This window comes from Pseudomonas jinjuensis (assembly GCF_900103845.1).
Lineage (GTDB): Bacteria > Pseudomonadota > Gammaproteobacteria > Pseudomonadales > Pseudomonadaceae > Pseudomonas > Pseudomonas jinjuensis.
Genome location: NZ_FNIJ01000003.1, coordinates 341,970 through 442,315 on the forward strand (window position 1 = coordinate 341,970; position 100,346 = coordinate 442,315).

Genomic DNA, 100,346 nt, shown 5'->3' on the forward strand with positions numbered 1-100,346 from the left:
CAGGCGGACTCGCCGTCCACCGTGCTGCCGCCGGACGACGAGACCCAGGCCATCGCCAACCACCTGATCGATTTCCTCAAGCGCGAAGTGGACGCCGGCCGCATGGGCAAGAGCCTCGGCCCGCTGCAGGCCGGCATCGGCAGCATCGCCAACGCGGTGATGTGCGGTCTGATCGAGTCGCCGTTCGAAGACCTGACCATGTACTCCGAAGTGCTGCAGGACTCGACCTTCGACCTGATCGACGCCGGCAAGCTGCGCTTCGCCTCGGGCAGCTCGATCACCCTGTCGCCGCGCCGCAACGCCGACGTGTTCGGCAACCTGGAGCGCTACAAGGACAAGCTGGTGCTGCGCCCGCAGGAAATCTCCAACCATCCGGAAGTGGTGCGCCGCCTCGGCATCATCGGCATCAACACCGCGCTGGAGTTCGACATCTACGGCAACGTCAACTCCACCCACGTCGGCGGCACGAAGATGATGAACGGCATCGGCGGCTCCGGCGACTTCGCCCGCAACGCGCACCTTGCGGTGTTCGTCACCAAGTCCATCGCCAAGGGCGGCAACATCTCCAGCGTGGTGCCCATGGTTAGCCACGTCGACCACACCGAGCACGACGTGGACATCCTGGTCACCGAGATCGGCCTCGCCGACCTGCGCGGCCTGGCCCCGCGCGAGCGCGCCCGGGCGATCATCGACAACTGTGTGCATCCGTCCTATCGCGACGCGCTGAACAGTTACTTCGAGGCCGCGTGCAAGCGTGGCGGACACACTCCGCATATCCTGCGCGAAGCCATGTCCTGGCATATCAATCTGGAAGAAAACGGCCACATGCTGGCCGCGAGCTGATGCCGGCGGCCTTGCAGGTCATTCGCAAGAGAATGGCCTGCAAGGCTGGACATCCTGGGAAAAAACCCGTAAAAAACAGCTTCGAACAGTTTTTTCCTCCGCTGCAACTGTTCCCTTCCCTCCAGTCACCCCCCGGTGACGACCACCTCGAACCTCTCCAGACTCGCTAAAACGCACCATTACAGGGCGCTGCAGTACAGTTCGCCCTGAAAAAGACCATTACAGTCCACTAAAACAGATCTCTGATCACACACAATACCCCCCAACTGTTCCTGTACCCTTTGACCGAATAGTCAGATCATATGTCCATCCAGTTACCACTCTGATTACTCGCCACAAGCGGGAAGGATCAACATCATGGGACGCACCCTCGTTTCCACCAACATCGCCAGCCGCCCTGTTTCCAGCAGCAGCCATCACAGCCTCGTGGGCACCATGCGCCTGTGGCAGCGTCGCATCGAAAGCCGCCGCCAGCTGGCCCGCCTGGATTCGCGCCTGCTCGCCGATGCCGGCATCAGCGAAGCCCAGCGCTACGCCGAACTGAGCAAGCCGTTCTGGCGTTGATTCGACAGTTCTACAGCTAAGCAGCACACGCGAAAACTGTACCTGTCGCCTGAGGCCGCTCTTCCACAGAGCGGCCCAAGGCAAACCTCCTCTTCCTCCCTCCGCTCCGCTTCATCGTCCAGCTTCGGGCGCATCCCTCCTTCGCTCCCTTCGCAACAGTAGGCGCCAAATACGGCAGCACAGTTGCCATCCTGCGCGGACTGTTCCCGCACAATTCTCCCCCGCTGCCTCTGCCTGCGATTCGCCGCCGGTGCGAGTCTGAAGCTCGGCTTTCACACCCACCGTGGAAGACAAAGAGGGCATCGTCATGGAGCTTGAATACACCACCCCCGGTCTCGTCCCCACTCTCGAAACCCGCGCGCGCCCGCTGAACCGACTGTTCCGCCTGTTCGCGCTGTGGCGACAGAACATCCGCACCCGCCGGCAGCTGGCCGAACTGGACGAGCGACTGCTCTCCGACGTGGGCATCAGCCCGAGCGAGCGCATTGCGGAAATCTCCCGGCCCTTCTGGCGCTGAATCGCTGGAGCATAATCGTTGTCTTGGCTAGGCTGTGCGGAGGGGCGGCACTCCAGCCGCCCGCTTCCGCCTACTGGAGTAGCCATATGAATCGTTTGCGTCTTATCGGTGCTGTCGCCCTGCTGGCCTGCGCCAGCAGTGCCTTCGCTACCAGCTTCGTGGTCACCACCGACATGACGGTTCGTGCCACCGGCTCGACCTCGGACGCCACCAGCGACATCAGCAACTCGTTCAAGGATGACAAGATCGTCCGCGAGGCCCGTGATGACGCAGCCAGCTTCGTCGCCAGCCAGGGCGACATCCGCGGCGCACAGCTGGAAGCGGCCTTCCGCCACATCCGCAGCAAGCTGCCGACCCTCGCCGCCGACGACATGCAGCTGGCGAAGGCCATCCTGACCATCTGATCCGGCACCCGGTCCGCACGGTCCGGGCACTGATTTCCCGCACCGGCCCGAGGCCATCTCTGGCCGTGCGGGCCGCATTCCGTTAGCCTTGGCGCCCTTCGTTCCGACAACCGCCAAAGCTCCATGCGCACGTCCCTTACCCTCCTCGCCTGCCTCAGCGCCGCCAGTCCCGCCCTCGCCTTCGACCTGACCACCCAGCTCGGCGTGGCCACCACCTACGTCACCAGCGATGTGAGCAGCCGCCCGTTCGAGAAGCGCCTGCTGGCCAGCGCCCGCGACGACGCCGCCAGCTTCATCGCCAGCGACGGGCGAATCCGCGGCGCCCGGCTGGAACAGAGCCTGCACTGGCTGCGCCAGGAACATCCCGGCCTGCACGCCAGCGACCGGGAACTGGCCGAAGCCATTCTTGCCCAAACTAGTGAGTGAGCAGCCCCGCTGCCCTTTCCGGAGAAACATCCATGCGCCTCAGCTCCATCCCCAAGCATTCCCTCGCCATCGGCCTGCTGCTCGCCGCCTTCGCCGGCAGCGCCCAGGCCCAGTCGGTGGTGCGCCTGTTCAACATCACCACCAACGCCATCGGCCGCAGCCTCGACTTCACCTCCGACACCACCACCTCGATCCGCGACATGAAGATCGTGGTCGAGGCCCGTGACGACGCCGCCAGCTTCGTCGCCAGCGAAGGCGCCATCCGCGGCGTGCAGCTGGAAGCGGCGTTCAGCTACCTGCGCGACCAGCTGCCGGAAGCCCGCCAGGCCTCCGACCAGCAGCTCGCCGAAGCCATCCTCGCCCTGTGAGACCCGCCGGCCGCCGCTGGCTGGCGGCACTCGCCCTGCTGCTGGCCGGCAGCGCCCACGCCGCCCTGCGCCTCGACCTGCAGGACCAGGGCCTGACCGCGGCGCAACGCAGCGCCAGCCAGCAACTGCTGGACGAGGCACTGCAGCGGTTGCCCGAGACATTCGTCGAACGCCTGGACCGCCGCGTCAGCGTCGAATGGCGCGACGACCTGCCCAGCGACGGCATGGGCCGCGCCCTGCGCCCCGATGCCATCGCCCTGAGCCGCCGCTATCTCGCCGCGCTCGCCGACGGCAGCGCGGCAACCGAGCAGACCGGCCGCAGCCACGGCACCCTGCGCCGCGAACTGCTCGCCACCCTGCTCCACGAACTGACCCACCTGTACGACCGCGCGCGGCTGTGGACGCCCGCCGAAGCCAGCCTGATCCGCCGCTGCAGCACGCGCCGGGACACGCTGGGACGCGCCGGCGAACCCGGCGAGTGCCGCGTCCAGGCCGGGCGCCGCTTCAGCCTCTCCGACGACCCGCGCCTGCTCGACCTCGCCGGCTGGCCGCAGTACGCCGGCAAGCACGGCCAGCGCGAGGCGCACAACCGCTTCGTCCTGCGCAGCCCGGACCCCTACGAGCTGAGCAACCCGCGCGAGTTCGTCGCGGTGAACATGGAGTACTTCCTCCTCGACCCTAGCTACGCCTGCCGCCGCCCGGCGCTCTACCGGTTCTACGCCGAACGCTTCGGTGAGCGCCCGCAGCGCGCCGACTGCCCGTCGGGCTACGCCTACCTCAACGCCGGCCGCGACTTCGCCCGCCAGCCACTGGGCCAGCTCGACCCGGAGCGCGTCTACGAGGTCGACTACCTGCTCGCCGAGGCCAACGACCAACTGGTCTCGCGCTGGGGCCATGCCATGCTGCGCATCGTCGTCTGCGCCCCGGGCCGCCCGCGCGGGCCGGCCTGCCGGCTGGACCTCGACCGCCACCTGGTGCTGTCCTACCGCGCCTTCGTCGGCGACCTGCAGCTGTCCAGCTGGGACGGCCTGACCGGCGCCTACCCGTCGCGGCTGTTCGTCCTGCCGCTGTCGCAGGTGATCGAGGAATACACCAAGGTCGAACTGCGCAGCCTCGCCTCGATCCCGCTCAGGCTGAGCCGCGCGGAAATCGCCGAACTGGTCGAGCGCGCCGCGCAGAGTCACTGGAGCTACGACGGCAACTACTACTTCATCTCCAACAACTGCGCGGTGGAAACCCTCAAGCTGCTGCGCAGCGGCGTGCCCGACCCGCGCCTGCAGAGCCTCGACAGCATCACCCCCTACGGCGTGGTGGAACTGCTGGAAAACCGCGGCATGGCCGATCCCAGCGTGCTCGACGACCCGAAGGAAGCGCTGCGCCTCGGCTACCGCTTCGACTCCTTCCGCGACCGCTACCAGGCGATGTTCGAAGTGATCCGCCAGCGCATGGACATTCCCCAGCAAAAGGTCGAGGACTGGCTCGCCCTGCCGGCCAAGCAGCGCCGCGACTGGTTCCCCCGCGCCGACCTGCGCGCCAGCGCCGCCCTGCTGCTGCTGGAACAGGCCTCGCTGCGCCGCCAGCTGCTGATCGCCCAGGACGAACTCAAGCGCCTCTACCTCGGCCACCGCGACGACGCCGCGGCCGACCCGAAACTGGCCAGGGCCGGCGGCACGCTGCAGCGCATCCTCGACGACAGCGGTTTCCTCAGCCGCCCGGCGGAACTGCTCGACGGCGGCTACGGCCTGCCGCAACCCGGCGAATCCGCCCGCCTGGAACAACAGGCCCACGCCCGCCAGGCACGCCTGCGCCAGCTCAGCGACGACCTGGAAAAGGAAGTCCGCGAACTGCTGGAGCCCTCCCGCCGCGAGGAACTGGAAGCGCTGGAAGCCAACCTGAAGCTGCTCGGCACGCACCTGCGCGAACTGCACAAGGCGGCCGGCGGGCTGGAGTTGCCCTGACGTATCCGTCGGGCGGTACGAGATGGCGAAGCCTGGAGCTGGCGTAGGGTGGATCACGCTCCACCGATCCACCATGGCCGCGCATGCGGCCCCACAATGGTGGATGAAAAAAACCTCATCCACCTACCTTTCTGCGGCACCTGAGATCGCTGTAGGAGCGGGCCATGCCCGCGACACGCCGTGCCGAACCATTTCGCGGGCATGGCCCGCTCCTACAATGCTGCCCAGCCACCGCTTTGGCCGTATCGGCGGATGAAGCGTTCCGCTTCATTCGCCCTACAACCTCTCCTCCTCTTCCTCCGGCAACTGCTCGTCCAGATGCAGCCACGGCAGCCGGCTCTTCGTCCAGATATGCCGGTCCGGCCGCACCCGTTCCGGGTGGTCGAGGGTGGCGATGGTCAGGTCCAGCGTCTGTGGATAGGCTTCCGAACGGAAGGTCAGCTGGGCGCCGCAGCGGCCGCAGAAGCTGCGCGTGCAGCCCGGCGTCGAGTGGTAGTCGTTCGGTGCGCCACTCAGCCAGCGGAAGGATTCGGCCGGCACCGTCGCCCAGGTCACCGCGACGGCGCCGCTGCAGCGCCGGCAGATCGAGCAATGGCAGTGCGCGACGTCGGTCAGCGGCGCCTCGACTTCGTAGCGCAGCGCGCCGCAATGGCAGCCGCCCTGGATCTTTTCGCTCATCCGCACTCCTCCCTTCAGTCGTATTCCGCCGCCTCGTGGTCGCCGAGTAGCCGGCGCTGGCGGGGCGTGCAGGCGGCCAGCACCTCGGGATTGAAACGCCATTCGAGATAGGGCGAGAACTTCTGCGCCACCATGCGCCGGCCGTAGTGCACCTGCAGCAGGTAGCGGCTGCGATCGGTGGCGCGGTTGCGGCTGCCGGCGTGCCATAGCTCGCTGCGCAGGAACAGTACGTCGCCAGCCCGGCACAGCACGGCCTGCGGTTCGCGGCCCTGCCAGTCGCTCTCACCCTCGTGCGGCGGTCGGCCGGCAAGATGGCTGCCGGGAATCACCAGGGTAGGGCAGAGCAGTTCGTCGATGTCGTCCAGGTAGATCTGCGCGGTGCAGACGAACATCGGCAGCTCGAACGCCGGATCGGCCAGCAGGACCGGCGGCAGTCGCATCGGCAGGTAGTCGAGGTGCAGGTCGGCGCCGATGAACCCCGGATGGCAACGCCAGGCGGTCTGGCCGATCACGTGGCAGTCCGCGCCCATCGCCGCCTCGGCCAGCTCGATCACCCCCGGCAGGTCGAGATAGGGCAGCCACAGGGGAGAGCGGTTGAACACGCACTTGTAGTGGTCGACCAGCCCCTCGTAGTCCCAATGCACCGGCTCAAGCCCGTCGATGGCGCTGCGCAGTTCGGCGATCCCATCGGGCCCGACGATCCCGCGCAGCAGCACATAGCCGTCCTCGTGCATGGCGGCGAGTGCCGTGGCCGTGCTTTCGGTCCGCTCCCTCATGAGCCACCCCATCCACCCAGCGTTTCCCCAGTTTAGGACTGCCCCGGCAACAGCCGGTGCAGCTTTTTTGCCCATCGGAGCAGGGCACCGTATACTCCTGTAATCTTTGTAAACGATGTATACACCGTATACGCAGCGATCAGAAAATGACCACCGTAATCTCCTTTCGGGCCGATGACGGCCTTGCCGCGGCGCTGGACGAACTGGCCCGCGCCACCCACCGGGACCGCCCGTATCACCTGCGCCAGGCCCTGGCGCAGTACCTGGAACGCCAGAGCTGGCACGTCGCGGCGATCGACGAGGGGCTGGCGGACGCCAATGCCGGGCGCCTGCTGCCGCACGCGGAAATCGAAGCGAAGTGGGGGCTGGCATGAGTCTGCTGTGGAGCCACAAGGCCGCCGCCGATCTGGACGCCATCTATGACCACTACGTGGTGCTGATCGGCCCGGAAAAGGCGCTGAAAGCCATCCAGGACATCCTCGGCCAGGTGAAACCGTTGCAGGACCCGGCTCTCGGCAGCAGTGGCGAACCGAGCGAAGTACCCGGCGTGCGCGAGCTGCCGATCGAACGCTGGCCATTCGTGACCGCATACCGGGTCAAGGGTCGCAATGTGGAAATCCTGCGCATCGACCGTGCGAATAATCCCGCCTGAAAGTGGGCACACGGTTACAAGATATTTCAAACCATTGACTTCTATTTATTTACGTGAAACCAAATCAAATGACCAAATTAAATAGATAACGTCATTAATTGAATGAAGCACTTAAATTCGCCTTTTAAATGACCACACACTAGCCATCCTTTCGACCCTCTTTCCCAGCCCGCCTGCCGTCCGACGGCACGGCGGCAGCGGAACTTTCGCCCCTCCGGCCCACTCAGTTCTGGCAGCAGATTTCCCACACCCGCCTTCCCTGATTCCGGCCCGTACATCCATGAACATGCGCATCCGCCGTCCGCGTAGCCTGCTTGCCCTGCTCCTCCTGCTTTCCCCTGTCAGCGTGCTTGCCTGGAACGGCAACGACGGCCACCAGCAATGGCAGGAACAGCGCCGCCAGCAGGACGAGCGCCAGCGCCACCACGAGGAACGGCAACGCCATGAGGCGGAAAGACGCCGGCAGGAACAGGACCGTCGCCGCCAGGAACAGCACCAGCAGTTCGCCCGCGAGCAGCAGTGGAAGCAGGAGCAGCACCGGCAATGGCAGGAGCGCCAGCGCCAGGAAGCCGAGCGCCAGCGGCACTGGCGCGAGGAACAGCGGCGTCACCAGGAGGAACGCTGGCGCCAGCGGGAAGAGGCGCGCCGGCGCGAGGCCGAACAGCACCGTCGCTGGGAAGAACAGCGGCGCCACGACGAACAGCGCCGGCGCTGGGAGCAAGCGCAGCGCTGGCAGGGCGGATCTGAGCGGGGCTGGCGGCTGGGCCAGCACGTATCGCGCGACTATCGCCGGCGCCATTATCTGCAGGACTGGCGCGCACACCGCCTGCCGCGGCCGCGGCATGGCCAGCAATGGCTGCTGACCGGCCGCCACTATCTGCTGGTGGATCGCGACGACGGTTCGATCAGCCGAATCCTCAGAGCCTACCGCTGAGCGGGGAGGGTGCAGGGCACCGGCAGCGGACCGCCGGACGCATCCGGAACTCCAGAGTGCGGCGACCTCGTCTAAGTTTGATGCAGGACCGCTCGACGAGGATTCCCGTGCCATGCAACGCCCCTCACTTCCGCAACCGCCGTCCTTCAGCCGCATCGGCGTCATCGGCGCCGGTGTCATGGGCCGCGGCATCGCCCAACTGTTCGCCAACAGCGGCCTGCCGGTGCGCCTCTACGACAGCCGGGCGGAAAGCATCCAGCAGGCACTCGACCTCAACCGCCAGCTGTTCGAGCACGTCGCCGCGCGCAACGGCCTGGGCGACGACGTGCTGGCGATCACCCCGCAGCGCATGGTCGCCGCCCACAGCCTCGACGAGCTGCACGACTGCGACCTGCTGATCGAGACCATAGTCGAGGACCTTGGCGCCAAGCAGTCGCTGTTCGCCGAGCTGGAGGCGCGGGTGGCGCCGGACGCGGTGCTGGCGAGCAACACCTCGTCGCTGTCGGTCAGCCGCATCGCACGCAAGTGTAAGAACCCGCGGCGCGTCGCCGGGCTGCATTTCTTCAACCCGGTGCCGCTGATGCGGGTGGTGGAAGTGGTGCGCGGCGAGCGTACCGACGAATCGGTGATCGCCCGCCTGGCGCACCTGGCCGAGCATGTCGGGCACTTCCCGGCGCTGACCAGCGACAGTCCCGGCCTGATCGTCACCCACGCCGGCCGCGCCTTCAGCAGCGAGGCGCTGCGCATCCTCAGTGAGGGCATCGCCAGCCCCGCACAGGTCGACCGCATCCTGCGCGACGGCGCCGGCTTCCGCATGGGGCCGTTCGAACTGCTCGACCTGGCCGGGCTGGATATCGTCCACACGGTGATGGAGTCGCTCTACCAGCAGTTCTACCAGGACCCGCGCTACACGCCCTCGCCGCTGGCGGCCCAGCGCGTCGCCGCCGGCCTGCTCGGGCGCAAGAGCGGGGAGGGCTTCTACCGCTACCAGGACGGCCTGCCGCTGCTCGATCCGGAGCCGGTGCAGGCACCGGTGCTGCTGAACAGGCCGTTCTGGCTGGACAGCCAGGACCCCGAGCTGCGCCACCGCATCGGCAGCCTGCTGAGCCAGGCCGGAGTGGTGCTGGAAAGCTGCGAGGCGCCGTCGTCGCGGGCGATCTGCCTGGTGACGCCGATGGGCGAGGACGCCAGCACGCGCATCGACGCCCTCGACCTGCCGCCGGAACGCAGCCTGGCGCTGGAAACCTTCACCGAACTCGACCGCCGCCGCGTGCTGATGCGCCAGCCGGCGCTCGACCCGGCGCTGGAGGTGCAGGCGCGCCAGGCGCTGTCCAGCGACGGCGTGCCAGTGGAGGTGATCAGCGACTCGCCCGGCTTCGTCAGCCAGCGGGTGATCGCCAGCATCGTCAACTTCGGCTGCGAGATCGTGCAGCGCGGCATCACCACGCCGGTGACCCTCGACCGCGCGGTGCAACTGGCGCTGGGCTATCCCTTCGGCCCGCTGGCGTTCGGCGAGCATTACGGCGCGGCGCGCATCCTCACCATTCTCCAGGGGCTGCAGGGCTGCTACGGCGAGCCGCGCTACCGGCCGAGCCCGTGGCTGCGGAGGCGGGTGCAGCTGGATCTGCCGCTGCATTGTCCGGATGCGGCGGAATAGTCGTGTAAGAGCGCGCCTTGCGCGCTATTCGCGGGCATGGCCCGCTTCCTACACAGGATTCGCGAGCAAGCTCGCTCCTACAGGCACGTTCCCGCTCTTCGTAGGACCGAGGGGGACGCCCAGTCCTTGCTCGCGAACAAATGCGCTGAAATACCAAGACAGGCTCCTACCCTAACGCCATACAAGCGCGCCATGCGCGCGACATGGGGACGGGTCGCGGGCATGGTCCGCTCCTGCAGGTTGGCGCATCGGCGGATAACGCTGGCGCGTTATTCGCCCTACCAAAGCAGACTGGCCCGGTTCCGTAGGGCGAATGACCGTTCGCGGTTATCCGCCGGGAGTCCGGAAGGCGTAGGGCTGGCCGGCGTCGAGGCGTTCCAGCGCCGCGTGGCGTTCGCTCGCCGGCAGGGCGGCGAGTTTTTCCACCCGGGCGTGGAACGCCGGCCAGTTGCCGCCGAGCTGGCGGAACAATTCGGCGAAGGCCGGCACCCACTGGTCGTAGAGGCCGAACGGCAGCAGCTTGGCGTTGTTCAGCGGCGCCTCGATCCAGGCGTCGAACGGCCCCTTGCCGCCCCATTCGCGATCACGCAATGCGCGGTATTCGCGGCGCAGCCGGTCGAATTCGGCGGCCTTGCCGGCGCGCAGCTCGGCGGCCGGGCGGCCGCTGGCGTAGAGCTTCTGCAGCCGCTCGCGGGTGTCCAGCACCAGGCGGGCGAGGGCGTCGCGCTGCGCGGCGAGCGGGCTGTCCTGCGCCGGCAGGCCCTGGGCGGCGCGCCACCGACGGCCGCCTTCGCGCTCGACGAAGCTGGCGTAGGACTCGTTGAAGGCGGTGTCGCCGGGCAGGTAGAAGCGCTGGTGCGCCAGCTCGTGGAAGATGGTCTCGGCGAGGCGCTGGTCGCCCCAGCGCAGCATGCTGCTGAGGATCGGGTCGTCGAACCAGCCGAGGGTCGAATAGGCCTCCACGCCGCCGACATGAACGTCCATGCCATCCCCCTGCAGGCGGCGCGCCTCGGCGCGGGCGGCGGCCTCGTCGTAGTAGCCGCGATAGGCCACGCAGCCGGCGATCGGGAAGCAGTGGGTCAGCGGCTGCAGCGACAGCTCCGGCGTGGCGAATACGTTCCACACCACGTAGGGCCGGCGGATGTCGCTGTACAGGCGGTAGCTGCGGTTGTCCGGCAGGCCCAGCTCGGCGCTGGCGAAGGCGCGCGCCTCCTGGGCCAGGCGCAGACGCTGGCGCAGCGCGGCGTCGCGGGCGGGGTCGTCGACCACTTCCGCCACCGGTTCGCGGGCGGCCAGCAGGCGCAACTGGCCGCTGGCGAGCTGGCCGTAGTAGCCGAGGCTGGAACAACCGCTCAGCGCCAGAAGCGCCAGGCAGGGAACCCAGCGGGGCAATCGGCGGTCGAGTGTGCGAACAAGCGGGAGGACAGGCATGCCGCCGAAAATAGCACAGCGCTCCCGCACGCCGCTGCCCACACTGAAACGTCCGGAGTTCCCATGCGCCTGCTGCTGATCACCGCCGGCCTGCTCACCCTGAGCGGCTGTTCCCTGCTGATGCCGACCCCAGACCCGAACCGCGCCTGGATCGATCTCCACACCGACAGCCGGAGCGACCTCGCGGCGATGAAGGTGGACGGCAAGGAATGGCCCAGCTCGCGCTATTTCGAAGTCGATCCGGGCCAGCACGAACTGGGCGTTCGCTACCAGTTCCAGGTCGACCCCACCAACATCGGCAGCGGAACCCCCTCAGCGCTGTGGCGCGACTGCAGGCTCACGGTGAAATACCCGGACTTCAGCTCTGGCCAGCGCTATCGCCTGGAGACGGGAGCCATCGGCTTCCGCCCGTGGGCGAAGCTGTACGACGCACAGGCCAAGGTCATCGCCCGGGGCAAGGAGCAGGGTTGCGACGGCGCGCAGCCGGACAGCACGGCGGACAGCGACGGGCCCGCTCACGAAGGGCTTCGCTTCAAGTGGCCGTCCTGGCTGCCGCGCCTCTCGGGGAAAGGCGAAACCGGCCAGGACATGCAGCAGTAGCACCGCCCAGGGCACTGCGCACCCGCATGAATCCGTCGCCGCCACTCGGCAAGCCGGCGGCATGTGCCGGAACCTTTCGCCCGCCCGCTATGGCCTGATCTGCTGCTCCGACGCCAGGTACGCATTGGCGTCGGCGATGTCGTCATCCCCCAGGCCGCCCACCGATGCCGCCAGGCGCAGGCGCGAGACCAGGTAGCGCAGCTTGGCTTCGAACAGGTCGCGGCGGGCGCTGTAGTACTGCTCCTCGGCATTGAGGATGTCGACGTTGGTGCGGGTGCCGGCCTGGAAGCCCTTGCGGCTCGAGATGATCGACTGCTGGCTGGAGCGCACCGCCGTTTCCAGCGCCCGGATGCGCGCGGCGCCGCTCTGCACGCCATGGAATTCGCGGGTGGTTTCCGAGAGCACTTCCTCGCGCGAGGCCTTCAGGTCCTCTTCGGCCTTGTCGCGGTTGGCCACCGCCTGGCGCGCCTGGGCGCTCACTCCGCCGCCGCTGTAGAGCGGGATGTTCACTTCCAGGCCCACCGAGCTGTAGCGGTTCTTCTGGTCGAGGGTGGAGATGGTTTCGCTCTTGCCGTAGGTGTAGCCGGCGACGAAATCCAGCGTCGGCCAGTGCCCGGCCCTGGCCTTCTTCATCTCTTCCTCGGCCACGTCGACGCTGTAGCGGCTGGCGCGGATCGCCGGGTTGTCGGCCTTGGCGCGGGCCAGCCAGTCCTGCAGGTTGTTCGGCTGCGGCGGCGAGGTGGCGAAGTCGCCGCGCAGCGTCGCCAGGCTCTCCGGCAGCACGCCGAGGTATTCCTGCAACAGGCGGCGCGCCACCAGCAGGTTGTCCTCCGCCTCGATCAGCTCCGCTTCGGCCAGGTCGCGCCGCGCCGCCGCATCGTCGACGTCGGTGCGCGAGCCCTCGCCGAGCTCCATGCTGCGGCTGGCGAGGTCGAGCTGTTCCTCGAAGGCCCTGAGCTTGGCCTGCGCCAGTTCGATCGACTCCCGCGCCAGCAGCACGTTGAAGTAGCGTCCGGCCAGGTTGATCGCCGCTTCCTGGCGCCTGGTGTCGAACACCGCGTTGCTGTATTCGGTGCGCCGGTCGCCCTGGCGGTATTCGGCCATCTTGCGCTTGTCGAACAGCGTCTGGCGCAGGCGCAGGGCGGCGCCGTAGGAGCCGTAGTCGAGATCGTTGTCGATGTTGTTCTGTTCCTGCTCGCCGTTGACCTCGTTGTCGTAGCCGGTGGCGTTGATCTGCGGCAGCAGGCCGGCCTTGCCGATCGGTCGGTATTCCTGCCCGGCGGCCTTCTCGTGCACGGCCGACTGGTAGATCGGCCCCTGGTACTGCAGCAGATCCCAGGCTTCCTTGAGGTCCATCGCGCCCGCAGGCAGGGCGAATCCCACCAGGCAGGCCAGGAGGCGTTCCCTTGCCATGTCATTGCTCCTTGAACGAACTGTCGACCCGGTCCAGCAGCGGCTTCAGCAGGTAACTCAGCAGGTTGCGCTCGCCGGTCTTGATGGTGACGCTGGCCGGCATGCCCGGGCGGATGCGGTTGGCACCGAGCTTGTCCATGCCTTCGGGCGTCACCTCGATCTGCGCGAGGTAGTAGGGTTGCTTGCTCTGCTCGTCGATCAGGCGGTCGGCCGAGACGGTCAGCACGCGGCCGGGAATGTTCGGCGTCTGCGCGTGGTTGAAGGCGGGGAAGGAGATGTCCACCGGCAACCCCGGAATCATCTTGTCGATGGCCTGCACCGGGATGTTGGCGTCGACCTGCAGCGGCTCGTTGTCCGGGACTATGTCCATGATCTTCGCGCCGGCCTGGATCACGCCGCCGATGGTGGCGATGCTCAGGCCCTGCACCATGCCGTCGATGGGCGAACGGATCGAGGTGTGCCGGACCTCGTAGTCCAGCGAGCGCAGGCGGTCGGCGAGGCTGCCGCTTTCCTTCTGCACCTCGGTGAGCTGCGACTCGACTTCCTTGAAGTAGTCGTGGCGACGCTGGAGGATGCGCAGCTCCAGTTCGGTGACCTGGCTGCGCACGCGGGCGATGTTGTTGATGTTCTCCGCCTGGCCGGCGTTCAGCTCGGCGGCGCTGCGCTCCAGTTCGAGCATGCGGTTGCGCGGGATGTATCCCTCCGCGGCAAGGGTACGGGTTCCGGAAAGCTGCTCCTGGAGGAATTTCGCCTGGGTGGCGCGGGCGGCGTAGACCTGCTGCAGGCCCTTGACCTGGATTTCGGCGGCGTCCTGGGTTTCCTCGAGGATGCTCAGCTCGCCGGCCAGGCCCGCGCGGCGGGTGTGGAACAGGCGCCGCTGCAGCTCGATGGCCTCGTCCAGGCGCCGGTCGCCCTGGAAGCGCTCCAGCATGTCGGCGTCGAACACCACTTCGTCGCGGCCGTCGCGCTCGGCTTCCAGGCGGTTCTCCACGGTCTTGCTGACGATGTACTGCGCCCTCACCACGCCGCGTTCGGCGATGGCGCGGGTGGCATCCAGGCGTATCAGTTCCTGGTCCTTGCGCACCCTGTCGCCTTCGCGCACCAGGATCGCCTCGACGGTGCCGCCGGTGAGGTGCTGGATGGTCTTGCGGTTGCTGCTCACCTTCACCGTGCCATTGGCCACCACGCCGGCATCCAGGGGCGCCAGCCAGGACCAGAGGAGGAACCCGCCGAAGCCGGCGACCACCAGCCAGATGCCCCAGCGGGCCGGCTTGCGGGTATCCATGTCGACCACCACCTGCTGGGTGGAGGGGAACAGGGTTTCCTTGCGTTCAACGAGATGCATGGCCGTCACTCCCTGCCACTGGCGCTGGCGCTGACCGGGGCGACCGGGTGCGGACCCGCCGCCATGACGTTGGCCTGGCGCAGCGTGGCGAACACTTCGTCACGGGTGCCGCACAGCTGCATGCAGCCGTCGCGCAGCATCAGCACCTTGTCGACCAGCCCGAGCACGGTCGGGCGGTGGGAAATCAGCACCGAGGTGGCGCCGCGCCGCTTGAGGTCGGCGAGCGCGTCGACCAGCGCCTTTTCGCCGACGTCGTCGAGGTTGGAGTTCGGCTCGTCGAGCACCACCAGCGCGGGCTCGCCGTACAGCGCGCGGGCCAGGCCGATGCGCTGCTTCTGGCCGCCGGACAGCGGGCTGCCGTCGACGCCGAGCACGGTGTCGTAGCCCTGCGGGAAGCGCAGGATCATTTCATGGACCCCGGCGGACCTGGCCGCGCTGATCACCGCCTCGCTGTCGATCTCGCCGAAGCGGGCGATGTTCTCGGCGATGCTGCCCTCGAACAGCTCCACGTCCTGCGGCAGGTAGCCGAGCCAGGGACCGAGCTCGGCCTTGTTCCAGCTGAACACGTCGGCGCCGTCCAGGCGTACCTTGCCGAGCTGCGTCGGCCACACGCCGACCAGCAGGCGCGCGAGGGTGGACTTGCCGGCGGCCGACGGGCCGATCACGCCGAGGCATTCGCCGGGCGCAAGGTTGAAGGTCACGCCGCTCAGGATGCCGGTGCTGGTGCCGGGCGCGCCGGCATGCACGCCTTCCACCGAGAGCGCGCCGAGCGGCCGGCTGAGCGGCATGCTGGGCGGCCGCTGCGGGTACTCGTCGAGCATCTTGTTCAGCCGGCCCCAGGCCATGCGGCAACCGAGCAGTTGCTTCCAGCTGGCGATCGCCTGTTCCACCGGCGCCAGCGCTCGGCCGGAGAGGATCGAGCAGGCGATCATCATCCCGGCGGTGATCTCGCCCTGGATCGCCAGCAGCGCGCCGGCGCCGAGGATCAGCGACTGCAGGGTGATGCGCACGAAGCGCCCCGTGCCGGCGATGTAGGCGGCGCGGTCGGAAGCCAGCGTCTGCCGTTCGAGGATGCGCAGGTGGCCCTTGAACCAGCGGCCACTGATCGCCGGCAGCATGCCCATCGCCTCGATCACTTCGGCGTTGCGCAGGTTGTTGTTGGCATAGATGCCGGACTCCTGCGATGCCTGGTTGGCCTCGGCCAGCGGCTTGCGGGTGGCGACTTCGGTGAGCACGGCCAGGCACACCAGGATCAGCGAGCCGATCAGGATGATCAGCGCCAGTACCGGGTGGATCAGATAGGTGACCAGCAGGTAGACCGGCGTCCACGGCGCGTCGAAGAAGGCGAACAGGGCGTTGCCGGTGAGGAACTGGCGGACCTGGGAAAGGTCCTGCAGGGCCTGCGCCGGATTTCCGCCGGCGCGGCCGAGGTTGCGCTCGAAGGCGGCGGTGAAGATGCGCTGGTTCAGGTCCATGTCCAGGCGGTTGCCGACCCGGATCAGCACGCGCCCGCGGGCGATTTCCAGCAGCGCCATCAGCAGGTACAGGCCGCATACCAGGATGGTCAGCATCATCAGGGTGGTGACGTTGCTGCTGACCAGGGCGCGGTCGTAGACCTGCATCATGTACACCGCAGGCGCCAGCATCAGCAGGTTGACCACGCCGCTGAACGCGGCGAGCGAGTAGAAGGTACGGCGAAGACGAAACAGCACGTCCGACAGTTCGGACCGACGGGGTGATTTCTTGTTGTCCATTGCGCTGTCCACCTCGAACCAGTTGGCAGACTCTGAGGAGGTGATGCACGGGCGTCAGACGGGGAAGGGGAAGCTCGCTGTCGCACCATGCAACCCGTTGCGGGAGAGCGCTCAGTCCGAATGATCTTGTCGCTCACCTGAAACAGCAGCGTAGGTTAGGAGTGTCAATCCGGCGATACAGTTTTGGCCTTCCGAGAGAGAAATTTGACGCTTTTTGTTTCTGAAAATTCTTTATTTACAGCAACTTATCTATATTTTTTCCGTTCGTCGCATAGTTTGCCGGCATCTTGACACTGTTTCACCGGAGAACTTTATTCATAGCGAAGGCGATGTCCCGCAGGGAGAGCGTAGTGTTCAGGCCTCCCCCCATCCAGCGAAAGCGCTGTCGGTTCGACATCACCCTCACAAGATGAACCTGTCCAGGCGTCGCCCAACGGAGCAACACGCCACGGAAAGCGATAGCTGAGGTCAGTCCCGCCAGGGAGATCAAGATGCGCAACGCCTCGCCCAACTGGCAAAAGAAGCTGCACTCCCACGAGCACTTCTTCACGTCCAGGTTCCACGGACCGCCGGGCCGCTGATCCGGCCCGCCACGCGCCAGGGATAAGACGCCAGCCCAATTGAACGCCTGCCGTTCACGACAGGTGCCGGACCTCGTCTTGCCGTTCGCCGGCCGCCCACGATCACCAACTACATGCCGCCGCTCAGGCCGTGCTCGCGTAGCACGGCCGGGGCCGTGTCTTACGTGCACAGTCGAAGAGGCAAAAAACAAAATGGCCAACTTCATCAAGTCCGACCTCGAATTCATCCTGCAGCAGATCTTCATCGCCGAGGCCCACGCGAATGGAGAGGATCTCGCCAACCTGCTGCCCAACGCCCAGGTGCCCTTCGGCCTGCGCACGGTAGATGGCAGCTACAACAACCTGCTCGACGGACAGAGCGCCTTCGGCGCCGCCGACGGCCTGTTCCCGCGCCTGCTGGACCCGGTGTTCCGGCCGGCGGAGGGCGGCACCTCCTATGCGGGCTCCGGCTCGGTGGTCGACTCGCAGCCGCGCACCATCAGCAACCTGATTGTTGACCAGACCGCCAATAATCCGGCGGCGGTAGAAGCCAATGGTGGCGCACCGAGCATCACCAGCCCCGGCCTCGACGGCATATTCGGCACCGCCGACGACCGCCAGGTGTTCTTCATCCCCAACGAGTCGCCCGACGAGGGCCTGAGCGCAGGCTTCAACGCGTGGATGACCTTCTTCGGCCAGTTCTTCGACCACGGCCTCGACCTGGTGACCAAGAGCGGCACCGAAGTGGTGTTCATACCGCTGCAGGCGGACGATCCGCTGGTGGCCGGCGCCGACGGCCAGTTCGGCACGGCCGACGACCTGGCGCCGAACCTGCGCTTCATGGTGGTTTCCCGCGCCACCAACCAGCCCGGCCCCGACGGCCAGCTCGGCACCGCCGACGACGTCCACGAGCACACCAACACCACCTCGCCCTTCGTCGACCAGAACCAGACCTACAGCTCGCACCCGTCGCACCAGGTGTTCCTGCGCGAATACGTGCTCGACGCCAACGGCCAGCCAGTGGCCACCGGGCGCCTGATCACCAACCGCGACCCCGGCCTGGACGGCCAGTACTACACCGATGACGACCAGCCGATCGGCGGCATGGCCACCTGGGCGGTGGTCAAGGCGCAGGCGCAGAAAATCCTCGGCATCAACCTGACCGATGCCGACGTGTTCAACGTGCCGCTGCTGGCCACCGATGCCTATGGCAACTTCGTCAAGGGCGACAACGGCTTCCCGCTGGTGGTGATGAGCGACAACTCGCTGGTCGAAGGCAACCTGGCCGCGCCGGTCAGCCTGGCCAACGCCGTGCACACCGGCCACGCCTTCCTCGATGACATCGCCCACAGCGCCACGCCCACCGCCGGCCTGACCGCCGACCTCGACGACGTGGCGGGCAACGCCCCGGCAGCCGGCACCTACGACAACGAGCTGCTCGACGCGCACTACATCGCCGGCGACGGCCGGGTCAACGAGAACATCGGCCTGACCACCGTGCACCATGTGTTCCACGCCGAGCACAACCGCCTGGTCGAGCAGTCCAAGGAGACCATCCTCGCCTCCAACGACCTGGCCTTCATCAACCAGTGGCTGCTGGAGCCGATCGACTCGCTGGCGGACCTCGGTGGCCCGCTGGTGTGGAACGGCGAACGCCTGTTCCAGGCCGCCAAGTTCGGCACCGAGATGCAGTACCAGCACCTGGTGTTCGAGGAATTCGCCCGCACCATCCAGCCGCAGATCGACGAGTTCCTCGCGCCGACCGGCTATGACACCACCATCGATCCGTCGATCGTCGCCGAGTTCGCCCATACGGTGTACCGCTTCGGCCACTCGATGCTGACCGAGACGGTCGACCGCTACGATGCCGACTTCAACGTGATCGGCGCCGACCCGAACAACCCGGACCAGCAGATGGGCCTGATCGCGGCCTTCCTCAACCCGCTGGCCTTCGCCGCCAGCGGCCCGACGCCGGAAGAGGCGGCCGGCGCCATCGTGCGCGGCCTGACCCGCCAGCTCGGCAACGAGATCGACGAATTCGTCACCGAGGCGCTGCGCAACAACCTGCTCGGCCTGCCGCTCGACCTGCCGGCGATCAACATCGCCCGCGGCCGCGATGCCGGCATCCCCTCGCTGAACCAGGCGCGCCGCGAGTTCTTCGAGATGACCGGCGACAACCAGCTCAAGCCGTACCTGAGCTGGGCCGACTTCGCCGCCCACCTCAAGCATCCGGCGTCGCTGATCAACTTCATCGCCGCCTATGGCACGCACGATTCCATCACCGGCGCGACCACCCTGGAAGGCAAGCGCGCCGCGGCAGTGCTGCTGGTGCTGGGCGGCACCGGCGAGCCCGGCGATCGCCTCGACTTCCTCAACAGCACCGGTGCCTGGGCCAGCGGCGCCAACGGCGCCACCATCACCGGCCTGGATGCGGTGGACTTCTGGATCGGCGGCCTGGCCGAAGCCAAGATGCCGTTCGGCGGCATGCTCGGCTCGAGCTTCAACTTCGTCTTCGAGACCCAGCTGGAAGCCCTGCAGAACGGCGACCGCTTCTACTACCTGTCCCGCACCGCCGGGATGAACTTCGGCACCGAGCTGGAGAACAACTCGTTCGCCAAGATGGTGATGCTGCACACCGACGCGATCCACCTGTCGAACACCATCTTCCAGACCCCGACCTTCACCCTGGAGGTCGACCAGAGCCGGCAGTTCAATGCCGGCCTGGACGGCGACGATCCCACCGGCGGCATCACCATCAACGGCGTCGAAGTCACGCCGCTGGTCATCCGCGACAACCCGGAAACCGCCGGCCCCGACGGCAACTACCTGCGCTACACCGGCGGCGACCACGTGGTGATGGGCGGCACGGACGGCGACGACGTGATCGTCTCCGGCGCCGGCGACGACACCGTCTGGGGCGACGCCGGCAACGACCGTCTGGAGGGCGGCGCCGGCAACGACGCGGTGCTCGGCGGCGACGGCGACGACATCATCAGCGACATGTTCGGCGACAACCGCCTGGAAGGCGGCGCCGGCAACGACGTGATCGTGGTCGGCAGCATGGAGGCCGGCGGCGCCGGCAACCTGATCCTCGGCGGCGACGGCCAGGACTTCATCATCATCACCGAGGACATCTCCACCACCTTCGGCGGCCAGGGCGACGACTTCATCCTCAGCCCGAAGACCAGCCTGCCGCCCACCGGCAACGAGGGCGACGACTGGATCGAGATGGGCACCCAGGACGGCGCCCCCGGCGACAACTTCGCCCCGCTGCTGACCGACGAGGTCAACGGTAACGACATCTTCGTCGGCGGCCCCGGCTTCGACGAAATGATCGGCGAGGGCGGCGACGACATCTTCGTCGGCAGCGATGCCCAGGACAAGATGGAAGGCATGTCCGGCTTCGACTGGGTCACCCACAAGAACGACAAGGTCGGCGTCACCGTCGACCTGACCCTGGCCGTCCTGGCGCAGCCGCACGGCAACCTGCCGACCGAGAACAACGGCATCTTCCAGCCGGTCGGCGCCTCGCCGGCGTCGATCCTCGACCGCTTCGACGAAGTGGAAGGTGCATCCGGCTCGCGCTTCGGCGACATCATCCGCGGCGACAACGTCAATGCCGAGACCATCCTCAACCACGGCGGCGCCACCGGCAGCGCGCTGACCAACGTCGACCTGATCGACGGCCTGCGCGAATTGCTGCAAGAGGCGGGACTGCCCACCAACGGCTTCGCCACCGGCAACATCCTCCTCGGCGGCGACGGCAGCGATATCATCGAGGGCCGTGGCGGCGACGACCTGATCGACGGCGACAAGTGGCTGAACGTGCGCATCGCCGTCTATGCCGCTGATGACGTCGACCATACCGGCCCCGAGATCGACAGCTTCAACAGCATGACCGAGATGATCCCGCTCATGCTCGCCGGCACCTACAGCCCCGGCCAACTGAAGGCCGTGCGTGAAATCCTGCCGGGTACATCGACCGGCGGCGCGGCCTACGATACCGCGGTGTTCTCCGGCAACCGCGTCGACTACACCATCGAAGACCGCGGCAACGGCGTGTTCAGGGTCACCGACAACGTCGGCGACGACGGCAGCGATACCCTGGTGAACATCGAGCGGCTGCAGTTCTCCGACCAGACCGTGGAACTGGCCGGCGGCAACGCCTCGCCGACCGGCCGGCCGACCCTCTCCGACTCGACGGGCGGCCAGGTGTCGGTGGGCGACATGCTCACCGTGTCGATGGCCGGCGTGCAGGACGCCGACAACGTCACCGGCAGCAACCCGAACGGCAACGTCAGCGCCAACAGCTCGGTGAGCTTCATCTGGCAGGTGGAAAGGGACCCGGGCACCGGCGTGTTCGAGGACATCATCCTGCTGCCGGCCGGCGACCTGGCCTTCCAGAGCGCCGATGGCAGCAAGTTCCGCGTGACCTCCGACCTCGCCGGCCTGAACCTGCGGGTCAAGGCGCTCTACCAGGATGGCCATGGCACCACCGAGATGGTCTTCTCGCAACCCACCGGCACGGTGCAGGGAAGCGGGGACGACACGCCGGTGGCGCATACCCCGGTGGTCGACGGCACCACCAGCGGCGTGGGCTTCCAGATGGTCCGCTCCGACCTCAACTTCATCCTCGACCAGATCAGGATCGCCGAAGCCCACGCCCGCGGCGAGGACATGCTGTCCCTGCTGCCGAACATCCGCGTGCCCTTCGGCCTGCGCACGGTGGACGGTTCGTCCAACAACCTGTTCCAGCAGAACGGCATCGACAACACCGAGTTCGGCGCGGCCGACAATACCTTCCCGCGGATCGTCGATCCGGACTTCCGTGATGCCGAGAACGGTTCTTCCTATACGCAGACCAGCGGCCTCGTCTTCGACTCGCAGCCGCGCACCATCAGCAACCTGCTGGTCGACCAGACGGCCAACAACCCGGCCGCCTACGCCAGCGCCTACGACCCCGGGACGGACGGCATCCTCAACTTCGGCACGCCGGGTAACGACGACGTGCTCAAGGAGGGCGTGCAGATCGTCAAGAGCCCGGGCCTGGACGGCCAGTTCGGCACCGGCGACGACAAGGACGTGTTCCTGTTCCCGAACGTCGCGCCTGACGAAGGCCTGTCGGCACCGTTCAACGCCTGGATGACCTTCTTCGGCCAGTTCTTCGACCACGGTCTCGACCTGGTCACCAAGGGCGGTTCCGGCACCGTGTTCATCCAGCTGCAGCCGGACGATCCGCTGTTCGTGGAAGGCTCGCCCACCAACTTCATGGTGCTGACCCGCGCCACCAACCAGCCCGGACCTGACGGCCAGCTCGGCACCGCGGACGATGTCCACGAGCACACCAACACCACCTCGCCCTTCGTCGACCAGAACCAGACCTACAGCTCGCACCCGTCGCACCAGGTGTTCCTGCGCGAGTACGTGATGACCGACAACGGGCCGATCGCCACCGGACACCTGATCACCAACCGCGACCCCGGCCTGGACGGCCAGTACTACACCGGCGACGACGTGCCGATCGGCGGCATGGCCACCTGGGCAGTGGTCAAGGCCCAGGCCCGCGAACTCCTCGGCATCGACCTGACCGACGCCGACGTGTTCAACGTGCCGCTGCTGGCCACCGACGCCTACGGTAACTTCATCAAGGGCGACAACGGTTTCCCGCAGGTGGTGATGAATGGCAACACGCTGGTCGAAGGCAACCCCGATGCGCCGGTCAGCCTGGCCAACGCCGTACGCACCGGCCATGCCTTCCTCGACGACATCGCCCACAACGCCGTGCCGGTGATCACCGGGGGCGTGCTGCAGGCCGACGCCGATACCGACATCGGCAACGCCGTGCCGGTGGGCCCCGGCGGCAACAACCTGCAGTACGACAACGAACTGCTCGACGCGCACTACATCGCCGGTGACGGCCGGGTCAACGAGAACATCGGCCTGACCACGGTGCACCACGTGTTCCACGCCGAGCACAACCGCCTGGTCGCGCAGACCAAGCAGACCGTCATCGAATCGGGCGACCTGGACTTCATCAACGAATGGCTGCTGCAACCGATCACCTCGGTGCCGCAGACCCAGCAGGAGGTCGATGCACTGGTGTGGAACGGCGAGCGGCTGTTCCAGACGGCCAAGTTCGGCACCGAGATGCAGTACCAGCACCTGGTGTTCGAGGAGTTCGCCCGCACCATCCAGCCGAACATCGACCTGTTCTTCGCGCCGACCCAGGTCTACGACGTCGACCTGGACGCCTCGATCGTCGCCGAGTTCGCCCACACGGTGTACCGCTTCGGCCACTCGATGCTGACCGAGACGGTCGACCGCTACGACGCCAACTTCAACGTGGTGGGCGACGGTAACCCGAACGAAGCGGGCAACCAGCAGATGGGCCTGATCGCGGCCTTCCTCAACCCGCTGGCCTTCGCCGCCAGTGGCGCCAATCCGGACGACGCCGCCGGCGCCATCGTGCGCGGGGTGACCCGCCAGACCGGCAACGAGATCGACGAGTTCGTCACCGAGGCGCTGCGCAACAACCTGCTCGGCCTGCCGCTCGACCTCGCGGCGATCAACATCGCCCGCGGCCGCGACACCGGCGTGCCGACGCTGAACGCCGTGCGCCGGGAGATCTACAGCCAGACTGGCGACGCACAGCTCAAGCCGTACCTGAGCTGGGCCGACCTGGTGCTGCACCTGAAGCATCCGGAGTCGCTGATCAACTTCGTCGCCGCCTACGGCACGCACGATTCCATCACCAGCGCGACCACTCTGTTGGACAAACGCGCCGCGGCGCTGCTGCTGGTACTGGGCGGGACGGGCGAACCGGCTGACCGGCTGGACTTCCTCAACGGCACCGGTGCCTGGGCCAGCGTGAACGGCATCACCACCACCGGCGTGGATGCCATCGACCTGTGGATCGGCGGCCTGGCCGAAGCGAAGACGCCGTTCGGCGGCATGCTCGGCTCGACCTTCAACTTCGTGTTCGAGAACCAGCTGGAGAAACTGCAGGACGGCGACCGCTTCTACTACCTGGAGCGCACTGCCGGCCTGTCGATGAACGCCGAGCTGGAAAGCAACTCGTTCGCCAAGATGATCATGGCCAACACCAACGCCATCCACCTACCGGGCCTGGTGTTCTCGACCCCGAGCTGGACCCTGGAAGTCGACCAGAGCCGGCAGTACACCGGCCTGGGCACCGGCCGCGACGACCCGGATGGCGTGAGCCGCGACAACCCGGAAACCGCCGGCCCGGACAGCAACTTCCTGCAGTACTCCGGCGGCGAACACGTGGTGCTCGGCGGTACCGAGGGCGTCGATATCCTCATCGCCGGCGATGGCGACGACACCATCTGGGGCGATGGCGGCAACGACATCATCGAGGGTGGCAACGGCAACGACCAGATCCGTGGCGGTGCCGGCGACGACATCATCACCGACATCGGCGGCGACGATAACATCCAGGGCGGCGACGGCAACGACGTCATCCACGGCGGCAACGGCATCAACCTGGTGATGGGCGGCTTCGGCAACGACTTCATCGTCACCGGCGAGGACGCCTCGGAGGCCATCGGCGGCCAGGGCAACGACTTCATCCTGGGCAGCAAGGCCAACGAACAGGACATGGGCAACGAAGGCGACGACTGGATCGAGAAGGGCACCTCGGACGGCGCCCCCGGCGACAACTTCGATCCGCTCGGCAACGACCCGGTCATCGGCAACGATGTCTATATCGGCGGCGGCGAGAACGACAAGTTCAACGGCGAAGGCGGCGACGACATCATGGTCGGCAGTGCCGGCATGGGCAACCGCTACATCGGCAGCTCCGGTTTCGACTGGGCGACCTTCAAGGACGATGCGCGCGGCGTCACCATCGACATGAGCGACCGCTTCTTCAACGTACCGCCGCAACCCGGCTCGGGCGCCTCGGTACTGGCGCGCTTCGACGCGGTGGAAGGCCTGTCCGGTTCGCACCGCGGCGACTTCCTGCGCGGCGACAGCGTCGATGCGGCCGCGATCCGCACCGCCGGTGCCTACGGCAGCGTGCTGACCAACATCGACCTGATCGACGGCCTGCGCGAGTTCCTCGGCGAAGGGGTGGAGTTCTTCGACAGCGGCAACATCATCCTCGGCGGCGATGGCGGCGACCTGCTCGAAGGCCGCGGCGGCGACGACCTGATCGATGGCGACAAGTGGCTGAACGTGCGTATCGCCGTCTATGCCGCTGATGATGTCGACCATAGCGGCCCCGAAATCGACAGCTTCGACAGCATGGAGCCGATGATCCCGTTCATGCTCGATGGCACCTACAGCGCGGGACAACTGGGGATCGTCCGGGAAATCCTCGACGCCACGACTCCCGGCTATGACACCGCGGTGTTCACCGGTCTCAGCACCGACTACACCATCGAGATCGATGACAACGGCACCTTCGATGACACCAGCGATGACATCGTCAGGGTGACCGACAACATCGTCGGACGCGATGGCAGCGACCGCCTGACCGGCATCGAGCGCCTGCAGTTCTCGGATACCGCCTTCGACCTGACCGGCGGCACCGGCAACCAGGGACCGACCGGCGGGCTGGCGATCATCGACGCCCTCACCGGCCAGCGTGACGACACCCCGGTGGTCGGCCAGCTGCTGCGGGTTTCCGCCACTCCGGCGCACGACGCGGACAACGTCAGCGCCGGCAACCCGACCGGCACCATCACCGGACCGGTGAGCTACTTCTGGCAGGTCGAGACCGTTCCCGGCTCGGGCGTCTACGAAGACATCAGCTTCTTCGACGCCGGTGAAGCGTCCTGGGCGCTGGGCGAGACCTTCCGCGTCACCGAGGATGTGGCCGGACTGAACATCCGCGTGCGGGCGGTGTACAAGGATGCCAACGGCACCCTGGAGTTCCTCCACTCGGTCGGCAACCAGGAACCCAACGGCGAGCCGACCATCGACATCGGCTTCGGAGTACCGGTGGTAGGGCAGGTGCTGACCGCGTCGATCGCCGGCCTCAGCGATCCGGACGGCTTCAATCCCGCGACGGTCACCCTGCAGTGGCAGGTGCTCGATGACGACCTGGAGTTCGTCGACATCGGCGGCGCCACCGGTGCGCAGTTCACCGTCACCCAGGACCAGGTCGGCCGGCAGGTCCGCGTGGTGGCCAACTTCGTCGACAACTTCGGCACCGCGGAAAGCGCGGCGTCGCTGCCGACCCAGCAGGTCGATGCCGATCCCACCGGCGCGCCGGTCATCGAAGGCCTGGCGGCACAGGGCCAGTCGCTGACCGCCGACACCAGTGGTATCGACGACGCCGACTTCATCTTCAGCGACTTCAGCTTCCAATGGCAGCAGAGCAGCGACGGGGTGAACTTCACCAACATCGCCGGGGCGAACGGAGCAACCCTGGCCCTCGGCCAGGCCAATGTCGGCAGACAGGTCCAGGTGGTGGTCAGCTATACCGATGGCCTGGGCATCGTCGAAACCGTGACCTCCACCCCGACCGTGGCGGTGGCGAACGTCAATGACGCGCCCACCGGCGCACCGACGGTCACCGGCACGGCGCGGCGAGGCCAGACGCTGACCGCGCAGACCGCCGGCATCGCCGACATCGATGGGCTGGGCGCTCTCAGCTACCGGTGGCAGGTATCCACGGCCGGCGGCGCCTTCATCGACATCGCGGGTGCGAACGCCGCGGCCTTCGTCCTGCAACAGGGGCAGGTAGGCGAGCGGGTACGGGTGGTGACTACCTTCGTCGATGGCGGCGGGACCGAGGAGACCATCTTCTCCACTCCCACGGAGATAGTCGGGGACGTGCTCAACGGTACGGCGGGCAACGATACCCTGATCGGTAATGTGGGTTCCGACTTGCTCAATGGATTGGGTGGTGACGACGTCCTCATGGGTAAGGCGGGAGCCGATACCATGGCTGGCGGCGTCGGCAACGATACCTATGAGGTAACCGACGCCGGCGACTCGGTGGTCGAACTCGGAGGGGAAGGTGTCGATACCGTGTGGACTACGCTCTCCAGCTACACCCTCGGGAATAACGTGGAACAGCTGGTCTACAGCGGAACAGGCAACTTCACCGGCACCGGCAACACCCTGAACAACTACCTGAGAGGCGGCGCCGGCAACGACGTCCTCATGGGCAAGGCAGGGGCCGACACCATGGTCGGCGGTGCCGGCAACGATACCTATGAGGTAACCGAAGCCGGCGACTCGGTGGTCGAACTCGGAGGGGAAGGTACCGATACCGTGTGGACCACGCTCTCCAGCTACACCCTCGGGAATAACGTGGAACAGCTGGTCTACAGCGGGACGGGCAACTTCAGCGGTACCGGCAACGCCCTGAACAACTACATGAGAGGCGCCGCCGGTAACGACGTCCTCATCGGTGGGGCGGGCAACGACACCATGGTCGGTGGCGCTGGCCATGATACCTATGAGGTAACCGAAGCCGGCGACTCGGTGGTCGAGCTCGGCGGGGAAGGTACCGATACCGTGTGGACCAGACTCTCCAGCCATACCCTCGGGAATAACGTGGAACAGCTGGTCTACAGCGGGACGGGCAACTTCAGCGGTACCGGTAACGCCCTGAACAACTACCTGAAAGGCGCTGGCGGCAACGACGTCTTCATCGGCAGGGCGGGCAACGACACCATGGCCGGTGGCGCCGGCCATGATACCTATGAGGTAACCGACGCCGGCGACTCGGTGGTCGAGCTCGCAGGAGAAGGTACCGATACCGTGTGGACCACACTCTCCAGCTACACCCTCGGGAATAACGTGGAGCAACTGGTCTACAGCGGAACAGGCAACTTCACCGGCACCGGCAACGCCCTGAACAACTACCTGAGAGGCGGCGCCGGCAACGACGTCCTGGATGGTGGCGCCGGCAACGATGTGGTCGTCGGCGGAGCCGGCAACGACACGATGAACGCCAGCCTTGGCGACGACATCTTCGTGTTCAGCGCCGCCGGCTTCGGCGCCGACCGCATCCTCGGCTTCGATGCGATAGCCACCGGTGGCCAGGACCGCCTGGATATTTCCGCTCTCGGCATCACCGCAGCGACCTTCGCCGGCAACGTGCAGATCAATGACGTCGGCAGCGACACGCTGATCAACATTGGCGCCGACTCGATCCGTCTGGTCGGCGTGACCGATGCCACCAGCGTGAACTCGGGAGATTTCATCCTCGCCAGCTGATCATCCATCAACCAGCCAGGGGCACCTTCGGGTGCCCCTTTTCGTCTGGCGGCAAGGCTCGCCCGGACTTCCAGGGGGAGTATGCTGAAAACACCCGAGTCCCCCGGAGACCGCCATGCGCACTCCAGCCCCCATCCTGCTGCTCGCCGCCTTCCTCGGCGCCTGCGCCAGCCCTCTACCCGAACACGACCCGAAAATGGCCTGGGTCGACCTCTACACCACGCCGGCCAATTCCCTGCTCGCCGAACGCCTGGACGGCAAGACGCTGCGCGACGGCCGCTATTTCCAGGTGTCGCCAGGCAAGCACAATCTGCTGGTGCGCTTCCGCTACGAGCTCTCGGGCGGTGGCGGCGGCGGAGGACGGATGGGCATGGGAGATGGTGGCGGCGGAACGGAGCGGACCTGCCTGGTCAGCGTGACCTACGACGAATTCGCCGCCGGCCAGCGCTACCGGCTGGAACTGCGTCCGCAGCTGCAGAGCGCCCTGGCCCTGCTCACCGACCAGAGCGGCAGGCTGGTGGCCAAAACGGACTTCCAGGGACCGGTGGATTGCCTGATCTTCTAGGCCGGCCCGGTCAGCTGCCGTTCTTCTGATAAATGATCTTTTTCGTCCCGCCGTCGCAGCTGCCGACCACCATGTTCGGGTCCGTCACCTCGGCGTTCGGCACGATTTCCAGGGTGTAGGACGTCACCCCGGCGGCCTGGATCTTCGCCTCGATCTCGGCCTTCAGCTCTTCGCACGGCTTGGTGGCCGCCGACACCGGCATCGCCAGCAGGGCGGCCGCAACCGCCAGGACTGCCATTCTGATCGTCATCGCATGCCTCGCCTCCCGCCGCAGCGGATTCGCTTCGTTCCCTGGCAATAGACCACCACCGGGCGTCAGGGTGCCCGGCGGCGAAAGGGCAGGTGGCGGATCAGCTGTTGGCGATACGGAAGCCGACCTTGAGCGTCACCTGGTAGTGCCCGACCGCGCCGTTCTCGATATGTCCGCGGGTGTCGATCACTTCGAACCATTCCATGTTGTGCACCGACTTGGCCGCTTCGGCCAGGGCGTTGCTGATCGCGTCCTCGATGCTGGTGCGGGACGAGCCGACCAGTTCGATCTTCTTGTAGGTGTGGTGATTCGACATGCCTGCATCTCCTCCATGGGGGTGGCGTCGTCGCGGGGTGCTCTATCGACAGTAGTCGAGGGCTGGAGGCGCGGCAAACCGCCAGCGCTCAATGCCGCAGTTCGTTGCGCAGCCATTCCGCGAGGCGCGCGGCGCGACGGTCCGGCAGCCGCTCCGGCACCCACAGCGCCAGCCGTGCGCGGGTCTCGACGAAACCCCAGGGCGCCGCGAGCCGGCCGGCGGCGAGATCGTCGGCGACCAGCGCCTGCGGGGCGATGGCCACACCCAGCCCGGCGACCGCCGCTTCCAGCAGGTAGTAGAGATGCTCGAAGCCCTGGCCGAGACGCAGCGCGGAGGCCTCCAGACCACTCTCCAGCGCCCATTCCGGCCACGCCTGCGGACGCGACGTCGTATGCAGCAGCGCCTCGCCGAGCAGCGCCTGCGGCGGCGCCGAGGACAGCTCGGCGAAGCGCGCATGGCGCGGGCTGAGCACCGGGCCGATGCGCTCGACGGCCAGCTCGAACACCTGCATGTCCGCCGGCCACGGCGGCTCGGCGAACCACAGGGTGGCGTCCAGGCCAGCGCGGCGCGGGTCCAGTTCCTCACTGGCGGAAAGCTGCAGGCGCAGGTCGGGCAGCTCGCGATTGAGTCGGTCCAGCCGCGGGATGAACCAGCGCGCCAGCAGGCTCCCCGGACAGCCGAGAACGAAGGGCGCATTGTCGCCGGACTGCCTGCGCAGCTCGGCGCAGACGCCACGCAGCCGCTCGAAACTGTCGCTGGCCACCTCGCCCAGACGAACGCCGGAATCGGTGAGTTTTACGCCGCGCCCGTCCTTGACGAACAGCGCCAGGCCCAGCTCGTCCTCGAGCTGGCGAACCTGCCGGCTGATCGCCCCGTGGGTGACGCTCAGCTCGTCGGCCGCCGCGCTCATGCTGCCCAGACGGGCGGCAGCCTCGAAGGCGCGCAGGGCATTGAGGGGAGGGAGGTCGCGGCTCATGGCATTTTATCCGTGAGTTTTCCTGACAGGTCACAGCGATCTTATCGCTTTTCTAAGACCTCCCACAGCCGTATTCTCGCTCCATACCTGTAGGAGCGGGCCATGCCCGCGACAATCGCGCCCATGGGGCGCTCCTACACCGAATCCAACAGGAGTGACCCCCATGTCCACACTGCGCAACGGTCCCGACGCCAAAGGCCTGTTCGGCAGCTTCGGCGGCCAGTACGTCGCCGAAACCCTGATGCCGCTGATCCACGACCTGGCCCGCGAATACGAGAACGCCAAGGACGATCCGGCCTTTATCGAGGAGCTGGCCTACTTCCAGCGCGACTACGTCGGCCGCCCGAGCCCGCTGTACTTCGCCGAGCGCCTGACCGAGCACTGCGGCGGCGCGAAGATCTACCTCAAGCGCGAAGAGCTGAACCACACCGGCGCGCACAAGATCAACAACTGCATCGGCCAGATCCTCCTGGCCAAGCGCATGGGCAAGAAGCGCATCATCGCCGAGACCGGCGCCGGCATGCACGGCGTGGCCACCGCTACCGTGGCCGCGCGCTTCGGCATGCAGTGCGTGGTGTACATGGGCACCACCGACATCGACCGCCAGCAGGCCAACGTCTTCCGCATGAAGCTGCTCGGCGCCGAGGTGATCCCGGTCACCGCCGGCACCGGCACCCTCAAGGACGCGATGAACGAAGCCCTGCGCGACTGGGTGACCAACGTCCACGACACCTTCTACCTGATCGGCACCGTGGCCGGCCCGCACCCGTACCCGGCGATGGTCCGCGACTTCCAGGCGGTGATCGGCAAGGAAACCCGCGAGCAGCTGGCCGAGAAGGAAGGGCGCCTGCCCGACTCGCTGGTCGCCTGCATCGGCGGCGGCTCCAACGCCATGGGCCTGTTCCACCCGTTCCTCGATGAGCAGAGCGTGAAGATCGTCGGCGTCGAAGCCGCCGGCCATGGCATCGAAACCGGCAAGCACGCGGCCAGCCTGAACGGCGGCGTGCCCGGCGTGCTGCATGGCAACCGCACCTTCCTGCTGCAGGACGAGGACGGCCAGATCATCGACGCCCACTCGATCTCCGCGGGCCTGGACTACCCCGGCATCGGCCCGGAACACGCATGGCTGCACGACATCGGCCGCGTCGAGTACTGCTCGATCACCGACCACGAGGCGCTGCAAGCCTTCCACACCTGCTGCCGCCTGGAAGGCATCATCCCCGCGCTGGAGTCGTCCCACGCGCTGGCCGAAGCCTTCAAGCGCGCGCCGAACCTGCCGAAGGACCACATCATGGTGGTGAACCTGTCCGGTCGTGGCGACAAGGACATGCAGACCGTCATGCACCACATGCAACAGGAGCCGCAAGCATGAGCCGCCTGCAGACCCGTTTCGCCGAACTGAAACAGCAGAACCGCGCCGCCCTGGTGACCTTCATCACCGCTGGCGATCCGGGCTACTCGACCTCGCTGGACATCCTCAAGGGCCTGCCCGACGCCGGCGCCGACGTGATCGAGCTGGGCATGCCCTTCACCGACCCGATGGCTGACGGCCCGGCGATCCAGCTGGCCAACATCCGCGCCTTGGGCAACGGCCAGAACCTGGCCAGGACCCTGAAGATGGTTCGCGAATTCCGCCAGGACAACACCACCACGCCGCTGGTGCTGATGGGCTACTTCAACCCGATCCACTACTACGGCGTGGACAAGTTCATCGCCGACGCGAAAGACGCCGGCGTCGACGGCCTGATCGTGGTGGACGTGCCGCCGGAGCACAACGAAGACCTCTGCCACCCGGCCCAGGCCGCGGGCATCGACTTCATCCGCCTGACCACCCCGACCACCGACGATGCACGCCTGCCGACCGTCCTCGAAGGCAGCTCCGGCTTCGTCTACTACGTCTCCGTGGCCGGCGTCACCGGCGCCGGCGCGGCGACCCTGGAACACGTCGAAGAAGCCGTCGCCCGCCTGCGCCGCCACACCGACCTGCCGGTCGCCATCGGCTTCGGCATCCGCACCCCGGAACACGCGGCGAACATCGCCCGCCTGGCCGATGGCGTGGTGGTGGGCTCGGCGCTGATCGACAAGATCGCCGACGCGCAAAGCTCCGCCGACGCCGTCGAAGGCGTACTCGGCCTGTGCCGCGAGCTGGCCGAGGGCGTGCGCAACGCGCGTTGAGGGACCCGCACCTGTAGGAGCGCCCCATGGGCGCAATCGCGGGCATGGCCCGCTCCTACAGGGTTTCGATCGCTCCCTGGATCCCACCCCATGAACCTCCACAGCATCCACCACATCGCCCTGATCTGCTCCGACTACCCCCGCTCGAAGCACTTCTACACCGAAGTCCTGGGCCTGCAGGTAATCGCCGAGACCTACCGCGAAGCCCGCGACTCGTGGAAGCTCGACCTGGCCCTCGGCGATGCGCAGCTGGAGCTGTTCTCCTTCCCCGGCGCCCCCAAACGTCCGTCCTATCCCGAAGCCCAGGGTCTGCGCCATCTGGCCTTCGCAGTAGATGATCTGGATGCAGCCATCACCCACCTCGAAGCTCACGGCGTGCGCTGCGAACCGATCCGCGAGGACGAACTGACCGGCAAGCGCTTCACCTTCTTCGCCGATCCGGATGATCTGCCGCTGGAGTTGTACCAGCGCTGACCAATTCTGATCTCGAACCGTGCGCAGGAGCGGGCCATGCCCGCGACCTGCCACGATTTCGCGGGCATGGCCCGCTCCTACAGTCACCGCTCACGCCCGCAAGGCTTCCCCCAACGACTGCCGCAGACTCGCCAGATCCCGCAGCGGCGGCGCGCCGAACAGGCGGCTGTATTCGCGGCTGAACTGCGACGGGCTCTCGTAGCCGACGCGGTGCCCGGCGACCGCCACTTCCAGCCCTTCCGACAGCATCAACCGCCGCGCCTCCTGCAGGCGCAGCTGCTTCTGGTACTGCAGCGGGCTGAGCGCGGTCACTTCCTTGAAGCGGTGGTGCAGGGTGGACGCGCTGAGGTTCACCTCCCGCGCCAGCTCGTCGATGCGCAGCGCCTTGTCGAAGTTGCGGTTGAGCCACTCGATGGCGCGGGTGACGCGATGGGTCTGGCTGTCGGTCATGGCGATGTCGTGCAGCAGGTGGCCCTGCGGCCCACGCAGCAGGCGATAGAGGATTTCGCGGATGTACAGCGGCGCCAGCATGGGGATGTCGCGTGGCGTGTCGAGCAGGCGCATGAGGCGCAGCAGGGCGTCGAGCACGGTGCTGTCCAGGCGCTGCAGATAGAGTCCGCGTCCCGCCGGGCGCGGCGCTGTACCGGCGAGGCCGGCCTCGGCGATCAGCCGGGTCAGGTCGCCGGGATCGATATCCAGGCGCAGCGACAGGTAGGGCCGCTCCGGCGCGGCCTCGACCACCTGACCGGACACCGGCAGGGTCACCGATACCACCAGCAGGTTGAGTTCGTCATAGCGGTATAGCTCCGAGCCCAGGCGCAGCTCCTTGGCGCCCTGGGCGATCACGCACAGCGCCGGGCGATAGAGGGTCGGCATGCGGCCGGGGCTGATGCAATTGCCGCGGGCGAGCACCAGGGATTCGACTGCGGTTTCGTGGAGACCGTCGGCAGGGCAGTGGCGCAGGATGATGTCCGCCAGCTCCTGGCGGCCGACGGCGACGGGATCGGATTGCAGCATGCACGGGACCTCCTGTTGCGGCGTCGGTCAGCTTACTCCCGGCAATGCGGCAACGCGTGGCCGCACGACGACCGTCGGAGGATCGGGCAAGCAATCGGCAGGATCGGACAAGCACAAGGCCGCGATGCCGGCCATCAGCCTGCATCACCGCAGGATCGGGCAAGAAGCCTGCAGCATCCGGATAACGCCGCGAACGTACCCGCACGTAGGCTTTTCCCATCACCCGGCGGAGAGACAGGCATGCACGGCAATCCATCGATCGAACACCACCTGCGGGTCCAGCCCCGCCACGGCCACGAGGCGCCGGTGGGCGAGCTGCTCGACCTTCTCGCAACCACCACCCTGCAGGCGGAAGGCTGCCTGGATGCCACGCTGCACCGCCTCGATGACGGCTGGCGACTGGACGGCCGCTGGAGCAGCAGCGCTGCGCTGGATCTCTACCTGGAACAACCGGCGTTGCAGCGGCTGGGCGATGCCTTGACCCGGCATTGCCGGATGCTGGGCTTTTCGTAGGGTGGATCAGCTCCATCGATCCACCATCGCCGCGCATGCGGCCCCGCAATGGTGGATGAAAAAAGCCTCATCCACCCTACGTCATCCCCGCACACCGAACCTCCTACGAAAACAGAGCCGTACTCCGACCGGCAGGAGCGCGCCAAGGTCGCCAGGAAGCGGCTCAGTACTCCATGCTCCACCCCAGGGTGAAGGTGCGCCCACGCCCCTGATAGTCGTACAGGTACGCCGGGCCGTAGGTCGGCGAGTAGAACAGCGCCGCGCGCTGGCCCCAGACGGTGCTGTACTGCTTGTCCAGCAGGTTCTGGATGCCGGCGCTGAAGGTGCCGAAGCCGGTGCGGCGTTCGCCGAGCAGGTCGAAGGTGGTGAAGCCGTCGATCTTGTGGTCGGCGTCGTCCTCCAGGTCGAACGCATGGTTGCCCTGCAGGCGCGCGCTGTATTGGTCGTCGCTCCAGCCGACGAAGGCGGTGGACTTGGACAGCGACGCATAGCGCGCGTCACGCTTGATCCAGTCGCCATCGGCGTCCTCTTCCTCGGAGCGCACCAGGTGCAGGGTGGTGCCGGCCTGCCAGCCGTTCTGGAAGTAGCGGCTCACCGCGCCCTCGAAGCCGAAGTCGCGGCTCTTCTGGTCTTCCACGTCGATGGTCAGGGTCGCGGTGTCGGTGGTGATGACCTTGTCCGACCAGATGTAGTACAGCGCGGTCTGCGCCTGCCAGACGGAGTCGGAATAGCGCCAGCCCAGTTCGACCTGGCGGCTCTTGATCCCCGCCAGCGGGTTGTCGTCGACGTTCAGGCCGGGCTTGCCGTAGAACTTGGCCGGGTCGGGCAGATCGAAGCCCTCGCTGTAGTTGCTCCACAGCTGGTGGCCATTGTGGAAGTCGTAGATGGCGCCGATGTTGTACAGGTTGACCTGGTAGTCGTTGCTGCCGCCCTGCGCGGTCTTGAAGTCATCCACCTCGACGTCGGCCTTCTGGTGCCGCGCGCCGGTGGAGACGGTGAGGTTGTCGGTCGCCTGCCAGTCCAGCTGGCCGTAGAACGACAGGATGTCGACCACGTAGCTCGGGTAGCGCGGCGCGCTGCTGGCGGTTTCCAGCTGGAGGCCGCCGCTTTCCGAGGAAACCAGCTGGTCGAAGGTCTTCTGCTCGGCGTTGAAGCGCTCATGGTCGAAGTCCACGCCGTAGGTGAACTTCAGGCTGTCCCACTGCTTGCTGAACAGCCCCTTGATCCCGCTGACCTCGAAGTTCTGCTGCGAGGCGGCGAAGTACACGCCGTTCACCCCCGCCGGCTTGCCGGCGTTGTAGTAGGGAAAGGGATAGAAGTTGTCGTCTTCCTTGCGGTAGTAGGCCTGCAGGTAGAAGTCCTGGTCGAGCAGGTCGCTGTGGTGGTAGTTGGCGTTGACCAGGGTGCGCCGGGTGCGCGGCTCCAGATCCATGTCCAGGCCGCTGCGCAGCTCGGCGTCTTCGAGGTTGGACGGCGCCTGGTAGTTCAGGTTGGGAAAATGGATGCCGGTGCTGCCGTCGTTGCCGGAGTCGTAGTACTGCGCCAGCAGGTCGAGGCTCTGCTGCTCGTCGAACTGCACGGTCATGTTGCCGAGCACGTCGACGGTGCGGTTGTACTGCAGGTCGGTCTGGGTGTTGTCGATGAAGATCTGCTCGCCGCCGCCGTCGTAGAACGCCTCGTTCTTCTCCAGCGAGACACCGAGCCGGCCGCTGACCCGCTCGTTGCCGCCGGCGATCGACTGCGCTGCGCGCGCGGCGAGGTCGTCGCTGTTGTTGAAGCCGGAAGTAGCGCTGGCCTGGGTCTCGAAGCTCGCCGCGCCCGGCGCGCCCTTCTTCGTGATGATGTTGATGATGCCGCCGGTGGCGCCGCCGCCGTAGATGGCGCTGGCGCCGGACAGCACCTCGATGCGCTCGACGTTGAACGGCGCGATGCTGTCGAACTGGCGCGACAGGCCGCGCGAGCTGTTCTGGCTGACCCCGTCGATCATCACCAGCACGTTGCGGCCACGCAGGTTCTGGCCGTAGTTGGTGCGCCCTTCCGGCGCCAGGTCGAGGCCGGGGACCAGCTTGCCGAGGGCTTCCTTGAGGCTGACGCCGGTGTCCAGCTGCTGCTGCAGCTGTTCCTTCTCCACCACCCAGACGGTGCCGGGAATCGCGCTGATGTCGGTGGGCGTGCGTGCGGCCACGGTGATCTGCATCGGCGCCAGGTTCAGCGCGCCGGAATCTTCCTGCCGGCGCTTGAGCACCACGGTGCGCTCGTCGCTGAACGACCAGCCCATGCCGCTGCCGGCGAGCAGCGTGTCGAGCGCTTCCTCCAGGGTATAGCGGCCGTCCAGCCCGGCGCTCTGCAGGCCCTGGACGTCCTCGGAGCTGAACATCAGGTGCACGCCGGCCTGGTCGGCGAACTGGGTCAGGGCGCTGTCGAGGCTGCGCGGGGCGATGTGCAGTTCGACGCTGTCGCTGGCGGCAGCCTGGACCAGCGGGGCGCCGCCGAGCATGGCGACGAGAAGAAGGGCGCGGGGGAAGCGGGGGTTCATGCGGTGGTTTCCATATCGAGGCGCGTAATGCGAATTCTTCGCGTTCATGCCTACGACGAAACAGCTGCGCGAACCTTGCAGTGGGTGGATGAAAAAATTTTGGGAATTTTTGTAGGGCGCTTTCTGGATCCCCGCGTTCGCGGGCATGACGGCAGTGTTCATGGCGGGTTGCAGGGGGTCAGCGAAACGTAGGGTGGATGGCGCTCTTCCATCCACCATTGCGGGGCCGCCTGCGCGGCCGTGGTGGATCGATGGAGCGTGATCCACCCTACGAAAAACTCAGCCGCGCGCCACCGGCCGTACAAGAATCACCCCCGGCAACCGCGTCACCCTCACCGGCTGCAGCCGCTCCAGGGTCTTCAGCAGCGCGCCCGGGTCGTCGAGGTCGAACACCCCGCTGACCTTGTGCCGGCGCAGCGCGGCGTCGGTGAGCAGGATGCGTTGCGGCAGATAGCGTTCCAGTTCGTCGAGCACGTCGCCCAGCGGCCGCTGGTTGAAGATCAGCTTGCCGCGCTGCCAGGCGCTGGCGCTGTCGAGGTCCAGCGCCTGCACGGCGGCGGGTGTCTCGCGCTCGGCCACATCCAGGCGCTCGCCGGCGCTCAGGCGCACGGTCGGATGCCTGGCGTCGCTGACCTGCACCACGCCTTCGCTGACATCCACGCGGGTGCGCGGGCCGCGGGCATCGACGTCGAAGCGGGTGCCCACCGCCATCACCTCGGTATCCCCGGCGCGCACGATGAACGGCCGCTGCGGGTCCTTGGCGACCTCGAACAGCGCCTCGCCGGCATGCAGCCTGAGCCGCCGCTCGCTGCTGGAAAACTCCACCGACAGCGCGCTGCCGCTGTTCAGCCAGACCTGGCTGCCGTCGGCCAGCTCGATGCTGCGCCGCTCGCCGACGCGGGTGGAGTAGTCGGCATACAGGCCGGCCAGCGGCCGCGGCAGTGCCACGGCGACGGCCAGCACGGCGACGCAGGCCGCCAGCGCGCCACCCAGCAGCAGCCGGCGGCGATTCCTCCGCGAGGCAGCGACGAACTGCTCGGCACTGCGCGTCTGCGGCAGCGCACCCCACAGCGCCTCGGCCTCGCGGGCGGCGGCCTCGTGGGCCGGGCTCTGGCCGCGCCAGGCATGGAAAGCCATACGCTCCGCAGCCGTCGCGCGGCCGGAATGCAGGTGCGCCAGTCGTTCGATGGCCTGGTCGGAAAGCAGCTGGTGATCGATGGGGTTCATGCCTCGGCCTCCTGCCGTAGCCAGTCGCGGCAATGGCGCATGGCCTGGACGATGTATTTCCCCACCATGCTTTCCGATACCCCCAGGCGCTCGGCGATCTGCGCGTGGGTCAGGCCCTCCAGGCGGTTCAGCAGCAGCGCCTCGCGGGCCTTCGGCGGCAGGGCGTCGAGGGCCGCGTCGAGGCCTTCCAGGGTCTCGCGGGCGAGCAGGCGCGATTCGAGGGTCGCGGACGGATCGCTGACATCGTTGGCGGCGGCCTCGTCGTCGTGCAGTTCGGCCAGGCGGCCTTCGCGGCGCAGGTTGTCGATGGCGATGTTGCCGGCGACGCGGAACAGGTAGGCACGCGGATCGTCCACACGGGCATCTTCCGGCTGCGCGGCGAGGCGCAGCCAGGTGTCCTGGGCGACGTCGGCGGCGCGCTGGTTGTCGCCCAGGCGGCGCGCGAGGAAGCGCATCAGGTCCGCGTAGTGCGCCTGGAAGCTCTGCAGGAGTGAGGAAGTGGCGAAGCGCCGCATGATGCCCCGAATGTCCGGCAACCGCAGGATCGGCTGGAAAAAGGCCGGCAAGGATACAATCAATCGAGAATGATTATCAAACGCCGTCACAGATCGTATTCCACCGGTCCTTCGTCCAGCACGCTGAGATCCAGCGGCCGCACCGCGCCCATCCAGAAGGCGTGGTCGCGGTGGTCGGCCAGGTCGTTGCCGGTGATCGGATGCACCAGCACCACCAGCCCGTCGCGTTGCAGAGCCAGCCAGGGAATCACCTCGGCGAACAGTTCCGGGCGGAAGGCCAGCTGGCAGCTCCAGTCCGGATGCGGCCCCACCGGCTGCTGGTGCATGCGCCCCATCTTCAGCGGGAAGCGGCGCGCCGCCTCCTCGCACAGCTCGCGGGCCTGCTCCAGGGTGGCGGCGTCGAAATACACGTGGGCGTGGTAGCCGCGGATGCGTGGGGTCGGTTTCATGGTTCGCGGGTCTCCCTGCGCAGTTCGGCCTGCAGCCAGTCGACGAAGCGCTGCACCAGGCGCTGGCGGCGCTTGCGCTCGGGCTGCACGGCGTAATAGCCGAAGCCCGATTCGACGTGCTCGGCGATGACCTTGCACAGTAGCCCCTGTTCCAGCAGCTCGTCGACCAGATGGCGCCAGCCGATGGCGACGCCCTGGCCGGCGATGGCCGCCTGGATCAGCAGGGTGTAGTTGTCGAAGCGCAGCCCCGCCGCTTCCGGCGCCTGCTCGATGTGCAGCGCGCGGAACAGCCCCGGCCAGTCGAACCAGCGGCTGTGCGCCTCGGGCTTCAGGTGCAGCATCGGCAGGCGCGCCAGCTCGGCCTTGGCCAGCGGCAGCGCGCGGCCGTCCAGCAGGCGCGGGCTGCACACCGGGAACACGTCCTCGCTGAACAGGCGCAGCGCCTCGCCATGCTTGAAGCGGCCGTCGCCGAAGACGATGGCCACGTCGATGTCGCTGCGCAGGCTGGTCGGGCTGCGCTCGCTGCTGATCAGGCCGACGTCGAGGTTCGGATTGGCCTGGCGGAAGCGCGGCAGGCGCGGCATCAGCCAGTAGGCGGCGAAGGCGAAGTCGGTGGCGACCTGCAGCACCTCGTGGGATTCGCGGGCGGTGACTGCCGCGATGCCGGCGTCGATCTCCGCCAGCCCGGCCTGCACGTGGCGCTGCAGCAGCTGGCCGCTTTCGGTCAGAACGATGCCGCGATGCACCCGGTCGAACAGGCGTACGCCGAGCAGCTTCTCCAGGCGCTTGATCTGCTGGCTGACCGCCGGCTGGGTGCTGCCCAGCTGCGCCGCCGCGGCGGTGAAGCCCTGCTCGCGGGCGGCGCATTCGAACACCCGCAGCAGTTCCAGCGGAACGCTCATCGCATCCATAAGCCAGCGTTATCCGAAGCATGTTCAGCCATGCGCTTTAACCTCGTCGGCCGGGGGAGGAAACTCGATCACAGCACTATCCCATAACAATCCCAAATAGGATAAGCCTGAGCCATGAAGCGTCCCAACATCCTCTTCATCATGGCCGACCAGATGGCCGCGCCGCTGCTCCCGCTCCACGATCCCAACTCGCCGATCCGCATGCCGAACCTCTCGCGCCTCGCCGAGCAGGCCGTGGTGTTCGACTCGGCCTACTGCAACAGCCCGCTGTGCGCACCGTCGCGCTTCACCCTGGTCAGCGGCCAGCTGCCGACCAGGATCGGCGCCTGGGACAACGCCGCCGACTTCCCCGCCGACATCCCCACCTACGCCCACTACCTGCGCCGCCTCGGCTACCGCACCGCGCTGTCCGGCAAGATGCACTTCTGCGGCCCGGACCAGTTGCACGGCTACGAGGAACGCCTGACCAGCGACATCTACCCGGCCGACTACGGCTGGGCGGTGAACTGGGACGAGCCGGAGGTGCGTCCGAGCTGGTACCACAACATGTCCTCGGTGCTGCAGGCCGGGCCCTGCGTGCGCACCAACCAGCTGGATTTCGACGAGGAAGTGGTGTTCAAGGCGCGCCAGTACCTCTACGACCACGTGCGGATGAGCGCCGAGCAGCCGTTCTGCCTGACCGTGTCGCTGACCCATCCCCACGATCCCTACACCATCCCCCGCGAGTACTGGGACCTGTACCGCGACGAGGACATCCCGCTGCCGCAGACCGAGCTGGCGCAGGACGAGCAGGACCCGCACTCGCAGCGCCTGCTCAAGGTGATCGACCTGTGGGACAAGCCGCTGCCCGCGGACAAGATCCGCGACGCCCGCCGCGCCTACTTCGGCGCCTGCAGCTACGTCGACGCGCAGATCGGCGCGCTGCTCAGGACCCTGGAGGAATGCGGCCTGGCCGACGACACGTTGATCGTGTTCTCCGGCGACCACGGCGACATGCTTGGCGAACGCGGCCTCTGGTACAAGATGCACTGGTTCGAGATGGCCGCCCGCGTGCCGCTGCTGGTCCACGCGCCGCAGCGCTTCGCCGCACGGCGGGTGAAGCAGTCGGTGTCCACCCTCGACCTGCTGCCGACCCTGGTGGAACTGGCCGGTGGCAGCCTCGAAGCCGGCCTGCCGCTGGACGGCCATTCGCTGCTGGCGCACCTGAAAGGCGAGGGCGGGCACGACGAGGTGATCGGCGAGTACACCGCCGAGGGTACCCTCAGCCCGCTGATGATGATCCGCCGCGGCGACTTCAAGTTCGTCTATTCGGAACAGGACCCCTGCCTGCTGTTCGACCTGCGCAACGATCCGCGCGAGCTGGAAAACCTCGCCGGATCGCCGGCCCATGCCGAACTGTTCGCCGACTTCCTCGCCGAAGCCCGCGCGCGCTGGGACATCCCGGCGATCACCGGGCAGGTGCTGGCGAGCCAGCGCCGCCGCCGCTTCGTCGCCGACGCGCTGACCCGCGGCCAGCTGAAGAGCTGGGACCACCAGCCCTTCGTCGACGCCAGCCAGCAGTACATGCGCAACCACATCGACCTGGACGACCTTGAACGCCGCGCGCGTTATCCACAACCCTGACCCACTGCCGAGGAGGTACGCCGCATGAAAACGCTGCACGCACTGCTGCTGGCCGGCGCCGTCGCGCTGGTTAGCCACGCCGCCCACGCCGAGGACGAAGCCTGCGCCACCGTGCGCCTGGCCGATCCGGGCTGGAGCGACATCGCCGTCACCAACGGCATCGCCAGCTTCCTGCTCGACAGCCTGGGCTACAGGACGGAGATCGACACCCTCGCCGTGCCCATCGTCTACGGCGGCCTGCGCGACGGCCAGGTGGACGCCTTCCTCGGCAACTGGATGCCGGCGCAGCAGGACTACCACGACAAGTTCATCGCCAGCGGCCAGGTCGAGCGCCTGGCGAAGAACCTGGAAGGCACCGAATTCACCCTCGCCGTGCCCAGCTACGTGTGGGACGGCGGGGTGAAGAGCTTCGACGACCTCGCCAGGCATTCCGAGCAGTTCCGCAGCAAGGTCTACGGCATCGGCTCCGGCGCGCCGGCCAACCAGTCGATCCAGAAGATGATCGCCGGCAACGAGTTCGGTCTCGGCGACTGGAAGCTGGTGGAATCCGGCGAGCAGGCGATGCTCGCCGAGGTCGGCCGGGCGGTGAAGCACCAGCGCTGGATCGTCTTCCTCGGCTGGACGCCGCACCCGATGAACGTGCGCTACGACATGAAGTACCTGTCCGGCGGCGACAAGTACTTCGGCAGCACCGGCAGCGTCTACACCGTGACGCGCAAGGGCTACGCGCAGCAGTGCCCGAACAGCGGGCGGCTGCTGGCCAACCTGGCGTTCGACCTGAAGATGGAAAACACCATCATGGCCAGCGCGGTGGAGAGCAAGACCAGCAATGCCGAGGCCGCGCGGGCCTGGCTGAAGGCCAACCCGCAGGTGCTCGGTGCGTGGCTGGAGGGCGTGAAGACCCGCGACGGCGGCGACGCGCTGGCAGCCGTGCAGGCGAAGCTCTGAGGCCATGCGCCGCCTGCTGCCGTTCCTCGACTGGCTGCCCGGGCTTTCCCCGCGCGCCGTCGGCAAGGACGCCTGGGTCGGCCTGAGCGGCGCCGTGCTGGCGCTGCCGCAGTCCATGGCCTATGCGCTGATCGCCGGGCTGCCGGCGGAATACGGGCTGTACGCGGCGATGCTGCCGGTGATGGTCGCCAGCCTGTGGGGCTCGTCGCGGCACCTGATCGGCGGGCCGACGGCGGCGATCTCGGTGGTGCTGCTGGCCGCCGTCGCGCCGCTGGCTTCTCCCGGCAGCGGCGAATACGTGCAACTGGTGCTGCTGCTGACCTTCGTCGCCGGGCTGTTCCAGTGGCTGCTGGGGATGCTGCGCTTCGGCGTGCTGGTGAATTTCGTCTCGCACTCGGTGGTGCTCGGCTTCACCTTCGGTGCGGCGCTGGTGATTGCCATCGGGCAGTTGCCCTATCTGCTCGGCATCTCGTCAGGCGGGCAGGGCACCGTGCTGGAGAGCGCCTGGGCGCTGCTGCAGCGGCTTGCGGATTTCGATCGGGCGTCGCTGGCGGTGGGGCTGGTGAGTCTTCTGCTGAGCCTGCTGGTGCGCTGGCTGCGACCGCGCTGGCCGGCGTTGCTGATCGGTCTGCTCGGCGCCAGCCTGCTGGTCTGGGCGCTGCCTGCCGTGTTCGCCGACGTCGCGCGGGTGCAGGCGTTCAGTAGCGCCTTGCCGCCGTTCAGCCCGCTGCCGCTGGATCTGGATGCGACGCTGCAATTGCTCCCCGCCGCGGTGGCCTGCGGCATGCTCGGACTGGTCACCAGCCTGTCCATCGCCCGCTCCCTGGCCTCGCGCAGCGGGCAGACGCTGGACGCCAACCAGGAGGTGCGGGCGCAGGGGCTGTCCAACCTGATCGGCCCGTGGTTCTCCGGCACGCTGTCGGCCGGCTCCTTCACCCGCTCCGGGCTGAACCTCGACGCCGGCGCCAGTTCGCCCATGGCGGGCGTGTTCTCGGCGCTGTGGGTGGCGGTGCTGGCGGTGGCCGGCAGCGACCTGATCACCCATATCCCGCTGCCGGCGATGGCCGGCGGCATCCTGCTGATCGCCTGGGGTCTGGTGGATCGCCCGGCCATTCGCGCCCTGTGGAAGGGCAGCCGCGCCGAGTTCCTGGTGATGGCGCTGACCGCAATGGCGACCCTGCTGCTGCCGCTGCAGAGCGCGATCTACGCCGGGGTGCTGGCGTCGCTGTTCTTCTACCTGAAGCGCACCTCGCGGCCGCAGGTGCAGCACTGGGAAAATGCGGAAGAGGAGGTGCTGCGGGTGGAAGGCTCGATCTTCTTCGGCGCCTGCGACTACCTGCAGCGCCTGATGCAGCGCAGCCAGGGCCAGCGCCTGGTGCTGGACGCGCACCATGTGAATTTCATCGACTTCGCCGGCGCCCGCATGCTGCACCAGGAGGCCCGCCGCCTCGCCGGGGAAGGCCGGCGCCTGGTGCTGCGCCATGCGCGGCCGCAGGTGATCGCGGAGCTGGCGAAGCAGGCGGGGGAGGGAGGAAATATCCAGTTCGAATCGTAGGAGCGGGCCATGCCCGCGACCCGCAATCTGTCGCGGGCATGGCCCGCTCCTACAGTCAGCATCCCACCGTAGGCGAGTAGGGCGAATAACCGTTCGCGGTTATCCGCCGATGGCATCGCACCGATGGTCGAATCAGGCTGCGAGTTGCTTGCGCATCTCCGCCAGCACCGGCGCCGAATCCGGCCGCACGCCGCGCCACAGCAGGAAGGCTTCCGCCGCCTGCTCGACCAGCATGCCCAGCCCGTCGATGCAGCGCGCCGCACCCTGCTCGGCGGCCCAGCGGTTGAACGCGGTGGTTTCCTTGCCGTACATCATGTCGTAGCAGACCGTATGGCCGGGCTCGACCAGCGCCGGGTCGAGCGGCGGCAGCTCGCCGGCCAGGCTGGCCGAGGTGCCGTTGACGATCAGGTCGAAGGGCTCATCGCGCAGGTCGAAGCCGCAGGCACGCACTTCGCCGAGGTCGGCGAACTCGCGGGCCAGCTGCTCGGCCTTGTCGACGGTGCGGTTGGCCACCACCAGCGCGGCCGGTTTCTCGCCGAGGAAGGGTTCGAGAATCCCACGCACCGCGCCGCCCGCACCGAGCACCAGGATGCGTTTGCCGGCCAGCGCCACGCCGTTGTTCACGGTCAGGTCGCGGGTCAGGCCGGCGCCGTCGGTGTTGTCGCCGAGCAGGCTGCCATCGGCGTTCTTCATCAGGGTATTCACCGCGCCGGCACGGCGGGCGCGTTCGCTCAGCTCGGTCGCCAGGCGGTAGGCGTCCTCCTTGAACGGCACGGTGACGTTGGCGCCGCGACCGCTCACGAAGAAGGCGCGGGCGGCCCCGGCAAAGTCGTCCAGCGGCGCCAGCACGGCCTCGTAGGTCAGCGCCTGGCCGGTCTGCTCGGCGAACAGGCGGTGGATCAGCGGCGACTTGCTGTGACCGATGGGGTTGCCGAAGACGCAGTAGCGGTCCATGGATGGTCCTTGGATCAGGTAACGGTTCTGTAGGATGGGTTGAGCTTGCGATACCCACCATTATGCGGTGGCCGCGATGGGTATCGCTGCGCTCAACCCATCCTACGGATATGGTCTTACGACTGGCCCAGCCAGTCGCGGTCCTTGAGGAAGTATTCGGTCAGGCGTGCCTCTTCTGAGCCCGGCGCCGGCTTCCAGTCGTAGCCCCAGCGCACCTGCGGCGGCAGCGACATGAGGATCGACTCGGTGCGGCCGCCGGACTGCAGGCCGAACAGGGTGCCGCGGTCGTAGACCAGGTTGAATTCCACGTAGCGGCCACGGCGGAACTCCTGGAACTCGCGCTGCGCCTCGGTGTAGGGGGTGTTCTTGCGGCGCTGGATGATCGGCAGGTAGGCCTCGATGTAGGCATCGCCGATGGCGCGCAGGAAGGCGAAGCAGGTGTCGAAGTCCCACTCGTTGAGGTCGTCGAAGAACAGCCCGCCGATGCCGCGCGGCTCGTTGCGGTGCTTCAGGTAGAAGTAGCGGTCGCACCAGTCCTTGAAGCGCGGGTAGACGTCCTCGCCGAACGGCGCGCAGGCGTCGCGGGCGACCTTGTGCCAGTGCACGCAGTCTTCCTCGTTGCCGTAGTAGGGGGTCAGGTCGAAGCCGCCGCCGAACCACCAGACCGGTGGCTCGCCTTCCTTCTCGGCGATGAAGAAGCGCACGTTGGCGTGGGAGGTCGGCACGTGCGGGTTGCGCGGGTGGATCACCAGCGACACGCCGAGCGCCTGGAAGCCGCGGCCGGCCAGTTCCGGCCGGTGCGCGCTGGCCGACGGCGGCAGGCCGACGCCGTAGACGTGGGAGAAGTTCACGCCGCCTTTCTCGATCAGCGTGCCATCGGCGATCACCCGGGTGCGCCCGCCGCCACCGGCGGGGCGCTGCCAGGCGTCCTCGACGAAACGGGCGCTGCCGTCTTCGGCTTCGAGTGCGGCGCAGATGCGGTCTTGCAGGTCGAGCAGATAGGCCTTGACGGCCTCGATACGGTCGGTCACGGAATCACCTTGCGAGCGGGAAAGCCACGCGGCCCGCGGGCCGCGGCTGATTGACAGGAAAGCATACCACCGTCGTGGGAAATCCTTCCCTTGACTCCGATCAATCGGCCAGCTTCGATGAAGGTCTTTTCCCAGACGGGTGTCGGCCATTTCGACACCCGGAGAATCGCAGGAGACAGACATGGCCAAGCGTATCCAGTTCGCCCGCCCCGGCGGCCCGGAAGTCCTCGAATACACCGACTACCAGCCGGCCGCACCGGACCCCCGGGAAGTCCGCGTGCGCAACCGCGCCATCGGCCTGAACTTCATCGACACCTACTTCCGCAGCGGGCTGTATGCCGCACCCTCGCTGCCCTCCGGGCTCGGCACCGAGGGCGCCGGCGAGGTGGAGGCGGTGGGCAGCGAAGTGACCGCGTTCAAGGTCGGCGACCGCGTGGCCTACGCCACCGGCCCGCTCGGCGCCTACAGCGAGTTGCACGTGCTGCCGGCGGCGAACCTGGTCAAGCTGCCGGACGCGATCAGCTTCGAACAGGCCGCGGCGGTCATGCTCAAGGGCCTGACCGTGCAGTACCTGCTGCGCCAGACCTACAACGTGCAACCGGGGCAGACCGTGCTCTGGCACGCGGCGGCCGGCGGCGTCGGGCTGATCGCCTGCCAGTGGGCGAAGGCGCTCGGCGTGCATCTGATCGGCACCGCCAGCTCGGCGGAAAAGGCCGGGCAGGCGAAAGCGCACGGCGCCTGGGCGACCATCGACTACAGCCGCGAGAACGTGGTGGAGCGGGTGCTGGAGCTCACCGACGGCAAGAAATGCCCGGTGGTCTACGACTCGGTGGGCAAGGACACCTGGGGCATCTCCCTCGACTGCACCGCGCCGCGCGGGCTGGTGGTGAGCTTCGGCAACGCCTCCGGCCCGGTGGACGGGGTGAACCTCGGCATCCTCGCGCAGAAGGGCTCGCTGTACGTCACCCGGCCGACCCTGTTCGGCTACGCCAACACCCCGGAACGCCTGCAGGCGATGGCCGACGACCTGTTCGGCATGCTGACCTCGGGCAAGGTGAAGGTGGAGATCAACCAGCGCTTCGCCCTGGCAGATGCGGCCAAGGCGCAGGTGGAGCTGGCCGGGAGGCGGACTACGGGGTCGACCATTCTGTTGCCGTAACGCGCGGCTCTGCGGCTGGGGCATGCGTAGGGTGGATCACGCTCCATCGATCCACCATGGCCGCGCATGCGGCCCCGCAATGGTGGATGAAAAAGCCTCATCCACCCTACGCTCGGCTCCATGAATGATCGCAGCAAGCTGGCTCCTACAGGTAAACCGTTGTGCCGAACCTGTAGGAGCCAGCTTGCTGGCGAAAAGATCTCGCCTTACGCAGGCCGGACTACCTGCCCGGTCACCAGGTCGCGGATCAGGCTGGGATTGCGCCGCCCGCCGAGGGCGCCGCCGAGCACGCCGTCCAGCTCTTCATGGAAGTACTGCTCGATGCGCAGGCGGGTGCGCGCGGCCGGGCGGCCGGCGGGATTGGCGGAAGTCGATACCAGCGGCCCGGTCAGCGCGCACAGTTCGCGCACCAGCGGATGCTCGCTGACGCGCAGGGCGACGCTGGCGTGCTCGCCGGTGATCCAGTCGGGCAGGCGCTCCTGGTGCGGCACCAGCCAGGTATTGGGGCCCGGCCAGGTAGAGGCGAGCTGGTGCTGCCAGGCTTCGGGCAGGTCGGCGAGGAGGAAGTCGAACTGGCGGATGTTGTCGGCCACCAGGATCAGGCCCTTTTCCACCGGGCGCGCCTTGATCGCCAGCAGGCGGTAGACCGCGTCCTCGTTCCACGGGTCGCAGCCGAGGCCCCACACCGCTTCGGTCGGATAGGCGATCACCCCGCCTTCGCGCACTACCTTGGCTGCGCGCTGCACGCGCCACTTGCTGATCATCGAAGCACTCCAGGCAAAACAGTGCGCGGAGTTTACGTTTTCAGCCGGCCCGATGCATCCACAGCCCGGCCTCGCAGGCCACCAGCCCCTCCAGCTCCAGGTCGGTGAGCGCCACCAGCACCTCCGGCAGGCGCATGCCGCTGCCTCCCGCCAGCGCCTCGGCGCTTTGCGGCGCGGCGCGCAGCAGGTCGAGCAGGGGATGGCTGCGGGTTTCCGGCTCGCTAACGCAATTGCGCCAGCCGCGCAGGTTTTCCAGGATGTCGTCGACGCTTTCCACCAGGGTCGCGCCCTCGCGGATCAGCTCATGGCAGCCGCGGGCGCCGGGATGGTGGATCGAGCCGGGAATGGCGAACACCTCGCGGCCCTGCTCGGCAGCCAGGCGCGCGGTGATCAGCGAGCCGCTGGAGGTGCTCGCCTCGACCACCAGCACGCCCAGCGACAGCCCGCTGATGATGCGGTTGCGCCGGGGGAAGTTGGAGGCGTGCGGCGGGCAGTCCAGCGGCAGTTCGGAGACCAGCGCGCCACCTTCGGCGACGATGCGCCGGGCCAATCCGAGGTGCCGATGTGGATAGATCCGCTCCAGCCCGGTACCTAGCACCGCCACGGTGCGCCCGCCGGCATCCAGCGCGCCCTGGTGGGCGGCGCCATCGATGCCGAGGGCCAGGCCGCTGGTGACGGTGAAACCGCCGGCCGCCAGGCTGCGGGCGAAGGCGTGGGCGATGTCCAGCCCGGGACGGCTGGCGCGGCGGCTGCCGACCAGCGCCAGCTGCGGCGTCTCCAGCAGCTCGCGGCAGCCGGCGACGAACAGCAGCGGCGGGGCATTCACCAGTTCGGCGAGGAGCGCGGGGTAGTCCGGATCGTCCCAGCACAGCAGGTGCTGTTGCGGCTGTTCCAGCCAGCGCAGGGCGGCGGCCGCCTGTTCGCGGATTGCCACGCTGCGGCGCTGCTCGGCGGCAGGCCCGGGCAGGCCTAGCGAGCGCCAGGCCGAAGCCGGTGCGCTGAGCGCGGCGCAGGCCGAGTCGAAGGCGGAGAGCAGGCGGCGGAAGCGTTGCGGGCCCATTTCGGGCAGGGCGTGAAGACGCAGGCGGGCTTCGAGTTCAGCGGGAGAAAGACGGCTGGGCATGGGAGCGTTCCATCGCGCGGAAAGCCGCTGACTTTGCCCGCAGTCCGCGCTCGCCGCTGTCGTCCCCTTCCGAAAAATGCCGGCGCAGAAAACGAAAAACCCGCCGAAGCGGGTTTTCCATGAACTGCGCGCCGGTCAGGGATTGCGCACCTTGTCCTCGACTTCCAGCGAGCGGCTGGCGGTCAGCACCAGGCCGTAGCTCAGGCGGTTGTAGGTGCGGAAGACCATCACCAGGCCGGAGCGCTCGTCCGGGATCTTCACCAGTTCGTCGGTGACGCGGTCGCGCACGGTTTCGCCGAGGCGGTAGATCGCCAGCACGTTGCCTTCGGCGAGGCCGTCGCGGGAGCCCTTGTCGATGGTCACCACGTCGTACTTGCCGATCTGCGTCACACCGCGCGGCACGTCGATGATGGTGCCGTTGATCTCGGTGCTCGGCTCGCTCGGCACGAAGGTCGAGGTGACGGCGCGTTCCTCGGTGGGGAACAGGCGGTCGCCGGGGCGGACTTCCTGGGTGGTGCGGGTCAGGTTGAGGGTGGCGATGTCGCCTTCCTTCGCCACCACGTTGGCGCTGCCGACGTCCATGGCGTCGATGCCGAGGACTTCCTCGGTATCCGGGTCGGTGTAGACCTTGGCCTGGCGGAAGATGCCGTAGCTGCCTTCCTCGGCCAGCTGGTTGCCGCGGGCATAGGCGCGGTCGCCGGCGCCGCTGACCACCCGCTCGGAGTCGCCGGCCACCACGTAGGGCGCGGCGGTGAAGTCGGCGTCACTGTCGACGATGCGGTTGGAGAGCAGGAAGGCGTTGATCTTTTCCAGCGGGATGGTCGGGATCGCCTCGGCGATCGGCTCGCTGCGCACCCGCGGCGACAGCTTGATGGTGCCGTGGGACGCGCCGCGGTCGAGCACCAGGCGCGGCTGGCCGTCGACGTAGACGAGGTTGAGCACGTCGCCCGGATAGATCAGGTGGGGATTGTGGATCTGCGGATTCACCCGCCAGATTTCCGGCCATTTCCACGGCTTGGCGAGGAATTTCCCGGAAATGTCCCAGAGGGTGTCGCCCTTGACCACGACGTAGCGGTCCGGATGGCCTTCCCTGAGCTGCACGGCACCCTGCGCCACACCGCCTACGGCCAGCAGCAGCAGGGCGAGTAGTGTTTTCCTCATGCGGTGAATCCCTTTATTATGTATACACATGAACCGTCCGGAAGCCGCAACAACCGTGCCTTCCAGGCGTTTTTCGAGGCTGTTCGTCATGTTAGCAGCCGGTTTTCACTTTATTCCACAAGTGCATCACAAACGCATATGGCCATCCTGAACATTCTCGAATTCCCCGATCCGCGCCTGCGCACGATCGCCAAACCGGTCGAGGTGGTCGATGACGCCGTGCGCCAGCTGATCGACGACATGTTCGAAACCATGTACGAAGCCCCGGGCATCGGCCTCGCCGCCACCCAGGTGAACGTGCACAAGCGCATCGTCGTCATGGATCTGTCCGAGGACAAGTCCGAGCCGCGGGTGTTCATCAACCCCGAGTTCGAGGCGCTGACCGACCAGATGGATCAGTACCAGGAAGGATGCCTGTCGGTGCCCGGTTTCTACGAGAACGTCGACCGCCCGCAGAAGGTCAGGATCAAGGCGCTGGACCGCGACGGCAAGCCCTTCGAGGAAATCGCCGAGGGTCTGCTCGCGGTGTGCATCCAGCACGAATGCGATCACCTCAACGGCAAGCTGTTCGTCGACTACCTGTCCACCCTCAAGCGCGACCGGATCAAGAAGAAGCTGGAAAAGCAGCATCGCCAACGCGCCTGAACCTCTCCCAAAGGCTTGCTCCGGCAAGCCTTTTTTCTTTTCAGCGAGCCCCGCATGAGCCAAGCACTGCGCATCGTCTTCGCCGGAACCCCGGAATTCGCCGCCGAGCACCTGAAAGCCCTGCTCGACACCCCGCACCAGATCGCCGCCGTCTACACCCAGCCGGACCGCCCGGCCGGCCGCGGGCAGAAGCTGATGCCCAGCCCGGTGAAGAAGCTCGCCGTGGAACACAACCTGCCGGTGCTGCAGCCGCCGACCCTGCGCGATCCCGCCGCCCAGGCGGAACTGGCCGCGCTGGCGCCGGACCTGATGGTGGTGGTCGCCTATGGCCTGATCCTGCCGCAGGCGGTGCTCGACATCCCGCGCCTCGGCTGCATCAACAGCCACGCCTCGCTGCTGCCGCGCTGGCGCGGCGCGGCGCCGATCCAGCGCGCGGTGGAGGCGGGCGACGCGGAAAGTGGCGTCACCGTGATGCAGATGGAAGCCGGCCTCGACACCGGCCCGATGCTGCTCAAGGTGACCACGCCGATCGCCGCCGAAGACACCGGCGGCAGCCTGCACGACCGCCTCGCCCGGCTCGGCCCGCCGGCGGTGGTGGAAGCCATCGCCGGCCTCGCCGCCGGCACGCTGAAAGGCGAAGTGCAGGACGACGGCCTCGCCACCTACGCGCACAAGCTGAACAAGGACGAGGCGCGCATCGACTGGTCGCGTCCGGCCGTCGAGCTGGAGCGCCTGGTGCGCGCCTTCGATCCCTGGCCGACCTGCCACACCACGCTGAACGGCGAGCCGCTGAAGGTCTGGGGCGCGCAACTGGCCGAGGGCCGTGGCGAGCCTGGGAAAATCCTCGACGCCAGCCGTGACGGCCTGCTGGTCGCCTGCGGCGAGGGCGTACTGCGCCTGACCCGCCTGCAACTGCCGGGCGGCAAGCCGCTGGCCTTCGCCGACCTGTTCAACAGCCGTCGCGAGCAGTTCGCCGCCGGCCAGGTGCTCGGCCAATGAGCATCAGCCCCCGCCTCGCCGCCGCCCGCGCCCTGGCCGCCGTGCTCGCCGGCCGCGCTTCGCTGGGCAGCTCGCTGCCGGCGCAGCTGGACCAGGTGGCGCCGCGCGACCGCGGCCTGACCCAGGAGCTGGCGTTCGGCGCCGCGCGCTGGCAGCCGCGTCTGTCCGCCCTCGCCGCGCGCCTGCTGCAGAAGCCGTTCAAGGCCGGCGACCGCGACGTCGAGGCGCTGCTGCTGGTCGGCCTGTACCAGCTGCTCTACACGCGCATCCCGCCGCACGCCGCCATCGGCGAGACCGTGGGCTGCGCCGACAAATTGAAGAAGGGCTGGGCCAAGGGCCTGCTCAACGCCGTGCTGCGCCGCGCCCAGCGCGAGGGCGAAGTGCTGCTGGCCGACCTCGACCGCGACCCGGCGGCGCGCCTGGCCCATCCGCGCTGGCTGCAGAAGGCGCTGAAACAGGCCTGGCCGGAGCAGTTCGAAGCGCTCTGCGCGGCGAACAACGCGCATCCGCCGATGACCTTGCGGGTCAACCGCCGCCATGGCAGCCGCGACGCCTATCTGCAAGAACTGCGCGCCGCCGGCATCGAGGCGCAGCCCTGCGAGTTCAGCCGCGACGGCATCCAGCTGGAAAAACCCTGCGATGTGCATGAGCTGCCGGGCTTCGCCGAAGGCCGCGTCAGCGTGCAGGACGAGGCCGCGCAACTGGCCGCCGACCTGTTCGAACTGGCCCCCGGCCAGCGCGTGCTGGACGCCTGCTGCGCCCCCGGCGGCAAGACCTGCCACCTGCTGGAAGCCGAACCGGCGCTGGCCGGCGTGGTCGGCGTCGACCTGGAGGAATCGCGCCTGGTGCGCGTGCGCGAGAACCTCGAACGGCTGAAGCTGGATGCCCAGCTGATCGCCGCCGACGGCCGCGACACCGCCGCCTGGTGGGACGGCAAGCCGTTCCAGCGCATCCTGCTCGACGCGCCGTGCTCGGCCACCGGGGTGATCCGCCGCCATCCGGACATCAAGCTGACCCGCACCACCGAGGACATCGCCGCGCTGGCGCAACTGCAGGGCGAGCTGCTCGACGCGCTGTGGCCGGTCCTGGAAGTCGGCGGCGTGCTGGTCTACGCGACCTGCTCGGTGATGCCACAGGAAAACACCGGCAGCATCGACGCCTTCCTCGCCCGCACCCCGGGCGCGCGCGAGCTGGACCTGGCCGGCCCCTGGGGCCTGAAGCAGCCGCACGGGCGCCAGCTGCTGCCGCAGGACGGCGGACACGACGGTTTCTATTACGCGAAATTGATCAAGATTTCTGCACGCTGAATTCGCCGCGCGATAATTGTCGGCACCAGCCTGAATCGGGAAACCCGCGCTTCCATGAAAATCATCATCCTCGGTGCCGGCCAGGTCGGCGGCACACTGGCCGAGCACCTCGCCAGCGAAGCCAACGACATCACCGTGGTCGACACCGACGGCGAGCGCCTGCGCGACCTCGGCGACCGCCTGGACATCCGCACCGTGCACGGCAAGGCGTCCTACCCCACGGTGCTGCGCCAGGCCGGCGCCGACGATGCCGACATGCTGGTGGCGGTGACCAACAGCGACGAAGTGAACATGGTCGCCTGCCAGGTCGCCTACACCCTGTTCAACACGCCGACGCGCATCGCCCGGGTGCGCGAGGCGGCCTACCTGACCCGTGCCGGCCTGTTCGACAACGAGGCCATCCCGGTGGACGTGCTGATCAGCCCGGAACAGGTGGTCACCAACTACATCAAGCGCCTGATCGAATACCCCGGCTCGCTGCAGGTGATCGACTTCGCCGAGGGCAAGGCCCAGCTGGTGGGCATCCGCGCCTACTACGGCGGCCCGCTGGTGGGCCAGGAACTGCGGCAGATCCGCGAGCACATGCCCAACGCCGACACCCGCGTGGCGGCGATCTACCGGCGCGACCGGCCGATCATCCCCAAGGGCGACACCCTGATAGAGGCCGACGACGAGGTCTTCTTCATCGCCGCCAAGGCCCACATCCGCGCGGTGATGGCCGAGATGCGCCAGGCCGAGGTCAGCTACAAGCGGATCATCATCGCCGGCGGCGGCAACATCGGCGAACGCCTGGCCGAGGCCATCGAGAGCCGCTACCAGGTGAAGATCATCGAGCACAATCCGGGACGCTGCCGGCATCTCTCGGAAACCCTGGACAGCGCCATCGTCCTCCAGGGCAGCGCTTCCGACCGCGACCTGCTGCTGGAAGAGAACATCGGCGACGCCGACCTGTTCCTCGCCCTGACCAACGACGACGAGGCGAACATCATGTCCTCGCTGCTGGCCAAGCGGCTCGGCGCGCGCAAGGTGATGACCCTGATCAACAACCCCGCCTACGTCGACCTGGTGCAGGACAGCACCATCGACATCGCCATCAGCCCGCAGCTCGCCACCATCGGCACCCTGCTGACCCACGTGCGCCGCGGCGACGTGGAAAGCGTGCACTCGCTGCGCCGCGGCGCGGCGGAGGCCATCGAGGTGATCGCCCATGGCGACGCCCGCTCCAGCAAGGTCATCGGCCGCCCGCTCAGCGACGTCAACCTGCCGCCGGGCACCACCATCGGCGCGGTGATCCGCGGTGACGACGTGCTGATCGCGCACAGCGAGACGGTGGTCGAGGCGGGCGACCACGTGATCCTGTTCGTGGTCGACAAGCGCCGCATCCGCGATGTGGAGAAGCTGTTCCAGGCGGGATTGACGTTCTTCTAGAGAGGACTGGATATGCTCGAAGGTCTGGAAAAGATGCTCGCCAAGGGCGTGGACAACCCGCTGCTGCGCTTCGGTCTGGGCAAGGGTTACCTGGATGCCGGCGATGCACCGCGCGCGGTGGAGCACCTGCGCCGCTGCGTGGAGCAGGACCCGAAGTATTCCGCCGCCTGGAAGCTGCTGGGCAAGGCGTTGCAGGCCAGCGGCGACCCCGACGGCGCCCGCCAGGCCTGGACCGACGGCATCGCCGCGGCGCAGGCGCATGGAGACAAGCAGGCGGAGAAGGAGATGACGGTGTTTCTGCGCAAGCTGGAGAAGGGCAGGGGCTGAAGCGTAGGGTGGACGTGGCTTTTTACGTCCACCTTTCGGGAGGCGGCATGGTGGAAAACGCTTCGCGTTTTCCACCCTACGGTTGGCGTCGGTGCAGGCTGATCCCCTCACCCCCGCCCTCTCCCGGAGGGAGAGGGCGTTGTACGGCGTTGCCGGGAGGCACGCTGCTCCGCCTCAAGCCAAACAGTCCCCTCTCCCTCAGGAGCGGGGCGCGCAGCCAGGGTTAGGGTGAGGGCAAACCCGGCGCCTCTCCCTCAGAGCACCTCCGCCGCCACCGCATCCACCGCCGCCCTGGCGATCGACACGATCTCGTCCGCTTCCGCGCGGGTCAGCACCAGCGGTGGAGCGAAGCCGAGGATGTCGCCGTGGGGCATGGCGCGGGCGATCATGCCGCGTTCCAGGCAGGCCGCAGAAACCTTCGGGCCGACCTTCAGCGCCGGGTCGAACGGTGTGCGCGCGTCCTTGTCGGCCATGAACTCCAGCGCCGCGAGCATGCCGTCGCCGCGCACTTCGCCCACCAGCGGATGGCCCTCGAAGGTCTGGCGCAGCTGCTGGTTGAGGTAGGCGCCGACTTCGCCGGCGTTGGCGGTGATGTTCTCGCGTTCGAGGATGTCCAGGTTGGCCAGCGCGGCGGCGGCGCAGATCGGGTGGCCGGAATAGGTCCAGCCATGGCCCATGGCGCCTTCGCGGGTCGAGGCGCTGTCGATCACGTCCCATACCTTCTCGCCGACGATCACCGCGGACAGCGGCGCGTAGGCGCTGGTCAGGCCCTTGGCGGTGGTGATCAGGTCGGGCTTGAGGCCGTAGCGCTGGCTGCCCATCCTGTCGCCGACGCGGCCGAAGGCGCAGACCACCTCGTCGGCGATCAGCAGCACGTCGTACTTCGCCAGCACCGCCTGGATCGCCTCCCAGTAGCCCTGGGGCGGGACGATGATGCCGCCGGTGCCCATCACCGGTTCGCCGATGAAGGCGGCCACGGTGTCCGGGCCTTCGGCGAGGATCAGTTTCTCCAGCTCGTCGGCGCAATGGCGCACGAAGGCCGCTTCATCCATGCCCGCCGGCGCCTTGTAGAAGTGCGGGCAGAGGGTGTGCTTCACGCCTTCCACCGGCAGGTCGAAGTGCTGGTGGAAGCTCGCCAGGCCGGTCAGGCTGCCGGTGACCAGGCCCGAGCCGTGGTAGCCGCGCTGGCGCGAGATGATCTTTTTCTTCTGCGGACGGCCGAGCACGTTGTTGTAGTAGCGCACCAGCTTGATCTGGGTCTCGTTGGCGTCCGAGCCGGACATGCCGTAGTAGACCTTCTTCATCCCGGCCGGCGCCCAGTCCTGGATGATCCGGCTGGACAGCTCGATGATCGCCTCGGAGGAGTGGCCGACGTAGGTGTGGTAGTAGGCCAGCTGCTTGGCCTGCTCGTAGATCGCCTCGGCGACCTCGGTGCGGCCGTAGCCGATGTTCACGCAGTACAGCCCGGCGAAGGCGTCGAGCAGCTCGCGGCCCTGGTGGTCGCGGATGCGCACGCCGGAGGCGCCGGTGATGATCCGCCCGGCCAGCGCGCCGCTGGCGTGGTCGTGGGCGTGGGTGGACGGGTGCATGAAGTGCGCGCGGTCCTGTTCGAAGAGTTTGGCGTAGTCGCTCATGGCATGTTCCTCGCGGTTAGATGGCGCCGTGGTGCAGGCAGAAGTACTTGGTCTCGACGAAGGGTTCGAAACCCTCGCCGCTACCCTCGCGGCCCAGGCCCGAAGCCTTCATGCCGCCGAAGGGAATGGGGTGGCCGGTGAACCTGGCGCCGTTCACCGCAACCATGGCGAACTCCAGGCGGCGCATCAGCGGCCACACCTGGTCGAGGCGCTGCCCACAAATGTAGGCGGCCAGTCCGTATTCGCTGTCGTTGGCCAGCGCGACGATTTCCTCGATGGAATCGAAGGGCGTCACGCCGGCGATGGGAGCGAAGTTTTCCTCGCGCCAGATACGCATCCGGGGCGTCACGTCGGCCAGCACGGTGGGCTGGTAGAACCAGCCGCCGAGGGCATGGGGTTCACCGCCGGCGAGCAGCCGGGCGCCGCTGTCGATGGCCTCGCCGACCCGCGCGCAGGTCACGTCGAAGGCGCCCTGGTGCATCAGCGGGCCGATCTGGCTGCGCTCATCGCTGGCCGGGCCGACGCGCAGTTCGCGCACGGCGCGGGCGAAGCGCTGCAGGAAGGGTTCGTAGAGTTCGCGCTGGACCAGGATGCGGTTGGCCGCGCAGCAGTCCTGCCCGGAGGTCTGGAACTTGGCGTCGATGGCGAACTTCACCGCGTGGTCCAGATCGGCATCGGCGAGCACGATGAAGGGCGCGTTGCCGCCCAGTTCCAGCGCCACCTTCTTCACGTCCTGGGCGGCGACCTGCAGCACCAGCTTGCCGACGCGGGTCGAGCCGGTGAAGCTCACGGCGCGCACGCGGCTGTCGCCGACCAGGGTTTCCATGGCCATCTGCGGCTCGCCGAGGACCACGTTGAACACCCCGGCGGGGAAGCCGGCTTCCTCGGCCAGTTGCGCCAGGGCGAAGGCGGAGTAGGGCGTCTCGTGGGCCGGCTTGACCACCACGCTGCAACCGGCGGCCAGGGCGGCGGCGGCCTTGCGGGTGATCATCGCCGAGGGGAAGTTCCACGGCGTCAGCAGCGCGGCAACACCGACCGGCTCGACCACGGTGCCCAGGTGCGCGCCGGGGATATGGCTGGGAATGTTGCGCCCGTCCAGGCGCCGCGCCTGTTCGGCGAACCAGGGGATGAAGCTGGCCGCGTAGTCGATCTCGCCGCGCGCCTCGAACAGCGGCTTGCCCTGTTCGAGAGAAAGAATCTGCGCCAGGTCCTCGCGATGCTGCAGGATCAGCTCGCCCCAGCGGCGCAGGATGGCAGCGCGCTCGTCGAGGCTGCGCTGGCGCCAGGCCGGGAAGGCGGCGTGGGCGGCATCCACCGCGGCGACGATCTGCTCGCGCTCCAGCAGCGGTACGTGGCCGATGGCTTCGCGGGTGGCGGGATTCTGCACGGCGATGCTGGCGCCGCTGGCGCTGTGCAGCCAGTGGCCGTTCACGTAGCACAGCGACTTGAACAGCAGGGGGTGGGCGTAGGACATGGCGGCGTCTCCGTAGCGGGTGGCTTGGAGACCATGCTAGGGGGAGCGGCGCCGCGGTTTTTTCCTAAGCAGGGGGCGGCGGCGGCAAATCTTTTCGCAGATGGGCCGCCGACCGGAGGTTTTTGCGGGAGGGATCAAGCGTAGGCGGAACGCTGCGTCAGGCGCCGCAGGATGGCGTTGAGCAGCACGCCGTAGAGCGGCACGAAGAGGATCAGGCTGACCGCCAGCTTGACGCCGTAATCGACGGTGGCGATCTCCACCCAGTGCTGCGCCATGAAGGCGTTGTCGCTGCGCCAGAAGGCGATGGAGAAGAAGGCGAAGGTGTCCAGCAGGTTGCCGGCGATGGTCGACAGCACCGGGGCGATCCACCAGCGGCTGAGCTTGCGCAGGCGGTCGAAGACCTGGATGTCGAGGACCTGCCCGAGCACGTAGGCGAGGAAGCTCGCCAGCGATATGCGCGCGACGAAGGTGTTGAACTCCAGCAGCGCACCGGCGCCGCGGAACGCGCCTTCCTGGAACAGCACCGAGACCACGTAGGACACCGCCAGCGCCGGCAGCATCACCCGCGCGATCACCTGCCGCGCCGGGCCCTTGCCGAGCAGGCGCACGGTGAGGTCGGTGGCGAGGAAGATGAACGGGAAGCTGAACGCACCCCAGGTGGTCTGCCAGCCGAACAGGGTCATGGGCAGCTGCACCAGGTAGTTGCTGGCGATGATGATGAGGATGTGGAAGGCGATCAGGCCGGCCAGAGCGCCGCGCCGTGCCGCCGGGGAAAGGGCTGACATGCGATGTCCTTTTTACGCGAATGGGGTGAGGGAACCCATGCCGGCGGAATGCCGAGCGGCGCGCATTCTAGCGGATACGGACTTCGGAGTCAGGTTTTCTGGCTGTTTTTTGTGCAGGGCGTGTCCGGCCTTGTAGGAGCGAGCTTGCTCGCGAACGAATTTCCCGGCGGTCATCGGTGCTGGGCGGGTTCGCGAGGCAAGCTCGCTCCTACGAAGAACCCCGCCCGTCGGGCAAAGCTCGCGCCAGTAACGGACTCAGACGTGCAGCCGCCGATAGGGCCGCCCCGGCAGCACGCTGGCCGACGGACTCTGGCTCACCAGGTGGCGTACCAGCTCCTGGCTGATGCGCGGAAGGCTCGCGTATTCGCGCACCACCATCTTGGCCTTGCGCAGTGCCCAGCGATCGTTGAACTTGAGAATGTGCAGGCGCATGGTCCGGGCATGGCGCTCGGCGGAGGAACGCGGCACGACGCCGATGCCGACCCCCGCCTCGATCAGCCGGCATGCCGACTCGAAACTGCCGACCTGCACGTAGAAGCTCATGTCGTGCCCCATGGCCTGGGCGACGCGCGGCAGGAAATGCGAGAGCGCCGTGCCTTCATGCAGGCAGATGTGCTGCTCGTCCAGGGTCTCGGTGAACGAGATGCGCTCCCGCTCGGCGAAGCGATGGCCGGGGCTGGTCACCAGCACCAGTTCGTCATCGCCGTAGGGATGGACTTCCAGGCCGCCGATATCGATCTCCCCGGCGATGAAGCCGATGTCCGCCTCGCCATCGAGCACGGCGGCGACGACTTCCCGGCTGGCGCGCTCGCGCAGGTCGATCCTGGCCTGCGGGTACAGCGAGAGGAACTCGCCCAGCGCCTGCGGCAGGTGTCCGGCCAGCGAGGTGGTGTTGGCCTGGACGCGGATATTGCCCTTGATGCCCTCGGCGTAGTCGTGCAGATCGCACTTGAGGTGTTCCAGCTGCTGCAGCACCCGGCGCGCGTGTTGCAGCAGCGCCTGGCCCGCGGCGGTCGGGGTGACGCCGGTGGCGCCGCGGTGCAGCAGCTGGGTGCCGATGTTGCTCTCCAGTTGCTTGACGCGCCGGCTGGCCGCGGGAAGCGAAATGCAACTGTTTTCCGCACCCTTGGTGAGGCTGGCTTCGTCGGCGATGTGAACGAAGAGCTGGAGGTCGAATAGATCGAAGTGCATGCGAATTCCTGTCCCTGACGTGCGGAGGAGACCGTGGCCAGTCTACTGCGTCACCGTCGCTGGTTGTCATTTCCCCCCCGGCAACCCCCCCTTAATCAAAAGCGAACATCGAAGCGCATCGAGGTGGTTAGTATCGGGTCATTCCAATCGATAACAACAAGACCATTGGGAGCCGCGATATGGGCGTTCTATCCGGAGTACGTGTTCTCGACCTGACGCGCGTCGTCGCCGGGCCGTGGGCGACGCAGGTGCTGGCCGACCTCGGCGCCGAAGTGATCAAGATCGAACGGCCGGGCGAAGGCGACGACACCCGGCGCATGGGACCCTTCGTCAAGAATGCCGATGGTTCGGACAGCAACGACTCGGCCTTCTACCTGGCCTGCAATCGTGGCAAGCGCTCGGTGACCATCGACATCTCCCAGCCCGAAGGCCAGGCGCTGATCCATCAGCTCGCCGAACAGTGCGATGTGCTGGTGGAGAACTACAAGGTCGGCTCGCTGGCCCGCTACGGGCTCGACGCGGCGAGCATGCGCGCCCGTTTTCCGCGGCTGATCTACTGCTCGGTCACCGGTTTCGGCAGCGATGGTCCGTACGCCGCCCGCCCGGCCTATGACTTCATCCTGCAGGGCCTGTCCGGCCTGATGAGCACCTGCGGCCACCCCGATGGCGAGCCGGGCGCCGGGCCGATGCGCACCGCCATCCCGATCACCGACATCGTCACCGGCCTGTACGCCAGCATTTCCATCCTCGGCGCGCTGATCCAGCGCGGCCAGACCGGCGAGGGCCAGTTCATCGATGCCGCGATGCTCGACTCGGCGGTGGCGCTGAATGGCCACCTGGCCCTTGGCTACCTGCTCACCGGCAAGCTGCCGGCGCGCATCGGCAACGCCAATCCGGTGGCCGCGCCCTCGGAAATCTACGCCACGCGGGACGGCCGGCTGATCCTCGCGGTGGGCAACAACGGCCAGTTCAGCGCCCTGCTCGACGCCATCGGCCTGAACGAACTGGCCGCCGACCCGCGCTTCGCCAGCAACTACGAGCGGGTGCGCAACCGTTCGGCGATGTACGCGGCGTTGGCGCCGGCCCTGCTGGCGCGCGACACCGGCGACTGGATGGAGCGCCTCGCCGCCGTGGGCGTGCCGTGCGGCACGGTCAACGACTTCGCCGGTGTGTTCGCCGATCCCCAGGTGCGTCATCGCGGCCTGCAGCTCAGCGTGCCCCATGGCCGCGGCGGCGAAATCCCGATGCTCAGGAGCCCGCTGAATCTTTCCGCCTCGCCGGTCGAGCACCGTGCGCCGCCGCTGCTGGGCGCGGACACCAGAGACGTACTGCGCGACCTGCTCGGCGCTTCCGCCGAGCGCATCGACCGCTTGCGCGAGCGCCAGGTGATCTAGCGCTTCAGCCTCCACCGTTTCGTTCTGGCTCGCCGGCCGCAGGTCCGGTGACGCCCTCGCTCACCCTGGATTTGCCGAGAACAATGCTTATGCGTCCTATCGAAACCCGCTTCGACCCCACCGATCCCGCCATCGCGGAACGCCGCGCCAGCATGCTCGCCGCGGTGCAGCGCCTGCATGACCTCGACGCCCGGGCCGCCCAGGCCTCGGCGCGCGCCGAGGCCACCTTCGCCAAACGCGGGGCGCTGCTGCCGCGCGAGCGGCTGGCCCATCTGCTGGACCCGGGCGCAGCCTTCCTGCCGCTGGCCAACCTGGCCGGCTACTGCGTGGACGATCCCGATCCGGACACCTCGATCCCCGGCGGCAGCCAGATCGCCGGCATCGGCTTCGTCAGCGGCGTGCGCTGCATGGTGGTGGTCAACGATTCTGGGATCGACGCCGGGGCGATGACCGAGCCCGGCAACCAGAAGCTGATGCGCTGCCAGGAGATCGCCCTGGAGAACCGCCTGCCGCTGGTGATGCTGGTGGAGAGCGGCGGGTCGAACCTGCGCAAGTACAAGGTCGACAAGTTCATCCGCGGCGGCGGCATGTTCTACAACCTCGCCCGGCTGTCCGCCGCCGGCCTGCCGATCGTCACCGTGGTGCACGGCTCGTCCACCGCCGGCGGCGCCTACCTGCCGGGACTGTCCGACTACGTGGTGATGGTCGAGGGCCGCGCCCGCGCCTTCCTCGCCGGCCCGCCGCTGCTCAAGGCCGCCACCGGCGAAATCGCCAGCGAGGAGGAACTGGGTGGCGCGCGGATGCACGCCTGCGTCTCCGGGCTGGCCGAGTACACCGCCGAGAACGACGCCCAGGCGCTGGCCATCGCCCGCGAAATCGTCGCCGGACTGGACTGGGACAAGCCGCGGAAGCCTTCCGCGCCGGTCCTGCCGCCGCGCTATCCGGCCGAGGACCTGCTGGCGCTGATGCCGGCGCAGACCCGCACGCCGGTGGACATGCGCGAAGTGATCGCGCGCCTGGCGGACGACTCGGCGTTCATGGAATTCAAGACCGACCACGGTCCCGGCACCCTCTGCGGGCGCGGCCGGATCGACGGCATGGCGGTCGGCTTCATCAGCAACAACGGCCCCATCGATCCGCAGGGCGCGGCCAAGGCGGCGCAGTTCATCCAGCTCTGCGTGCAGTCGGCCACGCCGCTGCTGTTCCTGCAGAACACCACCGGCTTCATCGTCGGCCGCGCTTCCGAGGAGGCCGGGATGATCAAGCACGGCGCCAAGCTGATCCAGGCCATCGCCAACGCGCCGGTTCCGCGCATCACCCTGTACTGCGGCGCCTCCTACGGCGCCGGCAACTACGGCATGTGCGGCCGCGGCTTCCAGCCGCGCTTCTGCTTCTCCTGGCCCAACGCGCGCACCGCGGTGATGGGCGGCGAACAGGCCGCCACCACCCTGGAGATCGTCGCCCGCGCCCAGGCCGAGCGCAAAGGCGTGGCCGTCGACGAGGAACGCCTGGCGCGGCAGAACGCGGAGATCGTCGCCAATTTCGAGCGCCAGGCCAGCGCCTTCGTCACCAGCGGGCTGCTGCTCGACGACGGCGTGATCGATCCGCGCGACACCCGCGCGGTACTCGCCATGGCTCTGTCCATCTGCCTTCACGCCGAGCGCACGCCGGTCCGCCCCATCCAGTTCGGCGTCGCGCGCTTCTGAGCCGCGGCCAATCCCAATCAGGAGAACCTGCCCATGCTGTACACCGAAGAACATCGCAAGATCATGGCCACCGTCCGCCGCTTCGTCGCCGAAGAGATCGACCCCCATGCCGACGAGTGGGAAGCGGCGGAAATCTTCCCGGCCCACGAGCTGTTCAAGAAGCTCGGCAACCTTGGCCTGCTGGGGGTCAGCAAGCCGGTGGAATACGGCGGCCTCGGCCTCGACTTCTCCTACTCGCTGGCCGTGGGCGAAGCACTCGGCTACATGAAGTCCCAGGGCGTCGGCATGGGCATCGGCGTGCAGTGCGACATGGCGACCCCGGCGCTGGCCGCGTTCGGCTCCGATGACCTGCGCCGCGATTACCTGGCCCCGGCCATCGCCGGCGACATGGTCGCCGCCATCGGCGTTTCCGAGACCGGCGCCGGCTCCGACGTGGCCTCGCTCAAGACCTACGCACGCAAGGATGGCGACGACTACGTCATCAGCGGCAGCAAGATGTGGATCACCAACGGCACCCAGGCCGACTGGATCTGCCTGCTGTGCAACACCTCGGAAGGCACCGGCCACCGCAACAAGTCGATCGTCATCGTGCCGCTGCGCGAGAACGGCAAGCTGCGCCCGGGCATCAGCGTGCAGAAGATCAGGAAGTTCGGCATGTGGTCGTCCGACACCGCGCAGATCTTCTTCGACGAAGTGCGGGTGCCGCAGCGCAACCGGGTCGGCGAGGAAGGCAAGGGCTTCTTCTACCAGATGCGCCAGTTCCAGGAGGAACGCCTGAATGGCGCCGCCCGCCGGCTGTCGATCACCAGCCTGATCGAGGACACCGCCGAGTATCTGCGCCAGCGCGTGGCCTTCGGCAAGCCGCTGCTGGACAACCAGTTCATCCAGTACAAGCTGGCCGAGCTGAAGACCGAGGTCGAGGCGCTGCGCGCGCTGACCTATGCGGCGACCCAGGCCTACATCGACGGCGAGGACGTGGTCGAGCTGGCGTCCATGGCCAAGCTCAAGGCCGGCCGGCTGTCGCGCGAGGTGGCCGACTGGTGCATGCAGTTCCAGGGCGGCATGGGCTACACCTGGGACAACCCGGTGTCGCGCGCCTATCGCGACTACCGCCTGGGCTCCATCGGCGGCGGCGCCGACGAGGTGATGCTGCAGGTGATCGCCAAGCAGATGGGGTTGATGAGCCGATGAGCCAGGTTCTTCACCACGTCCGCGAGGGCTTCCACGTCCTGCTGCTCGACGCACACGCCAGCCGCAACGCGTTGTCGCCGGAGATGGTCCAGGCCCTCGACGCCGCGCTCGCCAGGGCGCAGGAGGAAGGCGCGCGGGCCATCGTGCTGCGCGGTGCGCAGGGCATGTTCAGCGCCGGCGGCAACATCGGCAACTTCGCCGAGCGCCTGGCCTCCAGCACTGGGGGAGACGACGATCCGGTGGCCCTGCGCAATCGCGAATTCGGCCGCTTCCTCGAACGCCTGAGTGCACTCGACGTGCCCACTGTCGCGGTGGTCGAAGGCGCGGCCATCGGCGGCGGCCTCGGGCTGGCCGGCAGCTGCGACTTCGTGCTGGCGCACAGCGAGGCGAAGTTCTCCCTCAGCGAAACCAGCCTGGGGATCGTTCCCGCGCAGATCGCGCCGTTCCTGCTCGAACGCCTGGGCGTCGCCACGCTGCGGCGCCTGACGCTGGCGGGGCGGCGCTTCGACGGCCGCGTCGCCCAGGATCTCGGCCTGGTCGATGAGCTGTTCGACACGAAGGAAGCGCTGGATGCCGGCCTCGCCGCGCTGCTGAGCGCCATCGGCCGCTGCGCGCCCCGCGCCAACCAGCGCTTCAAGCGCCTGCTGCGCGACGACGAGGCCATCCGCCAGCGCGGCCTGTGGCTCGACGCGGCGGCGCGCTGTTTCTCCCTGTGCATGAACGATGAAGGCGGCGAAGGCATCGCCGCGTTTCGCGACAAGCGCGCCGCCCGCTGGCAGAGCGGCCTGACCGCGGCGGATGTGGCCGCGCTGCCGGTCCCGGCGAACGAAGAGGAACGCCCATGATCACCCGACCTTTCGACACCCTGCTGGTGGCCAACCGCGGCGAGATCGCCCTGCGCGTCATCTGTTCGGCGCGCCGCCTGGGCCTGCGCACGGTGGCGGTGTACTCCGACGCCGACCGCGACGCCCTGCACGTGCGCGCCGCGGACCAGGCGCTGTACATCGGCGCCGCGCCGGCCCGTGATTCCTACCTGAACATCGACGCCATCCTCGCCGCCGCCGAGCGCAGCGGCGCGCAGGCGATCCACCCCGGCTACGGCTTCCTCTCGGAGAACGCCGGATTCGCGGCGCGCGTCGAACAGGCCGGGCTGGTCTTCGTCGGCCCGCCGGCCCGGGTCATCGAGGCGATGGGCAACAAGGCGCGCGCCAAGGACCTGATGGAAGCCAGCGACGTGCCGACCGTCCCCGGTTTTCGTGGCGAGGGCGCCAGCGACGGCGACTTCATCGCGGCAGCCGATCAGGTCGGCTATCCGCTGATGGTCAAGGCCGCTGCCGGCGGCGGCGGACGCGGCATGCGCATCGTCCATCAGGCCGCCGAGCTGCCGGCCGCGCTCGCTTCCGCGCGTTCCGAGGCACAGGCGGCGTTCGGCTGTGGCGAGCTGTTGCTCGAACGCGCGGTGATCCGCCCGCGGCACATCGAACTGCAGATCCTCGCCGACAGCCACGGCAACGTCGTGCACCTGGGCGAGCGCGACTGCTCGGTGCAGCGCCGGCATCAGAAAGTCATCGAGGAAACGCCGTCGCCCGCGGTCGACGCCGCGCTGCGCGAGCGCATGGCGGCCACCGCCGTGGCTGCGGCGCGCAGCATCGGCTATGTCGGCGCCGGCACCCTGGAATTCCTCCTCGACGAGAGCGGCGCGTTCTACTTCATGGAGATGAACACCCGCCTGCAGGTCGAACACGCGGTGACCGAAGCGGTCACCGGGCTGGACCTGGTGGAGTGGCAGCTGCGCATCGCCGCCGGCGAGGCACTGGGCTTCACCCAGGAGGACGTGCGCTTCCACGGCCACGCCATCGAGGTGCGCCTGTGCGCCGAGGCGCCGGAATCCGGCTTCCTGCCGCAGTCCGGCCCGGTGCTGGCGTGGCAGCCGCCGGCGCCCGGCGGCGATCTGCGCATCGATCACGCGCTGTGCAGCGGCGGACAGATCAGCCCGTACTACGACTCGATGATCGCCAAGCTGGTCGCCCACGGCACGGATCGCGCCGAGGCCGTGCGCAAGCTCGCGGCCGGGCTCGAACAGTGCGTGCTGCTGGGCACGCCGAGCAACCAGGCGTTCCTCATCGACTGCCTGCGCCACCCGCTGTTCCGCGCGGGTCGCGCGCATACCGGCTTCATCGCCGAACAGTTCCCCAGCGTGGCGCCGAAGCCGCTGCCGGCGCCATTGCTGGCCCTGGCGCTGGCCAGCGAGCTGGCGGCGCCGGAGCCGGGCCTGCAGCGCGGTCAGCCGGCGCGGTTGCGTTATCGCCTGGGCGATGCGGAGCTCGATGTGCGCCTGGTCGCCGGGCCGGACGCGGCAGAGGTCGAACTGGACGGGCGCCGCCTGGCGGTCCGCCATCTGTCCTGCGAGGCACCCGGCATCGCGCGCCGCATCGTCGGCGAGGTGGATGGCGAGCGCCTGGCGCTGAGCGTGGCGAACCTGCCGGACGCACTGCTGCTGACCCACGCCGGCGTGGTCTGGCGTCTTCAGCGCCCCGACGCGCTGGCGCGCAGCAGCAGCGCCGGGGATGACGGCCGGCTGAGCGCGCCAATGTCGGCGCGGGTGATCGAAGTCGCCGTGCGCAACGGCGAGCGCGTGGCCGCCGGCGACCTGCTGATGGTCATCGAGGCGATGAAGATGGAACACCGCCTGTGCGCGCGCATCGCCGGCGTAGTCGAGGGACTGGAGCTGCGGGTAGGCGACCAGACCCGCACTGGCCAGACGCTGGCGCGGATTCTCGCCGAGGAGGTGCCGGCATGATCGCCAAGCCTGCGAATCACGTACGCATCGGCGGCGCCAGCGGCTTCTGGGGCGACTCCGCCATCGCCACGCCGCAACTGCTGGAAGTGCCGGGGCTGGACTATCTGGTCTACGACTACCTGGCGGAAACCACCATGGCGATCCTCGCCCGCGCCCAGACCAGGGACCCGGCGCTGGGTTATGCCACGGACTTCGTCAGCGCGGTGATCGAGCCGCACCTGGCGACGCTGCTGCAGCGCAAGGTGCGGCTGATCGCCAACGCTGGCGGCCTGAACCCGCTGGCCTGCCGCGACGCCGTGCTGCGCGTCGCCGAACGCCAGGGACTGGCGCCGCGGGTGGCGGTGGTGAGCGGCGACGACCTGCTGCCCGCCTGGAGCGCCGGCGCCATCCACAGCCTGCAGCGTCTCGACGGCGAGGCGGCGCTGCCCGCGCAGCTGCTATCGATGAGCGCCTACATCGGCGCGCGCGGCATCGCCGATGCGCTGGCCAGCGGCGCGGATATCGTCATCACCGGCCGGGTGGTCGACAGCGCGGTGGTCTGCGGCGCGCTGGTCCACGAGTTCGGCTGGTCGTGGCGGGACTGGGACCGGCTGGCCGGCGCCACCCTCGCCGGCCATCTCATCGAATGTGGCGCGCAGGCCACCGGCGGCCTGTTCACCGACTGGGAGCGCGTCGAAGGCTGGGACAACATCGGCTATCCGCTGATCGACTGCGCCGAGGACGGCAGCTGCGTGCTGAGCAAACCCGACGGCACCGGCGGGCTGATCGACCCACTGGCGGTCAGCGAGCAGCTGCTCTACGAGGTCGGCGATCCGTCGCGCTACCTGATGCCCGACGTGACCTGCGACCTGACCGCGGTGCAGGCGCGCTGGCATGGCCCGCAGGCGGTGCGCATCAGTGGCGCCAGGGGCCTGCCGCCGACCGACCGCTACAAGGGCAATGCCACCTGGCAGGACGGCTACCAGTTCCAGCAGCTGATGGCGATCCGTGGCATCGACGCGCCGGCCAAGGCCCGGCGCACCGCCGAGGCGCTGCTGGCGCGCACCCGGCGGATGATGGCCGCCGCCGGCCATGCCGACTACAGCGCGACGCGCGTCGAACTGCTCGGCTGCGAGAGCCTGTACGGCGCCCATGCCCGCCGGCTGCCCACCCGCGAAGTGGTGCTGCGCATCGCCGTGCGCCATGCCGAGGCGAAAGCCCTGCGCTTCCTGCAGAAGGAATGCTCCTCGGCCGGCACCTCGATGGCCGCCGGCACGCGCAGCACCTTCTCCGGGCGCGCCGACATCCAGTCGCTGATCCGCGTGCTGCCCTTCACCCTGGACAAGTCCGAGGTGCAACTGACGCTGCATCGCGCGGATGGCGAATGCGTGGCGGTGGAGGCTGCGCTGGGCTCCGACGGCGAGCCCGAGCCGACTCGACAGCAGCCGGCGCCGGTGCGTGCGGTCGACGAGCCGGGCGAGCGGATCAGCGTGCCGCTGCTGCGGGTCGCGGTGGCGCGCAGCGGCGACAAGGGCGACGACGAGAACATCGCAGTGATCGCCCGCCGCCCCGAGTGGCTGGCGTGCCTGCGCGAGCAGCTGACCGCCGAGGTGGTCGGCGAGTGGTTCGCACATCTAGTTCAGGGTGAAGTCGAGCGCTTCGACGTGCCCGGCCTGCACGCGATGAATTTCCTGCTGCACAACGCCCTGGACGGAGGCGGGGTATCCAGCCTGCGCTCCGATCCGCTGGGCAAGTCCTTCGCCCAGATGCTGCTCGACCTGCCGGTGCGCGTTCCCGCCCACTGGCTGCAGCCGAGCGCCGCAACCGACAGGGAGGTGATCGCCGAGGAAAGGGGGTAGGCACTTCGGCCGCCGGGCCGGGTTCCGAATGACGCAGGTAAACAAAAACAACTCTACCAGCCAAGGATCGACTCGTGACCGTACTGACCAGAATTCCGGAACAGGCCCAGGTGAACGCCGATGCGGTGTACCGCAAGGTCGCCCTGCGGCTGCTGCCGTTCCTGCTCATCTGCTACATCGTCAACTACATCGACCGCGCCAACATCGGCTTCGCCAAGCTGCAGTTCACCCAGGACCTGGGTTTCTCCGACGCGGTGTACGGCCTGGGTGCCGGCGTGTTCTACATCGGCTACCTGCTGTTCGAGGTGCCGAGCAACCTGTACCTGCAGAAGATCGGCGCGCGCGCCACGCTGATGCGCATCATGCTGATCTGGGGCATCGCCTCGGGGATGACCGCCCTGGTCACCACGCCCATGCAGCTGTACGTCGCGCGCTTCGTCCTGGGCGCCGCCGAGGCCGGGTTCTTCCCCGGGATCGTGCTCTACCTCAGCTACTGGTTCCCGGCGGCCCGCCGCGGACGGATCAGTTCGCTGCTGCTGATGGCGGTGGTGTTCGCCGGCATGCTCGGCGGCTTCATGTCGGGCTGGATCATGCATGAGGCCGAGGGCCTGTTCGGTCTGCGCGGCTGGCAGGCGCTGTTCATCATCGAGGCGATTCCGGCGGTGCTGCTCGGCCTGGCGGTGCTCTGGGTGCTCGACGATTCGCCGCAGAAGGCCAAATGGCTGTCGCCGGCCGAGCGCGAGGTGATCGTCCAGGACCTGCGCAACGACCAGGCCGGCAAGACCGATACCGGCCACCCGAGCATGCTCGGCGCGCTGCGCGATCCGCGGGTCTATCTGCTGTCGCTGGTCTACAGCGGGATCTGCCTGGGCTCGGGAGTGTTCTCCGCGTGGGCGCCGTCGATGATCCGGGCCGCCGGCGTCGAGAACCTCAAGCAGGTGGGCATTCTGCTGATGCTGCCGTATGCGCTGGCGGCCGTAACCATGTACCTGGTCGGCCGCAGCTCGGACCGTTTCCAGGAGCGCCGCTGGCATCTGGTGGCGCCGTCGCTGGCCGCCGCTGCCGCACTCTTCGTGCTCGCCATCCCCGGCATCGGCCTGCCGCTGACCATCGCCATGCTGTGCCTGGTCGCGGCCGGTATCTACGCGGCGATTCCAATGTTCTGGACCATTCCACCGACCTACCTGAGCAGCCATGGCGCGGCGGCGGGCATCGCCTTCATCAGCAGCATCGGCGCCGGGATCGGGGGCTTCGCCGGCGCCGCGGTGCTGGGCTGGATCAAGACCGCCACCGGCAGCCTCAGCCTCGGCGTATCCGCCACCGGCGCATGCATCCTGGTCAGCTGCGTGCTGTTGATCGCCTGCATGCCGGCGCACCTGCTCGCGCCGAAGCGGCCGTAACGCGGCCGGCACAACCCCCGCGTGCATCATCCACCACCCCGGCGCCGCTCCCGCGGCGCCGACGGGGCGGCTCGTCGGCGCGCCGGGTGATCGAGTCACGAATGCGACAAGAGAACTGAACATGAATGCAAGACATTCCACGCACATCCTCCTGCTGGGCAGCCTTGCGCTGTCCTCCCCGGCCTTCGCCGACTTCATCGGCGACAGCAAGGCCAGCCTGAGCATGCGCAACTTCTACATGAATCGCGATTTCCGCCAGCCCGGGGCCGTGCAGAGCAAATCCGAGGAATGGGCCCAGGGGTTCATCCTCAACGTAGAGTCCGGCTACACCGAGGGCGTGGTGGGCGTGGGCGTGGACGCCCTCGGCCTGCTGGGGCTGAAGCTCGACTCCAGCCCCGACCGCAGCGGCGGCACCAGCCTTCTGCCACGCAGCCCGGGGAGCCATCGCGCCGACGACAGCTACAGCCACCTCGGCGCGACCGCGAAGCTGCGGGCGTCGAAAAGCACCCTGAAAGTCGGTACCCAGCTGCCCACCTCGCCGCTGGTGGTGATCAACGACACCCGCCTGTTGCCGCAGACCTTCGAAGGCGCCTGGCTGAACTCGCGCGAGCTGGACGGCCTGAGCCTCGATGCCGGGCAGCTCTGGCAGGTTCGCCAGCGCGACGGTTCCAACAACGAGGACATGAGCATCGCCCGCGGCGCGCCGGGCCTGACGTCCGACCGCTTCGACTTCGTCGGCGGCGACTACAAGTGGAACAGCGCGCTGAACACCGGCTATTCCTTCGGCAAGCTCGAAGACATCTACAAACAGCACGTCCTGACGCTGGGCTACAACCTGCCGCTGACGCCGGAGCAGTCGCTGCGCACCGACCTGCGCTGGGCGGACTCCAGCGCCGACGGCAGCGCCAGCCAGGTCGACAACCGCGCCCTGGGCGCGATGTTCACCTACAGCTACCGCGCCCATCGCTTCGGCGCGTACTACCAGCGCCTGAGCGGGCGCACCGGCTACGCCTATCTCGCCGGCAGCAACCCCTACCTGGTCAACCTGGTGCAGATCGGCGACTTCGGCAACGCCGACGAGCGCTCCTGGCAGCTGCGCTACGACTACGACTTCGCCGCCCTCGGCGTACCCGGGCTCAGCTTCATGACCCGCTACGTGAACGGCGACAACGTCGATGCGCCGAACATCGGTGGCGAAGGCAAGGAGTGGGAGCGCAACACCGACATCGCCTACGTGCTGCAGAGCGGTCCGCTGCGCGGGGTGAAGCTGCATTTCCGCAATGCATCGGCGCGCTCGAACTTCGGCAACGACATCGATGAGAACCGCTTCATCGTCAGCTACAGCCTGGCGCTTTGGTAGGACGGCGGACGCGGGAGCATAGGAACGATGGAACCGGCGGATAACGCTTCGCGTTATTCGCCCTACGGGGAACAACCTGTAGGAGCGAGCTTGCTCGCGAACCCGCCCAGCACCGATGCAGCCGGGAAACTCGTTCGCGAGCAAGCTCGCTCCTACGAAAAGCCTCCGCGCCCGCTCACGCCCCTTCCATCGCCTCCACCGGCACCGCCTCGTCCGCCGTCTTGATCACCTTGGTGACGATATAGGTGAAGTACCGCTCGATCCCCATATCATCCACCAGCAGCTGGTCGATGAAGCGCTGGTAGTGGTCGATGTCCCGCGCCTGGATCATCGCGATGTAATCCACCCCGCCGCCGGTGGCGAAGCAGAAGCCCACCTCCGGCGCCTCGCGCAGGCGCTGTTCGAAGCGGCGCATGTCCTGGGCGGTGTGGCGCGCCAGGGTGATTTCCACCAGCACCTGCTGCTGGCGGAACAGCGCCGGCCAGTCGATCAGGGCGCGGTAGCCCTTGATCAGGCCGGATTCCTCCAGCTTGCGCACGCGCTCCCAGGCCGGGCTGACCGAGAGGTTGATCGCCTCGGCCAGGCTCGACTTGGTGATGCGTCCATCGCTGGCGAGGATGCGCAGGATCTTCAGGTCATAGCGGTCGAGCTTGATCATCATGCCTCCCGCGCCACGCGTGACGCTCTCAATCCAGGACCTCGGCGACCACCGCCAGGGTGTCGCCGCTCTGCACCAGCCCCGGGAAGTGCCGCGCGGCGAGGATGCCGCTGCGTTTCGCGCGGTACTCCACCGGCGCGCTGCCGGTGCGCAGCACGTCGTGCACCCGCGCCACCACATCCCCTTTGGCGACGTACTCGCCGAGGTCGCGGCACATCTCCAGCAGGCCGTTGTGCTGGCTGGCGACGAAGCAGTCGCCATCAGGCATATCGAGCATCACCGAGCGGCCCGGTTCCATCTCGCCGCCGAGGATGCCGGCGGCGATCAGCACATTGCGCACGCCACGGCTGGCGATGGCCACGCTGCGCGCGCTGCTGGTTCCGCCGCCACCGAGTTCGGTGGTGACGAACAGCTTGCCCTGTTCCTCCGCCGCGGTGTCGTACATGCCCACCGCGTCCAGTTCCAGCATGCGCATGGCGTAGGGCGCGGCGAAGGCGCGCATCAGCGCCTCGCTGGCTTCCTGCCGGGCCTTGTCCGGCAGCACGTGGCAGGCGGCGAAGGGCAGGAAGTCGAGGGTCTTGCCGCCGGAATGGATGTCCAGCACCACGTCCGCCAGCGGCAGCAGGGTGCGCTGGAAGTAGTCGGCGATCTTCTGCGTCACCGTGCCGTCCGGGCGGCCGGGGAAGCTGCGGTTGAGGTTGCCGGCGTCGATCGGCGAGGTGCGCTTGCCGGCGAGGAACGCCGGGGTGTTCATGAACGGCACGATGATCACCCGGCCGCGGATGTCCTCGGCGCGCAGTTCCTGGGCCAGGCGGCTGAGCGCCACCGGGCCTTCGTACTCGTCGCCGTGGTTGCCGCCGGTGAGCAGCGCGGTCGGGCCGTCGCCGTTCTTCACCACGCAGACCGGGATCATCACCGCGCCCCACGCCGAGTCGTCGCGCGAATAGGGCAGCTTGAGATGGCCGTGCTGCACGCCGTCGCGGTCGAAGTCGACGCTGGCGCTTATCGGGTTTTCGCGTAATGCCTGAGTCATCGCCTCACTCCTTCACGAACAGCTGGCGCGGGTAGTCGCAGAAGGTCTGCACGCCGGTGTCGGTGATCAGGATGCTTTCGGTGATCTCCAGCCCCCAGTCGTCCATCCACAGGCCGGGCATGAAGTGGAAGGTCATGCCGGGTTCGAGCACGCTGTTGTCGCTCGGGCGCAGGCTCATGGTGCGTTCGCCCCAGTCCGGCGGATAGCTGATACCGATCGGGTAGCCGCAGCGGCTGTCCTTGTGGATGCCGAACTTCTCCAGCACGCCGAAGAAGGCGCGGGCGATGTCGCCGGTGGTGTTGCCGGGCTTGGCGGCGTCGAGGCCGGCGGAAATGCCTTCGACCACTGCCTTCTCGGCGTCGAGGAAGTGCTGCGGCGGCTTGCCGAGGTAGACGGTGCGCGACAGCGGGCAGTGGTAGCGCCTGTAGCAGCCGGCGATCTCGAAGAAGGTGCCGGCGCCGCGCTGGAAGGGCGTGTCGTCCCAGGTCAGGTGCGGCGCGCTGGCGTCGGCGCCGGTGGGCAGCAGCGGGACGATGGCCGGGTAGTCGCCGCCGTGGCCGTCCACGCCGAGGATGCCGGTGCTGTAGATGTCCGCGACCAGCTCGTTCTTGCGCATGCCCGGTTCGATGCGTTCGACGATCTGCGCGTGCATCTTCTCGACGATGCGCGCGGCGACGCGCATGTACTCGATCTCGCGCGGCGACTTCACGGCGCGCTGCCAGTTCACCAGCGCGGTGGCGTCGATGAATTTGGCGAACGGCAGGTTGGCCTGCAGCGAGCGGAAGGCGGCGGCGCTGAAGTAGTAGTTGTCCATCTCCACGCCGACGCTCAGGCGGTCCCAGCCGCGCGCGGCGATGACCTCGCGGGACAGATAGTCCATCGGGTGGCGCTCGGTGGACTGCACGTAGTGGTCGGGGTAGCCGACGATATTGTCCGGGGCCATGAACACGGTGCGCCGCGCGCCGTTGGCGTCCTGGCCGCGGCCGAACCACACCGGCTCGCCTTCCCGCGCCAGCAGCACGCACTGGTGCACGTAGAAGGACCAGCCGTCGTAGCCGGTCAACCAGGCCATGTTCGACGGATCGGTGACCAGCAGCAGCTCGATGCCGCGCTCCTGCATGCTGGCGCGGACCTTGGCGATCCGCTGGGCATATTCCTCCCGGCTGAAGGGGAGGTTGACGACGATTTCGGACATGCGGAAATCCTCTCTCGGGGGGTCTTTTGTAGGAGCGGGCCATGCCCGCGACCAGTCGCGATGTCGCGGGCATGGCCCGCTCCTACAGGGTGTCTATCCGGCGGTTCTTAGCTGTGGAAATTGAATCCCTTGCCCATCCGCTGCGCCCGCTGGTAGGCGAGCCCGGCGATGGCGGTGTCCTGGGCGCCGGTGCCGGTCAGGTCGCAGAGGGTGACGTCCTCCGCGCGCTGGCGGCCCGGGCGCTGGCCGGCGATGACCTGGCCGAGTTCGGCGAAATCGGCCTCGGCGCTGAGCGCGCCGGCCTCGATGGCGTGGTGCAGCTCGCCGAGCACGCGGGTCTGGCTGAGGCGGTCGGCGACGTAGGCGTCCAGCGCGGCCAGGGCGTCGGCGGCGATCTCGTTCTTGTGCTCGGCGTCCGAGCCCATGGCGGTGATGTGCAGGCCCGGGCGCAGGTGCTGGCGCTGGATCAGCGGCTCGCGGCTGGGCGTGGTGGTGATGGCGATGTCGGCGCCTTCCAGCGCTTCGTCGACGCTGCTGCAGGCGCTGACCGGAATGCCCAGCGCGCCGCTCATGTCCGAGGCGAACTGGCGTGCCCTGGCGGCATCCCGTGCCCAGACGCTGGCCCGTTCGATCGGCCGCACCAGGCACAGCGCCTTGAGCTGCAGGCGCGCCTGCTCGCCGGCGCCGAGGATCGCCACCTGGCGCGAGTCCTCGCGGGACAGCCACTTAGCCGCCACCGCGCCGGCGCAGGCGGTACGCACGGCGGTGAGGTAGCCGTTGTCCAGCAGCAGCGCGTCGAGCAGACCGGTACGCGCGTTGAGCAGCATCATCATGCCGTTCAGGCTGGGCAGGCCGAGCTTGGGGTTGTCGAAGAAGCCCGGGCTGACCTTGATGGCGAAGCGCGGCAGGCCGGGCAGGTAGGCGGTCTTCACGTCGACTTCGCCGTTGTGCTCGGGGATGTCCAGGCGCAGGATCGGCGGCATCGCCACCGGCGCCGTGGCCAGCAGGCGGAAGGCCTGCTCGACGGCGTCGAGGCTTTCCCGGTCGATCGCCACGCAGGCGCGCAGGTCGGTTTCGCTGAGCAGGGTGACGTCAGCCATGGGCGGATTCCTCGTCGATGATGCGTTGGTGTTGTTCGATGGCTATGTTGCGTCCGCTGACCACTACCACCACCGGGCCGAGCGGCTCGATCAGGCCGTCGAGGATGGCGGCGATGCCCACCGCGGCGGCGCCTTCCACCACCTGCCGCTCCTCGCGGTAGGCGTGGCGGATGCCGGCGGCGATGGAAGGCTCGTCGAGCAGGTGCAACTGGTCGCAGTAGGCGCGGGCGAGGCCGAAGGTGTGGCGGTTGTCCAGGCCGATGCCGCCGCCGAGGGAGTCGGCGAGGGTTTCCAGCTCCTCGACTTCCACGGGATGGCCGGCGTCCAGGCTGGCGGCCATGGCCGCGCCGCGGCGCATGCTGATGCCATGCAGGCGGATCGACGGATCGGCGTGCTTGATCGCCAGCGCGACGCCGCCGAACAGGCCGCCACCGGAGAGCGGCACCAGCACCTGGCGCACGTCGGGCAGCTGTTCGAGGATTTCCAGGCCGAGGGTGCCCTGGCCGGCGATGACCTGCGGGTGGTCGAACGGCGGCAGCAGGGTGGCGCCATGCTCGGCGGCGATGCGTTCGGCTTCGGCCTGGGCGTCGTCCTGGCTGTTGCCGACGATGCACACGTTGGCGCCGAGGGCGCGGATCGCCGCGACCTTGTTCTGCGGCACCAGGCGCGACAGGCAGATGGTCGCCTTCACGCCCTGCGCGGTGGCGGCATGGGCGAGGGCGCGGCCGTGGTTGCCGGTGGAGGCCGCGACCACGCCGCGGGCCTTCTGTTCGTCGCTCAACTGGGCGACGGCATTGCTCGCCCCGCGCAGCTTGAAGCTGCCGGTGATCTGCTGGGATTCCAGCTTCAGGTAGACCGGAACACCGAGCCGCTGCGACAGGCTGGGCGAATGCTCCAGCGGCGTCTGCCGCACCAGCCCCTGGATGCGCTGGCGTGCGCGGTACAGCTCGATGAGGGGAATCTCGTTGGCCATGACAGCCTCCCGACGTTGCAGTCGGGCCGAGTGTATGGGCGGGAAATTGTCGTGATGAATGTACTAGGACGATGTTTTTTGCGGGGCTGTCAGGCAGGGAAATACCCTGTAGGAGCACGCCATGCGTGCGACGTTTTTTGTCGCGGGCATGGCCCGCTCCTACAGCATCGTAGGATGGGTTGAGCGAAGCGATACCCATCGGTGCCGTGAAATGATGGGTATCGCAAGCTCAACCCATCCTACGAAAGCGGCAATTCAGAAATCGTGGATCTTCGGGTATTGCCCGAACAGCTCGCGCATGTCCTCCAGCGCATCGCGCATCCGTGCGTTGCTGCAATCCGCCCCCACGCACAGCCGCACCGCACGAGGTCGGGCGGTGCCGCGCACCATGAACGGATCGGGCGGAGTGACGGCGATATGCCGGTGGCGCAGCTCGCGGACCAGGGCGTCGACTTCCCAGTGCTCGGGAATCCGCAGCCAGCAGCTCAGGGAATTCGGCGAGTGGCCGAGCAGGTGTTCGCCAAGCTGTTCACGCACCAGCGCCTGGCGGCCGGCGAGCAGTTCGCGCTGGATTTCCACCAGCTGGCGGGCGTTGCCGTTGTGGATCCAGCGGCAGGCCACTTCCGCCAGCAGCGGCGTGGCCATCCAGCTGTTGACCCGCAGGATGCTCTCGGTGCGCAGCGCCAGCCGCCGCGGCATCGCCAGGTAGCCGATGCGCAGGCCGGTGAGCACGCTCTTGGTGAAGCTGGTGCAGTAGAAGGACAGCTCCGGCGCGTAGTGGCTGATCGGCGGCGCGCGGCGCTCGTCGAGCAGCGGACCGTAGACGTCGTCCTCGACGATGTACACGCCGTAGCGCCGGGCGATCTCGGCGATCTCGCGGCGACGCGCATCGGGCATCAGCGACGAGGTGGGGTTGTTCAGGTTCGGCGTGCACACCAGCGCGGTGATCCGCTCGTTGGCGCAGAGGTCCTCGAAGTGTTCCGGGTCGATGCCCTCGCTATCGATGTCGACGCCCTTGAGGGTGAAGCCGAGCACCTGGGAATTGCCGATCACGCCGTGGTCGCTGAGCTGTTCGCAGAGCACCACGTCGTCCGGGCCGGCGAGGGAGGCGAGGGCGAGGAAGATGCCGTGGGCGGCGCCGTTGGTGATCAGCAGGTCGTCGCACTCGACGTTCAGCCCCAGTCCCGCCAGCCATTGCACGGCGGCCTCGCGGTGGCTCTCGAAGCCGGCGACCGGCCGGCACACGCGCATCCACGGCTGCTCGCGCTCCTGCGCCAGTTCGCGGCAGGTTTCCTGCCACAGGCGGTCGTGCTCGGTGCTGTGGACGATCCGCGCCATGGAGAAGTCCACCAGGGTGCGCTCGGGATAGTCGAGCATGAAGCGCGACACACCCTCGGTCATGCGCCGCGAGACGAAACTGCCGCGGCCCACCTCGCAGCGCACCAGGCCCTGGCGCTCCAGCTCCTTGTAGGCGTTGGTCACCGTCTGCACGCTGATGCCGAGGCCGTCGGCGACCTGGCGCTGCGGCGGCAGGCGCTGGCCGTCGGCGAGCGCGCCCTGTTCGATGTCGCGGCTGATCGCCTGCACCAGTGTCTTGTATTTCGATTCGCCGTTTCTCAGCCCGGCCAGCGCCTGGCGCCAGGTTTCCATGATCGCGCGCTCCTTCAGCAGCATGCCGACAGGGTGAAGCAATAGGGCATTTTCTACGATTGTCCTAGTGCAATCCCGGGGCCGGATAGCCTTTTGTATGCTCGGACCCACAGCCCATGCGGCCCGGCGCCGCATCGGCGGGAGCAGGCACAGAAAAAAGCTCCGGTTGGCGGCCGGCACAACGGAGGAATTTCCCGCCAGCCACAGGTTCAACGGAAAGAGCCGCAGGGAGCCACGGCTTAGTCTGACCCTCGATGCACAGCGGTTCGCCAGCCAGCGCACCGCGGAAACTTCGGAAGGCCCCCGGGGCCCCAAACAAGAACAACAGTCGCAAGACATTCCTATCTGCCCATTGCCCGCCGCGCCCAGCCGGGTCGGCCACGAGAGATCAGGAGATCCGAAGATGAACAACCCACCCGCATTCCGTCGACTCGGCCTCGCCTTTACGCTGCTCGCCAGCGCCGCGGCCAGCCTTGCCGCCCATGCCGAAACCACCCTCGAACGCATCCAGAAGACCGGCACCGTGCGCATCGGCTACGCCAACGAGGCGCCGTTCGCCTACACCGAAACGTCCGGCAAGGTGACCGGCGAATCGCCGGAAATCGCCACGCAGATCTTCACCCGGATGGGCGTGAAGAAGATCGAGCCGGTGCTCACCGAATGGGGCGCGCTGATCCCGGGCCTGCGCGCCGGGCGCTTCGACGTGATCGCCGCCGGCATGTACATCACCCCGCCGCGCTGCCAGCAGGTGCTGTTCACCGACCCGCACTACCAGATTCCCGACACCCTGCTGGTGCAGAAGGGCAATCCGAAGAACCTGCGCAGCTACGCCGACGTGGCGAAGAACCCGGACGTGCGCCTGGCGATCATGTCCGGCACCGCCGAACTGGGCTACGCCCGCGCCGAAGGCGTGCCGGACGACCAGATCGTCCAGGTCCCGGATACCACCGCGCAGTTGCAGGCGGTGCGCGCCAATCGCGCCGACGCCTCGGTCGGCACCGCGCTGACCATGAAGGGCCTGGCCGCCAAGGGTGGCGATTCGGTGGAAGCGATCAGCGACTTCAAGGATGACCCGGCACACATCGGCTACGGCGCGCTGGCCTTCCGCCCGGAAGACAAGGACCTGCGCGACGCGGTGAACCAGCAGCTGAAGCAGTGGCTGGGCAGCGAGGAGCACCTGAAGACCGTCGCCCCGTTCGGCTTCGACCGCTCCAACGTGACCGACAAGACCGCCGCCGAGCTCTGCCAGAAGTAAGCGCGGGGGCCGCCGCGCCCCCGTTCCGACGAACCTGCCCCACACAGGATTCGCACCATGGGTGAATTGCTTCCACTGCTGCTGCAGGGCGCCTGGGTCACCCTCCAGGTGACCTTCTTCGGCTCCCTGCTGGCCATCTTCCTCGCCGTCGTCGCCGCCCTCGGCCGCCTTTCGCCGTGGCCGGCGGTGCGCTGGCTGTCGATCGGCTACATCGAAGTGTTCCGCGGCACCTCGCTGCTCGTGCAACTCTTCTGGCTGTTCTTCGTGCTGCCGCTGCCGCCGTTCAACCTCGAACTCAGCCCCTACGCGGTGGCGATCCTCGGCCTCGGCCTGCACATCGGCGCCTATGGCGCGGAAGTGATGCGCGGCGCCATCGGCTCGGTGCCCAAGGGGCAGTACGAGGCGGCGCTGGCGCTGAACATGACGCCGGTGACGCGCTTCCGCCGGATCATCCTGCCGCAGGCACTGCTCTGCGCGATCCCGCCGGGCACCAACCTGCTCATCGAACTGCTGAAGAACACCTCGCTGGTGTCGCTGATCACGCTGTCCGACCTGACCTTCCGCGCCCGCCAGCTCGACCAGGCGACCTTCGAGACGCTGAAGATCTTCGCCCTCGCGCTGGTCCTGTATTTCGTCATGGCCCAGGCCATCGTGTTCGCGATGCGTCGCGTCGAGCGCTGGCTCGGCCACGGCCGCATCCAGGGAGGTCTGTGATGAAACTGTTCGACTGGGATTTCGCCTGGCAGATCCTGCCGCAACTCCTGCACGCCTCGCTGCGCACCATCGGCATCACCCTGGTCGGCTTCGCCCTCGCCGTGGTGCTCGGCCTGCTGTTCGCCATCGCCCGGCGCAGCAAGCACTACTGGCTGTCGTGGCCGGCGGCCTCGCTGATCGAGTTCATCCGCAGCACACCGCTGCTGATCCAGGTGTACTTCCTGTTCTACGTGCTGCCGAGCTACGGGTTGAGCATGACCGCGCTGATCGCCGGCACCCTGGGCATCGCCCTGCACTACGCCTGCTACACCGCCGAGGTCTACCGCGCCGGCCTGGAAGCGGTGCCGCGCGGGCAGTGGGAGGCGGTCACCGCGCTGAACTTCTCGCCGTGGAAGGCCTACCGCGAAGTGATCCTGCCGCAGGCGGTGCGCCCCGTGCTGCCGGCCCTGGGCAACTACCTGATCGCCATGTTCAAGGACACCCCGGTGCTCTCGGCGATCACCGTGGTGGAAATCATGCAGCAGGCGAAGAACATCGGTTCCGACAGCTTCCGCTACCTGGAGCCGATCACCCTGGTCGGGGTGTTCTTCCTGCTGATCAGCATCAGCCTGGCCGGTGTCGTGCGCCAGGTGGAAAAACGTACCGCGCTGCCATGAAAACCGGAGACAAGAATATGACCGTACTGTCCATGAAATCCCGCCCGGCGGGCAGCGAGTCGCCGCGTCCGGAAACGGCGCAGCCGATGGTGCGCTTCCGCAACGTCTGCAAGAGCTACGGCAGCTTCAGCGTGCTGAAGGACCTGAACCTGGAGATCGGCGCCAACGAGAAGGTGGCGATCATCGGCCCGAGCGGCTCCGGCAAGTCCACCCTGCTGCGCGTGCTGATGACCCTGGAGAGCATCGACAGCGGGGTGATCGAGGTCGACGGCGAGCCTCTGACCCACCTGCAGCGCAACGGCCAGCTGGTGCGCGCGCCGGAAAGCCACGTGCGCCGGGTGCGCAGCAAGATCGGCATGGTGTTCCAGAGCTTCAACCTGTTCCCGCACATGAGCGCCCTGAAGAACGTGATGGAAGCGCCGGTGCAGGTCCTCGGCCTGCCGCGCGACCAGGCCCGCGAGCGCGCCGTGGAGCTGCTGGAGATGGTCGGCCTGGGCAACAAGCTGGATCACTATCCGTCGCAGCTTTCCGGCGGCCAGCAGCAGCGGGTGGCGATCGCCCGCGCGCTGGCGATGCGGCCGAAGGTGATGCTGTTCGACGAGGTGACCTCGGCGCTCGACCCGGAACTCTGCGGCGAAGTGCTCAACGTGGTGCGCCGCCTCGGCGCCGAGCACAACCTGACGATGCTGATGGTCACCCACCAGATGGGCTTCGCCCGCGAATTCGCCGACCGCGTGTGCTTCTTCCACCAGGGCAGCATTCTGGAGCAGGGCACTCCGGACCAGCTGTTCAACCACCCACAGCACGAGCGCACGCGGTGCTTCCTGAGTGCGGTGAAGGAGGCGAATTGAGCGGCGGAGGGTCGCGGGCATGGCCCGCTCCTACACGGGCGGTGGGCTCCGCGTAGGGCGCATAACGCGCCAGCGTTATCCGCCACCTAATTTCCCATCATTCCCACGCTCCCGCGTGGGAATGCAGTTCTCGACGCTCCCGCGTCATCCGGCCACCCAAACGGTGGAAATCGCTTCGCGATTTTCACCCTACGTCCGGGATCACCATTCTCCCCCTCAGAACCGGTACTCCCCCGTCACCAGCACATTCCTCGGTTCCCCGTAGTAGCCGCCGAAGAAGGTGGTATCCAGCGCGCTGAGATACTTCTTGTCGAACAGGTTGTTGACGTTGACCGTCGCGCTCAGCTGCTCGCTGAAGTCGTAGCGGCTCATCAGGTCGACCACGGTGTACTGCTCCTGCCTGGCCTTGGCGGTGATGCCGCCCAGGTCGAACGGCGCCTCGGTGAAGTGGATGCCGCTCTGCCAGCGCGCGCCGCCGCCGACGGTGAGGCGATCCAGCTCGCCGGGCAGGCGGTAGGTGGTCCACAGCTTGAACATCTCCGCCGGCGCCACGGTGTTGATCCGCTCGCCCTCGGCGTCCTTGGTGACGCTGTGGCCGTAGCTGGCCATAAGGTTCCAGCCGGGCAGCAGTTCGCCGCTGGCTTCCAGGTCGAAGCCCTTGGTCTTGGCGCCCTGCACGGCGCGGAAGGCCGGATCGCCGAAGGTCCCCGGGACGGTCTGGCCTGGGTCGGCCTCGGCGAGGTTGTCCTGCTTGGTCTCGTAGTAGGCAACCGCGGTATTCAGCAGGCCGCCGAAGAACTCGCTCTTCAGGCCGACTTCGTAGCTGTCGCCTTCGCGCGGCGCCAGGGTCGAGCCGCTGGCGTCGCGTTCGCTCTGCGGGCGGAAGATGCTGGTGTAGCTGGCGTACACCGAGTGCTGCGCGGTGAGGTCGTAGACCACGCCGGCGTAGGGGGTGAACTCGCCGCTCTCGCGCAGCCGGGTGGTGCTGCTGAAGCGCTGGAAGGCCGGCACCACGAAGTCCAGCGAGGAGGTTTCCTTGTAGTTGCTGACCCGCCCGCCGAGGATCACCGACAGCTCGTCGGTGGGCTTCAGGCGGCTGGCGAGGTAGACACTGTGCTGGCGGACGAGGGTGTCGTTGTCCATCAGCTTGCCTTCGGAAACCGGCCGCGGCGTGTTGTTGTCCCAGGTGAAGATGTTAACCGGGCGGCCTTCGAGGTCATCGAGGTCGGGGTCGTTGTGGTCGTCGAACTTCGACCAGCTGTAGCCGAGCACCAGCTCGTGCTGGCGGCCGAACAGCTGGAACGGCCCCTGCGCCATCAGGTCGACGCCGGTCTGCTTCTGCCAGCCGCTGCCGTCGCCGCCGAACAGGCGCACACCGTCGCCGGTTTCCTTGTCCGGAAAGCCCCAGCTCGCCGAGGCCAGGGAGAACTCGCGCTTGCTGTAGAGCTGGTTGATCGCCAGCTTCAGCGTCCAGTCGTGGCCCAGGCCCTGTTCCAGCGAATAGAAGGTGTTGACCGTGTCCTGGTCGCGATAACTCCAGCGGCTGGCCGGGTTGAACGAGCGGGAGAAGTCGGTCTGCGTGCCGTCGCTGTAGAAGATCGGGAAGCTGCCGTAGGAGACGCCGCGCGGCGCGTATTTCTGGTAGTCGACACCGAAGGTGAGCAGGGTGCTGTCGCTGAGGTCGGCCTCGATGATGCCGTAATAGACCTGCTTCTCCTGCTGGTAATGGTCGACATAGCTGTTGTTCTGCTGGTAGGCGGCGACGGTGCGACCGCGCAGCTTGCCGCTTTCGACCAGCGGACCGGAGACGTCCACTTCGGTGCGGTACAGGTCCCAGGAACCCAGGCCGCCGCGGACGTAGCCCTGGAACTCGTCGGTGGGCCGCTTGCGCACCAGGTTGATGGTGCCGGACGGGTCGCCGGCGCCGGTGAGCAGGCCGCTGGCGCCGCGCAGCACTTCGACGCGATCGTAGATCGCCGTGTCCGCGAGGCTCTGCGGCGTGGCGGTGGTGCCGGACATCAGGGTGGTGGGGATACCGTCGAACTGAAAGCTGTCGATGGCGTAGCCGCGCGACCAGATGTTCACCCGCTCGCTGTCGAAGCGCTGCACGGAAAGCCCCGGGGTCTGTTCGAGCACCGCGGTGACGTCGTCCAGGCCCTGGTCTTCGATGCGCTGGCGGGTGATCACGCTGACCGTCTGCGGCGTCTCGCGCAGCGACAGGTTGAGCCTGGTCGAGGTGGCGGTGCCGGCGACGGTGTAGGAATCGGTGCCTTCGCTGACCACCCGGGCGGCGCGGCCGTTGACGGTGGTGGCGTCCATCTCCAGCGCCGCGCTGGGCGCCGCCACCAGGGTGTAGCTGCCATCCACCTCGCGGCTGGCCTGCAGGCCGCTGCCGCGCAGCAGACGCTCCAGCGCTTCCGGCACGGTATAGCTGCCACGCAGGCCCGCGCTGCGCTTGCCGGCGGTGAGCGCGGCGTCCACCGAGAGCAGCACGCCGGATTCGCTGGCGAAGCGGTTCAGCGCCTGGTCGAGGCTGCCGGCGGGAATCGCATACTGGCGCTGCTGGCTGGCCGCATCGGCGGCCAGGGCGGGGGAGGTGCAGAACAGCAGCGGCGCGCTGCCCAACAGACCGGCGATGACCGCGCAGGCAAGGCGCGAGGGACGGGTGTTCGGTGTAAATGGCATTCCGGACGATCCTCTTGAGAATGCTTCCGTTTATCGTTCAAGAGGTATCCCGGACGAGGCGGGGAAACCGACAATGGTTTGGGAAAAATTCTTCCAGCGAGAAACCAACCCTCGTGCATCCGGACGCGGAACCTGTAGGAGCCAGCTTGCTGGCGATTGCGGCCCCCCGGCAACCACGCTGCAGCCGGCGGACCCGATGGATCGCCAGCAAGCTGGCTCCTACGACGAAGACATGCCTCGCCGCTCCACACTCACCCAATAGCGCGTCATGTAGCTCACCCGCACCGGCAGCGAACGCTCCAGCGCGGCGAGGATGCGGTCGGTATCGGCCAGCGGGAACACGCCGGTGAGCAGCAGCCCGGCCGCATCCTCGGAGCAGCGCAGGAGCCCCGGGCGATGGCGCGCCAGTTCGGCGAGGAACTGCCCCAGCGGCTGCCGTTCCGCCACCAGCCGACCCTCGCTCCAGGCGCAGGCATTGGCATCGGCGGCCTGCAAAGGGCCGAGGTGGCCGGCATCGAACCACAGGCGCTGGCCGGCCTGCATGCGGGTGCTGCCGGTATGCCGCGGGCGGATTTCCAGCGCGCCCTGGTAGAGGTCGACGCGGCTGCCGCCATCCACTTCGCGCACGCCGAAGCGGGTGCCGAGGGCCTGGATGTCGCCGGCGGCGGTCTCGACGATCAGCGGGCGGGCCGGATCGTCGCCGCTGCGCAGGAGGATTTCCCCGGCCAGCAGGCGGATGCGTCGTTCGCCGGCGGTGAAGAGGATATCCACCGCGGTGCCGCTGTTCAGGTCCAGCAGGCTGCCGTCGGAGAGCTGCAGATGGCGGCGGTCGCCCTTGCCGGTGCGCTGGTCGGCGATAGTCTCGCGCCAGGGCAGTTCGCTGGAGAGGTAGCCGCCGGCGCCAAGGGCCAGCAGCCAGCCGGAAAGCTTCAGCATCTGCCGGCGGCGCTGGTCCGGCTGCTCGGCGAGCACCTTGCACGCGGTCGCCGCCGGCACCCGGGCGAGGGTGCCCTGCAGCCCCTGCAGGCGCTGCCAGGCACGGCGATGTTCGGCATCGGCGGCATGCCACGCCTGGAAGGCTTCGCGCTGCGCAGCATCCAGTTCGCCGCCCCAGTGCAGCATCAGCCATTCGCTGGCCTGTTCGACGACGGCCGGGGACACCGGCATTTCATGCCTGGTATTCATGCTTCGTAGAGCACCTGGTAGCAGCTCTGGATGGCGCGGGTCATGTACTTCTGCACCGAGCTGACGCTGACCTGCAGGCGCTCCGCGATCTGCGCGTAGCCGAGCCCCTCGAACTGCGAAAGCAGGAAGGCTTCGCGCACCTTGCCCGGCATGCGGTCGAGCATGGCGTCGATCTGCAGCAGGGTTTCCAGGATCATCGCCCGCTCTTCCAGCGAGGGGACTTCCGGTTCGGGGAGGAGGGCGATGCTGTCCAGGTAGGCGCGCTCGATGCGCTGTCGGCGCCACTGGTCGATCACCAGGTTGCGGGCGATCTGCAGCAGGTAGCTGCGGCCCTCCTGCTGCCCGGGCAGGCGCCCGGAGACCAGCAGGCGGAGGAAGGTGTCGTGGGCGACGTCGGCGGCGTGCTCGCGGTCGCCCAGGCGCTTGCGCAGCCAGCCTTTCAGCCAGCCGTGATGATCCACGTAGAGCTGTCGCAGAGTGTCCTTCGCGCCCATGGAAGCCGGCATGCTTCACCGCCACACTTGATAAGAATTATCATTTACACGCTGGCGGCGAATATACGGGCAGACGCGGCCCGGGACAAGGGCGCTCAGTTGCGGCTGACGAAACGCAGTCCGGCGCCTTCGCTGTCCGTGCGGGTGACTTCCATTTCCAGCCTTGGCGCTTCCACCGGCAGACCCTGCACCTGGCCGAACACCCGGGCGCCCACCGGCAGATGGCTGAGCCCGGAATTGCGCACGTAGACGCCGCCGTCGGAGAGATCGCGGGTCTGGCCGATCAGATCGCCGAAGCTGGGGTGGCTGATCCTGATCTGGCACTTCATCGGGGTACGCGGGTGTTTGCGTTGATTGGCCATGGCGGCGCGTCCTGGATTCGGTTCTATGAAGGCTATCGGCAGACGGCGGCCGTACTGAAGTAGCTGCGGCCGTGCGCCCCAACAGTGGGAGTCAGTACCAGCGCGCCTCGCCTTGCGGGCGTTTCTTGAAGCGCTTCATGGTCCACATGTACTGGCTCGGCCAGGTACGCACGTAACGTTCGACGACCTTGCTCATGGCCGCGACGGAGGTCTTCGCGTCCTCGCTGTACATCTCTTCCGGCGCCGCCTCGAAGATCACCTTGAAGCCGGAGCCATCCGCGAGGCGCAGCGCGTGGATGAACACGCCGTTGGCCTTGCCGCCGGCGAGCATGCCGGCGACGAACTTGCTGGTCAGCGCCTGGGTGGCGCAGAAGGGCACGAAGAAACCGGCGGTCTCGGATGGTTCCGGGTCGGCGGGAATGCCCACCGCGCCGCCCTTGCGTACTTCCTTGATGACGCTGAGGATGCCTTCCCGGGTCGACGGCGCCACGCGGTTGCCGAGCTGTACGCGCTGCTTCTGCAGCAGTTCGTCCACCGCCTTCAGCTTCGGCGGGCGGTAGAAGATGATCGGCTTGCACAGGCTGCAATAGTAGTGGTTGAGCACTTCCCAGTTGCCCAGGTGGCTGGTGATGCCGACCAGGCCCTTGTCCGAGTCCAGGGCCGCCTGCAGCACGTCGAGGCCTTCGACTTCGCGGATCAGGTCGATGGAACGCTGGGCCGGCCAGATCCAGGCGCAGGCGCTCTCGGTGAAGGTGCGGCCGGTATCCATCAGCGTGCGCTTGAGCAGATCGTCGAGGGCGGCCTCGTCCAGTTCGGGGAAGCACTTGCTCAGGTTGATCCGCGCCACCTCGCGGGAACGGTTCGGCAGCTTCCACATCATCCAGCCGATCGCCGCGCCGGTGTTCTGCACCGCCCGCCAGGGCAGCAGGGCGAACAGGCGCAATGCGCCGACCACCAGCGCACCTTTGAGCTTCTCCACGGAAAGTCCCCCAGATTGAAAGCGGGTAGTTTAACCGGTTGGCAGAGCGGGACGAGATGATGCGTGGCCTGCACGGGGCGCTTTTTGCAGGAGCGGGCCATGCCCGCGACCACACAAGAACCAGAGGAACCTCAAAGTGTTCCACGTGGAACACTCAACTCAACTGCGCATACCGATCGCAATCCCGCGTATGGTCCATCACCATCCCACTGGCCTGCATGAAGGCATAGCAGATGGTCGGCCCGACGAAGGTGAAGCCGGCCTTCTTCAACGCCTTGCTCATCGCCTCGGCTTCGGGCGTCACCGCCGGTACGTCGCCGCGGCCGCTGAAGTGATTGACCTTCGGCGCGCCCCCGACGAAGGACCAGAGCAATCCCACCGGATCGGGCTGCTCCAGCCAGGCCCGGGCATTCTGCCGGGCCGCATTCAGCTTGGCGCGATTGCGGATGATGCCAGGGTCCTGCATGCGTTCCTCGATCTCCTCGTCGCTCATCCGCGCCAGTCGTTCAGCATCGAAACCGAACAGCACTTCGCGGTAGCGCTGGCGCTTCTTCAGCACGGTGATCCACGACAGCCCGGCCTGGAATCCTTCCAGCAGCAGCAGTTCGAACAGCGCCTGCGGGTCGCGCTGTGGCACGCCCCATTCGGTGTCGTGGTAGTCGATGTACAGCGGATCGTCATTGCACCAGAAGCAGCGTGGCATAAGGCTTTCCGTATGGTCGGGCGGGGGAGTGGGGAGTCCCGTACATGGGGTATACTCCGGCGTTTTATCCAGATGCCCAAGCACAGGTGAAATCCGTGAGCCAGACTACGCCCGCCGTGCGCACCTTCCAAGACCTGATCCTCGCCCTGCAACAGTACTGGGCGGAGCAGGGCTGCGTGGTGCTGCAGCCCTACGACATGGAAGTAGGCGCCGGCACCTTCCACACCGCCACCTTCCTCCGCGCCATCGGCCCGGAAACCTGGAACGCCGCCTACGTGCAGCCCAGCCGCCGCCCCACCGACGGCCGCTACGGCGAGAACCCGAACCGCCTGCAGCACTACTACCAGTTCCAGGTGGTGCTGAAGCCGAATCCGGAGAACTTCCAGGAACTGTACCTCGGCTCGCTGAAGGCCATCGGCATCGACCCGCTGGTCCACGACATCCGCTTCGTCGAGGACAACTGGGAATCGCCGACCCTCGGCGCCTGGGGCCTGGGTTGGGAAATCTGGCTGAACGGCATGGAAGTCACCCAGTTCACCTACTTCCAGCAGGTCGGCGGCATCGAGTGCTACCCGGTCACCGGCGAAATCACCTACGGCCTGGAACGCCTGGCCATGTACATCCAGGGTGTCGATTCGGTGTATGACCTGGTGTGGGCCGACGGTCCGTTCGGCAAGGTCAGCTACGGCGACGTGTTCCACCAGAACGAAGTGGAGCAGTCGACCTACAACTTCGAGCACGCCAACGTCGAGAAGCTGTTCGAACTGTTCGACTTCTACGAGAGCGAAGCCAACCGCCTGATCGAGCTGCAGCTGCCGCTGCCGACCTACGAGATGGTCCTCAAGGCCTCCCACACCTTCAACCTGCTCGACGCCCGCCGCGCCATCTCGGTGACCGAGCGCCAGCGCTACATCCTGCGCGTGCGCACCCTGGCCCGTAACGTGGCGCAGAGCTACCTGCAGGCCCGCGCGCGCCTGGGCTTCCCGATGGCCGCCCCCGAACTGCGTGACGAAGTACTGGCCAAGCTGAAGGAGGCCGAATAATGAGCGCGAAGGATTTCCTGGTTGAACTGGGCACCGAAGAGCTGCCGCCGAAAGCGCTGAAGAGCCTCGGCGAAGCCTTCCTCGCCGGCATCGAGAAGGGCCTGAAGGCCGCCGGCCTCGGCTACGCCGCCGCCCGCTGCTACGCCGCGCCGCGCCGCCTGGCCGTGCAGATCGACCAGCTCGCCGTGCAGCAGCCGGACCGCACCGTCAACCTCGATGGTCCGCCGGTACAGGCCGCCTTCGATGCCGAAGGCAAGCCGACCCAGGCCGCCCTGGGCTTCGCCCGCAAGTGCGGCGTCGACATCGAGCAGATCGACCGCAGCGGCGCGAAGCTGAAGTTCGGCCAGACCATCGCCGGCCAGCCGGCTGTCGATCTGCTGCCGGGCATCGTCGAAGCCTCGCTGAACGAGCTGCCGATTCCCAAGCGCATGCGCTGGGCCGCGCGCCGCGACGAGTTCGTCCGCCCGACCCAGTGGCTGGTGATGCTGTTCGGCGACGACGTGGTCGACTGCGAGATCCTCGCGCAGAAGGCCGGCCGCGAATCCCGCGGTCACCGCTTCCACAATCCGGACAACGTGCTGATCACCAGCCCGGCCAACTATCTGGAAGACCTGCGCAGCGCCCACGTGCTGGCCGACTTCGCCGAGCGCCGCGAGCTGATTGCCAAGCGCGTCGCCGAGCTGGCGGCGGAGCAGAAGGGCACCGCCATCGTTCCACCGGCGCTGCTCGACGAAGTGACCGCGCTGGTCGAATGGCCGGTTCCGCTGGTCTGCTCCTTCGAGGAACGCTTCCTCGCCGTGCCGCAGGAAGCGCTGATCACCACCATGCAGGACAACCAGAAGTACTTCTGCCTGCTGGACGCCAACGGCAAGCTGCTGCCGCGCTTCATCACCGTGGCCAACGTGCAGAGCAAGGCGCCGGAGCACATCGTCTCCGGTAACGAGAAGGTGGTGCGCCCGCGCCTCACCGACGCCGAGTTCTTCTTCAAGCAGGACAAGAAGCAGCCGCTGGAGCAATTCAACGAGCGCCTGAAGAACGTGGTGTTCCAGGCCCAGCTCGGCACCGTGTACGAGAAGGCCGAGCGGGTTTCCGCGCTGGCCGCGTTCATCGCCGAGCGCATCGGCGGCAATGCCGGGAACGCCGCGCGCGCCGGCATCCTCTGCAAGTGCGACCTGGCTACCGAGATGGTCGGCGAGTTCCCGGAGATGCAGGGCATCGCCGGCTTCTACTACGCGACTGCCGGCGGTGAGGCGGAAGACGTCGCCCTGGCGCTGAACGAGCAGTACATGCCGCGCGGCGCCGGCGCCGAGCTGCCGACCACCCTGACCGGCGCTGCCGTGGCGGTGGCCGACAAGCTCGACACCCTGGTCGGCATCTTCGGCATCGGCATGCTGCCCACCGGCAGCAAGGACCCCTATGCCCTGCGTCGCGCCGCCCTCGGCGTGCTGCGCATCCTCATCGAGAAGCAGTTGGACCTCGACCTGGCCCAGGCGCTGGACTTCGCCATCACCCAGTACGGCGACAAGGTGAAGGCCCTCGGCCTCTCCGAGCAGGTGCAGGACTTCGTCTTCGACCGTCTGCGCGCCCGCTACGAGGACGAAGGCGTGGACGTGGCCGTGTACCAGGCCGTGCGCGCGCTGACCCCGACCGCGCCGCTGGACTTCGACCAGCGCGTACAGGCCGTGCAGGCCTTCCGTCAGCTGCCGGAAGCCGAAGCCCTGGCCGCCGCCAACAAGCGCGTGTCGAACATCCTGGCCAAGGCCGACGGCGAAGTGCCGGCGGCGGTGAATGCCGGCCTGCTCTCCGAGTCCGCCGAGAAGGCCCTCGGCAGCGCAGTGGCGAACGCCGAAGGCGAAGTGGCTCCGCTGGCCGCGGCTCGCGACTATCGCTCCGCCCTGGCGAAGCTGGCGGCCCTGCGCACGCCGGTCGATGCCTTCTTCGACGAAGTGCTGGTCAACGCCGACGACAGCGCCGTACGCGCCAACCGCTATGCGCTGCTGGCCAAGCTGCGCGGGCTGTTCCTCGGCGTGGCGGATATCTCGTTGCTGGGCTGATGCCCAGCGGCTACAGGCTTCAGGCCACAGGCTGCAGGAATGCGGCCGGCCTGCAGCCTGTGGCTTGCAGCCTGTAGCCTCCTTATGAAACTACTCATCCTCGACCGCGACGGCGTCATCAACTTCGACTCCGACGAGTACATCAAATCCCTCGAAGAGTGGATTCCCATTCCCGGCGCCATCGCCGCCATCGCCCGCCTGAGCAGGGCCGGCTGGACCGTGGCGGTGGCCACCAACCAGTCCGGCATCGCCCGGGGTTACTATGACCTGCCGACCCTGGAGGGCATGCATGCGCGCCTGCGCCAGTTGGTGGCGGAGCAGGGCGGTGAAGTGGGCCTGATCGTCCATTGCCCGCACGGACCGGACGACGGCTGCGACTGCCGCAAGCCGAAGCCGGGCATGCTGCGCCGGATCGGCGAGCATTACGGCGTGCCGCTCGGCGGTGTATGGTTCGTCGGCGACAGCCGGGGTGACCTCGACGCCGCCCTGGCCGTCGATTGTCAGCCGGTGCTGGTAAAGACCGGCAAGGGCCAGCGGACCCTGGAAAAGCCCTTGCCCGGGGGCACCCTGGTATTCGACGATCTCGCCGCTGTCGCCACCCACCTACTGAGCTGAGGATTTCCCGCCCATGTCGCCAGTGCAGGCCATCAGAACCGCACTCTTCTACCTGCTGCTGTCGCTCAGCGCCTGCCTCTGGAGCACCATCAGCCTGTTCGTCGCGCCGCTGCTGCCGTTCCGCCTGCGCTACCGCTTCGTCGCCAAGTGGTGGTGCTGCATCGCGGTCTGGCTGGCGCGGGTGGTGGTGAACGTGCGCTACGAAATACGCGGCGTGGAGAACATCCCGCAGCGCCCCTGCGTGATCCTCGCCAACCACCAGAGCACCTGGGAAACCTTCTTCCTCACCGGCTACTTCGAGCCGCTCAGCCAGGTGCTCAAGCGCGAGCTGCTGCGCGTGCCGTTCTTCGGCTGGGCGCTGGCGCTGCTCAAGCCGATCGCCATCGATCGCAGCACCCCCAAGGTCGCCCTCAAGCAGATGGCCAAGCAGGGCCATGAGCGCCTGCAGCAACACACCTGGGTGCTGATCTTCCCCGAGGGCACCCGCACTCCCCTGGGCGAGCCGGCCAAGTTTTCCCGCGGCGGTGCGGCGCTGGCGGTGAACGCCAACCTGCCGGTGCTGCCGATCGCCCACAACGCCGGGCGCTTCTGGCCGAAGAATGGCTGGGCCAAGTTCCCCGGCACCATCCAGGTGGAAATCGGCCCGCTGCTGCATCCCCAGGGCGAAGGCCCGCGCGCCATCGCCGAGCTCAACCAGCGTGCGGAAGACTGGGTCAACCAGACGCTGCGGAACATGGGTGAACTGCCGGCAGTGGAAGCGCCGGTGGCGAAGGCTTCCTGAACGCCATCGACTGAAACGCAAAAAGGGCCCGCAAGGGCCCTTTTCGTTTTCTGGAACAGGAGAGCGACGCAAGGCACTCCGGACGCCAGAAAGCACTGAGGGGAGCCGAAGCTCCCCTCAAATCGTCATTGCTTTGTTTTTCTTGTTGATCGATTTGTTGTTGTTTTTATCGATCCAACCCCATCCGGGGTTCAAGGCAAACGTATTTTTTTGATCGTTGGTTGGCTAACCTGGGCCCGAGCTACTTGAGTAGTCTTGTTCTTTTTGCCTGGCCTCCGGGTTGCCCCGGAACGCACACCTACTTCAAAAAAATATGTTTGCTTCTTCCCTGTCCTGTTGTTCTTGTAGTCGACAGAGTCGAGGTATGTTGTTTTTGGTGCTTATTGTTCTTGTTGTGCCATATAGAAAGCATTCCGCATGCCAACTTTTTAAATTCCTTATAAATCAATAAGTTAAGAAAATTCCTGGACAGAACCTGGACCTCCGACGGTCTAATTTGTTCCCTTCCGACCCGTCACGCTACCCAGAGCGACGGCATGGGTAACACCCGGCCTTCCCATTCCCCGGGGTGGGGAACATCGGATGGTTACTGCTGGTTGCCGACCCGCGCGGTATCGCTGAGCGCGTTGCAGGTCTCCGGATTCAGGCAGTAGGTGATGTAGACCGCCTGCCGGCCGCAACCGCGCACGCCGATGGTGTATTCGGTGCGCTGGTAGCCATAGCGCACGTTGGTCACCTTGCTCGACAGGACACTCGGTGTGACGTCCTGGCAATTCAGCTCGAAGGTGGCGCGCGATACCGTCGCCTTCAGTGCCGCATCGCGGTTGGAGGCGAGAAATTCCTCGTTGCTCATGCAACCGCCCAGGGCAGCAAGCACAAGCACGGTCAGCAATCTTGAAAGATGGTTCATGGAGTGAGGCTCCTCGTGGCGACGCTGGAAGTGTAGTTCGCGTCCGCATCCGGCACGCCTGCACGAGCGCCTCGACGAAATAAGGGAACTGCTATGCTCCCCATCTCATGGAGGAAATAGCTGATGACTTCCGGTTTCTTTTCTTCCTGGACGTTCTGGGCGCTGCTGTCGGCCGTATTCGCGGCGCTCACGGCGATTTGCGCGAAGGTCGGGATCACCGGCATCAATTCGGATTTCGCCACCCTGTTGCGCACCCTGGTGGTCCTGCTGTGCTTCGCTCCGATCATCTATCTCACCGGCCAGTACCAACCCCTGGGCTCCATCTCTCCCCGCAGCTATCTGTTCCTGCTGCTGTCCGGGCTGGCCACCGGCGCGTCCTGGCTCTGCTACTTCCGCGCCCTGCAACTCGGCCCGGCATCGCTGGTGGCGCCGGTGGACAAGCTGAGCGTGGTGATCGTCGCCGTGCTCGGCGTTGCCCTGCTGGGCGAGAAGCTCGATGCGCGCCAGTGGGCCGCCATCGGACTGATCACCAGCGGCGTGGTGCTGCTGGTCTGGCGCCGCTGAAGCGGATTACCCGAGGATCAGCCCTTCGATCCAGTCCACCGCCTGCGGGATTCCCGTAGCGTCGAAGACGAATTCCTGTCCCCGCCTGGCGCTTTGCAGGAGGCAGCCCGTCTCGTCCAGCGACCAGCGCTGCGCGTCGGAGTGATAGCTCAGGCGCGAGCGACCTTCCTGCGGGTGGAACCAGCGCGGCAACCGCCACTGGCTCGGCAGGCGCGCCTGTGGCGCCGTCAGTAGCAGATTCTCGCTGAGATGGCTGAATACGCCCGCGCCGGGAATTTCGCGCGCCCGTCCATCCAGCACCAGGCGCTCGCCGGCCAGGTACAGGGTGTTGGCCGGGTCCTTTCCATAGGCGAAGTGCGGGTGGTAGCGCGCCCAGGACAACTGGGCAGCGCCAAGCTCATCCACCTTGTGGATCTCGCCGATCTGCAGCCAGCCCCAGATGATCTGGCGTGGCGCTGCGGCGGCCTGGAAGCGCCAGCCATGCGGGGTGTTTTCCACCGGCCGGAACAGACCGAAGAACAGGAACACGTCCCCAGGGCGGACCAGCTCGTTGCGCAGGTGCCCCTGGGCGCTGCCGCTTTGCCCCAGCAGTGGACGCCAGCCTGGGAGGCGGGGGAGGGCGTCCGGGCGCAGGTCCGGATCGAGGTGTGCCGGATGGCCTGGATGCTCCGGATCGCGGGTGAGCTGAGCGACCAGCTCGCCGACCTCGACGCCATCGAAGCGGATATCGCGGTAGGCGATGCGCGAAGCCGGGTCGGGTATCGGCAGAGATAGCAGGCGCCCATCCGGCAGGATCGGGCTCGGGCAACCGCCGGCGGAGGAATCGAAGCCCTTGCGACTCAGGATGATCCGCATCGTCTGTCTCTCGGAAAATACTGGCTTAGCGGAATCCCCATCCGTCGCAGGTTTCCAGGCTTTTTCAGTCCTGAGCAAGAAGCGCCTTTGAGCTGGGTGAATCGGCAAACTCATAGCCCATTGCCTTGTAACCAGCCTGGCGCTTGCTCCACATACGCAGCAAAGCGGGATGTCCGGAGTCGATGAAATCGATGATGCGAACATCCGCCTTGTCTGAATGCTCCCGATGCAGGCGACCTGCATACTGCTGAAGGGTGCCCTTCCAGGACACCGGCATCGCCAGTACCAAGGTATCCAGCGCAGGATGATCGAACCCCTCACCCACCAGTTTCCCAGTGGCCAGGATCACCCTGGATGCATCGGGCGGCAGCGCTTCCAGCTCACCGATTAGGGAAGCACGTTGCTTCTTGGACATCCGCCCATGCAGGGTAAAGAGGTTTTCGACCCGACCAACCAGCCTCTCCTCAATGGCACTGAGGTGATCCGTTCGCTCCGTCAGCAGCAGAATCTTTCTTCCCTGCTCAAATGCTGCTTCGACCTCAGCCACAATCTTGTCTGTCCGCTTCGCATCGCTACACACCTGCAAGAAGACATCCTGAATACCAGCGCCTTCTGGCATGGGGATAGAACGGGGCAACCACCTAGGGATCACCGTCAACTCAGCAGGGGCACTCTCAGGCCGTGATGCGGTATGCCGAATCGGCCCGCACTGCATGAAAATAATCGGCTGTTGGCCATCGCGCCGAATGGGCGTTGCGGTCAGCCCCAGCACGAATCTCGCTGGGGCTGCCTTGAGAAGGGCCTCAAAGGAGAAAGCCGACAGGTGATGGCATTCATCCACGATTATTTGTCCGTAGTTCTTCACCTGCTCGCTGACCTCACCTTGCCGCGATAGCGACTGCATGACCGCTACATCGATGATGCCGGTCGGCTTGGCCTTACCACCTCCGATGCTGCCAACTGTCTTCTTGTCAGCCCCCAGAAACGCCTGCAATCGCTCCTTCCACTGCTGGAGCAATTCAGTGCGATGAACCAGCACCAACGTGTTCACACCACGCCGGGCAATCAGCGCGGCAGCAGTAACGGTTTTGCCAAAGGCAGTTGGGGCACAGAGGATGCCGGTGTCGTACCCCAGCATACCTGCCAGTGCAGCCTCCTGATCCGAGCGCAATTTGCCCACGAATCTGACTTCGATGGGATTCCCTGCGAAGCGCTCATCATGCAGCACCAGCTCTATCTTGTTTTCACCCAACAGTGTCCGGACGTCATCCAGGCATCCGCGCGGCAGGGCAATATGCTGCGGATAGTTTTCAGCACATCCGATGATCCGGGGCTTGTTCCACACAGGAAGGCGCATGGCCTGAGCTTTGTAAAACTCCGGATTCTGAAATGCCGCCAGCCGAATGAGCTTGTTGGCCAAAGGTTGGGGCAGTTCCGACTTGCTGAAATAGATCTGGTTGGCCAGGGTCACGCTTACCGACGCTGGTAACGAACAGGTCAGTTTCTGAGTCTTTTCCGACGTGCGCTGCCAGGGCTTCGCGCTTTCATCATCTGTTAGGTCAGCGACATCCAACGGATGGCGACCGCCACTGGCTCGCAGAGTAGCCGGTGCAATGTCCCTCGCCGGCATAGGTTGGACACTGGCCAGAAATGCCCACTGATCGGGATAGGGCACCAGTGTCTCATCGACAAAAACACTGCCGCCCTGAGCGCGAGCCCGCTTCTGCAAGGGCAAAGCAATCAAGTTGCCAAAACCACCCTTGGGCATACTGTCTTGGTTTGGAAACAGTCGGTCATATGAGCCCAGGGTCAGCTGCCGGGTGCGCTCGCAGGTATGGCTGATGATCGCGGAGCCTAGCAGGCGCGCCTCATAGGCAGGGACATTACGCTCGAAGAAAATCCAGGCATGGGCACCGTTGCCGGAGCGAGAGATTTCCAGTGCCATCGGCACACCCAACTCACGACATGACTGGGCAAACGCCGTGACATCCTCACGCCAGTCGGCTTCATCAAAGTCCACAGCCAGGAAGTAGCAGGTGTCATCCGGCAACAGTGGGTAAACGCCGACGACGATCTCTCCGGCCAAGTGCTTGTAGAGCACCTGGTCGGTCAGCGGTAGCAACTGCCGGTACGAACAATCGCCGCATTTGATCCTGGGCTTCTCACAGACACCTGGACGCCATTCATTCGCACAAGCAGGTGAGTAGCCGGTCTTTCCGGCCTTGCTTTCCCAACGCAGGGGAAAGACATCGGCACGCCCCCGGAACAGACGCTTGAACAGCGCCAGCTTCTCATTGGTATCCAGAACCGGGACTAGCGGTGGCAGCGCCACGGTCTGTTCAGGCTTTGGCAGCTCAGCCGGTAGCTGCCACTCAATGCCATGCGCTTCTAGCAATGCGATCAGGCGAGCATTCTCAGCCCGCAGTTGCTCAAGCAGATCGTCATTACTCATCGCATCGAAACCAAACTCTGTATGACGCAGGCAGCGCGTTATTTGAGCCGCTCAGCAGCCTTGCGGTAAGCCTGCTCATGGTCACGTCGATCCACCGCGACGACAAACACCACCACCTCATGGTCGATCACCTGATAGACCAGGCGATAACCACTGCTACGCAGTTTGATCTTGTAGCAGTCGGGTAGTGAGTGAAGGCGATTCGCCTCGACGCGCGGATTGACCAGCACCTCCGCGAGCTTTTTCTTGAGCTGCTCGCGGACGATATCCCCCAGCTTGTGCCACTCCTTCAGTGCCCGCGCATCGAATTCGAGGCTATAGGTCATCCAGCGAGACCTTCACGCGCTGGGGAGCCGCAAGGCGTTCGCGCACTGTGGCGATCAGGGCCTCGTCTTCCTCGGTCATCAGCACCGGGCGGAAGGGAAGCTGACCGCGTTCGGCCACATATTGCAGGGCTTGGCGCATCAGCTCAGAAGGGGTGACGCCAAGCTTTTCCAGTTCCCGGTATGCGCGGACTTTCAGCTCATCGTCGATGCGGATATTGATCGAAGCCATGGGGGCAGCCTCCACGTAAAGACATTCGTCATTACGATGACATTCTTGCGTTTTTTTGGCAACCGCTCGTGTACGATTGGCCGGCATGAGGGCAATACCTGCCGGCACACTGCTCAGGAATTTATTAACAATCCTGTTAAGAAAATCTCGACCCACTCTGCCGACTAAATTTGACCCAGGGCATACAGGGATCCAGCAGGGCTGCACCTGGCAGATAGGCTCCACCTGTGCGAGAGGTCAACAGCCCCACTGATGAGCCTGTTGACCCTATTCAATTACTTCGACTTCGCTGGTGGGTAACCGTTGTTCATTCATTTCCGTCAAAAAGCTGCTCAATTTCGGAGCCACCGACTTGATCAAAATCCTCTGGGATAGCGACCTGGCCCTGCATGAACCCGAGCCGCTTTGATTGGCCAGCTTCCGATGTGTTCAATTGAACGGCTTCGCCTGCTTCGCGAGTAAAGACATCACAGGCAACCCGGCCAAAGACCGATTCATTTGCTGGGCGCTCGTCATCAAACATCGGCTGAATCCGACGCTCCTGCCGTAGATACGCTAACGCCACGAAGAAACAGGACTCGCACAAATGCACGAGATAACACTCACCGTCATGCTTCGAGCCCTGTCCCCATTTTGCTTGCAAGCTGCCGAACTGCTGCCCGCCGCTTGGTAAGCTTTTCTTGCTTCCACATATCGCACAACAGATATCGCTCTGAGTCGGCTCATTCATCACGATCGCTCCTCATGTCCTGGACGTATTAGGCTGCCCAAGTGCATGAGCTGGCTCACCTGCATGGACGGCACCACAACGACCGTTTCATCAGCCTGCTAGATCACTTACACCAATGGAATCAGCTTAGAGCAGTTGAATAGCTGATCTGGCTGATGAACGCTGGTGTGACTTAACCTTTGAAATAGAAAGCCCCGGCTAGATAGTCGTCCGTCGCCCAGCGGGTTTCAGCGCCCAATTCCAAGAGGAAGTAGGCTGAAAAGCCCGGAACAACAAAAACCCGCCGAAGCGGGTCTGTAAGTGCAGGGTAGGTCAGGTGAGGTCTACCGTGGGGGCAGTTGGGCCGTATGCCTTAACCGCCGCGATACCACCATCACGGTCTTGAGAGGAGGTATACATTTCACTCTTGCCAATCACCTGACCATTACCTGCATGCAGGGTGAAATTGACAAATAGGTCACGCACTCGAAAAACATCAACGTCCGGAAGCTCAATGGTCTGATCTGAACGCCTAAACTCTTCCGAGAAAATCAAATTCTTCAAAATGGGCCGTAGCCTACGCCTAGAAATCGCCCGCCGATTACCTCCTGACCCAACATACCGACCGCCTCTGGTACCACCTTCAGCACCCGATTCTGGATCACCGTTAACCTGTTCCGCAGCCCCATATCGAAGGTCCAGAACAATGTGATCTCCAGGGTTACGGAGCATGTCCTTATCTTCGCCGCCGCCTTCGCCCTGCTCAGACTCTGGCGCCGCGAGCGCGCAATTTACATGGGGCCGTGCACGAAAATGTGGGCCCTGGCCACTTCGAGCCTCTTTGACAAAAATTGCCCGAGTACTGCACCTGATACAGATAAGGTGCCGACGCTTGATGGCTATTTCGGAAGGCGGAAGCTTGGCGAATTTCACTGCGGAATATTCGTCGCCATCCAGAGTGCACTTTGCTACATCCATCCAATGCCTTCGCTTATGCCGTCAACAATCAATAGCGGGTAACCGACTGCTGAGTAGGGCCCATGATGCGCTCGAATTTTGCGCCCGCCTTACTCATGCATCATCTGCTCAAATAAAGCCCGCCGTTCGGCGTAATACTGTTCACTTAAGCGGAGCGGCCTTGCGGTTCACCGGGTAGCGAGTCTTTGAGATCTTCACCGTCCTTGGCCTGGTAGGCCTTGGACGGCGATCCAGAAACAGCCCGCCGATCCCGGCCCGCAACTCCGTCAATCGCCTTCCGGTAGCAGAAATCGGATTGGCCGCTGCCATCACGATCAGTTGAACGGCGATGTAGTGGGCTACCGGCTTGAAGCGTATCTCGGATACTAAGCGGCCGAAGGCCACCGCTGCCTGACTCGCCTCACGGCGAATGACGTTGTAGCTCAGCAGCAACCCCCAGACTTCCTGATAGATAAGCTCGACCTTCTTGCTGCGCAGGGTGACCGCGTTCTGCTGCAGGGAGCTCTTGATATCCCGGAAGCCCAGTTCAATCTCCCAGCG

86 protein-coding genes and 2 pseudogenes (1 of these 88 only partly in view) are annotated in these 100,346 nt (G+C 67.0%); 44 read left to right on the forward strand and 44 right to left on the reverse strand.

Annotated elements, in window-relative coordinates; genetic code table 11:
- The 7 genes from scpC to BLR75_RS05990 all read left to right on the forward strand — a co-directional run.
- Positions 1 to 843 carry the 3' portion of a succinyl-CoA:acetate CoA-transferase ScpC gene (gene scpC / locus BLR75_RS05960; protein WP_084311441.1) on the forward strand. Its footprint begins 654 nt before the window's first position, so the window shows 843 of its 1,497 coding nt (coding positions 655-1,497); its start codon lies off the left edge, out of view; the stop codon is at positions 841 to 843.
- A gap of 357 nt (positions 844 to 1,200) precedes the next feature.
- Positions 1,201 to 1,407 (forward strand): DUF1127 domain-containing protein, encoded by a 207-nt coding sequence (locus tag BLR75_RS05965; RefSeq protein WP_084311440.1) that lies wholly within the window; start codon positions 1,201 to 1,203, stop codon positions 1,405 to 1,407.
- 307 nt (positions 1,408 to 1,714) lie between these two features.
- Complete coding sequence (locus BLR75_RS05970) at positions 1,715 to 1,924, forward strand: DUF1127 domain-containing protein (RefSeq protein ID WP_084311439.1); 210 nt, start codon at positions 1,715 to 1,717, stop codon at positions 1,922 to 1,924.
- An 86-nt stretch (positions 1,925 to 2,010) separates the two neighbouring features.
- Complete coding sequence (locus BLR75_RS05975; RefSeq protein ID WP_084311438.1) at positions 2,011 to 2,328, forward strand: DUF2388 domain-containing protein; 318 nt, start codon at positions 2,011 to 2,013, stop codon at positions 2,326 to 2,328.
- A gap of 123 nt (positions 2,329 to 2,451) precedes the next feature.
- Positions 2,452 to 2,754 (forward strand): DUF2388 domain-containing protein, encoded by a 303-nt coding sequence (locus BLR75_RS05980; protein ID WP_084314642.1) that lies wholly within the window; start codon positions 2,452 to 2,454, stop codon positions 2,752 to 2,754.
- Between the two features lie 32 nt (positions 2,755 to 2,786).
- Complete coding sequence (locus tag BLR75_RS05985; RefSeq protein WP_084314643.1) at positions 2,787 to 3,122, forward strand: DUF2388 domain-containing protein; 336 nt, start codon at positions 2,787 to 2,789, stop codon at positions 3,120 to 3,122.
- On the forward strand, positions 3,119 to 5,080 hold the full coding sequence (locus BLR75_RS05990; RefSeq protein WP_084314644.1) for a DUF7844 domain-containing protein: 1,962 nt from the start codon (positions 3,119 to 3,121) through the stop codon (positions 5,078 to 5,080). The genes BLR75_RS05985 and BLR75_RS05990 overlap by 4 nt, the downstream gene beginning before the upstream one ends.
- A gap of 276 nt (positions 5,081 to 5,356) precedes the next feature.
- On the opposite strand, the gene BLR75_RS05995 is transcribed toward BLR75_RS05990, so the two are convergent.
- Positions 5,357 to 5,758: a GFA family protein gene (locus tag BLR75_RS05995; protein ID WP_084314645.1), complete on the reverse strand. Its 402-nt coding sequence runs from the start codon at positions 5,756 to 5,758 to the stop codon at positions 5,357 to 5,359.
- 14 nt (positions 5,759 to 5,772) lie between these two features.
- Entirely contained in the window at positions 5,773 to 6,534 is a 762-nt protein-coding gene (locus BLR75_RS06000; RefSeq protein WP_084314646.1) for a phytanoyl-CoA dioxygenase family protein, read from the reverse strand.
- Between the two features lie 146 nt (positions 6,535 to 6,680).
- Here BLR75_RS06000 and BLR75_RS06005 point away from each other — a divergent pair, with 146 nt between their 5' ends.
- The 4 genes from BLR75_RS06005 to BLR75_RS06020 all read left to right on the forward strand — a co-directional run bounded on the left by BLR75_RS06005 (position 6,681) and on the right by BLR75_RS06020 (position 9,777).
- Entirely contained in the window at positions 6,681 to 6,908 is a 228-nt protein-coding gene (locus BLR75_RS06005) for a CopG family ribbon-helix-helix protein (RefSeq protein ID WP_084314647.1), read from the forward strand.
- Complete coding sequence (locus BLR75_RS06010; protein WP_084314648.1) at positions 6,905 to 7,186, forward strand: type II toxin-antitoxin system RelE/ParE family toxin; 282 nt, start codon at positions 6,905 to 6,907, stop codon at positions 7,184 to 7,186. The genes BLR75_RS06005 and BLR75_RS06010 overlap by 4 nt, the downstream gene beginning before the upstream one ends.
- 280 nt (positions 7,187 to 7,466) lie before the next feature.
- On the forward strand, positions 7,467 to 8,120 hold the full coding sequence (locus tag BLR75_RS06015) for an RcnB family protein (protein WP_084314649.1): 654 nt from the start codon (positions 7,467 to 7,469) through the stop codon (positions 8,118 to 8,120).
- A 112-nt stretch (positions 8,121 to 8,232) separates the two neighbouring features.
- Positions 8,233 to 9,777, forward strand: coding sequence for a 3-hydroxyacyl-CoA dehydrogenase (locus BLR75_RS06020; RefSeq protein ID WP_084314650.1), 1,545 nt, complete (start codon positions 8,233 to 8,235; stop codon positions 9,775 to 9,777).
- A gap of 327 nt (positions 9,778 to 10,104) precedes the next feature.
- On the opposite strand, the gene BLR75_RS06025 is transcribed toward BLR75_RS06020, so the two are convergent.
- Complete coding sequence (locus BLR75_RS06025; RefSeq protein WP_084314651.1) at positions 10,105 to 11,208, reverse strand: aminopeptidase; 1,104 nt, start codon at positions 11,206 to 11,208, stop codon at positions 10,105 to 10,107.
- A 63-nt stretch (positions 11,209 to 11,271) separates the two neighbouring features.
- On the opposite strand from BLR75_RS06025, the pseudogene BLR75_RS06030 reads away from it, so the two are divergent.
- Positions 11,272 to 11,679: pseudogene (locus BLR75_RS06030) on the forward strand (PA0061/PA0062 family lipoprotein); the annotation flags it as partial.
- Between the two features lie 216 nt (positions 11,680 to 11,895).
- Here BLR75_RS06030 and BLR75_RS06035 read toward each other — a convergent pair.
- The 3 genes from BLR75_RS06035 to BLR75_RS06045 form a co-directional block, all read right to left on the reverse strand.
- The gene (locus BLR75_RS06035; RefSeq protein WP_084314652.1) at positions 11,896 to 13,221 is read right to left on the reverse strand and encodes a TolC family outer membrane protein; all 1,326 of its coding nucleotides are present in this window, start codon (positions 13,219 to 13,221) and stop codon (positions 11,896 to 11,898) included.
- Between the two features lies 1 nt (position 13,222).
- Positions 13,223 to 14,506: an HlyD family type I secretion periplasmic adaptor subunit gene (locus tag BLR75_RS06040; protein WP_371858150.1), complete on the reverse strand. Its 1,284-nt coding sequence runs from the start codon at positions 14,504 to 14,506 to the stop codon at positions 13,223 to 13,225.
- A 65-nt stretch (positions 14,507 to 14,571) separates the two neighbouring features.
- Positions 14,572 to 16,320, reverse strand: coding sequence for a type I secretion system permease/ATPase (locus tag BLR75_RS06045; RefSeq protein ID WP_084314654.1), 1,749 nt, complete (start codon positions 16,318 to 16,320; stop codon positions 14,572 to 14,574).
- A 773-nt stretch (positions 16,321 to 17,093) separates the two neighbouring features.
- On the opposite strand from BLR75_RS06045, the gene BLR75_RS06055 reads away from it, so the two are divergent.
- Positions 17,094 to 28,076 carry a peroxidase family protein gene (locus tag BLR75_RS06055; RefSeq protein ID WP_084314656.1) on the forward strand — a complete coding sequence of 3,661 codons (10,983 nt, stop codon included), beginning with the start codon at positions 17,094 to 17,096 and terminating at the stop codon, positions 28,074 to 28,076.
- 115 nt (positions 28,077 to 28,191) lie between these two features.
- Positions 28,192 to 28,641: a PA0061/PA0062 family lipoprotein gene (locus tag BLR75_RS06060; RefSeq protein ID WP_084314657.1), complete on the forward strand. Its 450-nt coding sequence runs from the start codon at positions 28,192 to 28,194 to the stop codon at positions 28,639 to 28,641.
- A gap of 10 nt (positions 28,642 to 28,651) precedes the next feature.
- Here the strand turns inward: BLR75_RS06060 and BLR75_RS06065 are convergent, their stop codons facing one another.
- The 3 genes from BLR75_RS06065 to BLR75_RS06075 all read right to left on the reverse strand — a co-directional run bounded on the left by BLR75_RS06065 (position 28,652) and on the right by BLR75_RS06075 (position 30,183).
- Positions 28,652 to 28,879, reverse strand: coding sequence for a DUF1161 domain-containing protein (locus BLR75_RS06065; RefSeq protein ID WP_371858151.1), 228 nt, complete (start codon positions 28,877 to 28,879; stop codon positions 28,652 to 28,654).
- Positions 28,880 to 28,991: 112 nt separating this feature from the next.
- Positions 28,992 to 29,207: a dodecin gene (locus BLR75_RS06070; protein WP_084314659.1), complete on the reverse strand. Its 216-nt coding sequence runs from the start codon at positions 29,205 to 29,207 to the stop codon at positions 28,992 to 28,994.
- Positions 29,208 to 29,295: 88 nt separating this feature from the next.
- Positions 29,296 to 30,183 carry a LysR family transcriptional regulator gene (locus BLR75_RS06075; RefSeq protein ID WP_084314660.1) on the reverse strand — a complete coding sequence of 296 codons (888 nt, stop codon included), beginning with the start codon at positions 30,181 to 30,183 and terminating at the stop codon, positions 29,296 to 29,298.
- Between the two features lie 163 nt (positions 30,184 to 30,346).
- Here BLR75_RS06075 and trpB point away from each other — a divergent pair, with 163 nt between their 5' ends.
- From trpB to gloA2, 3 genes are all read left to right on the forward strand, one after another.
- Positions 30,347 to 31,555 (forward strand): tryptophan synthase subunit beta, encoded by a 1,209-nt coding sequence (trpB, locus tag BLR75_RS06080; protein WP_084314661.1) that lies wholly within the window; start codon positions 30,347 to 30,349, stop codon positions 31,553 to 31,555.
- Positions 31,552 to 32,358, forward strand: a complete 807-nt coding sequence (gene trpA / locus BLR75_RS06085) for a tryptophan synthase subunit alpha (RefSeq protein WP_084314662.1) — start codon at positions 31,552 to 31,554, stop codon at positions 32,356 to 32,358. The genes trpB and trpA overlap by 4 nt, the downstream gene beginning before the upstream one ends.
- 90 nt (positions 32,359 to 32,448) lie before the next feature.
- Positions 32,449 to 32,832, forward strand: coding sequence for an SMU1112c/YaeR family gloxylase I-like metalloprotein (gene gloA2, locus BLR75_RS06090; protein ID WP_084314663.1), 384 nt, complete (start codon positions 32,449 to 32,451; stop codon positions 32,830 to 32,832).
- Positions 32,833 to 32,922: 90 nt separating this feature from the next.
- On the opposite strand, the gene BLR75_RS06095 is transcribed toward gloA2, so the two are convergent.
- Positions 32,923 to 33,849 carry an AraC family transcriptional regulator gene (locus BLR75_RS06095; protein ID WP_084314664.1) on the reverse strand — a complete coding sequence of 309 codons (927 nt, stop codon included), beginning with the start codon at positions 33,847 to 33,849 and terminating at the stop codon, positions 32,923 to 32,925.
- Positions 33,850 to 34,089: 240 nt separating this feature from the next.
- On the opposite strand from BLR75_RS06095, the gene BLR75_RS06100 reads away from it, so the two are divergent.
- Positions 34,090 to 34,362 carry an antibiotic biosynthesis monooxygenase gene (locus BLR75_RS06100; RefSeq protein WP_084314665.1) on the forward strand — a complete coding sequence of 91 codons (273 nt, stop codon included), beginning with the start codon at positions 34,090 to 34,092 and terminating at the stop codon, positions 34,360 to 34,362.
- Positions 34,363 to 34,525: 163 nt separating this feature from the next.
- Here the strand turns inward: BLR75_RS06100 and BLR75_RS06105 are convergent, their stop codons facing one another.
- The 5 genes from BLR75_RS06105 to BLR75_RS06125 all read right to left on the reverse strand — a co-directional run bounded on the left by BLR75_RS06105 (position 34,526) and on the right by BLR75_RS06125 (position 39,991).
- Entirely contained in the window at positions 34,526 to 36,859 is a 2,334-nt protein-coding gene (locus BLR75_RS06105; protein ID WP_371858152.1) for a TonB-dependent receptor, read from the reverse strand.
- A gap of 318 nt (positions 36,860 to 37,177) precedes the next feature.
- On the reverse strand, positions 37,178 to 38,125 hold the full coding sequence (locus BLR75_RS06110) for a FecR family protein (protein WP_084314667.1): 948 nt from the start codon (positions 38,123 to 38,125) through the stop codon (positions 37,178 to 37,180).
- Complete coding sequence (locus BLR75_RS06115) at positions 38,122 to 38,691, reverse strand: sigma-70 family RNA polymerase sigma factor (protein WP_245726106.1); 570 nt, start codon at positions 38,689 to 38,691, stop codon at positions 38,122 to 38,124. The genes BLR75_RS06110 and BLR75_RS06115 overlap by 4 nt, the downstream gene beginning before the upstream one ends.
- A gap of 35 nt (positions 38,692 to 38,726) precedes the next feature.
- Positions 38,727 to 39,089 carry a DOPA 4,5-dioxygenase family protein gene (locus BLR75_RS06120; protein ID WP_084314668.1) on the reverse strand — a complete coding sequence of 121 codons (363 nt, stop codon included), beginning with the start codon at positions 39,087 to 39,089 and terminating at the stop codon, positions 38,727 to 38,729.
- Positions 39,086 to 39,991, reverse strand: a complete 906-nt coding sequence (locus tag BLR75_RS06125) for a choline sulfate utilization transcriptional regulator (RefSeq protein WP_084314669.1) — start codon at positions 39,989 to 39,991, stop codon at positions 39,086 to 39,088. Before BLR75_RS06125 ends, BLR75_RS06120 begins: the two co-directional genes overlap by 4 nt.
- A 123-nt stretch (positions 39,992 to 40,114) precedes the next feature.
- Here BLR75_RS06125 and betC point away from each other — a divergent pair, with 123 nt between their 5' ends.
- The 3 genes from betC to BLR75_RS06140 are packed head-to-tail and all read left to right on the forward strand — an operon-like array spanning position 40,115 to position 44,126.
- Entirely contained in the window at positions 40,115 to 41,623 is a 1,509-nt protein-coding gene (gene betC, locus BLR75_RS06130; RefSeq protein ID WP_084314670.1) for a choline-sulfatase, read from the forward strand.
- A gap of 24 nt (positions 41,624 to 41,647) precedes the next feature.
- Complete coding sequence (locus BLR75_RS06135; RefSeq protein ID WP_084314671.1) at positions 41,648 to 42,571, forward strand: choline ABC transporter substrate-binding protein; 924 nt, start codon at positions 41,648 to 41,650, stop codon at positions 42,569 to 42,571.
- Between the two features lie 4 nt (positions 42,572 to 42,575).
- Positions 42,576 to 44,126, forward strand: coding sequence for a SulP family inorganic anion transporter (locus tag BLR75_RS06140; RefSeq protein ID WP_084314672.1), 1,551 nt, complete (start codon positions 42,576 to 42,578; stop codon positions 44,124 to 44,126).
- A gap of 132 nt (positions 44,127 to 44,258) precedes the next feature.
- Here the strand turns inward: BLR75_RS06140 and aroE are convergent, their stop codons facing one another.
- Positions 44,259 to 45,080 (reverse strand): shikimate dehydrogenase, encoded by an 822-nt coding sequence (gene aroE, locus BLR75_RS06145; RefSeq protein WP_084314673.1) that lies wholly within the window; start codon positions 45,078 to 45,080, stop codon positions 44,259 to 44,261.
- A gap of 116 nt (positions 45,081 to 45,196) precedes the next feature.
- Positions 45,197 to 46,111 (reverse strand): oxygen-dependent coproporphyrinogen oxidase, encoded by a 915-nt coding sequence (gene hemF, locus BLR75_RS06150; protein WP_084314674.1) that lies wholly within the window; start codon positions 46,109 to 46,111, stop codon positions 45,197 to 45,199.
- A gap of 181 nt (positions 46,112 to 46,292) precedes the next feature.
- Between hemF and BLR75_RS06155 the strand changes: the two genes are divergently transcribed.
- Positions 46,293 to 47,270, forward strand: coding sequence for an NADPH:quinone reductase (locus tag BLR75_RS06155; protein WP_084314675.1), 978 nt, complete (start codon positions 46,293 to 46,295; stop codon positions 47,268 to 47,270).
- Positions 47,271 to 47,476: 206 nt separating this feature from the next.
- Here the strand turns inward: BLR75_RS06155 and tsaC are convergent, their stop codons facing one another.
- From tsaC to BLR75_RS06170, 3 genes are all read right to left on the reverse strand, one after another.
- Positions 47,477 to 48,034 carry an L-threonylcarbamoyladenylate synthase type 1 TsaC gene (gene tsaC, locus BLR75_RS06160; RefSeq protein ID WP_084314676.1) on the reverse strand — a complete coding sequence of 186 codons (558 nt, stop codon included), beginning with the start codon at positions 48,032 to 48,034 and terminating at the stop codon, positions 47,477 to 47,479.
- Positions 48,035 to 48,074: 40 nt separating this feature from the next.
- Entirely contained in the window at positions 48,075 to 49,157 is a 1,083-nt protein-coding gene (gene dprA, locus BLR75_RS06165; RefSeq protein ID WP_084314677.1) for a DNA-processing protein DprA, read from the reverse strand.
- A 135-nt stretch (positions 49,158 to 49,292) separates the two neighbouring features.
- A complete protein-coding gene (locus BLR75_RS06170; protein ID WP_084314678.1) occupies positions 49,293 to 50,318 on the reverse strand; it encodes a LysM peptidoglycan-binding domain-containing protein in 1,026 nt (341 codons plus the stop codon).
- 138 nt (positions 50,319 to 50,456) lie between these two features.
- On the opposite strand from BLR75_RS06170, the gene def reads away from it, so the two are divergent.
- The 5 genes from def to BLR75_RS06195 are packed head-to-tail and all read left to right on the forward strand — an operon-like array spanning position 50,457 to position 55,024.
- Positions 50,457 to 50,963 carry a peptide deformylase gene (def, locus tag BLR75_RS06175; RefSeq protein WP_084314679.1) on the forward strand — a complete coding sequence of 169 codons (507 nt, stop codon included), beginning with the start codon at positions 50,457 to 50,459 and terminating at the stop codon, positions 50,961 to 50,963.
- A 54-nt stretch (positions 50,964 to 51,017) separates the two neighbouring features.
- Positions 51,018 to 51,962: a methionyl-tRNA formyltransferase gene (fmt, locus tag BLR75_RS06180; RefSeq protein WP_084314680.1), complete on the forward strand. Its 945-nt coding sequence runs from the start codon at positions 51,018 to 51,020 to the stop codon at positions 51,960 to 51,962.
- A gap of 2 nt (positions 51,963 to 51,964) precedes the next feature.
- Positions 51,965 to 53,269, forward strand: a complete 1,305-nt coding sequence (gene rsmB / locus BLR75_RS06185; RefSeq protein WP_084314720.1) for a 16S rRNA (cytosine(967)-C(5))-methyltransferase RsmB — start codon at positions 51,965 to 51,967, stop codon at positions 53,267 to 53,269.
- 54 nt (positions 53,270 to 53,323) lie between these two features.
- Positions 53,324 to 54,697, forward strand: a complete 1,374-nt coding sequence (gene trkA, locus BLR75_RS06190; RefSeq protein WP_084314681.1) for a Trk system potassium transporter TrkA — start codon at positions 53,324 to 53,326, stop codon at positions 54,695 to 54,697.
- 12 nt (positions 54,698 to 54,709) lie between these two features.
- Positions 54,710 to 55,024 (forward strand): tetratricopeptide repeat protein, encoded by a 315-nt coding sequence (locus BLR75_RS06195; RefSeq protein ID WP_084314682.1) that lies wholly within the window; start codon positions 54,710 to 54,712, stop codon positions 55,022 to 55,024.
- 254 nt (positions 55,025 to 55,278) lie between these two features.
- On the opposite strand, the gene BLR75_RS06200 is transcribed toward BLR75_RS06195, so the two are convergent.
- The 4 genes from BLR75_RS06200 to BLR75_RS06215 form a co-directional block, all read right to left on the reverse strand.
- Positions 55,279 to 56,658 (reverse strand): aspartate aminotransferase family protein, encoded by a 1,380-nt coding sequence (locus BLR75_RS06200; protein WP_084314683.1) that lies wholly within the window; start codon positions 56,656 to 56,658, stop codon positions 55,279 to 55,281.
- A 16-nt stretch (positions 56,659 to 56,674) separates the two neighbouring features.
- Entirely contained in the window at positions 56,675 to 58,132 is a 1,458-nt protein-coding gene (locus tag BLR75_RS06205) for an NAD-dependent succinate-semialdehyde dehydrogenase (RefSeq protein WP_084314684.1), read from the reverse strand.
- A 134-nt stretch (positions 58,133 to 58,266) separates the two neighbouring features.
- A complete protein-coding gene (locus BLR75_RS06210) occupies positions 58,267 to 58,917 on the reverse strand; it encodes a 7-cyano-7-deazaguanine/7-aminomethyl-7-deazaguanine transporter (protein ID WP_084314685.1) in 651 nt (216 codons plus the stop codon).
- A 255-nt stretch (positions 58,918 to 59,172) separates the two neighbouring features.
- On the reverse strand, positions 59,173 to 60,108 hold the full coding sequence (locus BLR75_RS06215; protein ID WP_217633577.1) for a LysR substrate-binding domain-containing protein: 936 nt from the start codon (positions 60,106 to 60,108) through the stop codon (positions 59,173 to 59,175).
- A 179-nt stretch (positions 60,109 to 60,287) separates the two neighbouring features.
- On the opposite strand from BLR75_RS06215, the gene BLR75_RS06220 reads away from it, so the two are divergent.
- The 8 genes from BLR75_RS06220 (at position 60,288) to BLR75_RS06255 (ending at position 71,797) form a co-directional block, all read left to right on the forward strand.
- Entirely contained in the window at positions 60,288 to 61,502 is a 1,215-nt protein-coding gene (locus BLR75_RS06220) for a CaiB/BaiF CoA transferase family protein (protein ID WP_084314687.1), read from the forward strand.
- A gap of 89 nt (positions 61,503 to 61,591) precedes the next feature.
- Positions 61,592 to 63,208, forward strand: a complete 1,617-nt coding sequence (locus BLR75_RS06225) for an acyl-CoA carboxylase subunit beta (RefSeq protein WP_084314688.1) — start codon at positions 61,592 to 61,594, stop codon at positions 63,206 to 63,208.
- 33 nt (positions 63,209 to 63,241) lie between these two features.
- A complete protein-coding gene (locus BLR75_RS06230; RefSeq protein WP_084314689.1) occupies positions 63,242 to 64,399 on the forward strand; it encodes an acyl-CoA dehydrogenase family protein in 1,158 nt (385 codons plus the stop codon).
- On the forward strand, positions 64,396 to 65,244 hold the full coding sequence (locus BLR75_RS06235) for an enoyl-CoA hydratase/isomerase family protein (RefSeq protein ID WP_084314690.1): 849 nt from the start codon (positions 64,396 to 64,398) through the stop codon (positions 65,242 to 65,244). The genes BLR75_RS06230 and BLR75_RS06235 overlap by 4 nt, the downstream gene beginning before the upstream one ends.
- Positions 65,241 to 67,199, forward strand: coding sequence for an acetyl-CoA carboxylase biotin carboxylase subunit (locus tag BLR75_RS06240; RefSeq protein WP_084314691.1), 1,959 nt, complete (start codon positions 65,241 to 65,243; stop codon positions 67,197 to 67,199). Before BLR75_RS06235 ends, BLR75_RS06240 begins: the two co-directional genes overlap by 4 nt.
- Positions 67,196 to 69,037 carry an acyclic terpene utilization AtuA family protein gene (locus BLR75_RS06245; protein WP_084314692.1) on the forward strand — a complete coding sequence of 614 codons (1,842 nt, stop codon included), beginning with the start codon at positions 67,196 to 67,198 and terminating at the stop codon, positions 69,035 to 69,037. Before BLR75_RS06240 ends, BLR75_RS06245 begins: the two co-directional genes overlap by 4 nt.
- 74 nt (positions 69,038 to 69,111) lie before the next feature.
- On the forward strand, positions 69,112 to 70,437 hold the full coding sequence (locus tag BLR75_RS06250; protein ID WP_084314693.1) for an MFS transporter: 1,326 nt from the start codon (positions 69,112 to 69,114) through the stop codon (positions 70,435 to 70,437).
- A gap of 121 nt (positions 70,438 to 70,558) precedes the next feature.
- A complete protein-coding gene (locus BLR75_RS06255) occupies positions 70,559 to 71,797 on the forward strand; it encodes an OprD family porin (protein WP_084314694.1) in 1,239 nt (412 codons plus the stop codon).
- Positions 71,798 to 71,972: 175 nt separating this feature from the next.
- Here BLR75_RS06255 and BLR75_RS06260 read toward each other — a convergent pair whose 3' ends face one another.
- From BLR75_RS06260 to ehuR, 6 genes are all read right to left on the reverse strand, one after another.
- Positions 71,973 to 72,455, reverse strand: coding sequence for an Lrp/AsnC family transcriptional regulator (locus BLR75_RS06260; RefSeq protein WP_084314721.1), 483 nt, complete (start codon positions 72,453 to 72,455; stop codon positions 71,973 to 71,975).
- A gap of 28 nt (positions 72,456 to 72,483) precedes the next feature.
- Positions 72,484 to 73,488, reverse strand: coding sequence for a N(2)-acetyl-L-2,4-diaminobutanoate deacetylase DoeB (gene doeB, locus BLR75_RS06265; protein WP_084314695.1), 1,005 nt, complete (start codon positions 73,486 to 73,488; stop codon positions 72,484 to 72,486).
- A 4-nt stretch (positions 73,489 to 73,492) separates the two neighbouring features.
- On the reverse strand, positions 73,493 to 74,683 hold the full coding sequence (doeA, locus tag BLR75_RS06270; RefSeq protein ID WP_084314696.1) for an ectoine hydrolase DoeA: 1,191 nt from the start codon (positions 74,681 to 74,683) through the stop codon (positions 73,493 to 73,495).
- 107 nt (positions 74,684 to 74,790) lie between these two features.
- Positions 74,791 to 75,783: a cyclodeaminase gene (locus BLR75_RS06275; RefSeq protein ID WP_084314697.1), complete on the reverse strand. Its 993-nt coding sequence runs from the start codon at positions 75,781 to 75,783 to the stop codon at positions 74,791 to 74,793.
- Positions 75,776 to 76,756 carry a hydroxyectoine utilization dehydratase EutB gene (gene eutB / locus BLR75_RS06280; protein WP_084314698.1) on the reverse strand — a complete coding sequence of 327 codons (981 nt, stop codon included), beginning with the start codon at positions 76,754 to 76,756 and terminating at the stop codon, positions 75,776 to 75,778. Before eutB ends, BLR75_RS06275 begins: the two co-directional genes overlap by 8 nt.
- A 255-nt stretch (positions 76,757 to 77,011) precedes the next feature.
- Complete coding sequence (gene ehuR, locus BLR75_RS06285) at positions 77,012 to 78,406, reverse strand: MocR-like ectoine utilization transcription factor EhuR (RefSeq protein WP_084314722.1); 1,395 nt, start codon at positions 78,404 to 78,406, stop codon at positions 77,012 to 77,014.
- Positions 78,407 to 78,809: 403 nt separating this feature from the next.
- On the opposite strand from ehuR, the gene ehuB reads away from it, so the two are divergent.
- The 4 genes from ehuB to ehuA are packed head-to-tail and all read left to right on the forward strand — an operon-like array spanning position 78,810 to position 81,882.
- Positions 78,810 to 79,661, forward strand: coding sequence for an ectoine/hydroxyectoine ABC transporter substrate-binding protein EhuB (gene ehuB, locus BLR75_RS06290; protein WP_084314699.1), 852 nt, complete (start codon positions 78,810 to 78,812; stop codon positions 79,659 to 79,661).
- A 57-nt stretch (positions 79,662 to 79,718) separates the two neighbouring features.
- Positions 79,719 to 80,375, forward strand: coding sequence for an ectoine/hydroxyectoine ABC transporter permease subunit EhuC (gene ehuC / locus BLR75_RS06295; RefSeq protein ID WP_084314700.1), 657 nt, complete (start codon positions 79,719 to 79,721; stop codon positions 80,373 to 80,375).
- Positions 80,375 to 81,031 carry an ectoine/hydroxyectoine ABC transporter permease subunit EhuD gene (ehuD, locus tag BLR75_RS06300; RefSeq protein WP_084314701.1) on the forward strand — a complete coding sequence of 219 codons (657 nt, stop codon included), beginning with the start codon at positions 80,375 to 80,377 and terminating at the stop codon, positions 81,029 to 81,031. The genes ehuC and ehuD overlap by 1 nt, the downstream gene beginning before the upstream one ends.
- Before the next feature lie 17 nt (positions 81,032 to 81,048).
- Positions 81,049 to 81,882, forward strand: a complete 834-nt coding sequence (gene ehuA, locus BLR75_RS06305; protein ID WP_084314702.1) for an ectoine/hydroxyectoine ABC transporter ATP-binding protein EhuA — start codon at positions 81,049 to 81,051, stop codon at positions 81,880 to 81,882.
- 216 nt (positions 81,883 to 82,098) lie between these two features.
- On the opposite strand, the gene BLR75_RS06310 is transcribed toward ehuA, so the two are convergent.
- From BLR75_RS06310 to BLR75_RS06335, 6 genes are all read right to left on the reverse strand, one after another.
- Positions 82,099 to 84,567, reverse strand: coding sequence for a TonB-dependent siderophore receptor (locus BLR75_RS06310; RefSeq protein WP_084314703.1), 2,469 nt, complete (start codon positions 84,565 to 84,567; stop codon positions 82,099 to 82,101).
- 219 nt (positions 84,568 to 84,786) lie between these two features.
- Positions 84,787 to 85,752: a FecR domain-containing protein gene (locus BLR75_RS06315; RefSeq protein WP_084314704.1), complete on the reverse strand. Its 966-nt coding sequence runs from the start codon at positions 85,750 to 85,752 to the stop codon at positions 84,787 to 84,789.
- Positions 85,749 to 86,258: a sigma-70 family RNA polymerase sigma factor gene (locus tag BLR75_RS06320; protein ID WP_084314705.1), complete on the reverse strand. Its 510-nt coding sequence runs from the start codon at positions 86,256 to 86,258 to the stop codon at positions 85,749 to 85,751. The genes BLR75_RS06315 and BLR75_RS06320 overlap by 4 nt, the downstream gene beginning before the upstream one ends.
- Positions 86,259 to 86,341: 83 nt before the next feature.
- A complete protein-coding gene (locus BLR75_RS06325; protein WP_084314706.1) occupies positions 86,342 to 86,608 on the reverse strand; it encodes a PilZ domain-containing protein in 267 nt (88 codons plus the stop codon).
- 91 nt (positions 86,609 to 86,699) lie between these two features.
- The gene (locus BLR75_RS06330; protein ID WP_084314707.1) at positions 86,700 to 87,587 is read right to left on the reverse strand and encodes a lysophospholipid acyltransferase; all 888 of its coding nucleotides are present in this window, start codon (positions 87,585 to 87,587) and stop codon (positions 86,700 to 86,702) included.
- Between the two features lie 154 nt (positions 87,588 to 87,741).
- Positions 87,742 to 88,290 (reverse strand): DNA-3-methyladenine glycosylase I, encoded by a 549-nt coding sequence (locus BLR75_RS06335; RefSeq protein ID WP_084314708.1) that lies wholly within the window; start codon positions 88,288 to 88,290, stop codon positions 87,742 to 87,744.
- 95 nt (positions 88,291 to 88,385) lie between these two features.
- On the opposite strand from BLR75_RS06335, the gene glyQ reads away from it, so the two are divergent.
- From glyQ to BLR75_RS06355, 4 genes are all read left to right on the forward strand, one after another.
- Complete coding sequence (gene glyQ / locus BLR75_RS06340; RefSeq protein WP_084314723.1) at positions 88,386 to 89,333, forward strand: glycine--tRNA ligase subunit alpha; 948 nt, start codon at positions 88,386 to 88,388, stop codon at positions 89,331 to 89,333.
- On the forward strand, positions 89,333 to 91,387 hold the full coding sequence (glyS, locus tag BLR75_RS06345; RefSeq protein ID WP_084314709.1) for a glycine--tRNA ligase subunit beta: 2,055 nt from the start codon (positions 89,333 to 89,335) through the stop codon (positions 91,385 to 91,387). The genes glyQ and glyS overlap by 1 nt, the downstream gene beginning before the upstream one ends.
- Before the next feature lie 84 nt (positions 91,388 to 91,471).
- Positions 91,472 to 92,002 (forward strand): D-glycero-beta-D-manno-heptose 1,7-bisphosphate 7-phosphatase, encoded by a 531-nt coding sequence (gene gmhB / locus BLR75_RS06350; RefSeq protein ID WP_084314710.1) that lies wholly within the window; start codon positions 91,472 to 91,474, stop codon positions 92,000 to 92,002.
- 13 nt (positions 92,003 to 92,015) lie between these two features.
- Entirely contained in the window at positions 92,016 to 92,783 is a 768-nt protein-coding gene (locus tag BLR75_RS06355) for a lysophospholipid acyltransferase family protein (RefSeq protein ID WP_084314711.1), read from the forward strand.
- Positions 92,784 to 93,369: 586 nt separating this feature from the next.
- Here the strand turns inward: BLR75_RS06355 and BLR75_RS06360 are convergent.
- Positions 93,370 to 93,693 carry a hypothetical protein gene (locus BLR75_RS06360; protein ID WP_139206995.1) on the reverse strand — a complete coding sequence of 108 codons (324 nt, stop codon included), beginning with the start codon at positions 93,691 to 93,693 and terminating at the stop codon, positions 93,370 to 93,372.
- Between the two features lie 123 nt (positions 93,694 to 93,816).
- Here BLR75_RS06360 and BLR75_RS06365 point away from each other — a divergent pair, with 123 nt between their 5' ends.
- Positions 93,817 to 94,257 carry an EamA family transporter gene (locus BLR75_RS06365; protein ID WP_084314713.1) on the forward strand — a complete coding sequence of 147 codons (441 nt, stop codon included), beginning with the start codon at positions 93,817 to 93,819 and terminating at the stop codon, positions 94,255 to 94,257.
- A 6-nt stretch (positions 94,258 to 94,263) separates the two neighbouring features.
- On the opposite strand, the gene BLR75_RS06370 is transcribed toward BLR75_RS06365, so the two are convergent.
- From BLR75_RS06370 to BLR75_RS06400, 7 genes and pseudogenes are all read right to left on the reverse strand, one after another.
- Positions 94,264 to 95,112 (reverse strand): Nmad3 family putative nucleotide modification protein, encoded by an 849-nt coding sequence (locus BLR75_RS06370; RefSeq protein ID WP_084314714.1) that lies wholly within the window; start codon positions 95,110 to 95,112, stop codon positions 94,264 to 94,266.
- A 64-nt stretch (positions 95,113 to 95,176) separates the two neighbouring features.
- Positions 95,177 to 97,564, reverse strand: a complete 2,388-nt coding sequence (locus tag BLR75_RS06375) for a TOTE conflict system archaeo-eukaryotic primase domain-containing protein (protein WP_084314715.1) — start codon at positions 97,562 to 97,564, stop codon at positions 95,177 to 95,179.
- Between the two features lie 38 nt (positions 97,565 to 97,602).
- Positions 97,603 to 97,890 carry a type II toxin-antitoxin system RelE family toxin gene (locus tag BLR75_RS06380; protein WP_084314716.1) on the reverse strand — a complete coding sequence of 96 codons (288 nt, stop codon included), beginning with the start codon at positions 97,888 to 97,890 and terminating at the stop codon, positions 97,603 to 97,605.
- Complete coding sequence (locus BLR75_RS06385; protein WP_084314717.1) at positions 97,880 to 98,119, reverse strand: type II toxin-antitoxin system RelB/DinJ family antitoxin; 240 nt, start codon at positions 98,117 to 98,119, stop codon at positions 97,880 to 97,882. The genes BLR75_RS06380 and BLR75_RS06385 overlap by 11 nt, the downstream gene beginning before the upstream one ends.
- Before the next feature lie 307 nt (positions 98,120 to 98,426).
- Positions 98,427 to 98,849 (reverse strand): hypothetical protein, encoded by a 423-nt coding sequence (locus tag BLR75_RS27245; RefSeq protein ID WP_307638888.1) that lies wholly within the window; start codon positions 98,847 to 98,849, stop codon positions 98,427 to 98,429.
- A 312-nt stretch (positions 98,850 to 99,161) separates the two neighbouring features.
- Positions 99,162 to 99,806: a YegP family protein gene (locus tag BLR75_RS27250; RefSeq protein WP_084314718.1), complete on the reverse strand. Its 645-nt coding sequence runs from the start codon at positions 99,804 to 99,806 to the stop codon at positions 99,162 to 99,164.
- Between the two features lie 141 nt (positions 99,807 to 99,947).
- A pseudogene (locus BLR75_RS06400) lies at positions 99,948 to 100,346 on the reverse strand (IS4 family transposase); the annotation flags it as partial.

Excerpts from the sequence above, each read along its gene's own strand:
- BLR75_RS06335 (WP_084314708.1), bottom strand. The coding sequence starts at position 88,290 with ATGCCACGCTGCTTCTGGTGCAATGACGATCCGCTGTACATCGACTAC.
- eutB (WP_084314698.1), bottom strand. The coding sequence starts at position 76,756 with ATGGCCAACGAGATTCCCCTCATCGAGCTGTACCGCGCACGCCAGCGC.
- BLR75_RS06010 (WP_084314648.1), top strand. The coding sequence starts at position 6,905 with ATGAGTCTGCTGTGGAGCCACAAGGCCGCCGCCGATCTGGACGCCATC.
- BLR75_RS06105 (WP_371858152.1), bottom strand. The coding sequence starts at position 36,859 with ATGCTCGGCGGCGCCCCGCTGGTCCAGGCTGCCGCCAGCGACAGCGTC.
- BLR75_RS06195 (WP_084314682.1), top strand. The coding sequence starts at position 54,710 with ATGCTCGAAGGTCTGGAAAAGATGCTCGCCAAGGGCGTGGACAACCCG.
- doeB (WP_084314695.1), bottom strand. The coding sequence starts at position 73,488 with ATGACTCAGGCATTACGCGAAAACCCGATAAGCGCCAGCGTCGACTTC.
- ehuB (WP_084314699.1), top strand. The coding sequence starts at position 78,810 with ATGAACAACCCACCCGCATTCCGTCGACTCGGCCTCGCCTTTACGCTG.
- BLR75_RS06020 (WP_084314650.1), top strand. The coding sequence starts at position 8,233 with ATGCAACGCCCCTCACTTCCGCAACCGCCGTCCTTCAGCCGCATCGGC.
- BLR75_RS06220 (WP_084314687.1), top strand. The coding sequence starts at position 60,288 with ATGGGCGTTCTATCCGGAGTACGTGTTCTCGACCTGACGCGCGTCGTC.
- BLR75_RS06120 (WP_084314668.1), bottom strand. The coding sequence starts at position 39,089 with ATGAAACCGACCCCACGCATCCGCGGCTACCACGCCCACGTGTATTTC.
- BLR75_RS05995 (WP_084314645.1), bottom strand. The coding sequence starts at position 5,758 with ATGAGCGAAAAGATCCAGGGCGGCTGCCATTGCGGCGCGCTGCGCTAC.
- BLR75_RS06230 (WP_084314689.1), top strand. The coding sequence starts at position 63,242 with ATGCTGTACACCGAAGAACATCGCAAGATCATGGCCACCGTCCGCCGC.
- BLR75_RS27245 (WP_307638888.1), bottom strand. The coding sequence starts at position 98,849 with ATGAATGAGCCGACTCAGAGCGATATCTGTTGTGCGATATGTGGAAGC.
- BLR75_RS06015 (WP_084314649.1), top strand. The coding sequence starts at position 7,467 with ATGAACATGCGCATCCGCCGTCCGCGTAGCCTGCTTGCCCTGCTCCTC.
- BLR75_RS06135 (WP_084314671.1), top strand. The coding sequence starts at position 41,648 with ATGAAAACGCTGCACGCACTGCTGCTGGCCGGCGCCGTCGCGCTGGTT.
- BLR75_RS06025 (WP_084314651.1), bottom strand. The coding sequence starts at position 11,208 with ATGCCTGTCCTCCCGCTTGTTCGCACACTCGACCGCCGATTGCCCCGC.
- BLR75_RS06075 (WP_084314660.1), bottom strand. The coding sequence starts at position 30,183 with ATGAGCCGCGACCTCCCTCCCCTCAATGCCCTGCGCGCCTTCGAGGCT.
- BLR75_RS05985 (WP_084314643.1), top strand. The coding sequence starts at position 2,787 with ATGCGCCTCAGCTCCATCCCCAAGCATTCCCTCGCCATCGGCCTGCTG.
- BLR75_RS06365 (WP_084314713.1), top strand. The coding sequence starts at position 93,817 with ATGACTTCCGGTTTCTTTTCTTCCTGGACGTTCTGGGCGCTGCTGTCG.
- BLR75_RS06040 (WP_371858150.1), bottom strand. The coding sequence starts at position 14,506 with ATGGATACCCGCAAGCCGGCCCGCTGGGGCATCTGGCTGGTGGTCGCC.
- BLR75_RS06060 (WP_084314657.1), top strand. The coding sequence starts at position 28,192 with ATGCGCACTCCAGCCCCCATCCTGCTGCTCGCCGCCTTCCTCGGCGCC.
- BLR75_RS06005 (WP_084314647.1), top strand. The coding sequence starts at position 6,681 with ATGACCACCGTAATCTCCTTTCGGGCCGATGACGGCCTTGCCGCGGCG.
- gloA2 (WP_084314663.1), top strand. The coding sequence starts at position 32,449 with ATGAACCTCCACAGCATCCACCACATCGCCCTGATCTGCTCCGACTAC.
- gmhB (WP_084314710.1), top strand. The coding sequence starts at position 91,472 with ATGAAACTACTCATCCTCGACCGCGACGGCGTCATCAACTTCGACTCC.
- BLR75_RS06260 (WP_084314721.1), bottom strand. The coding sequence starts at position 72,455 with ATGATCAAGCTCGACCGCTATGACCTGAAGATCCTGCGCATCCTCGCC.
- BLR75_RS06110 (WP_084314667.1), bottom strand. The coding sequence starts at position 38,125 with ATGAACCCCATCGATCACCAGCTGCTTTCCGACCAGGCCATCGAACGA.
- fmt (WP_084314680.1), top strand. The coding sequence starts at position 51,018 with ATGAGCCAAGCACTGCGCATCGTCTTCGCCGGAACCCCGGAATTCGCC.
- BLR75_RS06240 (WP_084314691.1), top strand. The coding sequence starts at position 65,241 with ATGATCACCCGACCTTTCGACACCCTGCTGGTGGCCAACCGCGGCGAG.
- BLR75_RS06380 (WP_084314716.1), bottom strand. The coding sequence starts at position 97,890 with ATGACCTATAGCCTCGAATTCGATGCGCGGGCACTGAAGGAGTGGCAC.
- BLR75_RS06325 (WP_084314706.1), bottom strand. The coding sequence starts at position 86,608 with ATGGCCAATCAACGCAAACACCCGCGTACCCCGATGAAGTGCCAGATC.
- BLR75_RS06125 (WP_084314669.1), bottom strand. The coding sequence starts at position 39,991 with ATGAGCGTTCCGCTGGAACTGCTGCGGGTGTTCGAATGCGCCGCCCGC.
- BLR75_RS06055 (WP_084314656.1), top strand. The coding sequence starts at position 17,094 with ATGGCCAACTTCATCAAGTCCGACCTCGAATTCATCCTGCAGCAGATC.
- trpB (WP_084314661.1), top strand. The coding sequence starts at position 30,347 with ATGTCCACACTGCGCAACGGTCCCGACGCCAAAGGCCTGTTCGGCAGC.
- betC (WP_084314670.1), top strand. The coding sequence starts at position 40,115 with ATGAAGCGTCCCAACATCCTCTTCATCATGGCCGACCAGATGGCCGCG.
- BLR75_RS06225 (WP_084314688.1), top strand. The coding sequence starts at position 61,592 with ATGCGTCCTATCGAAACCCGCTTCGACCCCACCGATCCCGCCATCGCG.
- BLR75_RS06065 (WP_371858151.1), bottom strand. The coding sequence starts at position 28,879 with ATGGCAGTCCTGGCGGTTGCGGCCGCCCTGCTGGCGATGCCGGTGTCG.
- BLR75_RS06360 (WP_139206995.1), bottom strand. The coding sequence starts at position 93,693 with ATGAACCATCTTTCAAGATTGCTGACCGTGCTTGTGCTTGCTGCCCTG.
- BLR75_RS06200 (WP_084314683.1), bottom strand. The coding sequence starts at position 56,658 with ATGAGCGACTACGCCAAACTCTTCGAACAGGACCGCGCGCACTTCATG.
- BLR75_RS06275 (WP_084314697.1), bottom strand. The coding sequence starts at position 75,783 with ATGGCTGACGTCACCCTGCTCAGCGAAACCGACCTGCGCGCCTGCGTG.
- BLR75_RS06320 (WP_084314705.1), bottom strand. The coding sequence starts at position 86,258 with ATGCCGGCTTCCATGGGCGCGAAGGACACTCTGCGACAGCTCTACGTG.
- BLR75_RS06205 (WP_084314684.1), bottom strand. The coding sequence starts at position 58,132 with ATGTCCTACGCCCACCCCCTGCTGTTCAAGTCGCTGTGCTACGTGAAC.
- trkA (WP_084314681.1), top strand. The coding sequence starts at position 53,324 with ATGAAAATCATCATCCTCGGTGCCGGCCAGGTCGGCGGCACACTGGCC.
- BLR75_RS06255 (WP_084314694.1), top strand. The coding sequence starts at position 70,559 with ATGAATGCAAGACATTCCACGCACATCCTCCTGCTGGGCAGCCTTGCG.
- aroE (WP_084314673.1), bottom strand. The coding sequence starts at position 45,080 with ATGGACCGCTACTGCGTCTTCGGCAACCCCATCGGTCACAGCAAGTCG.
- BLR75_RS06045 (WP_084314654.1), bottom strand. The coding sequence starts at position 16,320 with ATGGACAACAAGAAATCACCCCGTCGGTCCGAACTGTCGGACGTGCTG.
- BLR75_RS06245 (WP_084314692.1), top strand. The coding sequence starts at position 67,196 with ATGATCGCCAAGCCTGCGAATCACGTACGCATCGGCGGCGCCAGCGGC.
- BLR75_RS06310 (WP_084314703.1), bottom strand. The coding sequence starts at position 84,567 with ATGCCATTTACACCGAACACCCGTCCCTCGCGCCTTGCCTGCGCGGTC.
- BLR75_RS06035 (WP_084314652.1), bottom strand. The coding sequence starts at position 13,221 with ATGGCAAGGGAACGCCTCCTGGCCTGCCTGGTGGGATTCGCCCTGCCT.
- trpA (WP_084314662.1), top strand. The coding sequence starts at position 31,552 with ATGAGCCGCCTGCAGACCCGTTTCGCCGAACTGAAACAGCAGAACCGC.
- BLR75_RS06370 (WP_084314714.1), bottom strand. The coding sequence starts at position 95,112 with ATGCGGATCATCCTGAGTCGCAAGGGCTTCGATTCCTCCGCCGGCGGT.
- BLR75_RS06100 (WP_084314665.1), top strand. The coding sequence starts at position 34,090 with ATGCACGGCAATCCATCGATCGAACACCACCTGCGGGTCCAGCCCCGC.
- BLR75_RS06000 (WP_084314646.1), bottom strand. The coding sequence starts at position 6,534 with ATGAGGGAGCGGACCGAAAGCACGGCCACGGCACTCGCCGCCATGCAC.
- BLR75_RS06375 (WP_084314715.1), bottom strand. The coding sequence starts at position 97,564 with ATGAGTAATGACGATCTGCTTGAGCAACTGCGGGCTGAGAATGCTCGC.
- BLR75_RS05970 (WP_084311439.1), top strand. The coding sequence starts at position 1,715 with ATGGAGCTTGAATACACCACCCCCGGTCTCGTCCCCACTCTCGAAACC.
- BLR75_RS06235 (WP_084314690.1), top strand. The coding sequence starts at position 64,396 with ATGAGCCAGGTTCTTCACCACGTCCGCGAGGGCTTCCACGTCCTGCTG.
- BLR75_RS06140 (WP_084314672.1), top strand. The coding sequence starts at position 42,576 with ATGCGCCGCCTGCTGCCGTTCCTCGACTGGCTGCCCGGGCTTTCCCCG.
- BLR75_RS06210 (WP_084314685.1), bottom strand. The coding sequence starts at position 58,917 with ATGTCAGCCCTTTCCCCGGCGGCACGGCGCGGCGCTCTGGCCGGCCTG.
- BLR75_RS06070 (WP_084314659.1), bottom strand. The coding sequence starts at position 29,207 with ATGTCGAATCACCACACCTACAAGAAGATCGAACTGGTCGGCTCGTCC.
- BLR75_RS05980 (WP_084314642.1), top strand. The coding sequence starts at position 2,452 with ATGCGCACGTCCCTTACCCTCCTCGCCTGCCTCAGCGCCGCCAGTCCC.
- glyS (WP_084314709.1), top strand. The coding sequence starts at position 89,333 with ATGAGCGCGAAGGATTTCCTGGTTGAACTGGGCACCGAAGAGCTGCCG.
- BLR75_RS06155 (WP_084314675.1), top strand. The coding sequence starts at position 46,293 with ATGGCCAAGCGTATCCAGTTCGCCCGCCCCGGCGGCCCGGAAGTCCTC.
- BLR75_RS05975 (WP_084311438.1), top strand. The coding sequence starts at position 2,011 with ATGAATCGTTTGCGTCTTATCGGTGCTGTCGCCCTGCTGGCCTGCGCC.
- BLR75_RS06215 (WP_217633577.1), bottom strand. The coding sequence starts at position 60,108 with ATGCACTTCGATCTATTCGACCTCCAGCTCTTCGTTCACATCGCCGAC.
- BLR75_RS06095 (WP_084314664.1), bottom strand. The coding sequence starts at position 33,849 with ATGCTGCAATCCGATCCCGTCGCCGTCGGCCGCCAGGAGCTGGCGGAC.
- ehuA (WP_084314702.1), top strand. The coding sequence starts at position 81,049 with ATGACCGTACTGTCCATGAAATCCCGCCCGGCGGGCAGCGAGTCGCCG.
- tsaC (WP_084314676.1), bottom strand. The coding sequence starts at position 48,034 with ATGATCAGCAAGTGGCGCGTGCAGCGCGCAGCCAAGGTAGTGCGCGAA.
- BLR75_RS06355 (WP_084314711.1), top strand. The coding sequence starts at position 92,016 with ATGTCGCCAGTGCAGGCCATCAGAACCGCACTCTTCTACCTGCTGCTG.
- ehuD (WP_084314701.1), top strand. The coding sequence starts at position 80,375 with ATGAAACTGTTCGACTGGGATTTCGCCTGGCAGATCCTGCCGCAACTC.
- doeA (WP_084314696.1), bottom strand. The coding sequence starts at position 74,683 with ATGTCCGAAATCGTCGTCAACCTCCCCTTCAGCCGGGAGGAATATGCC.
- def (WP_084314679.1), top strand. The coding sequence starts at position 50,457 with ATGGCCATCCTGAACATTCTCGAATTCCCCGATCCGCGCCTGCGCACG.
- BLR75_RS06170 (WP_084314678.1), bottom strand. The coding sequence starts at position 50,318 with ATGAGGAAAACACTACTCGCCCTGCTGCTGCTGGCCGTAGGCGGTGTG.
- BLR75_RS06385 (WP_084314717.1), bottom strand. The coding sequence starts at position 98,119 with ATGGCTTCGATCAATATCCGCATCGACGATGAGCTGAAAGTCCGCGCA.
- BLR75_RS27250 (WP_084314718.1), bottom strand. The coding sequence starts at position 99,806 with ATGGATGTAGCAAAGTGCACTCTGGATGGCGACGAATATTCCGCAGTG.
- BLR75_RS06315 (WP_084314704.1), bottom strand. The coding sequence starts at position 85,752 with ATGAATACCAGGCATGAAATGCCGGTGTCCCCGGCCGTCGTCGAACAG.
- BLR75_RS05965 (WP_084311440.1), top strand. The coding sequence starts at position 1,201 with ATGGGACGCACCCTCGTTTCCACCAACATCGCCAGCCGCCCTGTTTCC.
- ehuR (WP_084314722.1), bottom strand. The coding sequence starts at position 78,406 with ATGGAAACCTGGCGCCAGGCGCTGGCCGGGCTGAGAAACGGCGAATCG.
- dprA (WP_084314677.1), bottom strand. The coding sequence starts at position 49,157 with ATGCCCAGCCGTCTTTCTCCCGCTGAACTCGAAGCCCGCCTGCGTCTT.
- ehuC (WP_084314700.1), top strand. The coding sequence starts at position 79,719 with ATGGGTGAATTGCTTCCACTGCTGCTGCAGGGCGCCTGGGTCACCCTC.